This window comes from Oceanimonas sp. MB9, from assembly GCF_011319775.1.
Lineage (GTDB): Bacteria > Pseudomonadota > Gammaproteobacteria > Enterobacterales > Aeromonadaceae > Oceanimonas > Oceanimonas doudoroffii.
Genome location: NZ_VFBE01000005.1, coordinates 113,361 through 228,703 on the forward strand (window position 1 = coordinate 113,361; position 115,343 = coordinate 228,703).

Annotated in this window: 98 protein-coding genes (2 of these 98 cut by a window edge); 48 read left to right on the forward strand and 50 right to left on the reverse strand. The window is 61.6% G+C overall.

The genetic code is table 11. The features are described from left to right. On the forward strand, positions 1-2,839 hold the 3' portion of the coding sequence (gene glnE, locus OJHNALOF_RS03835; protein WP_165661209.1) for a bifunctional [glutamate--ammonia ligase]-adenylyl-L-tyrosine phosphorylase/[glutamate--ammonia-ligase] adenylyltransferase. Its footprint begins 35 nt before the window's first position; the window shows 2,839 of its 2,874 coding nt (coding positions 36-2,874); its start codon lies off the left edge, out of view; it ends in the stop codon at positions 2,837-2,839. Between the two features lie 61 nt (positions 2,840-2,900). Here glnE and lpxL read toward each other — a convergent pair whose 3' ends face one another. Then, complete coding sequence (lpxL, locus tag OJHNALOF_RS03840) at positions 2,901-3,827, reverse strand: LpxL/LpxP family Kdo(2)-lipid IV(A) lauroyl/palmitoleoyl acyltransferase (protein ID WP_165661210.1); 927 nt, start codon at positions 3,825-3,827, stop codon at positions 2,901-2,903. Between the two features lie 129 nt (positions 3,828-3,956). Between lpxL and hldE the strand changes: the two genes are divergently transcribed. Next, entirely contained in the window at positions 3,957-5,381 is a 1,425-nt protein-coding gene (gene hldE, locus OJHNALOF_RS03845) for a bifunctional D-glycero-beta-D-manno-heptose-7-phosphate kinase/D-glycero-beta-D-manno-heptose 1-phosphate adenylyltransferase HldE (RefSeq protein WP_094200418.1), read from the forward strand. Between the two features lie 40 nt (positions 5,382-5,421). On the opposite strand, the gene nirD is transcribed toward hldE, so the two are convergent. From nirD to OJHNALOF_RS03895, 10 genes are all read right to left on the reverse strand, one after another. Then, the gene (nirD, locus tag OJHNALOF_RS03850; RefSeq protein ID WP_165661211.1) at positions 5,422-5,757 is read right to left on the reverse strand and encodes a nitrite reductase small subunit NirD; all 336 of its coding nucleotides are present in this window, start codon (positions 5,755-5,757) and stop codon (positions 5,422-5,424) included. Beyond that, entirely contained in the window at positions 5,754-8,267 is a 2,514-nt protein-coding gene (gene nirB / locus OJHNALOF_RS03855; RefSeq protein WP_165661212.1) for a nitrite reductase large subunit NirB, read from the reverse strand. Before nirB ends, nirD begins: the two co-directional genes overlap by 4 nt. Before the next feature lie 225 nt (positions 8,268-8,492). Further along, positions 8,493-9,254 (reverse strand): uroporphyrinogen-III C-methyltransferase, encoded by a 762-nt coding sequence (gene cobA / locus OJHNALOF_RS03860; RefSeq protein ID WP_165661213.1) that lies wholly within the window; start codon positions 9,252-9,254, stop codon positions 8,493-8,495. A gap of 43 nt (positions 9,255-9,297) precedes the next feature. Further along, entirely contained in the window at positions 9,298-10,113 is an 816-nt protein-coding gene (locus OJHNALOF_RS03865) for an ABC transporter ATP-binding protein (RefSeq protein WP_165661214.1), read from the reverse strand. An 11-nt stretch (positions 10,114-10,124) separates the two neighbouring features. Next, a complete protein-coding gene (locus OJHNALOF_RS03870; protein WP_165661215.1) occupies positions 10,125-11,096 on the reverse strand; it encodes an ABC transporter permease in 972 nt (323 codons plus the stop codon). A 17-nt stretch (positions 11,097-11,113) separates the two neighbouring features. Then, positions 11,114-12,481 (reverse strand): CmpA/NrtA family ABC transporter substrate-binding protein, encoded by a 1,368-nt coding sequence (locus OJHNALOF_RS03875; RefSeq protein WP_165661216.1) that lies wholly within the window; start codon positions 12,479-12,481, stop codon positions 11,114-11,116. Between the two features lie 281 nt (positions 12,482-12,762). Further along, positions 12,763-15,372, reverse strand: coding sequence for a nitrate reductase (locus tag OJHNALOF_RS03880; protein WP_165661217.1), 2,610 nt, complete (start codon positions 15,370-15,372; stop codon positions 12,763-12,765). Between the two features lie 148 nt (positions 15,373-15,520). Then, positions 15,521-16,549: an ABC transporter substrate-binding protein gene (locus OJHNALOF_RS03885; RefSeq protein ID WP_094200410.1), complete on the reverse strand. Its 1,029-nt coding sequence runs from the start codon at positions 16,547-16,549 to the stop codon at positions 15,521-15,523. Continuing rightward, entirely contained in the window at positions 16,546-17,949 is a 1,404-nt protein-coding gene (locus OJHNALOF_RS03890) for a sensor histidine kinase (protein WP_165661218.1), read from the reverse strand. The genes OJHNALOF_RS03885 and OJHNALOF_RS03890 overlap by 4 nt, the downstream gene beginning before the upstream one ends. Then, entirely contained in the window at positions 17,946-18,629 is a 684-nt protein-coding gene (locus OJHNALOF_RS03895; RefSeq protein ID WP_165661219.1) for a response regulator transcription factor, read from the reverse strand. Before OJHNALOF_RS03895 ends, OJHNALOF_RS03890 begins: the two co-directional genes overlap by 4 nt. 160 nt (positions 18,630-18,789) lie before the next feature. On the opposite strand from OJHNALOF_RS03895, the gene OJHNALOF_RS03900 reads away from it, so the two are divergent. Genes OJHNALOF_RS03900 through OJHNALOF_RS03915 form a run of 4 tightly spaced genes read left to right on the forward strand, consistent with a single transcriptional unit; the run spans position 18,790 to position 22,760 of the window. After that, on the forward strand, positions 18,790-19,776 hold the full coding sequence (locus OJHNALOF_RS03900; RefSeq protein ID WP_165661220.1) for a tripartite tricarboxylate transporter substrate binding protein: 987 nt from the start codon (positions 18,790-18,792) through the stop codon (positions 19,774-19,776). An 11-nt stretch (positions 19,777-19,787) separates the two neighbouring features. Continuing rightward, a complete protein-coding gene (locus OJHNALOF_RS03905; RefSeq protein WP_165661221.1) occupies positions 19,788-20,222 on the forward strand; it encodes a tripartite tricarboxylate transporter TctB family protein in 435 nt (144 codons plus the stop codon). Between the two features lie 4 nt (positions 20,223-20,226). Beyond that, on the forward strand, positions 20,227-21,741 hold the full coding sequence (locus OJHNALOF_RS03910; protein WP_094200405.1) for a tripartite tricarboxylate transporter permease: 1,515 nt from the start codon (positions 20,227-20,229) through the stop codon (positions 21,739-21,741). Further along, complete coding sequence (locus tag OJHNALOF_RS03915; RefSeq protein ID WP_165661222.1) at positions 21,738-22,760, forward strand: AbrB family transcriptional regulator; 1,023 nt, start codon at positions 21,738-21,740, stop codon at positions 22,758-22,760. The genes OJHNALOF_RS03910 and OJHNALOF_RS03915 overlap by 4 nt, the downstream gene beginning before the upstream one ends. A 5-nt stretch (positions 22,761-22,765) precedes the next feature. Here the strand turns inward: OJHNALOF_RS03915 and OJHNALOF_RS03920 are convergent, their stop codons facing one another. Together OJHNALOF_RS03920 and tolC are read right to left on the reverse strand one after the other, a co-directional pair. Next, the gene (locus OJHNALOF_RS03920; protein ID WP_165661223.1) at positions 22,766-23,239 is read right to left on the reverse strand and encodes an FKBP-type peptidyl-prolyl cis-trans isomerase; all 474 of its coding nucleotides are present in this window, start codon (positions 23,237-23,239) and stop codon (positions 22,766-22,768) included. A 92-nt stretch (positions 23,240-23,331) separates the two neighbouring features. Then, positions 23,332-24,639 (reverse strand): outer membrane channel protein TolC, encoded by a 1,308-nt coding sequence (gene tolC, locus OJHNALOF_RS03925; protein WP_094200402.1) that lies wholly within the window; start codon positions 24,637-24,639, stop codon positions 23,332-23,334. 27 nt (positions 24,640-24,666) lie between these two features. Between tolC and OJHNALOF_RS03930 the strand changes: the two genes are divergently transcribed. The 7 genes from OJHNALOF_RS03930 to parC all read left to right on the forward strand — a co-directional run bounded on the left by OJHNALOF_RS03930 (position 24,667) and on the right by parC (position 32,131). Next, positions 24,667-24,831, forward strand: a complete 165-nt coding sequence (locus OJHNALOF_RS03930; RefSeq protein ID WP_165661224.1) for a hypothetical protein — start codon at positions 24,667-24,669, stop codon at positions 24,829-24,831. Positions 24,832-24,865: 34 nt separating this feature from the next. Continuing rightward, positions 24,866-25,483 (forward strand): ADP-ribose diphosphatase, encoded by a 618-nt coding sequence (nudF, locus tag OJHNALOF_RS03935; RefSeq protein WP_165661225.1) that lies wholly within the window; start codon positions 24,866-24,868, stop codon positions 25,481-25,483. 29 nt (positions 25,484-25,512) lie between these two features. Then, positions 25,513-25,953: a DUF1249 domain-containing protein gene (locus OJHNALOF_RS03940; protein WP_094200400.1), complete on the forward strand. Its 441-nt coding sequence runs from the start codon at positions 25,513-25,515 to the stop codon at positions 25,951-25,953. Between the two features lie 8 nt (positions 25,954-25,961). Continuing rightward, complete coding sequence (gene cpdA / locus OJHNALOF_RS03945) at positions 25,962-26,792, forward strand: 3',5'-cyclic-AMP phosphodiesterase (protein WP_094200399.1); 831 nt, start codon at positions 25,962-25,964, stop codon at positions 26,790-26,792. A gap of 2 nt (positions 26,793-26,794) precedes the next feature. Beyond that, on the forward strand, positions 26,795-27,364 hold the full coding sequence (locus tag OJHNALOF_RS03950) for a YqiA/YcfP family alpha/beta fold hydrolase (protein WP_094200398.1): 570 nt from the start codon (positions 26,795-26,797) through the stop codon (positions 27,362-27,364). A 604-nt stretch (positions 27,365-27,968) separates the two neighbouring features. Continuing rightward, a complete protein-coding gene (gene parE, locus OJHNALOF_RS03955) occupies positions 27,969-29,864 on the forward strand; it encodes a DNA topoisomerase IV subunit B (protein WP_094200397.1) in 1,896 nt (631 codons plus the stop codon). A gap of 14 nt (positions 29,865-29,878) precedes the next feature. Next, the gene (gene parC / locus OJHNALOF_RS03960) at positions 29,879-32,131 is read left to right on the forward strand and encodes a DNA topoisomerase IV subunit A (protein ID WP_165661226.1); all 2,253 of its coding nucleotides are present in this window, start codon (positions 29,879-29,881) and stop codon (positions 32,129-32,131) included. A gap of 46 nt (positions 32,132-32,177) precedes the next feature. Here parC and OJHNALOF_RS03965 read toward each other — a convergent pair whose 3' ends face one another. The 10 genes from OJHNALOF_RS03965 to OJHNALOF_RS04010 all read right to left on the reverse strand — a co-directional run bounded on the left by OJHNALOF_RS03965 (position 32,178) and on the right by OJHNALOF_RS04010 (position 40,148). Continuing rightward, a complete protein-coding gene (locus tag OJHNALOF_RS03965; RefSeq protein WP_165661227.1) occupies positions 32,178-34,136 on the reverse strand; it encodes a methyl-accepting chemotaxis protein in 1,959 nt (652 codons plus the stop codon). 114 nt (positions 34,137-34,250) lie between these two features. Then, positions 34,251-34,655 (reverse strand): 8-oxo-dGTP diphosphatase MutT, encoded by a 405-nt coding sequence (gene mutT / locus OJHNALOF_RS03970; RefSeq protein ID WP_165661228.1) that lies wholly within the window; start codon positions 34,653-34,655, stop codon positions 34,251-34,253. Then, positions 34,645-34,836 carry a DNA gyrase inhibitor YacG gene (gene yacG, locus OJHNALOF_RS03975; protein WP_094200393.1) on the reverse strand — a complete coding sequence of 64 codons (192 nt, stop codon included), beginning with the start codon at positions 34,834-34,836 and terminating at the stop codon, positions 34,645-34,647. The genes mutT and yacG overlap by 11 nt, the downstream gene beginning before the upstream one ends. Further along, a complete protein-coding gene (gene zapD, locus OJHNALOF_RS03980) occupies positions 34,833-35,567 on the reverse strand; it encodes a cell division protein ZapD (protein ID WP_094200392.1) in 735 nt (244 codons plus the stop codon). Before zapD ends, yacG begins: the two co-directional genes overlap by 4 nt. A 51-nt stretch (positions 35,568-35,618) precedes the next feature. Next, positions 35,619-36,764 (reverse strand): radical SAM family heme chaperone HemW, encoded by a 1,146-nt coding sequence (gene hemW / locus OJHNALOF_RS03985; protein ID WP_165661229.1) that lies wholly within the window; start codon positions 36,762-36,764, stop codon positions 35,619-35,621. Next, positions 36,764-37,396 (reverse strand): RdgB/HAM1 family non-canonical purine NTP pyrophosphatase, encoded by a 633-nt coding sequence (gene rdgB, locus OJHNALOF_RS03990; protein ID WP_165661230.1) that lies wholly within the window; start codon positions 37,394-37,396, stop codon positions 36,764-36,766. The genes hemW and rdgB overlap by 1 nt, the downstream gene beginning before the upstream one ends. 160 nt (positions 37,397-37,556) lie before the next feature. Further along, positions 37,557-37,970: a DUF4426 domain-containing protein gene (locus OJHNALOF_RS03995; RefSeq protein WP_094200389.1), complete on the reverse strand. Its 414-nt coding sequence runs from the start codon at positions 37,968-37,970 to the stop codon at positions 37,557-37,559. Between the two features lie 89 nt (positions 37,971-38,059). Beyond that, positions 38,060-38,611, reverse strand: coding sequence for a YggT family protein (locus tag OJHNALOF_RS04000; protein WP_094200388.1), 552 nt, complete (start codon positions 38,609-38,611; stop codon positions 38,060-38,062). A 9-nt stretch (positions 38,612-38,620) separates the two neighbouring features. Continuing rightward, the gene (proC, locus tag OJHNALOF_RS04005) at positions 38,621-39,445 is read right to left on the reverse strand and encodes a pyrroline-5-carboxylate reductase (protein ID WP_094200387.1); all 825 of its coding nucleotides are present in this window, start codon (positions 39,443-39,445) and stop codon (positions 38,621-38,623) included. A 10-nt stretch (positions 39,446-39,455) separates the two neighbouring features. Continuing rightward, complete coding sequence (locus OJHNALOF_RS04010; protein WP_094200386.1) at positions 39,456-40,148, reverse strand: YggS family pyridoxal phosphate-dependent enzyme; 693 nt, start codon at positions 40,146-40,148, stop codon at positions 39,456-39,458. 31 nt (positions 40,149-40,179) lie between these two features. Here OJHNALOF_RS04010 and OJHNALOF_RS04015 point away from each other — a divergent pair, with 31 nt between their 5' ends. Genes OJHNALOF_RS04015 through yaaA form a run of 3 tightly spaced genes read left to right on the forward strand, consistent with a single transcriptional unit; the run spans position 40,180 to position 43,151 of the window. Next, positions 40,180-41,214, forward strand: coding sequence for a type IV pilus twitching motility protein PilT (locus OJHNALOF_RS04015; RefSeq protein ID WP_094200385.1), 1,035 nt, complete (start codon positions 40,180-40,182; stop codon positions 41,212-41,214). A gap of 40 nt (positions 41,215-41,254) precedes the next feature. Then, the gene (locus OJHNALOF_RS04020; protein ID WP_165661231.1) at positions 41,255-42,364 is read left to right on the forward strand and encodes a PilT/PilU family type 4a pilus ATPase; all 1,110 of its coding nucleotides are present in this window, start codon (positions 41,255-41,257) and stop codon (positions 42,362-42,364) included. Between the two features lie 7 nt (positions 42,365-42,371). After that, on the forward strand, positions 42,372-43,151 hold the full coding sequence (yaaA, locus tag OJHNALOF_RS04025) for a peroxide stress protein YaaA (protein WP_165661232.1): 780 nt from the start codon (positions 42,372-42,374) through the stop codon (positions 43,149-43,151). 130 nt (positions 43,152-43,281) lie between these two features. Here yaaA and OJHNALOF_RS04030 read toward each other — a convergent pair whose 3' ends face one another. Then, the gene (locus OJHNALOF_RS04030) at positions 43,282-43,443 is read right to left on the reverse strand and encodes a hypothetical protein (RefSeq protein WP_165661233.1); all 162 of its coding nucleotides are present in this window, start codon (positions 43,441-43,443) and stop codon (positions 43,282-43,284) included. Positions 43,444-43,499: 56 nt separating this feature from the next. Beyond that, complete coding sequence (gene srmB, locus OJHNALOF_RS04035; RefSeq protein WP_094200382.1) at positions 43,500-44,795, reverse strand: ATP-dependent RNA helicase SrmB; 1,296 nt, start codon at positions 44,793-44,795, stop codon at positions 43,500-43,502. A 70-nt stretch (positions 44,796-44,865) separates the two neighbouring features. Here srmB and OJHNALOF_RS04040 point away from each other — a divergent pair, with 70 nt between their 5' ends. Beyond that, entirely contained in the window at positions 44,866-45,573 is a 708-nt protein-coding gene (locus OJHNALOF_RS04040) for a tRNA1(Val) (adenine(37)-N6)-methyltransferase (RefSeq protein ID WP_165661234.1), read from the forward strand. 152 nt (positions 45,574-45,725) lie between these two features. Further along, entirely contained in the window at positions 45,726-47,042 is a 1,317-nt protein-coding gene (brnQ, locus tag OJHNALOF_RS04045; protein WP_206063556.1) for a branched-chain amino acid transport system II carrier protein, read from the forward strand. Between the two features lie 63 nt (positions 47,043-47,105). Here brnQ and fldB read toward each other — a convergent pair whose 3' ends face one another. Further along, on the reverse strand, positions 47,106-47,621 hold the full coding sequence (gene fldB / locus OJHNALOF_RS04050) for a flavodoxin FldB (protein ID WP_094200379.1): 516 nt from the start codon (positions 47,619-47,621) through the stop codon (positions 47,106-47,108). Between the two features lie 74 nt (positions 47,622-47,695). On the opposite strand from fldB, the gene xerD reads away from it, so the two are divergent. After that, a complete protein-coding gene (xerD, locus tag OJHNALOF_RS04055; RefSeq protein WP_094200378.1) occupies positions 47,696-48,583 on the forward strand; it encodes a site-specific tyrosine recombinase XerD in 888 nt (295 codons plus the stop codon). Between the two features lie 397 nt (positions 48,584-48,980). Further along, positions 48,981-50,717 (forward strand): single-stranded-DNA-specific exonuclease RecJ, encoded by a 1,737-nt coding sequence (recJ, locus tag OJHNALOF_RS04060; RefSeq protein WP_165661236.1) that lies wholly within the window; start codon positions 48,981-48,983, stop codon positions 50,715-50,717. 69 nt (positions 50,718-50,786) lie between these two features. Here recJ and OJHNALOF_RS04065 read toward each other — a convergent pair whose 3' ends face one another. The 5 genes from OJHNALOF_RS04065 to OJHNALOF_RS04085 all read right to left on the reverse strand — a co-directional run bounded on the left by OJHNALOF_RS04065 (position 50,787) and on the right by OJHNALOF_RS04085 (position 56,935). Continuing rightward, entirely contained in the window at positions 50,787-52,667 is a 1,881-nt protein-coding gene (locus OJHNALOF_RS04065; RefSeq protein ID WP_165661237.1) for a methyl-accepting chemotaxis protein, read from the reverse strand. Positions 52,668-52,794: 127 nt separating this feature from the next. Then, the gene (locus tag OJHNALOF_RS04070) at positions 52,795-53,523 is read right to left on the reverse strand and encodes an amino acid ABC transporter ATP-binding protein (RefSeq protein ID WP_094200600.1); all 729 of its coding nucleotides are present in this window, start codon (positions 53,521-53,523) and stop codon (positions 52,795-52,797) included. Between the two features lie 36 nt (positions 53,524-53,559). Then, positions 53,560-54,660 (reverse strand): amino acid ABC transporter permease, encoded by a 1,101-nt coding sequence (locus tag OJHNALOF_RS04075; RefSeq protein ID WP_094200375.1) that lies wholly within the window; start codon positions 54,658-54,660, stop codon positions 53,560-53,562. Position 54,661: 1 nt separating this feature from the next. Then, positions 54,662-55,846, reverse strand: coding sequence for an amino acid ABC transporter permease (locus tag OJHNALOF_RS04080; protein WP_094200374.1), 1,185 nt, complete (start codon positions 55,844-55,846; stop codon positions 54,662-54,664). Positions 55,847-55,921: 75 nt separating this feature from the next. Further along, positions 55,922-56,935, reverse strand: a complete 1,014-nt coding sequence (locus OJHNALOF_RS04085; protein ID WP_094200373.1) for an amino acid ABC transporter substrate-binding protein — start codon at positions 56,933-56,935, stop codon at positions 55,922-55,924. 269 nt (positions 56,936-57,204) lie between these two features. On the opposite strand from OJHNALOF_RS04085, the gene prfB reads away from it, so the two are divergent. Together prfB and lysS are read left to right on the forward strand one after the other, a co-directional pair. Continuing rightward, positions 57,205-58,303, forward strand: a protein-coding gene (prfB, locus tag OJHNALOF_RS04090; protein WP_141202184.1) for a peptide chain release factor 2 whose coding sequence is annotated in 2 segments (ribosomal slippage) — positions 57,205-57,279 and positions 57,281-58,303 — 1,098 coding nt in all. Because the reading frame shifts where the segments join, the coding sequence is not laid out codon by codon here. A 182-nt stretch (positions 58,304-58,485) separates the two neighbouring features. After that, positions 58,486-59,973, forward strand: coding sequence for a lysine--tRNA ligase (gene lysS, locus OJHNALOF_RS04095; RefSeq protein ID WP_165661238.1), 1,488 nt, complete (start codon positions 58,486-58,488; stop codon positions 59,971-59,973). Between the two features lie 174 nt (positions 59,974-60,147). Here the strand turns inward: lysS and OJHNALOF_RS04100 are convergent, their stop codons facing one another. Both OJHNALOF_RS04100 and OJHNALOF_RS04105 read right to left on the reverse strand, forming a co-directional pair. After that, positions 60,148-61,560 (reverse strand): aminotransferase, encoded by a 1,413-nt coding sequence (locus OJHNALOF_RS04100; RefSeq protein ID WP_165661239.1) that lies wholly within the window; start codon positions 61,558-61,560, stop codon positions 60,148-60,150. A gap of 27 nt (positions 61,561-61,587) precedes the next feature. Further along, positions 61,588-63,090, reverse strand: coding sequence for an NAD-dependent succinate-semialdehyde dehydrogenase (locus tag OJHNALOF_RS04105; protein WP_165661240.1), 1,503 nt, complete (start codon positions 63,088-63,090; stop codon positions 61,588-61,590). Positions 63,091-63,291: 201 nt separating this feature from the next. Between OJHNALOF_RS04105 and trmB the strand changes: the two genes are divergently transcribed. Continuing rightward, positions 63,292-64,017 (forward strand): tRNA (guanosine(46)-N7)-methyltransferase TrmB, encoded by a 726-nt coding sequence (gene trmB, locus OJHNALOF_RS04110; RefSeq protein WP_165661241.1) that lies wholly within the window; start codon positions 63,292-63,294, stop codon positions 64,015-64,017. Between the two features lie 49 nt (positions 64,018-64,066). On the opposite strand, the gene coaE is transcribed toward trmB, so the two are convergent. The 7 genes from coaE to OJHNALOF_RS04145 all read right to left on the reverse strand — a co-directional run bounded on the left by coaE (position 64,067) and on the right by OJHNALOF_RS04145 (position 70,730). Further along, the gene (coaE, locus tag OJHNALOF_RS04115; RefSeq protein WP_165661242.1) at positions 64,067-64,705 is read right to left on the reverse strand and encodes a dephospho-CoA kinase; all 639 of its coding nucleotides are present in this window, start codon (positions 64,703-64,705) and stop codon (positions 64,067-64,069) included. Then, entirely contained in the window at positions 64,702-65,556 is an 855-nt protein-coding gene (locus tag OJHNALOF_RS04120) for an A24 family peptidase (protein ID WP_094200367.1), read from the reverse strand. The genes coaE and OJHNALOF_RS04120 overlap by 4 nt, the downstream gene beginning before the upstream one ends. A gap of 72 nt (positions 65,557-65,628) precedes the next feature. Then, positions 65,629-66,855: a type II secretion system F family protein gene (locus tag OJHNALOF_RS04125; RefSeq protein ID WP_094200366.1), complete on the reverse strand. Its 1,227-nt coding sequence runs from the start codon at positions 66,853-66,855 to the stop codon at positions 65,629-65,631. A 25-nt stretch (positions 66,856-66,880) separates the two neighbouring features. Next, a complete protein-coding gene (gene pilB, locus OJHNALOF_RS04130) occupies positions 66,881-68,593 on the reverse strand; it encodes a type IV-A pilus assembly ATPase PilB (protein WP_165661243.1) in 1,713 nt (570 codons plus the stop codon). Between the two features lie 8 nt (positions 68,594-68,601). Next, positions 68,602-69,042 (reverse strand): prepilin-type N-terminal cleavage/methylation domain-containing protein, encoded by a 441-nt coding sequence (locus tag OJHNALOF_RS04135; protein WP_165661244.1) that lies wholly within the window; start codon positions 69,040-69,042, stop codon positions 68,602-68,604. 265 nt (positions 69,043-69,307) lie between these two features. After that, complete coding sequence (nadC, locus tag OJHNALOF_RS04140) at positions 69,308-70,162, reverse strand: carboxylating nicotinate-nucleotide diphosphorylase (protein WP_165661245.1); 855 nt, start codon at positions 70,160-70,162, stop codon at positions 69,308-69,310. A gap of 49 nt (positions 70,163-70,211) precedes the next feature. Continuing rightward, a complete protein-coding gene (locus OJHNALOF_RS04145) occupies positions 70,212-70,730 on the reverse strand; it encodes a TIGR02281 family clan AA aspartic protease (RefSeq protein WP_165661246.1) in 519 nt (172 codons plus the stop codon). Positions 70,731-70,804: 74 nt separating this feature from the next. On the opposite strand from OJHNALOF_RS04145, the gene ampD reads away from it, so the two are divergent. From ampD to OJHNALOF_RS04190, 9 genes are all read left to right on the forward strand, one after another. Then, positions 70,805-71,347, forward strand: coding sequence for a 1,6-anhydro-N-acetylmuramyl-L-alanine amidase AmpD (gene ampD, locus OJHNALOF_RS04150; protein ID WP_206063557.1), 543 nt, complete (start codon positions 70,805-70,807; stop codon positions 71,345-71,347). A 346-nt stretch (positions 71,348-71,693) separates the two neighbouring features. Further along, positions 71,694-72,455 (forward strand): pyruvate dehydrogenase complex transcriptional repressor PdhR, encoded by a 762-nt coding sequence (gene pdhR, locus OJHNALOF_RS04155; RefSeq protein ID WP_165661247.1) that lies wholly within the window; start codon positions 71,694-71,696, stop codon positions 72,453-72,455. Between the two features lie 61 nt (positions 72,456-72,516). Beyond that, positions 72,517-75,177, forward strand: coding sequence for a pyruvate dehydrogenase (acetyl-transferring), homodimeric type (gene aceE / locus OJHNALOF_RS04160; protein WP_165661248.1), 2,661 nt, complete (start codon positions 72,517-72,519; stop codon positions 75,175-75,177). A gap of 10 nt (positions 75,178-75,187) precedes the next feature. After that, positions 75,188-77,083, forward strand: a complete 1,896-nt coding sequence (gene aceF, locus OJHNALOF_RS04165) for a pyruvate dehydrogenase complex dihydrolipoyllysine-residue acetyltransferase (protein WP_165661249.1) — start codon at positions 75,188-75,190, stop codon at positions 77,081-77,083. Positions 77,084-77,235: 152 nt separating this feature from the next. Continuing rightward, positions 77,236-78,663, forward strand: coding sequence for a dihydrolipoyl dehydrogenase (gene lpdA, locus OJHNALOF_RS04170; RefSeq protein ID WP_094200359.1), 1,428 nt, complete (start codon positions 77,236-77,238; stop codon positions 78,661-78,663). A 208-nt stretch (positions 78,664-78,871) separates the two neighbouring features. Then, positions 78,872-81,112 (forward strand): patatin-like phospholipase family protein, encoded by a 2,241-nt coding sequence (locus tag OJHNALOF_RS04175; protein ID WP_165661250.1) that lies wholly within the window; start codon positions 78,872-78,874, stop codon positions 81,110-81,112. 216 nt (positions 81,113-81,328) lie between these two features. After that, entirely contained in the window at positions 81,329-83,926 is a 2,598-nt protein-coding gene (gene acnB / locus OJHNALOF_RS04180) for a bifunctional aconitate hydratase 2/2-methylisocitrate dehydratase (RefSeq protein WP_094200357.1), read from the forward strand. Between the two features lie 194 nt (positions 83,927-84,120). After that, positions 84,121-86,313 (forward strand): TonB-dependent siderophore receptor, encoded by a 2,193-nt coding sequence (locus tag OJHNALOF_RS04185; protein ID WP_094200356.1) that lies wholly within the window; start codon positions 84,121-84,123, stop codon positions 86,311-86,313. A 124-nt stretch (positions 86,314-86,437) separates the two neighbouring features. Then, positions 86,438-87,118 carry a Fe2+-dependent dioxygenase gene (locus OJHNALOF_RS04190; protein WP_165661251.1) on the forward strand — a complete coding sequence of 227 codons (681 nt, stop codon included), beginning with the start codon at positions 86,438-86,440 and terminating at the stop codon, positions 87,116-87,118. A gap of 18 nt (positions 87,119-87,136) precedes the next feature. Here OJHNALOF_RS04190 and OJHNALOF_RS04195 read toward each other — a convergent pair whose 3' ends face one another. Then, complete coding sequence (locus OJHNALOF_RS04195) at positions 87,137-88,069, reverse strand: LysR substrate-binding domain-containing protein (RefSeq protein ID WP_206063558.1); 933 nt, start codon at positions 88,067-88,069, stop codon at positions 87,137-87,139. A gap of 238 nt (positions 88,070-88,307) precedes the next feature. Here OJHNALOF_RS04195 and betC point away from each other — a divergent pair, with 238 nt between their 5' ends. Genes betC through betT form a run of 3 tightly spaced genes read left to right on the forward strand, consistent with a single transcriptional unit; the run spans position 88,308 to position 93,568 of the window. Continuing rightward, entirely contained in the window at positions 88,308-89,840 is a 1,533-nt protein-coding gene (gene betC, locus OJHNALOF_RS04200; protein WP_165661253.1) for a choline-sulfatase, read from the forward strand. Continuing rightward, on the forward strand, positions 89,837-91,474 hold the full coding sequence (locus OJHNALOF_RS04205) for a SulP family inorganic anion transporter (protein ID WP_165661254.1): 1,638 nt from the start codon (positions 89,837-89,839) through the stop codon (positions 91,472-91,474). The genes betC and OJHNALOF_RS04205 overlap by 4 nt, the downstream gene beginning before the upstream one ends. A gap of 12 nt (positions 91,475-91,486) precedes the next feature. Further along, positions 91,487-93,568, forward strand: a complete 2,082-nt coding sequence (gene betT / locus OJHNALOF_RS04210; RefSeq protein ID WP_165661255.1) for a choline BCCT transporter BetT — start codon at positions 91,487-91,489, stop codon at positions 93,566-93,568. Between the two features lie 92 nt (positions 93,569-93,660). Here betT and OJHNALOF_RS04215 read toward each other — a convergent pair whose 3' ends face one another. Next, positions 93,661-95,067 (reverse strand): uracil-xanthine permease family protein, encoded by a 1,407-nt coding sequence (locus tag OJHNALOF_RS04215; RefSeq protein ID WP_094200350.1) that lies wholly within the window; start codon positions 95,065-95,067, stop codon positions 93,661-93,663. Between the two features lie 261 nt (positions 95,068-95,328). Here OJHNALOF_RS04215 and OJHNALOF_RS04220 point away from each other — a divergent pair, with 261 nt between their 5' ends. Both OJHNALOF_RS04220 and OJHNALOF_RS04225 read left to right on the forward strand, forming a co-directional pair. Further along, on the forward strand, positions 95,329-96,360 hold the full coding sequence (locus OJHNALOF_RS04220; protein WP_165661256.1) for a sterol desaturase family protein: 1,032 nt from the start codon (positions 95,329-95,331) through the stop codon (positions 96,358-96,360). 25 nt (positions 96,361-96,385) lie between these two features. Next, positions 96,386-96,745, forward strand: coding sequence for a YacL family protein (locus tag OJHNALOF_RS04225; RefSeq protein ID WP_094200348.1), 360 nt, complete (start codon positions 96,386-96,388; stop codon positions 96,743-96,745). Positions 96,746-96,845: 100 nt separating this feature from the next. Here OJHNALOF_RS04225 and arfB read toward each other — a convergent pair whose 3' ends face one another. Beyond that, positions 96,846-97,262, reverse strand: coding sequence for an alternative ribosome rescue aminoacyl-tRNA hydrolase ArfB (gene arfB, locus OJHNALOF_RS04230; RefSeq protein ID WP_094200597.1), 417 nt, complete (start codon positions 97,260-97,262; stop codon positions 96,846-96,848). Positions 97,263-97,439: 177 nt separating this feature from the next. On the opposite strand from arfB, the gene OJHNALOF_RS04235 reads away from it, so the two are divergent. The 6 genes from OJHNALOF_RS04235 (at position 97,440) to OJHNALOF_RS04260 (ending at position 104,005) form a co-directional block, all read left to right on the forward strand. Continuing rightward, entirely contained in the window at positions 97,440-97,778 is a 339-nt protein-coding gene (locus OJHNALOF_RS04235; RefSeq protein WP_094200347.1) for a P-II family nitrogen regulator, read from the forward strand. A gap of 14 nt (positions 97,779-97,792) precedes the next feature. Further along, positions 97,793-99,019, forward strand: a complete 1,227-nt coding sequence (locus tag OJHNALOF_RS04240; RefSeq protein WP_094200346.1) for an ammonium transporter — start codon at positions 97,793-97,795, stop codon at positions 99,017-99,019. 209 nt (positions 99,020-99,228) lie between these two features. Further along, on the forward strand, positions 99,229-100,245 hold the full coding sequence (locus OJHNALOF_RS04245; RefSeq protein ID WP_094200345.1) for a Fe(3+) ABC transporter substrate-binding protein: 1,017 nt from the start codon (positions 99,229-99,231) through the stop codon (positions 100,243-100,245). Between the two features lie 35 nt (positions 100,246-100,280). Continuing rightward, a complete protein-coding gene (locus tag OJHNALOF_RS04250; protein WP_165661257.1) occupies positions 100,281-101,903 on the forward strand; it encodes an iron ABC transporter permease in 1,623 nt (540 codons plus the stop codon). Then, entirely contained in the window at positions 101,903-102,967 is a 1,065-nt protein-coding gene (locus tag OJHNALOF_RS04255; protein WP_165661258.1) for an ABC transporter ATP-binding protein, read from the forward strand. The genes OJHNALOF_RS04250 and OJHNALOF_RS04255 overlap by 1 nt, the downstream gene beginning before the upstream one ends. Positions 102,968-103,090: 123 nt before the next feature. Continuing rightward, positions 103,091-104,005, forward strand: coding sequence for a Dyp-type peroxidase (locus OJHNALOF_RS04260; RefSeq protein ID WP_165661259.1), 915 nt, complete (start codon positions 103,091-103,093; stop codon positions 104,003-104,005). Positions 104,006-104,102: 97 nt separating this feature from the next. Here OJHNALOF_RS04260 and argR read toward each other — a convergent pair whose 3' ends face one another. Then, the gene (argR, locus tag OJHNALOF_RS04265) at positions 104,103-104,603 is read right to left on the reverse strand and encodes a transcriptional regulator ArgR (RefSeq protein ID WP_240919634.1); all 501 of its coding nucleotides are present in this window, start codon (positions 104,601-104,603) and stop codon (positions 104,103-104,105) included. Positions 104,604-104,736: 133 nt separating this feature from the next. On the opposite strand from argR, the gene OJHNALOF_RS04270 reads away from it, so the two are divergent. The 5 genes from OJHNALOF_RS04270 (at position 104,737) to mdh (ending at position 108,610) form a co-directional block, all read left to right on the forward strand. Continuing rightward, the gene (locus tag OJHNALOF_RS04270) at positions 104,737-105,474 is read left to right on the forward strand and encodes an ATP-binding cassette domain-containing protein (RefSeq protein ID WP_094200341.1); all 738 of its coding nucleotides are present in this window, start codon (positions 104,737-104,739) and stop codon (positions 105,472-105,474) included. A 13-nt stretch (positions 105,475-105,487) separates the two neighbouring features. Then, positions 105,488-106,228, forward strand: coding sequence for a lysine/arginine/ornithine ABC transporter substrate-binding protein (locus OJHNALOF_RS04275; protein ID WP_094200340.1), 741 nt, complete (start codon positions 105,488-105,490; stop codon positions 106,226-106,228). Continuing rightward, positions 106,228-106,875 (forward strand): arginine ABC transporter permease ArtQ, encoded by a 648-nt coding sequence (gene artQ, locus OJHNALOF_RS04280; RefSeq protein ID WP_094200339.1) that lies wholly within the window; start codon positions 106,228-106,230, stop codon positions 106,873-106,875. Before OJHNALOF_RS04275 ends, artQ begins: the two co-directional genes overlap by 1 nt. Position 106,876: 1 nt before the next feature. Next, a complete protein-coding gene (gene artM / locus OJHNALOF_RS04285; protein ID WP_206063608.1) occupies positions 106,877-107,545 on the forward strand; it encodes an arginine ABC transporter permease ArtM in 669 nt (222 codons plus the stop codon). Positions 107,546-107,671: 126 nt separating this feature from the next. After that, a complete protein-coding gene (gene mdh / locus OJHNALOF_RS04290) occupies positions 107,672-108,610 on the forward strand; it encodes a malate dehydrogenase (RefSeq protein ID WP_094200337.1) in 939 nt (312 codons plus the stop codon). 76 nt (positions 108,611-108,686) lie between these two features. Here mdh and OJHNALOF_RS04295 read toward each other — a convergent pair whose 3' ends face one another. The 6 genes from OJHNALOF_RS04295 to OJHNALOF_RS04320 all read right to left on the reverse strand — a co-directional run. Continuing rightward, positions 108,687-109,421 carry an EAL domain-containing protein gene (locus OJHNALOF_RS04295; RefSeq protein WP_165661260.1) on the reverse strand — a complete coding sequence of 245 codons (735 nt, stop codon included), beginning with the start codon at positions 109,419-109,421 and terminating at the stop codon, positions 108,687-108,689. Positions 109,422-109,490: 69 nt separating this feature from the next. Beyond that, positions 109,491-110,384 carry a hydroxymethylglutaryl-CoA lyase gene (locus OJHNALOF_RS04300; RefSeq protein WP_165661261.1) on the reverse strand — a complete coding sequence of 298 codons (894 nt, stop codon included), beginning with the start codon at positions 110,382-110,384 and terminating at the stop codon, positions 109,491-109,493. Continuing rightward, positions 110,377-112,344 carry an acetyl-CoA carboxylase biotin carboxylase subunit gene (locus tag OJHNALOF_RS04305; RefSeq protein WP_165661262.1) on the reverse strand — a complete coding sequence of 656 codons (1,968 nt, stop codon included), beginning with the start codon at positions 112,342-112,344 and terminating at the stop codon, positions 110,377-110,379. The genes OJHNALOF_RS04300 and OJHNALOF_RS04305 overlap by 8 nt, the downstream gene beginning before the upstream one ends. After that, positions 112,338-113,129, reverse strand: coding sequence for an enoyl-CoA hydratase-related protein (locus OJHNALOF_RS04310; RefSeq protein ID WP_165661263.1), 792 nt, complete (start codon positions 113,127-113,129; stop codon positions 112,338-112,340). Before OJHNALOF_RS04310 ends, OJHNALOF_RS04305 begins: the two co-directional genes overlap by 7 nt. A 9-nt stretch (positions 113,130-113,138) precedes the next feature. Then, on the reverse strand, positions 113,139-114,743 hold the full coding sequence (locus OJHNALOF_RS04315) for a carboxyl transferase domain-containing protein (protein ID WP_165661264.1): 1,605 nt from the start codon (positions 114,741-114,743) through the stop codon (positions 113,139-113,141). 9 nt (positions 114,744-114,752) lie between these two features. After that, positions 114,753-115,343 carry the 3' portion of an isovaleryl-CoA dehydrogenase gene (locus OJHNALOF_RS04320; RefSeq protein WP_165661265.1) on the reverse strand. 573 nt of this gene lie beyond the right edge of the window, so the window shows 591 of its 1,164 coding nt (coding positions 574-1,164); its start codon lies off the right edge, out of view; it ends in the stop codon at positions 114,753-114,755.

Consider the following 115,343-nt stretch of genomic DNA (forward strand, 5'->3'; position numbering starts at 1 on the left):
CGACAAGCACTGGTCCCATTTTGAAGAGCGCGCAGCCGAGGTTTTGCCCCGGCTCGATGTCGAGCGCATCGAGCGGCTGAAACGGCTGTTTGCCTGCAGTGACTTCGCCGCCGACAGCCTGTGCCGTCAGCCCGAGCTGGCGCTGGAACTGGAGGATGAGCGGGATCTGTTCAACGGTGACCGGGCCGGTCGCTATCGGCCCGAGCTGGCTGCCATGCTGGGAGAGGTGAGTGACGAGGCTACCATGATGCGGCTGTTGCGCCAGTTTCGGCGGCGGGAGCTGTTGTTGATCGCCTGGCGGGAGATGCTGCTGGGGGCCGAGGTGGAAGAAAGTTTTGTGCATATTTCGGCCCTGGCCGATGCCCTGATTGTGGAAAGTTACCGCTGGCTGTACCGGCGCCAGTGCGCCGAGCTGGGCACGCCCACCGACGCCGAGGGCAATGCGGTGCCCCTGCTGATCCTTGGGATGGGCAAGCTGGGCGGCGGCGAGCTCAACTTTTCTTCCGATATCGATCTGATCTTCACCTTTCCCCACAACGGTGTGACCAGGGGCGGACGGCGGGAGCTGGCCAACCAGCAGTTTTTTATTCGCCTGGGGCAGAAGCTGGTCAATGCCCTTAACCAGACCACCATAGACGGCCAGGTATACCGGGTGGACATGCGCCTGCGGCCCTTTGGCGAGTCGGGGCCGCTGGCGGTGAGCTTTACCGCCATGGAAGACTATTACCAGCATCATGGCCGCACCTGGGAGCGCTACGCCATGGTCAAGGCGCGCATTCTCAACGACGAGGGCGAATACACCGCCGAGTTGCGCGCCATGCTCAAGCCCTTTGTGTTTCGCCGCTATATCGACTTCGGGGTGATCGACTCCCTGCGTCAGATGAAGGCCATGATCGCCGCCGAGGTGCGCCGCAAGGGCCTGAGAGACAACATCAAGCTGGGCGCCGGCGGTATTCGTGAGGTGGAGTTTATCGCCCAGGTGTTTCAGCTGATCCGTGGCGGCCGGGAGCCGGCGCTGCAGGTGCGTCATCTGCCCGAGGCGCTGGCGGCGGCCTGCGACTCGGGAGCGCTTGAACCGGAGGTGACCGAGCAGCTGCACGCCAGTTACCGTTTTTTGCGCAAGGTGGAGAACTACCTGCAAGCCTTTGCAGATCAGCAGACCCAGACGCTGCCCCAGGACGAGCTCAACCAGACCCGGCTGGCCTGGCTTACCGGCCATGACGACTGGCACGCCTTTCTGGCCACCCTGCAGGCCGCCATGAGCGGCGTACACCGCCAGTTTGAGCTGCTTATCGGCGACAGCACCGAGGCGGAAGACGAGAGTGTGGCCCAGATCTGGTCCGATATCTGGCAGACCGATTGGGAAGAAGAGGGTGAGCTGGCGGCCTTGCTGGCAGAGCAGGGCATGGCCGACGACAAGGCGGCACGGCTGGCCGGCGCCCTGAATGCCTTCAAGGACGAATGCCCGCGCCGGGCCATGGGCCCTCAGGGGCGGCAGGCGCTGGAAAAACTGATGCCGGTGCTGCTGGAGCGGGTCAGTCAGTCCGATACCCCCGGCATTTTGTTTGCCCGATTGCAGAAGCTGCTGCTGCAAATTGCCACCCGTACCGCTTACCTGCAGCTGCTGGTGGAAAACGCCGGCGCCCTGACCCAGCTGATTCGACTGTGCGAGGCCAGCTCACTGGTGGCCGAGCAGCTGGCGCGTTTTCCCATTCTGCTGGACGAGCTGCTGGTGCCTCAGGTGTTGTACAACCCCATTCCACTGGACGCTTACAAGGACGAGCTGCGCCAGTTCCTGTTGCGGGTGCCTGAAGAGGACGTTGAGCAGCAGATGGAGGCCCTGCGTCAGTTCAAGCAGATTCAGTTGCTGCGCATTGCCGCCGCCGACATCGCCGGCGCACTGCCATTGATGAAAGTGAGCGATCACCTCACCTGGCTGGCGGAAGCCATCGTGGAAGAGGTGGTTAATCAGGCCTGGACTCAGATCAGCGCCCGCCACGGCGTGCCGGCCCAGCTGGCCGACAGTGGTGACAAGGGCTTTGGCGTGGTGGCCTACGGCAAGCTGGGTGGCATCGAGCTGGCCTACAGTTCGGATCTGGATCTGGTATTTGTGCATCAAAGCGGCATGGGCGGCCAGACCAACGGCGACAAGCCCCTGGACAGCCGTCAGTTCTACCTGCGGCTGGCCCAGCGCATTATTCACCTGTTCAGCACCCGCACCGCCAGTGGTGTGCTCTATGAGCTGGACATGCGCCTGCGCCCCAGCGGCAACGCCGGGCTGATGGTGACCCCCCTCGACGCCTACGGCCATTACCTCGAGAAGGATGCCTGGACCTGGGAACACCAGGCCCTGGTGCGCAGTCGCATGATAGTGGGCGAGCCAGCCCTGGCCGAAGAGTTCGCGCGCATTCGCGCCGGCATGCTGGCCAAACCCCGTCATCATGCCGAGCTGGCCGGCGAGGTGGTGGCCATGCGAGAAAAAATGCGCGCCCACCTGATCAAGGCCGGCCCGGGAGAGTTTCACCTCAAGCAATCGGTGGGTGGCCTGGCCGACATCGAGTTTCTGACCCAGTATCTGGTGCTGGCCTACAGTGAGCAGCATGCCGGGCTTACTCGCTGGTCCGACAATATGCGCATTCTGGAAACCGCGGTGGAGGTGGGGCTGCTTGACGAAGACGAGTCCCTGCGCCTGCGCCGGGCCTACTGTGCCATTCGTGACCGGGGCCACCGCCTCAGCCTGTCGGATCAACCCGGTCGGGTTGCCGATACCGAGCTCACCCAGGAGCGGGAGTGGGTGGTGGCAAGCTGGAATAAATGGCTGAAAGGCAGTGAGGTGTGAAGGGGAGGGAAAACACCGCCTGCAGTGCTCCACCCCCCCTCACAGATAACACCTTGCGGCATCAATACCGCGACGGCATGCCTCTTTCGGGCCGCGTCTTGAACCGGCGGTGCAGCCACATGTACTGCTCCGGGGCGCGGCGAATGGCGGCTTCAATCACCCGGTTGCCGGTAATGGCGTCGGTCTCGTCGTCGCCCACCGGGAAGTTATCCAGCGGCGCCTGAATCACCAGTCGGTAACCGTGTTTCTCTCGCAGGGTAAAGCAGGGCAGGGTAACGGTGTTTTTCACCCGCGCCAGGGTGGCGGTGCCGGTGATGGTGGCGGCCTTGTCCACCGCGAAAAAGGGCACAAATACGCTGGCATGGCGGCCATAGTCGTGGTCCGGCGCATACCAGAGCGCATCGCCGGCGCGCAGCGCCTTGAGCATGCCCTTGATGTCGAGCCGGTCTACCAGATACTTGTTGGACCGGCAGCGGCCGTGTACCTGGGCGTATTCCAGCACCGCATGGGTGTTGGGGCGATACACGCCCACGCCGGGGCGATACAGGCCAAACTGGCGGGCGTTGAGTTCCAGGGTGAGAAAGTGCGCCGACAGCAACAGCATGCCTTTGCCTTTTTCCACCGCGGCATCCACGTGCTCGGTGCCGTCCATGGTGGTCAGGGCATGCATGCGCCAGTGGGGCCAGAACCAGGCCATGCCGGTTTCAAAAATGGCGCAGCCCACGTTTTCAAAGTTGGCCTTGAGCAACCGCTCGCGCTCGGCTTTTTCACGTTCCGGCAAGGCCAGCTCCAGGTTGCGCCGCGCCACCTTCACCCGGGACTTGAGCACCGTCATCGACAGTCGCCCCAGCCCCCGACCCAGTGCCATCTGGGCGCGCCAGGGCAGCAGGGTCACCAGCAGCCAGAGCACACTCAGCCCCAGCCAGGCGGGCCAGAAGCGCGGGTGCAGCAGGGCTGCGCGAAAAGGGGGAAGCCGGTGGTCTTGCATGGAACAACGCCAGTTAAGGTGAATGGCCGGATTCTAAATAACTCCGGCGGCAATGACCACCCGTGCGCACTCAAGCCGTTCAGGCTGTGATATTATTCTGCCTTTCCATGTGTCAAAGAGTCGGAACCTATGAAGATCAAGCTGCCGGAATTTGATGGCGCCAGGGTGCTGGTGGTCGGGGATGTGATGCTGGACCGTTACTGGTCGGGCCCAACCGGACGCATCTCCCCCGAGGCCCCGGTGCCTGTGGTCAAGGTTGAACACAATGAGGAACGTCCGGGCGGTGCCGCCAACGTGGCACTGAACGTGGCCGCCCTGGGCGCCGGCGCCCGCCTGCTGGGCCTGACCGGCAACGACGAGGCCGCCAATGCCCTGCAGGAACGCATGCAGGCGGTCGGCGTGGATTGCGATTTCGTGCGCCACGCTACCCACCCCACCATCACCAAACTCAGGGTCATGAGTCGCAACCAGCAATTGCTGCGGCTCGACTTTGAGGACGGTTTTAACGCCGAAGATGCCGCGCCCCTGAGTGATAAGCATGATGCCGCTTTGGGTGAAGCCGGGGTAGTGGTGCTGTCCGACTATGCCAAGGGCGCCCTGGCCCGAGTGCAGGAACTGATTCGGGCCGCCAATCGGGCCGGGGTGCCGGTACTGGTCGATCCAAAAGGCACCGAATTCGAGAAATACCGCGGCGCCACCCTGCTGACCCCCAACATGAGCGAATTTGAGGCCGTGGTGGGCAAGGTGAAAGACGAGCAGGAGCTGGTGGCCCGGGGCCGGGAGCTGATCGCGCGCTTTGAACTGCAGGCGTTGCTGGTGACCCGTTCCGAGCACGGCATGACCCTGATCCGTAAGGATGAAGACGAGCTGCACCTGCCGGCCCGGGCCCACGAGGTGTATGACGTCACCGGCGCCGGCGATACCGTCATCGCCACCCTGGCCACCAGCCTGGCCGCCGGCCTGGTAATGGAAGAAGCCTGCGCCCTGGCCAACGTGGCCGCCGGCATCGTCGTCGGCAAGCTGGGTACCTCCACCGTCTCCGCCATCGAGCTGGCCAATGAGCTCTACGGTGGTCCCGAGTCGGGCATGGGCGTGGTGAGCGAGCAACAATTGAAGTTCGTGGTGGAAGCGGCCCGTCGCCGGGGCGAGAAAATCGTGATGACCAACGGCTGTTTCGACATTCTGCACGCGGGCCATGTGTCTTACCTCAACAATGCCCGCAAGCTGGGTGACCGGCTGATCGTGGCGGTGAACACCGATGAGTCGGTGCGGGCGCTGAAAGGCGAAGGCCGGCCGGTAAATACCGTGGATCGCCGCATGGCGGTGCTGGCGGCGCTAGGGGCGGTGGACTGGGTGGTGCCCTTTGCCGAAGACACGCCCCAGCGGCTGATCGCCGGGGTGCTGCCTGATATTCTGGTCAAGGGCGGCGACTACAAGCCGGAAGACATCGCCGGCTTTGAGGAGGTCACCGCCAACGGCGGCGAGGTGAAAGTGCTCAACTTCGAGGACGGCTGCTCCACCACCGCCATTATCGAGGCCATTCGCACCCGCTGAGGGGCGTTGGCACAAAAACGGGGCCTGTCGGCCCCGTTGTTTATTCCTTCAGGCTGGCTGCCTCCAGCCACAGCTGATCCTGCTGGGTGATCAGCGGCCATACCCGCACCCTGACCCCCTCCTGTTCCAGGCAGCGGCCGTCTTTCAGCGAATAATGATGCTTGTACAGGGGCGAGGCCACGCAGGGCTCGCCCTTGAAGTCGCCCACTATGCCCCGGGCCAGCACCTGGGCACGGCCGATGGGATCCCAGTTGTCGAGGGCGAAAAAGCCGAGTCCGGGCAGGTTGAACAGGGCCAGTTGCCGGCCCGCCACCAGGGCGGCCACGCCGCTGTGCTCGGGAATGTCGCCGACGTGGCAAAGACGAACAAGACTCATGATACCTCCTTGATATCAATGGAATCGGCCGGGCGGATCTGGCCGCGCCTGCGCTCAAAGACAATGCTGTGGTCGGTGTCGTCGGTGTTGACGAAGCTTCTGAACCGCTTGAGTTTTTCCGGATCTTCCAGGGTGGCTTTCCATTCACACCGATAGCTGGCGATCACATGGGCCATGCGCCCCTCCAGCTCGTCGGCGAGGCGCAGGGAGTCGTCGATAATGACCTGGCGCAGGTAGTCCAGGCCGCCTTCCAGGTTCTCCATCCATACCGAGGTGCGCTGCAGCCGGTCGGCGGTGGCCACGTAAAACATCAGCAGCCGGTCGATATAGCGGATCAGGGTGTCGGTATCCAGATCGGTGGCGAACAGATCGGCGTGGCGCGGGCGCATGCCGCCGTTGCCGGCGAAATAGAGGTTCCAGCCCTTGTCGGTGGCGATCACGCCCACGTCCTTGCTCTGGGCCTCGGCGCATTCCCGAGTGCAGCCGGACACCGCGAATTTCAGTTTGTGAGGCGAGCGGAGGCCCTTGTATCTGTGCTCCAGGGCCACCGCCAGATCCAGGGAGTCCTGCACGCCATAGCGGCACCAGCTGGAGCCGACGCAGGACTTGACGGTGCGCAGCGACTTGCCATAGGCGTGGCCGGTTTCAAAGCCGGCGTCGATAAGCTCCTGCCAGATCAGCGGCAGTTGTTCCAGGCGGGCGCCGAACAGGTCGATACGCTGGCCGCCGGTCACCTTGGTGTAGAGGTCGTAGCGTTTGGCCACCCGGCCCAGCACGATCAGTTGATCCGGCGTGATCTCGCCGCCCGGTACTCGTGGCACCACCGAATAGGTGCCGTTCTTTTGCATATTGGCGAGAAAGGTGTCGTTGGTGTCCTGCAGCGGCTGGTGCTCGGGCGACAGCACGTGTTCGTTCCACAGGGAAGCAAAAATAGAGGCCGCCGCCGGTTTGCAGATATCGCAGCCCAGGCCGTTGCCATGCCGGTGCAGCAGCTCGTCGAACTGCCTGATGTTGCCGACCTTGATCAGGTGGAACAGTTCCTGGCGGCTGTAGCCAAAGTGCTCGCACAGCCCCTTGTCGGCGCTGATGCCCTGCTCTTCCAGAGTCTGGTTCACCACCTGGGTGAGCAGCCCGGCACAGCCGCCGCAGCCGGTGCCGGCCTTGGTACAGGCCTTGACCGCCGCCAGGTCGCAGGCGCCGTCCTGCACCGCCGCCATAATGGCGCCCTTGCTCACATTGTGGCAGGAGCAGACGGTGGCGCTGGCCGGCAGGGCCGCCTTGGGAGCGCCACCGGCGGCGTCTTCCGGCACCAGCAGGGCCAGGGGATGGGCCGGCAGCGGCAGGTCGTTGAGGTAGGTCTGCAGCAGGCTGTCGTAGTCACCGTTATCGCCCACCAGCACGGCCCCCAGCAGGCGATCGCCGGCCTCGTTCAGTACCAGCTTTTTATACAGATCCTTGCTGCGGTCCAGCAACAGCACCTCCTGGCTGCCCGGGGTCTGGCCATGGGCATCACCGATGGCGCCCACGTCCACCCCCAACAGCTTGAGTTTGGTGCTCATGTCGGCGCCCTGAAAACGGGCATCACCGCCCAACAACCCGGCGGCCACGGTGCGGGCCATCTGGTAGCCCGGGGCCACCAGGCCAAACAGCTTGCCCTGCCACAGGGCACATTCACCGATGGCATAGATATTCGCATCCGAGGTTTGGCAGCCGTCGTTGATGCACATGCCGCCCCGTTCGCCCAGCACCAGGCCGGCCTCGCGACCCAGGCTGTCCTGGGGCCGAATGCCGGCGCTGAACACCAGCACATCGGCTTCCAGTTGCTCGCCATCGTCGAACTTGAGCCGGTGGCTGGCGCCTTCACCGTCGATAATGCACTGGGTGGCCTTGCTGGTATGCACCGTTAGCCCCAGCCGCTCGATTTTCTCCTTGAGCAGTTCGCCGCCCCGTTCGTCCAGCTGCACCGGCATCAACCGGGGGGCGAATTCCACCACATGGGTTTCCAGGCCGAGCAGGCGCAGGGCATTGGCGGCTTCCAGGCCGAGCAGGCCGCCGCCGATCACCACGCCGGTACGGGCCCCCTGGCAGGCGTCCCGAATGGCGGCCAGATCCTCCAGGGTGCGGTAAACAAAGCAGCGCTCCCGCTCCCGGCCGGGAATGGGGGGCACAAAGGGGGTGGATCCGGTGGCCAGCACCAGGCGGTCGTAGGCCAGCACGGCACCGGTGGTGGTGGTCAGGGTGCGGGCATGCCGGTCGATGGCGGTGACCGCCTCGTTCAGGCGTAGTTCGATGCCGTTGTCGCCATACCACTCGGGACCGGCCATCAGCAGTTCAGCGGGCTCCTTGCCGCCAAAGACCTCGGACAGGTGCACCCTGTCGTAGGCGGGATGTGGCTCGGCGCCGAATACCGTGATCTGGTACTGTTCCCCGGCATTCTGCTCGACCAGCTGTTGCAGCAGGTGATGCCCTACCATGCCGTTACCGATGACAATCAGTGTCTGTTTCATCATTGCTATCCTTAAGCCACCCAGGACTTGCTTGCGGGTTGATGGGGTGGTGGCCTTGGTATGGCCCCTTCCTTGTGCGGCTTGCGCCTGCACAGGGAGCATCAATATTTATGCCAATATTTAACTGTCTGATATATAGATGTTTTTATTTTCGGTTGTGTCTTCTTGCCCGTTTAATGAGCAGCCGCATCCCCAGCGTGAGGCAGGTTTTATGGTCATTTGAAACCGTCAGGCGACGGCGAGGGCCTCCAGGGTGGTGGTGAGTCCGGCGCGAAGCCGAACGACCTCGCCCATGATCATCAATACCGGGCCGCTCGGGGTGAGGCCGGCAGCGGTGGCCGCAAGCCGGCCCAGCTCCGTGGTGGTTATGTGCTGGGCGGCGGTGGTGCCGGATTCAATCAGTGCCACCGGCAGCGAGTCCGGGCAGTCTGCGGCCAGCAGCTGCTGCTGAATGACGGCGGCCTGCTCCAGTCCCATGTAAAACACCAGGGTCTGTCCGGCCTGGGCCAGGGCGGACCAGCCTTTAAATTCACCGCCCTGCTGCAGATGCCCGGTCACCAGGGTGACGGCCCGGGCCACTCCCCTGTGGGTCAGGGGCACCAGGGCCGAGGCGGCGCAGCCCAGGGCGGCGGTAATACCGGGCACCACGCTAAAGGGAATGTGGTGCCGGCGCAGGACGAGCGCCTCTTCGCCGCCACGTCCGAAGATAAAGGGATCGCCGCCCTTGAGCCGCACCACCCGGTTGCCGGCCCGAGCCAGGCGCACCAGCAGGGTGCAGATGTCTTCCTGGCGGGCACTGGCGCGGCCGCAGCGTTTGCCCATTTCAATGCGTTTCACGCCGGTCGGGATCAGCGCCAGTATGTCGGGGCTGACCAGGCTGTCGTAGACCACCACATCGGCCCGCTCGATGGCGCGCAGGGCCTTGAGGGTCAGCAACTCGGGATCGCCGGGGCCGGCGCCCACCAGGGTGACATGAATAGGGGATGTCATGGTTTCCTCCCGGGGCCCGAGGGCCCCTGTAACGATGCCGGACTCAGGCCACCCTGGCCTTTTTATCCAGGGGGCTGACCTTGTTGTGACCTTCATAAAGGAAGCTCAGCACACGTCGGCGCAACTGGTGATAATGGCCGTCGTCGCTGAGCGCCACCCGGTTGCGCGGGCGAGCCAGGCTGATGGGCAGGATCTCGCCGATGGTGGCGGACGGGCCATTGGTCATCATCACGATGCGATCCGACAGCAGCACCGCCTCGTCCACGTCGTGGGTGATCATGATGACGGTATTACCGAGCTCGGCCTGAATCTCCATCAGCGAGTCCTGCAGGTGGGCTCGAGTGAGGGCATCGAGGGCGCCAAAGGGCTCGTCCATCAACAGCACCTTGGGATCCACCGACAGCGCCCGGGCGATGCCGACCCGCTGCTTCATGCCCCCGGAGATTTCGCCGGGCAGCTTGTGGGCGGCGTGCCCCATGTGCACCAGCTCCAGAAAGTGCCGCACCCGCTCCTGGCGCTCCGCCTTGTCCTGGTGGGGAAAGGTGTTGTCCACCGCCAGGGCGATGTTTTGCTCCACCGTCAGCCAGGGCAGCAGGGCGTGGTTCTGAAACACCACCGCCCGCTCCGGGCCGGGGCCGTCCACTTCCCGGCCATCCAGGATCACGCCGCCGCTGCTGGGCTCATGCAGCCCGGCCACCAGGTTGAGCACGGTACTCTTGCCGCAACCGGAATGGCCGATGAGCGACACGAATTCGCCCTTTTTCAGGCGCAGGTTGACGTTTTTCAGCGCCTCGAATTCGCCCTTGTCGGTGCGAAAGCGCATGTCGACACCGCTCAGTTCCAGGTAATGTTTGCTCATGGTTGTGCTCCTTAGCGGTGGTTGCTGTTTTTGTCCCAGGACAGGCGTTGCTGCAGGCCCAGCATCAGGCGGTCCAGCAGGTAGCCGATAAGGCCGATGACCACGACCGCCACCATGATGCGCGCCATGGAGTCGCTGCTGCCGTTCTGGAACTCATCCCACACAAACTTGCCCAGTCCCGGGTTCTGGGCCAGCATTTCGGCGGCGATCAGCACCATCCAGGCCACCCCCAGAGACAGCCGCAGGCCGGTGAAAATCATTGGAATGGCGCTCGGCAGCACGATTTTGCGTACGTGGGTCAGGTTGCCCAGGCGCAGCATTTTGCTGACGTTGTTCAGATCCTGGTCCAGGTTGGCCACGCCCACCGCGGTGTTGATCAGGGTGGGCCACAGGCAGCACAGGGTGACGGTGAACAGCGAGATCAGGAACGACTTGGACAACAGTGGATCCGGGCTCACATAAAGCGCACTCACCACTATGGTCACCAGCGGCAGCCAGGCCAGGGGCGACACCGGCTTGAGCAGCTGTACCAGCGGGTTTATCGCCTGGTGCAGGGTCTTGTTCAGGCCCAGGGCAATGCCCGCCGGAATGGCGATGGCGGTGGCCAGCAGAAAGCCGGCGGCCACCGTTTTCAGGCTGGTCATTATCTGGTCGAAAAAGGTGGGGCGGCCGTTAAAGGTGCGAATGCGCACCTCGGCCTCGGGGTTTTTCGCCAACAGGGCCTGATTGCGATCGTGCTGGCGCTGATAGAACTGTTGCTCCCGATCCCGTTCCCGCTGGTGCTCCTGCACCAGGTTCATCAGCTGCTGGCCGGTCTGCACCGGGCCGGGCAGGGTGCCGAGGGAGGTCTGCACCTGGCCCGCCAGCAGGTGCCACAGCAGCAGGAACACGGTGAGGCCGAGCAGAGGGGTCAGGGCCTTTGACCAGCTTCGAGGCGAGGTCAGCCGTGACCAGTGGGTCAGTGAAATTACGTTGATGCTCATTTTACTCTCCTCGTTGCTTACAGCCGGGTGTCGCCGGTCAGGCCGATGGCGAACTGGTCGATGTAGGCGTTGGGCTTGCGGCCGTCAAAGGTGGCGCCGTCGATAAAGGCGTTGGTGGCTGGGCGAAAACCGTCCCGCTGGTCCAGATCGGGAAAGTCGGCGGCATTCAGCTTGCCCTCGGCGATCAGTGCGCGAGCAGCCTGCACGTAGATGTCGGGGCGATAGATGCGTCTGGCCTGCTCCAGGTACCAGTCATCGCTCTTGGCGTCGGCAATCTGGCCCCAGCGGCGCATTTGGGTCATGAACCAGATGGCATCGCTGTACCAGGGGTAGGTGGCGTTGTGGCGAAAGAACACGTTGAAGTCGGGGGCCGGGCGTACATCGCCGCGCTCGTACTCAAAGGAGCCGGTCATGCTGGCGGCGATCACCTTTTTATCGGCGCCCACATAGTAGGGCTGTGACAGTATCTCCACCGCTTCCGGTCGGTTGGCGTTGTCCCCCTGATCCAGCCAGTGGGCGGCGCGCAGCAGGGCCTTGATCAGCCGCAGGTGGGTGTTGGGGTTGGCATCGGCCCAGGCCTGGCTGACGCCGAATACCTTTTCCGGGTTGTGGGGCCAGATGTCGTGGTTGGTGATCACCGGCACCCCGATCTGCTTCAGCACCGCCTGTTGGTTCCAGGGTTCGCCCACGCTGTAGCCGGCGATGGTGCCGGCTTCCAGGGTGGCCGGCATCTGGGGCGGCGGGGTGACCGAGAGCAGTACCTCGGCCTGGCGTTGACCACTGTTGTCGCCCTGATGAGGGGCGTAGTAGCCGGGATGAATGCCGCCGGCGGCCAGCCAGTAACGCAGTTCGTAGTTGTGGCTGGACACCGGAAACACCATGCCCAGGTTCAGGCTTTTGCCATCCTGCTGATATTGCTCCAGTACCGGCCTGAGCGCGGAGGCGGAAATGGGGTGCAGCGGCTTGCCGGCGGCATCATGTTCGAGGTGCGGCTTCATGGTTGACCACACCTGGTTGGCCACGGTAATGGCATTGCCGTTCAGATCCATGCTGAAGGCGGTGATGATGTCGGCCTGGGTACCGATGCCGAGGGAGGCTCCGATGGGCTGGCCGGCCAGCATGTGGGCGCCATCCAGTTCGCCGGAAATGACCCTGTCCAGCAGCACCTTCCAGTTGGCCTGGGCTTCCAGGGTGACATAGAGCCCTTCATCCTCAAAAAAGCCCTTCTCGTAGGCGATGGCCAGGGGGGCCATGTCGGTGAGCTTGATAAAGCCCAGGGTCAGCTCGTCCTTTTCCGCCGGTCCGGGCCCGTCCTGGGCCGCGAGGGGGGCGGCCAGGCTCAGGGCGAGGGTGCAGGCCGTCGCTGTGGTTTGCCATAACGTCATGATGATACTCCCTGTGAGGTTGGTTCCTTGGCCGGAAAAATCGGTGACTACAGATTAAGTATCAAGATATGTGCCAATTTTAAGTTAATGATTTTTATATGTTTTTATTTTCATTGCCAACAAGGGGCGCCTGTTTGCGGGCAGGCGTTTCACCACAATGATGCAGAGGTTTCCACTCGGTGCCGGGCGCAAAAAAAACTCCCATGCAAGCATGGGAGTCGCCAAACGGGCAGGAGTGGAGGAAACGCCCCGGGCAGACCGGAGTTAATGGAACCTGGGGATCAGGTGCTGGTCTCCCGCGTTTGGGACCGGCACGCGACCAGAATCTGTTTCAGCTCCGGCACACAGGAGCCGCAGCGGGTGCCGCATTTGAGCTGTTGCTGCAGTTGCGCCAGCGTTGTGAGGTCGTGCTGCTCTATGGTGCGCTGGATTTGTGCCTCGCTGACGCTCCAGCAGCTGCACACCAGCCGGCTGTTGCCGGCCAGGGCCAGACCCAGCCGGGTAAGTAACAAACTGGGTTGCAGGGGGGCATCCAGCAGCGCGGCCAGCGGCTCTGCATCGATGTGCCAGGGTGACAACCCCTGCAGCAGCAGGGCATTGACCTTGCCTGCCGTCAGTCGAATCAGCAGCCGGCCCTGGGGCAGGGGCCAGTCCAGCCAGCTGTCGGTGACGGTCAGCCCGGCCCGCAGCTCCTCGGCGGAGCCCTCGAGTCCGGCCAGGCTCCAGCATTCGCCCCGGCTCAGCGGCCGCCGGCTCCACCAGGCCGGCAGCGAGGCCGGGGCCTCGCTGGCAATCCAGCTGGCCTGCCAGCCGGGCCTGACCGGGCTGGCCTGCACCTGGCTTTGCTTGAAGGCGGGCTGGCCGGACAGGGCACAGCCCCGGGCTTCGGTCAGATCGTTGACCCGGCCACCGGCACTGAACTCTCCGCTCCAGTGCATGGGCACAAACACCTGTTCGCGGGCCATGTCATCGTCGGCCACCGGGCGCACCAGTATGCTGGCTCGCGCGTTGCTGAGGGCCAGCAGATCATTCTGGCCCAGTCCGAGGCGGGCCAGGGTGTCGGGGTGCAGGTGGGCCCGAGGCTCGGTGGCCGCCGCCATCAGCCGTGCCACATGGCCGGTGCGGCTCATGGTGTGCCACTGATCCCGCAGCCGGCCGGTATTGAGCAGTAACGCCCGGGTGCCGGGGCCGGCCTGCGGCGCCGCCGTCCGCAGCCGCGCCCGGCCATCGGCGGTGGCAAAGCGGCCATCGGCAAACAGCCGGACCGGGCCGCCGTGCTGACCCGCCAGGGGCCAGCTCAACGGGCGCAGGGCGTCGTAGTCGGCATCGCTCAGGGTGCCGAGCGCCCCCAGGTTGAACAGCCGCTCGCCCCGGTTTTCAAAACCGGAAAGGGCGGCGTGTTCACGAAAAATGGCGGCGGGGGAGTCAAAGTCAAAGGCACCGGTAAAGCCCATGGCGCGTGCCACCCGGCACAGGGCCCACCAGTCCGGTTTGGCGGCACCCGGAGCCGCGCGAAAGGGGCGCTGGCGGGAGATGATGCGTGTCGAGTTGGTGACGGTGCCGTCCTTTTCGCCCCAGCCGGCGGCGGGCAGCAGCACGTCGGCCAGCCGGGCGGTGTCGGTGGCGGGGCTGATGTCGGAGACGATCAGCAGCTCGCAGCGGGCCAGGGCACGACGGGCCCGGGCACTGTCGGGCAGCGACACCGCCGGGTTGGTGCCCATCACCCACAACGCCTTGATTTCACCCCGCTCCAGCGCCGCCATCATGTCCATGGCCTTGTGCCCGGGCCCCTGGGCCAGGCGCTCGGTACCCCAGAAGCGGGCTACCCTGTCCCGGTTGGCGGGGGCAAAGTCCATGTGGGCCGCCAGCTGGTTGGCCAGTCCCCCCACCTCGCGTCCGCCCATGGCGTTGGGCTGGCCGGTCAGTGAAAAGGGCGCCGCGCCCGGCTTGCCGATACGGCCGGTGAGCAGGTGGCAATTGATGATGGCGCCGGCGTTGTGGGTGCCCTGGAGCGACTGATTGATGCCCATGCAGAACAGGGTCAGGGTTTGGGGGTGGGCCTGGAACAGGCGATAGAAATGCAGCAGCCGTTCCAGGCTCAGGCCGGTGGTGTCGGCTACTTGCTCGGGGGCGAACTCGGGCGCGGACAGCTGTTGCCGCAGTTCGTCCAGGCCCGCCACATGCCGAGTGACGAAATCCCGATCGATGGCCCCCTGCTCGAGCAGATAGCGGGCCAGGCCGTTGAACAACGCCAGATCCGAGCCCGGGGTGATGGCCAGGTGCAGATCCGCCTGACGGGCGGTGGCGGTGGCCCTGGGGTCGATCACGATCCATTGCTGGCGCGGCTTGGCGGCCCGGGCGGCTTCCAGCCGGCGAAACAGGACCGGATGGGTCCATGCGGTATTGGCGCCGGCGATCACCACCAGCTCGGCCTCGTCGATGTCGTCGTAGCAGGCGGGCACCGCATCCTCGCCAAAGGCGTACTGGTGGGCGGCGACGGCGGACGACATGCACAGCCGGGAGTTGGTGTCGATATTGGCCGAGCCGATAAAGCCCTTCATCAGCTTGTTGGCCACATAGTAGTCTTCGGTCAGCATCTGGCCCGAGCCGTAAAAGGCCACCGCCTCTGGGCCGTGCTGCTCGATAATGTCGTTCAGGCGCAGGGCGATGTGCTCGATCGCCGCCGGCCAGTCCACTTCCTTTCCCTTGAGCCTGGGGTAGAGCAGGCGACTGGGCAGGCGCTGGCTTTCCGTCAGTGCCGTGCCCTTCACACAGAGGGCACCCCGGTTGGCGGGATGACGTTTATCGCCCTGTACGGCGCCTTGCTGGTCGACCCGTATGCCGCAGCCAACGCCGCAATAGGGACAGGTGGTCTCAGTGAAAGCTGTCATCGTGGCCCTGCAAAACATAAAAAGATGGTTCATCTCATCAGCAAGGGCCGTGCCATTTTTATAAATGTTTACTTATCAATTGTTTATGTTTCTACGCAAAAGACGTGCTGCACCAATACAAGGCAGGCGCCCGGCGTGGTGCAGCGGCTCAGGGCGCCATGGAGCCGGTCCAGGTGCGTATAAAACCCTGCTTGTCGAGGGGATCCAGTGCCGGCAGCAGTGCCGGGGTGAGGGGAATGGGGGTGACCGGTCCCTCGGGGCGCACGGTCAGCCCGGCTTCGGGGGTAAACAGCGGCAGCAGGCCACCGTCGGCCAGCGCCGCCTGGCCGACGGGGGACAGCATAAAGTCGAGCAGCTCGCCCGCCAGTTGTGGCTGCCGGGCATAGCGGGAAATCAGCGCCAGGCGCATCAACAGCAGGCTGTAGTCCCGGGGAGCCACCGCCGCCAGCTGGGGATGGTTGTCGACGGCGGCGGCCACATAAGAGCCCAGCAGGTTATAGCCCAGCACGGCCCGGCCTTCGGCCAGCTCGGTGAGCATTTGGTTGCTGCTTTCACTCAGGCGTACCGACAGGCCGCCAAAGGCTTCCAGCAGCCGGCCGTAGCTTTCCCCCTGCTGGCTGTCCTGGGTGGCCAGCAAATAGCCCACGCCGCTCTGGGTGATGTCATAGGCGCGAATACGGCCCTGAAAACGCGCGGGATCCCGGCGCAGCAGGGCCAGCAGCTCCTGGCGGCTGCGGGGCAGGGCATGAGGGCCCAGCAGATCGCGGTTGAATACCATGACCACCGGCTCCACGGTCAGGGCGAACAGCTCATGCCGCCAGTGCACGCCGGCGGGCAGGGCATCGGTGCGGTCGGAGTGCCAGGGCCGAGCATGGCCGTCGTTGACCAGTTTAAGCTGCAGATCCATGGCCGAGCTCAGCAACAGATCGGCCGGTGAGTCCCTGCCTTCTTCCAGAAAGCGCTGATACAGCTGCTGGGAATTGAAGTCCACAAAGACAATGGCCACGTCGGGCCGGCGACGCTGAAAGGCCTGCAGCAGGGGCGCCATGTGCTGGTAGTCGGTGGCGCTATAGAGCACCAGTTGCGTTTGCTCCACCCCGGTGGCGGGCAGCCGTATGCTTTGTTCCGCCCACGCCGTCGGCAGCAGGCATAACAGCAGCAGGATCAGCCAGTTCACAGCCAGGCCTCCGTGCCAAAACGAATTTCCACCGTCAGGCCGTGAGGGTGGTTATCGGTGAGGCGAATGCGGGCATGATGGTGCTCGGCCACGTCCCGGGCGATGGCCATGCCCAGGCCGCTGCCGTGATGGCGGCTGGCGGTGCCTCGGTAAAAACGTTCAAACACCCTTTCTTTCTCCTGGTCGGCAATGCCCGGGCCCGAATCCCGAATGCAAATGCAGCCGTCGGCACCCACGGCGATCTCCACCAGGCCGTCGGCCGGACTGTGGGCCACGGCGTTTTCGATCAGGTTGTTGAGCATCTGGGTCAGGGCAAAGGCGTCGCCGCGCAGTTGCCGCTCCGCCGGCGCCGGCACAAAGGCCAGTTCCACGCCCCGATGCAGGGCCTGGACCGCCAGCTCCATGCACACCTGCCGTACCAGGGCGTTGAGCGCCACCGGCTCCGGCTCGCGGCTGTGAAAGCGGTGATCGAGCAGCGCCTGATTGAGCAGGTGACGCACCGTTAAAGACAGCTGATCGCATTGCTCCACCAGTTGCGCCAGCAGTCGTTGCCGACGGCCGTTATCGGCCTCGTCTCGCGCGTTTTCGCACAGGGCCCGCAGGGTGGCCAGGGGCGTGCGCAGCTGATGGGCGGCCACCGAGGTATAGGACTCCACCCGTTCCAGCAGGGCTTGCTGGCGGGCGATAAAGTCGTTGATGGTGTCGAGCAGGGGCAGGGTTTCTTTCGGCACCGGCAGCGCCAGGGGGGTCAGATCCCGGGGCGAGCGCCGGGACAGGGCGCGGGCCAGCTGCCGAAACGGACTAAAGGCGTAATAGATGCCCAGCCACAGCAGACCCAGGGCCACCGCCAGTACCGCCAGCATCAGCTCCAGGGCCGGATGCAGCATGGCCTCGGCCATGGCGTCCCGGGCCAGCCGGGTCTGGGCCAGCTCGATCACGATTTCGTCCTGGGGCAGGCGCTCGGTGTTGAGTCGCACCAGCCGGGCCACACGAATGGCCTCATCCTGATACGTGAGGTTGAAAAAATCCGGCCTGGCTTGCGTCAGGGCTTGCTCCTCCGGGGCGCGGGGCGGCGGGGCGGGCAGGTCCGGGTAGCCGGTCAGTACCTCGCCGTTGACGCTGATGCGGTAAAACACCCTGTCCTGCGGGGCCTGGGCCAGGGTGGCAAAGGCCGCCACCGGCAGATCCACGGCAAAGCCCTGGCCGGTGTGGCGCACCGACTGGCCCAGTTGCAGTATGGCGCTGTTCAGCATCATGTCGTAACTGCGATCGGCGGTGCGGCGGGCATAATTGTGCATCAGCGCCAGTGCCAGCAGTGCCAGTACCGTCAGCACCACGCCGCTCAGCACCAGCAGCCGGCGGCGCAGGGCCGGGTGGTGCACGTCGTCCGTCGGGGTCATGGCTGGCTGTTTTCCGTCTGCACATGGGCGACATAACCCAGGCCGCGCAGGGTCTGAATGCGCACCGAACTGCCCGCCAGTTTCTTGCGCAGCCGGGCCACATAGAGCTCAATGGCGTTGGCCGAAGGGGTTTCGTCGGCATTGAACAGCCGGTCGGTGAGCTCTTCCTTGCTCATGACCCGTTCCAGCCCTGAGAGAAAGATCTCCAGCAGGCGGAACTCCCGGTTCACCAGTCCGCAGGGCTCGCCCGCAATGGTGACCGTCTTGGCGGTGCGGTTGAACACCAGGTTGCCGTGCTCGCTCACGTCCGAGGCATAACCCTGGCGGCGGCGCAGCAGGGCCCGCACCCGGGCTTCCAGCTCGCCAAAGTCAAAGGGCTTGGCCAGGTAGTCGTCGGCGCCGGAATCCAGCAGCTTGATGCGATCGTTGATGCCGTCCCGGGCTGTCAGGATCAGCACCGGCGTGGTGTTCTTGCGCTGGCGCAGCTCCGTCAGCAGGGCGTCGCCGTCCAGGCCCGGCAGGTTGAGATCGAGAATGATCAGGTCCACCTGTTGGTGGCGCAACCAGTCGGCGGCCTGGCGGCCATTGTCAATCAGATCGGTGCCGTGGCCCAGCTTCTGCAGCCGCTCGGCAATGGCCTCGCCCAGCACGGTGGTATCTTCGATCACGAGAATGCGCATTTATTGTGGCCCCTTCCTTGCTCATGACAGCCTGGTGACAGCTTTGGGCAGTAGCATAGGCAAATGTAAAGCCCTTGTTAACAACCTTCGGTTTGGCGACAAGCGGCTGGCTTCACCTGGCCGAGAGTGTGCCATGGAACCCCAAACAAGGAGAACTGTTATGAAGCTGCATTCCCTGACCAAAGCCCTGCTGGGCGCCGGCCTGCTGATGATGACGGGTACCGCCAGTGCCGAATTTACCCTCGACAAGCCGGAGTGCATTGCGCCGGCCAAGCCGGGCGGTGGTTTTGACCTGACCTGCCGCATTCTGACCAACGGCCTGGACAAGTCCGGCCTGCTCAATGAGCCGATGCGAGTGACCTTTATGCCCGGTGGCGTGGGCGCCGTGGCCTACACCCACATGAACAGCAACCGCCGTGAAGACAACAACGCCGTGGTGGCGTTCAGCTCCGGCTCTTCCCTCAACCTGGCCCTGAGCAAGTTCGGCCGGGATCTGGACGTGGATGACGCCCGCTGGGTGGGCTCCATCGGCACCGACTATGGCGCCATTATCGTCAAGGCCGACGCGCCCTGGCAAAGCCTGGAGGAGCTGGCGGCGGATCTCAAGGCCAACCCGAACAAGTTGGTGTTTGGCGCCGGCGGCACCGTGGGCAGTCAGGACTGGATGAAGGCGGCCTTCCTGTATCGCAGCCTGGGGTTGGATCCGCGCGCCATGCGCTATGTGGCCTATGAGGGCGGCGGCGACGCCATGGCGGCGGTGCTGGGCAACCACATTCAGGTGTATCCGGGGGATGTGTCCGAGATCAAGGGCCAGCTGGACGCCGGCATAGTGCGGGTGCTGGCGGTGATGGCGCCGGAGCGGCTGGAGGGCGACTTTGCCGGCATTCCCACCGCCACCGAGCAGGGTTTCGACATGGAATGGCCCATCATGCGCGGCTTCTACATGGCACCCGATGCCTCCGACGAGGCTTACGGCTACTGGGTGCAGCAGTTCAACGAACTCTATCAGAACGATGCCTTTGCCCAGGTGCGCGACCATCAGGGGCTGTTCCCGCTGTCCATGTCCGGTGCCGAGTATGAAGCCTATGTGAAGGCGGAAATCGAGAAGTTTCAGAACCTGTCCCGAGAAATGGGACTGCTCAGATAAGGAGTGGCGTCATGGCGGATCGTTGTTTTTCGCTGGCGCTGATGGTGCTGGCGGTGGCCCTGGGGGCCGCCGCCTGGCAACTGGACGTGCCTTTTCAGTATGAGCCGGTAGGGCCCAAGGCCATACCGCTGATTTTGGCGGTGTTGCTGCTGGGCACCGCGCTGTGGCTGGCTATTCGGCCCGACCGGCTGAAAGAGGCCTATGGCCGCAGCCTGTTTGTTCGCCACGTGGTGGTGGTGCTGTGCCTGCTGGTCTATGCCTGGAGCTTTGAGTTGCTGGGGTTTGTGCTGTCCACCTGGCTGGTCGGCACCCTGTTTGCCCGCCTGTTCGGGCTGGACTGGGGCCGGGCCCTGGTTTACTCCGCGGCACTGGGCGGCGTGGGGCACCTGGTGATGAGCGGGTTGCTGGAGCTGAATGTGCCGGTGGGCACGGTGTTTGGAGGTTAATGTCATGGATGTGTTGTCTACCCTGGCCAGCGGCTTTGCCGTGGCCCTGACGCCCATGAATCTGGGGCTGGTGCTGGCCGGCTGCTTTTTCGGCACCCTGATGGGGGCGCTGCCGGGCATCGGGCCCATCAACGGCATCGCCATTCTGCTGCCGCTGGCTTATTCCATGGGCCTGGAGCCGGCGTCGGCCATTATTCTGCTGGCGGGGGTCTATTACGGCGCCGAGTACGGCGGTCGTATTTCCAGTATTCTGCTGAACGTGCCCGGGGATGCCGGCGCCATCATGACCACCCTGGACGGTCATCCCATGGCCAAGCGGGGCGAGGGTGGCCGGGCGCTGGCGCTGTCGGCGGTGTCGTCCTTTGCCGGCTCCATGGGGGCGTTGATCCTGCTGGTGATCTTTACCCCGCTGCTGACCCGGCTGGCGGTCACCTTTGGCCCGGCGGAGTTCGTGGCGCTGATGGTATTTGCGCTGTGCTGCCTGGCGTCCATGGTGGGCTCGCGTCCGGTAAAAACCGTGATCGGCGCCCTTATCGGCCTGGCCATGGCCACGGTCGGGGTCGACTCCGGCACCGGCGTGTTGCGCTTTACCTTTGGCCTGACCAGTCTGTTTGACGGCATCGACTTTCTGGTGGTGGTGATCGGCATGTTCGCCATCAGCGAAATTCTGCTGCTGGTGGAGCATCACTACGGCGGCGGTGGCCGGCTGGAAAAGGTCAGCAAGTCCTTCGTCAAGGCGGCGGATCTGGTGCAGGTGCGCTGGACCGTGCTGCGCTCGACCCTGGTGGGCTTTGTGATCGGCGTGCTGCCCGGTACCGGTGCTTCCGTGGCCAGCGCCGTGGCCTACGGCACCGAAAAGCGCATGGCCGGCGAGAACAACGAGTTTGGTAACGGCGATGTGCGCGGCCTGGCGGCGCCTGAGGCGGCCAACAACTCGGCGGCGGTGGGCTCCATGGTGCCCATGCTGACCCTGGGGATCCCCGGATCCGGCACCACCGCCATTCTGTTGGGCGCCCTGCTGCTGTTTGATGTGACCCCGGGTCCGTTGCTGTTCAGCCAGAAGCCGGACATTGCCTGGGGTCTGATCGCCTCCATGTTCGTGGGTAACATTGCGCTGCTGGTGATGAACCTGCCCCTGGTCGGTATCTTTGTGCGCATGCTGAGCGTGCGTCAGGCCTACCTGGTGCCGGTGATCGTGATGCTGACCTTTGTGGGCATCTACTCCATTCACGGCGCCAGCTTTGATCTGTTCTTTATGATACTGCTGGGTGTGTTTGGTTTCCTGCTGCGCAAGCTGGGCTTCTCCCTGGCGCCGGTGATCCTTGGCCTGGTGCTGGGTGAGGTGCTGGAAGACAACCTGCGCCGGGCGCTGTCCATCAGTGCCGGTGACTGGGGCATACTGTTCAACAACGGCGTGACCCTGACCCTGTGGACCCTGAGTGCCATGGTACTGGTGCTGCCGCTGGTGATGAAACGTCGCCGCGCACTGCGCCAAAAGCAGGCGGCTGCCGAAGCATGATGAGCTGGCTGCGTACCGGTGCGCTGGGCGCGGCAGGAGGCGGGCTGGCCCACTGGGCCGGCTTTCCTTCCGACTGGCTGCTGGGCTCCATGCTGGCGGTCACGGTGGCCGTGTTGCTCGGCGTCAGGGTCGCGCTGCCCCGCCGGCTGATGCCGCCAATACAGGCCTGTCTGGGCGTGGCCGTAGGGCTGCGGCTGGACTTGCATCTGCCCGGCCCCGCCTCGCTGTTGGTCAGCGTGGCGGGGCTTTTGCTGTGTCTGGCCACCCAGATGCCCCTCGGCCAATACCTGCTGCACCGGCTCGGCTGGTCCCGGCAGGAGGCGGCCATGGGCGCATCCCCGGGGGCGTTGTCGGTGATGGCGGCCCTGGCCACGCAGCTGGACAATCCCATTCGCGTCATCCTGTCACAAACGGTGCGGGTCATTGCCCTGGTGGCCACGGTCAGCACCGCCATGGTGCTGGAATGGGTGCCGCTGGCGGCCACGCCCGCCAGCCAGACCCTGTCGGCCGTTGCCAGCCTGGCGCTGGTGATACTGGCCTGGGGAAGTGGCGAACTGCTGGCCCGGTTCAGAGTGCCCGCCAGCCATATCCTCTCCGGCGTGTTCGTTGCCGGTGCCTGCGCCGCCTGGCTGGGTGAGCCGGCGCTGCCGGTGGACGGACTGATCCCGGTGAGCATGGTGTTGTTGGGGGCCCTGGTGGGCAGCCGGCTTCGGCCGCTGCCGGCGCGGGAAATGGCCGCCCTGTTGGCAGCGGGGCTGCTGGTGAGCCTGTCGAGCTCGCTGGTGTCGCTGCTGTGGGCGGGGCTGGTCGGCTGGTGGCTGGGGCTGCCGGTGTTTCAGGTGTGGCTGGCTTATGCCCCGGGGGCGGTGGAAGCCATGATCTACCTGGCCCTGGTCACCGGGCTGGAGCCGTCATGGGTGATCTTTCATCATGTGCTGCGCATTGTGTTGCTGGGCATGATGGCCGGCTGGCTGATGCGCCGGGCCGGCGTTGATGCTCCCAACACGAAAACGGGCTAGGGTGATCAGTTGATCCTGAACAGCTCGACCTCAAAGATCAGCACGGATCCCGGCGGGATGCTGCCCACGGCGCGGTTGCCGTAAGCCAGCCTGGCGGGAATGAAGAAGCGGGTCTTTTCGCCCTCCACCATCAGTTGCAGGCCCTCGGTCCAGCCCTTGATCACCTGGTTGAGGCCAAACTGTATGGTCTCGCCCCGCTCCACCGAGCTGTCGAACACGCTGCCGTCGAGCAGGGTGCCATGGTAGTGCACGGTGACCTTGTCGCTGGCCTTGGGGTGTACCGTGCCGGTACCTGCTTTCAGTACCTGATACTGCAGGCCGGACTCGGTGGTTTGCACCCCTTCCTTTTGCTGGTTGTCGGCCAGAAAGGCGTCGCCGGCCCGAATGTTCTCGGCCGCCGCCTGCTTGTTGCCCTGAGAGCGATAGATAAACAGCACCACCAGTGCCACCAGGGCGAGGCCCAGAATAATTTTAAACACGCGAATTCCTTAGTTTGTCCCGGTAACTACCAGGGAAGGCAGATGCCTTCCCCGGGTCTTACGTTTTTACATCTTGCGCTTTACATCCAACGTTACCGCTGCAGGCCGTTATTGATGTCGATCAGATCCTGCTCGGTCAGGTTGCCGGCGGCCTGTTTGAGCTGCAGCTGGCTGACGATGTAGTTGTAGCGGGCCGATGACAGCTGCTGGCGGGCATCGTACAGCTGCTGAGTGGCGTTGAGCACGTCGACGATGGTGCGGGTGCCCACCTCATAGCCGGCTTCGGTGGCACTGAGGGCGCTCTCCGCGGAAATGACCAGCTGCTCAAAGGCACGGATGGAGCCAAGGGCTGCGGTCACGTCGTTATAGGAGGAATAGACGCTGCTCTGCACCGAGCGAAAGCTTTTTTCCAGCACTTCACTGGCCGCCACATAGTTGTACTGGGCCTGGCTCACTTGCGAGCTGGTGGCGCCACCGGAATAGAGCGGCAGGTTAAAGCTGACGCCCAGGGTGCCTTCACTCAGGGTATTGTCGCGAGCGTTATTGCTGTCGGTGGAGGTGCCACTGAAATCGGTACGACGGCTGTTGAGGCCGGCATTCAGATCCAGGGTGGGGTGGTGGCCGGCCCGGGCCAGATCGATCTGCTCGTTGGCAATGTCCTTGGCGATGCGCTGGCCGTGCAGCTCCAGGTTCTGCTCCAGGGCGATCTCCAGCCAGCCATCGGCACGAATGACCGGTGCCTGCGGGCTGAAGCTGTCGGTATTGAGTGGCGCCAGCTGGTCGTAGTGCATGCCGGTGAGTTCGCGCAGGGCTTCCTTGCTGTTGTCGAGGGCGTTGCGGGCCAGAATTTCGTCCGCCAGTGCCTGGTCGAACTGGGCCTGGGCCTCGTGCACATCGGTCATGGCGCTCAGGCCCACCTCAAAGCGCTGTTTGGTCTGTTCCAGCTGGCGGCTGACCGCCTCCTTGTTGGCCTGCACAAAGCTCAGGGCATCTTCGGCGTTGAGCACGTTGAAATAGGCCTGGGTGGCGCGCACGATCAATGCCTGCTGTTCCTGCTTGTAACTGACTTCGCTCTGGGCGGCCTGTTTTTCGGTGATGTCGAGGCTGACCCAGCTCGATCTGCGATACAGCGCCTGGCTCAGGTTGACGCCGGCATTGGTGACAGTGGAATCGGTCTGATTGCTCTGGGTGTAGTTGGCGCCGGCGCTCAGATCCACCTGGGGCAGCAGGGGCGCGCGGGACTCGTTGATTTTCTCAAAGGCGGCGTCGCGACGCGCCTTGGCTTCGCGTACCTGAGGGTCGTTTTGCGTGGCCTGTTGGTAGATTTCCAGCAGGTTTTCGGCCTGCGCCTGGCCCGCCGTGCACAGCAGTACCAGGGTCGACAACAGTGTTTTTTTCATGCGTTGGCCTTGTTAACGGATGGAGCCATGATCACCCTGCTCATGCAGGCAGTCGGTTTTCGTCTGTTCAGTATAACGGTAACATGGGCGGGCCATGCCGGCAGCGGCACGGCAAATGCGTTGGCATGGGTGGCCCTAAAGCCCATGACGAACAAGAATGAACGTTCATTCATTGGCGGCGTTTCAGTCTAAATTTTGCCGCCGGAATGTCAAGCGGGGAGCGCACATGAGCAAGCACAATGATGCCCGTTTTGGGCGCCAGGACATGCAGGTTGTGGCCGAGGAAACCGGCTATAAAGGATTTTTTCGCTTGCTGAGAGTGCGCCTGCGGCACCGGCTGTTTGGTGGCGGCTGGGGCCCTGAGCTGACGCGGGAGCTGTTTGACCGAGGCCATGCGGCGGCGGTGCTGCCCTATGATCCGGTGCGTGATGAGGTGGTGCTGGTGGAGCAGTTCAGAGTGGGAGCCATTCATCATCAGGACAGCCCCTGGCTGCTGGAGATTGTGGCGGGCATCGTCGAGCCCGGCGAATCGGAAGAAGCCGTGGTGCGCCGGGAAGCGGAAGAAGAAGCCGGACTGACGCTTGGGCGGCTGACCCGGGCGCTGGGGTATTTCTCCAGCCCGGGGGGCTGCAGCGAGCGTATTACCGTGTTTGTGGGCGAGGTGGATGCCGCCCAGGCCGCCACCCACGCCGGCCTGGCCGACGAAGGGGAAGACATTCGCGTGCACCGGCTGCCAAGGGAGCAGGCGATGCAATGGCTGGAGGATGGTAGAATAGATAACGCCGCCAGCGTGATTGCCCTGCAGTGGCTGGCATTGAATCGTGAGTCCGGGCTCTGGAAATAGCCTGGCCCACACAAGACGAGGAGACGAACTTGGTTTTCACTACCGCCCGCAAGCATGTGCCGGATCTGAGAGGATTGCAGCGCACCTGCGACACCAACTACATGGCCCTGATGCGCCTGCTGCCCAACGAGGCGCAGGTGGGGGAGAGCCTGTCGGTGGGCATCAGCGAGCGGGTGCTGTTTGTGTTGCGGGTGCTGGAAACGGCCCCCTACACCTGGCATGTGTCCATTGAGCAGTGCACCCCGGGATTGCCGGTATTCATGCGCATGAAGGTGCGGGTGCGGCTCTACCATGACGTCAGAATGGCCGAAGTGTGTGCCAGTCAGCAGATTTCCACCCTGCAGCCAAGTTATGATTATCCCAATAAAAACATGCACCACCGCAACGAAAAGGAACAGGTAAACTTCTTTCTCGCCGAATGGCTGAGATGTTGCCTGCAACACGGATTCAGTACCATCAAACAGCTTTGAGCGAGGCAATGACCCTTTCCACGGTTCCCCTTGATACCCATTCCCGGAATGGTGTGGCCGAACTTTCCCAGATTACCGATACCCACCTGTTTGCCGACCGGGAGGGAGAATTGCTGGGCGTGGCCACCTGGCACAGTTGCCGGGCGGTGGTGAATGCCATGAAGGAAGAGCTGGCCGGCTGCGACGCCATTCTGGCCACCGGTGATCTGTCCCAGGATCAAAGTGCCGAGTCATATCGTCACTTCGTGGCCATGATGAGTGAGCTGACCCCGCCGGTGTTCTGGTTGCCCGGCAATCACGACGAGGCGCCGGTGATGCAGGCGGAGCTGGATGCCGCCGGCGTCAGCCAGGCCAACCATTTGCTGGGAGAGCACTGGCAGGTGTTGTTGCTCGACTCCCAGGCTCAGGGAGAAACCTGTGGCCGGCTGAGCGAGGCCCAGCTGACGCTGCTGGATACGGCCCTGGAGCACTATCCGCAGCATCACCTGCTGCTGGCGGTGCATCATCAGGCGGTGCCGGTGGGCTGCGCCTGGCTGGATCAGCACAACCTGCGCAACGCCGAGCAACTGCAGGTCAGACTGGCCCGTCACCAGGCCAACAGCGTGGTACTGTGCGGCCATGTACACCAGGGCTTTGATCAGGTATTTGATGGCATTCGCTACCTGGCCAGCCCCTCTACCTGCATTCAGTTCAAGCCGCTGTCTGACGATTTTGCCCTGGACTATATGGCCCCGGGCTGGCGCCAGCTGTCGCTTTATCCTGACGGCCGGCTCAGCACGCGAGTATGGCGGCTGCCACCCAATGCCTTTGTGCCCGACTTCAGCGCCAGGGGGTATTGACCATGGCGACCCTGCTTTATCTGCACGGCTTCAACTCGTCGCCCAATTCCATCAAGGCCCGGCTGATGCGGGAGCACCTGCAGCAGCACAGGCCCGATATCGAGCTGATCTGCCCGCAACTGGCGGCCACCCCGGCGGCGGCCTGGGAACAGATTGCGTCCATTTGTGACCAACAGAGTGTTCCTTTCGGTGTGGTGGGCTCGTCCCTGGGCGGCTTCTGGGCCACCCGAGTGGCGGAGCAGTATGGCGTGCGCGCCGTGGTGGTGAACCCGGCGGTGAACCCTCATGTATTACTGGCCGATTGGCTGGGCGAGCAGGTGAATCCCTACACCCACGAGCGCTACACATTGACCGAGCGGCATATGGCCGAGCTGGCCGAGCTCAGGGTCAATGCCCCCACCTGCCTGGACCGCATCTGGCTGCTGCAACAGCAGGGGGACGAGGTGCTCGACTACCGGGAAGCCCTCGATTACTACCACTTCGCCAGAACCTGCATTCAGAAAGGCGGCGACCACGCCTTTATCGGCTTTGAGCACTACTGCGCCCAGATCATCCGCTTCCTGCAGCTGTAAGCCTTGAAAGCCGGAAACCAGTCTCTTGTTCCCACGCTCCGCGTGGGAATGCATATCGTCTGTCTGGCCCGCTGCAAAGCGAAGCAGCAGCGCGGTTACACTTCACGACACGCTTCGGTAAATGCCACTCACTAAAAATGCCTGCTGCGAACATACTCAATGTTCGGTCAGGCATTTTTACTTTGTCACGGCGAGCAAGCTCGCCCCATGGGCGCTCGGCAAATGCATCTGACCGCCAGGGATGGCGGAAATGCCGAAAATGCAGGAGCAATTTTCGGCCATGACATTTGCCGGTCGGCTTCGGTAATCCCCACTGTTGCTTCGGGCAACACCGGCGTTGCCTGTAAGCTGACAGCCAACGCCGAGTGTCCTCAGGAGGGCAAAGGGTGTCTGCTTTGCCGTGCCCGTTGCGCCATGGATGGCGCAACGGAGCCCCCATGGATGGGTTTACGGCGTGCCGGCGAAGCTGTGCCCTTTGGCCGACGGCAGTGCACTGGCCTGCAAACGATATTATTTCCGGCTTCCGGCGGTTTTGCATACGGCTTCCCGCAATGGGCTTCGAGTAGTAAGATCCGGCAATAACCCCAGATTACCGAAGGTCAACATGACATCGAGTCAATATACTGCCGACGCCATTGAGGTGCTCAATGGCCTGGAGCCGGTGCGACGTCGCCCCGGCATGTATACGGACACCGCCCGCCCCAACCACCTTGGCCAGGAAGTCATCGACAACAGCGTGGACGAAGCCCTGGCCGGCCATGCCCGTAAGGTGGAGGTGATCCTGCACGAGGATCAGTCCCTTGAGGTGGTCGACGACGGCCGCGGCATGCCGGTGGACATTCATCCGGAAGAGGGCATTTCCGGGGTGGAGCTGATCTTCAGCAAGCTGCATGCCGGCGGCAAGTTTTCCAACAAGAACTACCAGTTCTCCGGCGGCCTGCACGGGGTAGGCATTTCCGTGGTCAATGCCCTCAGTTCGCGGGTGGAGGTCACCGTGCGCCGGGGCGGCCAGGTGTTTGAAATGGCCTTTGAACATGGCAACAAGGTGAGTGAACTCGCGGTCACCGGCACCTGCGGCCAGCGCAATACCGGCACCCGAGTGCGGTTCTGGCCCGATGGCAGCTACTTCGACTCGCCCCGTTTCTCCGCCTCCCGGCTCAAGCATTTGCTGCGGGCCAAGGCGGTGCTGTGCCCGGGGCTCACCATTCGCTTTGACGACAAGGCCAATAACGAAACCCTGGAGTGGTGCTATGAGGACGGCCTCAAGGACTACCTGGTGGAAGCGGTCAAGGACTCCCCCTGCCTGCCGGAAGCGCCCTTTACCGGCAGCTTCTCCGCCGAACACTCGGCGGCGGACTGGGCCCTGTGCTGGCTGCCGGAGGGCGGCGAGACCCTGGGGGAAAGTTACGTCAACCTGATCCCCACGGCCCAAGGCGGCACCCACGTTAATGGCCTGCGCCAGGGCCTGCTGGATGCCATGCGCGAGTTCTGCGAATTCCGCAACCTGCTGCCCCGGGGCGTCAAGCTGACCCCGGACGATATCTGGGAGCGCTGTGCCTACATTCTGTCGGTGAAAATTCAGGATCCCCAGTTTGCCGGCCAGACCAAGGAACGGCTGTCGTCGCGCCAGTGCGCGGCCTTCGTCTCCGGCGTGGTGAAGGACGCCTTCAGCCTGTGGCTGAACCAGCATATCGAACTGGCCGAGCAACTGGCCGAGCTGTGCATCAGCAGCGCCCAGCGCCGGCTGCGCCAGGCCAAGAAGGTGGTGCGCAAGAAGGTCACGCAAGGGCCGGCGCTGCCCGGCAAACTCACCGATTGCGCCTGCTCCGATCCGCTGCAGGGCGAGCTGTTTCTGGTGGAAGGGGACTCCGCCGGCGGCAGTGCCAAGCAGGCTCGGGATCGGGAATTTCAGGCCATCATGCCGCTGCGTGGCAAGATCCTGAATACCTGGGAAGTGGAATCCGGCCAGGTGCTGGCCTCTCAGGAAGTGCATGATATTTCTGTAGCCATTGGCCTGGATCCGGACTCGGACGATCTGTCCGGCCTGCGCTACGGCAAAATCTGTATTCTTGCCGACGCCGACTCCGACGGCCTGCACATCGCCACCCTGCTGTGCGCCCTGTTCGTGCGCCATTTTCGCCATCTGGTGGCGGCGGGACACGTGTTTGTGGCCATGCCGCCGCTGTACCGCATCGATGTGGGCAAGGAAGTGTTCTACGCCCTGGATGAAGACGAGCGCGACGGCGTGCTGGAGCGCATTCGCGCCGAGAAGAAAAAGGGCAAGGTGCAGGTCACCCGCTTTAAAGGCCTGGGCGAGATGAACCCCAAGCAACTGCGGGAAACCACCCTGGATCCCAACACCCGCCGGCTGGTGCAGCTGACCGTGGACGACAGCGAGGCCACCGAAAAGCTGATGGACATGCTGCTGGCCAAAAAGCGCGCCGGCGATCGCCGGGAATGGCTGGAAACCAAGGGCAATATGGTCGACCCCCTGGCCTGAGGATATAAAACAATATGAATCAAGATTTTACCATGGAAGGGGTGGAGCGCCTGCCGCTGCACACCTTTACCGAGCAGGCCTACCTGAATTACTCCATGTACGTGATCATGGACCGGGCCCTGCCGCACATTGGCGACGGCCTCAAGCCGGTTCAGCGCCGCATCATCTACGCCATGAGCGAGCTGGGGCTGTCGGCCCTGTCCAAGCACAAGAAATCCGCCCGTACCGTGGGCGACGTGCTGGGTAAATACCACCCCCACGGCGATTCCGCCTGTTACGAGGCCATGGTGCTGATGGCCCAGCCCTTCTCCTACCGCTATCCGCTGGTGGACGGTCAGGGTAACTGGGGCGCGCCGGACGATCCCAAATCCTTCGCCGCCATGCGCTATACCGAGGCGCGGCTGTCGCGCTTCTCCGAGCTGCTGCTGAGTGAACTGGGCCAGGGCACGGTGGAGTGGATTCCGAACTTCGACGGCACCATGAAGGAGCCGCGCATGCTGCCGGCCCGGCTGCCGCACATACTGCTGAACGGCGTTACCGGCATTGCCGTGGGCATGGCCACCGACATTCCGCCCCATAACGCCCGGGAGCTGGCCAATGCCTGCGTGCATCTGCTGGACCACCCCAAGGCCACGGTCAGCGAGCTGATGGAGCATGTGGTCGGGCCCGATTACCCGACCCAGGCCGAGATCATTACCCCCAGGGCCGATATTCAAAAGATCTATGAAACCGGCAAGGGCAGCATCAAGATGCGCGCGGTCTACCATCAGGAGCAGGGTGATATCGTCATTACCGCGCTGCCCCATCAGGCCAGCGGCGCCAAGATCTTGGAGCAGATCGCCGGCCAGATGCAGGCCAAGAAGCTGCCCATGGTGGCGGACCTGCGGGACGAGTCGGATCATGAAAACCCGACCCGGCTGGTGATCATACCCCGTTCCAACCGAGTGGACGTGGAGCAGCTGATGCAGCACCTGTTCGCCAGTACCGATCTGGAGAAGAACTACCGGGTCAACCTCAACATGCTGGGGCTGGACAACCGGCCCCAGGTAAAGAGCCTGGAGCGTATTCTCGGCGAATGGCTGCAATTTCGCCGTGAGACCGTGCGCAGTCGGCTGCAATACCGGCTCGACAAGGTGGAAGCCCGGTTACATATTCTCGCCGGTTTGCTGATCGCCTTTCTCAATATCGATGAAGTGATTGAGATTATTCGCACCGAGGATGAGCCCAAGCCGGTGCTGATGGCCCGCTTTGGCCTCACCGACACTCAGGCCGAAGCCATTCTCGAGCTGAAACTGCGCCACCTGGCCAAACTGGAAGAAATGAAGATTCGCGGCGAGCAGGACGAGCTGGCCGCCGAGCGGGACAAGCTGGCGCAGATTCTGGGTTCAGAGCGCCGCCTCAGCACCCTGCTCAAGAAAGAGATCCTGGCCGACGCCGACAAATACGGTGACGATCGCCGCTCGCCCCTGGTGGAGCGGGAAGAAGCCAGGGCCCTGAGTGAAAAAGAGCTGATTCCCAGTGAGCCGGTGACCATAGTGCTGTCGGAAAAAGGCTGGATCCGCTCCGCCAAGGGCCATGAGGTGGACGGCGCCGGGCTCAGCTACAAGGCCGGCGACGGCTTTCTCGATGCCGCCCCCGGGCGCAGCAACCAGATGGCGGTGTTTCTGTCCAGCACCGGCCGGGCCTATGGCCTGGACGCCCACAGCCTGCCCTCGGCCCGGGGCCAGGGTGAGCCGCTGACCGGCCGTTGCAGCCTGAGCCCGGGGGAGCAGGCCCGCTTTGTGCTCACCGGCGAGGAAGATCGGCTCTACCTGCTGGCGTCCGACGCCGGTTACGGCTTTGTCTGCCGCTACGGTGACATGGTCAGCCGCAACAAGAACGGCAAGGCGCTGCTCACCGTGCCCGCCGGCGGCGAGGTGCTGAAACCCGTGCCGGTGGCACAGGTGGACAGCGAGCTGTGCCTGGTGGTGACCAACGAGGGCCGCATGCTGCTGTTCCCGCTGAAGGACTTGCCCATGTTGGCCAAGGGCAAGGGCAATAAGCTCATTGGCATTACCGGTGCCAAGGTGCAGGCGCGGGAAGACTTTATCAAGCAACTGGCGGTGGTGCCGGCAGACGCCAGCGTCACCCTGCATGCCGGCAAGCGCAAGCTGACCCTGAAGCCCGCCGATCTGGCCCACTACCAGGGCGAGCGCGGTCGCCGCGGCGCCCTGCTGCCCCGCGGCCTGCAACGGGTGGACAGCCTGGAGATTGAACAATCCGAGTAAGTGCGAAAGGCCGGGGATGCCCGGCCTTTCCGTTTCTCCGGTTGCGTCAGCTGCGGAACTGGGCCATCAGCTGCCCAAGCTCGCCGGCGAGCCGGGCCTGGCGACCGGCATGTTCGGCCACCCGGGTCGACACCTCGTTAACCTCACCGGCGGCGCCGTGAATAGCGCCGATATGGGCGTTGAAGCTCTCCGCCACCAGGTGCTGTTGTTCGGCAGCGCTGGCGATCTGGGTCGTCATGTCGGTGATCTCGTCGACCGATATCTTGATCGCTTCAAATGCTTCCCGTGCCTGGCTCGAGCGCAGTACCGCCAGCTCTGACTGTTGCTGGCTGGCGGTCATGTTGTCTACCGCCTGGCGGGTTTGCTGGTTGAGATCGGCCAGCAGGCTGTCGATCTCGGCGGTAGATACCTGGGTGCGTTGGGCTAGGGTGCGTACTTCGTCGGCCACCACCGCAAAGCCCCGGCCTTGCTCGCCGGCCCGGGCCGCTTCAATGGCGGCGTTGAGCGCCAGCAAGTTGGTCTGCTCGGCGATGCCGCGGATCACTTCCAGAATTGAATTGATACGAGCGCTTTCTGCTTCTAGCTGGCAAATATGCCGTGCCGATTGGCCCAGTTGCTCGCTCAACGCTCGTACGCTTTCTTCCGTGTCCAGCATCACGGCCTTGCCCTGATCACTGGCGAGCTGGCCCCGGGCCGCCGCCTCGGCCGAGCGGGTGCAGCTTTGGGCCACCTCGTTGGCGGAGGCCGTCATCTCGGTCAGGGCGGTGACCATGCGCTCCACTTCCGCCAGTTGATGGCCGCTGGCGGTGCCTACCGCCGTGGCGTTCTCACGGCCGAGGGCAGACACGGTGTCGACCTGATGGGCGGTGTCCTTGATACGGATCACCAGCTGCTGGATAGATTCCAGGAACTGATTGAACCATCGCGCCAGCTCGCCGGTTTCATCCCGGCTGAGTACCTCAAGGCGACGGGTCAGATCCCCTTCACCCTGGGCGATGTCCTTCAGCCCCCGGCTGACCTGCAAAATGGGGTTCACCACCAGGCCTGACAGCCACCAGGCCAGCAGCAATACCAATGCCACCAGCAGGGCGCTGGTGGCCAGCGTGGTCCACAGCATTTGCCGGGCCGGCGCCAGCATTTCCTGCTCCGGCATCAGGGCGATGAATTTCCAGCCCAGCCGGGCTGAGGGATAGACCAGGGCCCGGTAGGTTTCGCCCTCGAGTTCCAGGGTGAGCATGCCGTCGTCGGCGTCGGCCAGGCGGCGGTAGGCCGGATTTTCCAGCTCGGCCAAGGGGTTGAAGTTGTGTTCCGGACGGGCGGCATCCACTAGCACGGTGCCGCCGTCCTCCACCAGCATCAGGTAGCCGCGCTCGCCCAGGCGCGCCTGCCGGGCCATGTCGGTCAGCGCCTTCAGCGAGATGTCTATGGCCATGACGCCGTATTCCTCACCGGCCTGGTTGCGAAAACTGCGGGCCATGCCGACCATGGTGTTGTCATCGGCCGCCCAGTAGTAGGCCGGCGTGCGGATCACCTCGCCGGGCCGCTGTCTGGCCAGTTGATACCAGTGACGCTTGCGGGGATCGTAACCGGCGGTAACCTCGCCCAGGGGCCACTGTACATAGCCGCCCTCCCTGGTGCCCATGTAGACATAGGCCAGGCCCGGATGGGTGTTGGCAAAACGCTCGAATTCCCGGTAGATGTCGGCTTCGAGGTTGCCATTCTTGTCCGGTGTCATACGCTGGGCCGGTCCCAGATGGTAGTGGCTCAGGCTGGTGTCGGCCCGGGCCAGGATGGGGGAGGAGGCGAGGTAGTCAACGTTCTGGCCGATTTGATCGAAATAGTCGGCGAAGGCCTGCTCCAGGGTGCGGATTTCGGCTAGGCTCAACTCCTGCAGACGCTGCTCGGCCTGATCCCAAGTCTGGTGCAGGGTAAGGTAGGACAGTAGACCCGTCGGAAGCAAGCTAGCCAGCAGCAGGGTCAGCAACAGTTTGTGTCGTATGCGCATGAACGGTTCTGGGTGGATTACGAAACCGATAGCGTCACGTCTTCAGCGCCGGCAGGCTTAGCCGGCACCGTCGTCACTTATTCTGGTTGCGACGGGCCGAGCCTGCCGCTGTGATCAGCGTTCCAGCAGCTTGTCTAGGATGGGGCGGTTGGCGGCGGGAAAGTCGTAGTGGTGCAGCTCTGGCACCGGCACCCAACGGCTGGGCTGGCCCTCGCGGCCGTGGGGCTCGCCGGTAAAGGCGGTGACTCGGCGAATATCGAGGGTCACCCGCTTGTCGCCATAGTCATGGTCAATGCGCATCAAGGGTTCGCAGACGCTTACCTGAATGCCAATTTCCTCTTCCAGCTCCCGGGCCAGGGCCTGAGCCACGGTTTCACCGCTTTCCACCTTGCCACCGGGAAACTCCCACTTAAAGGCCTGGTGCTGGCTCTCGCCGCGGCGGCAGACAAAAATCTCGCCGGCGGCGTTTTGCACCACGCCCACCGCCACCAGTATCGATTTTTTACCCTCAGAACTCATTTTCGCCATCCTGTTCGGGCAGCCAGGCGGGCTCGCCGGGAATGCGTTTTTCCTCATCGGCCCATTCGCCCAGATCGATCAGCTGGCAGCGCTTACTGCAGAAGGGGCGAAAGGGACTTTGTTTACCCCACTCCACGGCGGTGCCGCAGGTGGGGCAGGGGACGGTCGTGATCGTGCTCATTTGATGTTTGCCAGTTCAAAGTCGATGTTGCCGATGTCAGTGTTGCCCACCGGCATGAAGCGAATGGTAAAACGGTATTTGTTGCCGCTGACCACAGGGTATACCGGCAGCTCGGCGGGCAGGCGCAGCCGAATCATGTCGGTATGCTCGGCACTGTCCTGGAAAAAGCCGGCATTGGCCCGCTGGGGCTGAAACTGACTGCTCTCCCGCCACAGGGTTAACAGCAGGCTGAGGCCCTGTTTGAGCAGGGCGAGCTGATCCACCCAGCCATCCAGATCCTGCTGCTGGCGTTCCACCGGCTGGTGCAGCCAGTGATGCAGCTGGGGCACGTCAAAGGGGCAGAGGCCGCCGGGAATGGCAAAGCGGCTGCGCACCGCCGAGAGCAGCCGGTCTTCCCGCAGGGTCTGGCCCAGACGGGCGCTGCGGGGCAGTTGCTGGCTGAGGGACTCCAGCTTGTGGGAAAACTGGGCCAGGGCGGCGGCGTCTACCCCGGGCACCTGGGCCCAGGCTTCCAGCCGGCCTTTTTGCAGCTCCAGATCCTTGGCCAGATCGGCGCGCAGATCGCAGCGCTCCAGCAACTCCAGGGTATCGAGCAGGGCTTTGAACAGGGCGGTGGCCTGGCCGGGCGCATTCAGCCCCCGGCACTGTTCAATCTGTTGCAGCAGCTCGTTCAGCCGCAGGTAGTTGCGGCACTTTTCATTGAGCGGAAATTCGTAAACCAGTGATGACATAACGCGCTTGGCCTGTGGTTCAGGGCAATAATAGCCGCAAGTGTACCCGCTTCACTCCTCAAGAAACAAATCCAGCAACCGGTTGAGAAAGCGCCGCCCCAGCGGCGTAACCCGCCAGTGTGTGCCACTGTCTTCCAGCAGCTCCAGCCGCAACGCCTCGGCCAGCGGGGCTTGCAGCCGCTCTCGGGGCTGGCCGGTGAGGACGGTGAACTCGTCCTTGGGAATGGGCTCGAACAAGCGCAGCCGGTTCATGAAGTATTCCAGCGACAGATCCTGCGCCGCTATGTGCCAGTGCTGATCCAGGTAGGGTCGCGACGGCTCCAGATAGCCCCTGGGGTGCTTGACCTTGACGGTGCGCAGAATGCGTCCCTGTAGCGGCAGGGTAATTTTGCCGTGGGCGCCGCAGCCGATGCCCAGGTAGTCGCCAAAGCGCCAGTAGTTGAGGTTGTGCTTCGCCTCGAAACCGGGTCTGGCGTAGGCGGAAACTTCATATTGCCGATAGCCATGGGCCAGCAGCAGCTCGTGGCCGCGCTCATAGATCTCCGCCAGGGTGTCGTCTTCCGGCAGCGCCGGCGGGCGCGAGGCAAAGGGGGTGTTGGGCTCTATGGTGAGCTGATACCAGGACAGGTGCGGCGGCGCCAGCGCCAGCGCCTTTTCCAGATCAAACAGGGCGTCTTCCAGGCGCTGTTCCGGCAGGCCGTGCATCAGATCGATGTTAAAGCTGTTGAGGCCCACCCCGGCGGCTTCCCGCGCGGCAAAGCGGGCCTGCTCGGGATCGTGAATGCGGCCCAGGCGCTTGAGCTTTTCGCCCTGAAAGCTTTGCACGCCAATGGAGATGCGGTTGACGCCGGCCTCGCGAAAGCCGCCAAAGCGCCCTGCTTCCACCGTGCCCGGGTTGGCTTCCAGGGTGATTTCGATGTCGTTTTCAAAGGGCAGGTGCTCCCGCACGCCGGCCAGCAGCCGGCCGATGGCCTCGGGGCTCAGCAGGCTGGGGGTGCCGCCGCCGATAAAGATGCTGTGCAGCTTGCGTCCCTGGGCGAAATGCAGATCGGCATCCAGATCCTGCAGCAAGGCATCTATATATTCCTGCTCGGGAATGTCGTGCTTTAAGGCATGGGAGTTAAAGTCGCAATAGGGGCACTTTTGCACGCACCAGGGAATGTGCACATACAGACTGAGCGGCGGCAGTGTCAGCATCAGATAGCTTCTTGCAGCAGTTGCTGCAGTTGATGCAGGGCGCTGGCGCGGTGGCTGTGGCGATTTTTTTCGGCCGGGGTCAGCTCGGCGGACGTCTTGCCCGCTTCCGGCACGAGAAACACCGGATCATAGCCAAAACCGTTCTCGCCTTCGGGCGATGTGGTGATTTCACCCTGCCAGCGGCCGGTACAGATAAGCGGCGTGGGATCGTCGGCGTGGCGCATAAATACCAGTACACACCAGAAGGTGGCCTGGCGCTTGTCGGCCGGGACCTCCCGCATTTGCTCCAGCAGCAGCTCGAGGTTTTGCCGATCGGTGGCATGCTCACCGGCAAAGCGAGCGGAATAGACGCCGGGGCGGCCGCCGAGGGCGTCCACCGCCAGGCCGGAGTCGTCGGCAATGGCTGGCAGGCCGGTCACTTGCGCGGCGTGGCGGGCCTTGATAATGGCGTTTTCCACAAAGGTGGTGCCGGTTTCATCGGCATCGGTCACGCCCAGCTCGGTCTGGGGCACCACGGTCATGCCCAGTCCACCCAGCAGGCTCTGCAGTTCGGCTACTTTTTTGGCGTTGCCGGAGGCCAGTACGATTTGTTGAGTCACCTTTCGCTCCTGTGGAATACCGCAAGCGGGCATGATACCACCGTGACCGTAAGATGTGAGGGGGGAAGGAGAGTGGGGTGAGGAGTGAGGGGATAGGGGTGAGGAGATAGGGGGTGAGGTGTGAGGTGGGGAGGTGCCAGCCGTGACCTGCTCCTCACCCCTTACGCTTCACCCCTCACCGGCCCGCAAGAGCTCAATCGGTATAGAAGGTATGGCGAAAGCTCAGTTCGCCGCCCTGTCGGGCGCCCTGAATATCGATGGTGAACAGCACATTGTCTTCATTGCGGTAGGGATACTGGGCAATGTAGTAAAGGGCCTCCCCTTCGCGAATGGTCTGAAACTCCAGCCGGCGTACGTTGCCGAGCAGGTTCTTGCCCTGGCCGCTCAGGGAAACCTGTACCGGCTTGCCGTCGGCGTCGAGCACGGCAATGTTGAGCAGGCCGTTGTAGCGGCTGCGCTCTATGTTGTTGCCCTGGGCCACTTCAGGGGAAAGAAAGGTGGAGGGGAAGGCGCTGTAATGCACCGTCCAGTCGCCGATGCGGGTTTCCTCGGCCGAGGCCGGCAGGGCAAACAGCAGGGCCAGCGCGGTGAGCATTGCTTTGAACATAACGATTCCTTATTTCCAGTGGCGGTCACCAAAAGTTTAGGTCAGGAGCGCCGCCGCTCTCCAGCCACGCTCCGTGATTGCCCGAAAGGTTACAGCTGCCACCACAGCGGGCCAAACAGATCCCCCATCAGCCAGTTCAGCGCCTGCAGCGCGATAAAGGCCACCAGAATACTCAAATCAAGCCCGCCCATGGGTGGGATCACACGGCGTAGCGGCGCCAGCAGGGGCTCGGTGAGCTGGTACATGACATATTCAATCTGGCTTCGGCCCTGGCTCACCCAGCTCAGCAGGGCGCGAATGATCAGAATCCAGAACAGCATAACCCCGGCCTTTTTCAGCACGGTGATCAGCCCCACCAGCACCACGGTACTCCAGTCGGCGTACAGCAGGTTCATGGCCTTGAACAGGGCCAGTTTGATGGTGGCCACTATCAGCGCCAGCAACACCGCCGCCATATCGATGCCGAAAAAGCCCGGGATCAGCCGGCGCAGGGGCTTGAGTACCGGGTTGGTGGCCTTGACCACGAACTGGCTGAAGGGGTTGTAGAAGTCGGCCCTGGCCAATTGCAGCCAGATACGCAACAGCACCACCATGAGGTAGAGATCGAAAACCGTGTTAATCAGGTAATAAGCGGTGTTCATCATGGGTCCTTAAAGCTGGCTCTCGAGTTCCCGGGCACGGGCCACGGCGGCGGCCATGGCGTCTGCCACCAGACGGTCGAGGCCGTTGTCGTTAAAGCTGCGAATGGCTTCGGCGGTGGTGCCGCCCTTGGAAGTGACCTGCTCACGCAACTGGCCCAGAGACAACTGCGGGTTGGCGGCCACCATGTTGGCGGCGCCGAGGGCGGTTTGCTGCACCAGTAGACGGGCCTCATCGGCGGAGAAGCCGTTGCGCTCGGCCTCTTTGGCCATGGCTTCCATAAACAGGAAAAAATAGGCGGGGGCGCTGCCGGCAGCGGCGATCACCTGATTGATGCCGTCTTCCTCGGCCACCCACAGTGCCTGGCCCACCGCTTCCATCATGTGCTGGCAGTAGTCCCGGTCGGCCTGAGCCACATGGGGGCGAGCGTAAAGCCCGGTCATGCCCAGCCCCAGCAGTGAAGGGGTATTGGGCATGGTGCGCACCAGGTTGCTGTGGCCACCGGCCATTTGCTCCAGCCGGGCCACGCTGATGCCGGCGGCGATGGAGATCAGCAGCTTGCCATCAAAGCGGGCGCCGGCGGCGAGCTGCTCGCCGAGCATGGCGGCCATCATCTGGGGTTTGACCGCTAGTACCACCGCCTCGGCCTGCTCAATGGCCTCGAGGTTGTTCTGGGTGGTGCAAATGCCAAAGTCGGCGGCCAGGGCATCCAGCTTGGGCCGGGACGGATTGGCGGCGATAATGTGGTCGGCCGGGTAGCCGGACTGGATCAGCCCGGAGATCAGGCTGCGGGACATGTTACCCGCGCCGATAAAGGCGAGTTTTCTGTGTTCCATCAATGATCACTCAAGGGTTGCGGGAGCCGAAGATGGCAGTGCCCACCCGTACCAGGGTGGAGCCACAGGCCACTGCCAGTTCCAAATCGTTGCTCATCCCCATTGACAGAGTGTCCAGCTGGGGGTGTTTTTTCTGCATTCTATCAAAGAGTTGTTTCAACTCTAGTAATTGTGCCCGCAGGGTGTCGGAATTGTCGGTTGCCTCCGGAATTGCCATCAGGCCACGCAGGCACAGCCGGGGCAGGGCGGCCACCTGTTCGGCCAGGGCTTCGGCCTCGGTGGGACTCAGTCCCGATTTGCTGGCCTCGCCGCTGACGTTGATCTGCAGGCAGACATTGAGCGGGCGCATATGGGGCGGGCGTTGATCATTGAGGCGCTGTGCGATTTTGAGTCGGTCCACGGTCTGCACCCAGTCAAAATGTTCGGCCACCGGCCGGCTCTTGTTGGATTGCAGCGGGCCGATAAGATGCCACTCGATGTCGGGGCAGGTCTTTTTCAGGGCGGTGATCTTGTCCACCGCTTCCTGCACATAGTTTTCGCCAAAGCGGCGTTGGCCGGCGGCCCAGGCCGCGGCCACGTCGGTGGCGGGTTTGGTCTTGCTGACCGCCAGTAAATCGGTTTCGTGTGGCTCGCGGCCGGCATGGCGGGCGGCATCGGCTATTCTGTCGTAAACGTCTTGCAGATGCTGTGTGATAGTATTCATTCGATAACCAAAAAAACGACAGGGGCTGAATATGGATATTACGGAATTACTGGCGTTCAGTGTAAAGCATAACGCCTCGGATCTGCACCTCTCCGCCGGGGTGCAGCCGCTGATCCGGGTGGACGGCGACGTACGCAAGATCAACCTGCCGGTACAGGATCACCGGGAAGTGCATCGCCTGGTATATGACATCATGAACGATCGCCAGCGCAAGGAACTGGAAGAGCACCTGGAAGTGGACTTCTCCTTTGAGCTGCCGGGGCTGGCCCGTTTTCGTGTGAACGCCTATCACCAGGCCCGGGGCGTGGCGGCGGTGTTCCGAGTGATTCCGAGCGAAATCTGGACCCTGGAGCACCTCAATGCGCCGGACATCTTTCGCACCATTTCCGAATATCCCCGCGGCCTGGTGCTGGTCACCGGCCCTACCGGCTCGGGCAAGTCCACCACCCTGGCGGCCATGGTCAATCATGTCAACGAGAACTTTAACAAGCATATTCTCACCATTGAAGACCCGATTGAATTTGTGCATGCCAACAAGAAGTGCCTGGTCAACCAGCGGGAAGTGCACCGGGATACCCTGTCGTTCAGCAATGCCCTGCGCTCGGCGCTGCGGGAAGACCCCGACATTATTCTGGTGGGGGAATTGCGGGATCTGGAAACCATTCGGCTGGCACTGACCGCCGCCGAAACCGGCCACCTGGTGTTTGGTACCCTGCATACCTCTTCGGCGGCCAAGACCATAGACCGTATCATCGACGTCTTTCCCGGGGCGGAAAAGGACATGGTGCGCTCCATGTTGTCGGAATCGCTCAAGGCGGTGATCTCCCAGACCCTGCTGAAAAAGATCAACGGCGGCCGGGCGGCGGCCCACGAGATCATGCTGGGCACCCCGGCCATTCGCAACCTGATTCGGGAAGACAAGGTGGCGCAGATGTATTCGGTGATCCAGACCAGCATGGCCCACGGCATGCAAACCATGGATCAGTCCCTCAAGCGGCTGGTGACCAGCGGCGAGGTCTCCCCCGCCGATGCCCGCATCAAGGCGGTGGATCCCCAGGGGATCTGAGCCCGGCCTTCATTTCCTGTATCACCTAGCGGAGAACACGATGGAACTGGCTTCATTACTGAAAAACATGCGCGAGCTGCAGGGATCGGACATGTATATCTCGGTGGGGGTGGCACCCACCGTCAAGTCCCAGGGCAGGCTGGTGCCCATTGCTGAGGTGGCTCTATCGGAGGCCGATGCCCTGGCGCTGGTGGAGTCCTGCATGAGCGAGGAGTGGCGCGCGCGTTTTCACACCGAGAAGGAGGCCAACTTCGCCATTAACCATCCCGAGCACGGCCGGTTTCGGGTCAGTGCCTTCTGGCAGCAGGAAAAGGCGGGCATGGTCATTCGCCGCATCGAAAGCCGCATTCCCACCTTTGAGGAGCTGTATCTGCCCGAGGTGTTGCGCGAGGTGGCCATGGCCAAGAAAGGGCTGGTGCTGTTTGTCGGCGGAACCGGTTCGGGCAAGTCCACCACCCAGGCGGCCATGATCGGCCACCGCAACCGCCACTCCGGCGGCCATATTCTCACCATTGAGGATCCGGTGGAGTTTATTCATCAGCACGAGCAGTCGATCGTCACCCAGCGTGAAGTGGGCATCGACACCGAGTCCTTTGATGCCGCACTGAAAAGCTCGCTGCGCCAGGCCCCCGATGTCATTCTGATTGGTGAAATTCGCTCCGAAGAAACCATGGGCTATGCCCTGGCCTTTGCCGAAACCGGTCACCTGTGCATGGCCACCCTGCACGCCAACAACGCCAACCAGGCCATTGACCGCATCATGCACCTGGTGCCCGAGAACAAGCACCGCCAGCTGCAGTTTGATCTGTCGTTCAATCTGCGGGGCATTGTGGCCCAGCAACTGATCCCGACCCGGGACGGCAAGCAGCGCCGGGGCGCCTTTGAGATCCTGCTCAACACCCCCATGGTGGCCGACGTGATTCGTCAGGGCGATATGCACCGGCTCAAGGACATCATGGCCAAGTCCCGGGAAGCGGGCATGCAAACCTTTGATCAGGCGCTGTTTGACCTCTACAGCCAGCAGCATATAGGCTACACCGAAGCCCTGGCCTACGCCGACTCGCCCAATGATCTGCGGCTGATGATAAAGCTGCAGGGCGGGCGCGGTCTCGACTCCGATCTGCTTGATAACGTAACCATAGAACCCTGAGGACCATATGCTGATAGTGGTGTCCCCCGCCAAGACCCTGGACTACGACACGCCGCCGGTGATTGCCGATTACACTCGGCCCGAGCTGCTGGCGCACTCCGCCGAGCTGATTGAGCGGGCCCGTGAACTGACTCCGGCCGACATTGGCAGGCTGATGAAGATCAGCGACAAGCTGGCGGGTCTGAACGCCGCCCGCTTTGCCGACTGGCAGCCGGAATTTACGCCGAAAAATGCCAAACAGGCGCTGTTGGCCTTTAAGGGGGATGTGTATACCGGCCTGGACGCCGACACCCTGAGTCCGGGCGACTTTGCCTTTGCCCAGGCCCACATGCGTATGCTGTCGGGCCTGTATGGTCTGTTGCGGCCGCTGGATCTGATGCAACCCTACCGGCTGGAGATGGGAACAAAGCTCGATAACGCCCGGGGCAAGGATCTGTACGCGTTCTGGGGCGATATCATCACCGATGCCCTGAACCGGGCGCTGGTGGAGCAGGGGGACAACGTGCTGATTAACCTTGCCTCAAACGAGTATTTCAAGGCGGTGAAACCGAAGCGGCTGGAAGGCCAGATAGTGACCCCGGTGTTCAAGGACTGCAAGAACGGCCAGTACAAGATCATCAGCTTCTATGCCAAGAAGGCGAGGGGCATGATGGCCCGTTACATCATCGAAAACCGGCTCACCGAAGTGAGCCAGCTGACCGCCTTTGATACCGCCGGTTACTATTTTGTGGAAGAAGAATCGACCGCCACCGAGCTGGTGTTTCGGCGGGAAGAGCAAAACTCCTGAAAAAAATGAAAAAGGGCGGGAACCTTTCCCGGACGGCACCCCTCTATAAGGATGTGTCTACTGAATTTCAGCAATTCCCTTTTTTGACTCTCTCTTTTGTTTTTTCGACCGGCCCACTGGGCCGGTTTTTTTATTTCAGCCATTTCGGGCCGGTGATGTCGTCTTCGCGCCGACCGCCCCGTTCGCGCCGGTCGAGGGGATCCTTTTCCGGCTCCCAGCGAATTCTGGCCCGGCGATCGAGGTTTTTGCGGCGCTGCAGCCGGCGGCGTTCCTTTTCTTGCCTGGTGGTCATGGCATTGGCTCCCTTGCCTGAGTTACCGCCAGTATAGCCTTCAGGCCGGGAAAGGATTATTCCTTGTCCTGCTTGTCCTTCAGCCAGCGGGGCTGTCCCTTGGCCTTTTGGTCACGCAGGCGGGCTTTTTTCTTGGGCTGGGCGGCCTTTTTGCCCTTGCCGTCGGTGTCCTTTTTCTTGCGCACCGCCACCGCCGCTTCCTTGTGCTTGGGGCGCAGTTCGTCGATGACCCGGCGTTTGAGCTTCTGATCGGTGTAACGCTCCACCTTAACCACCATGGCCATGTCGTGGGCCTCCACCAGGCTGATGGCGGTGCCCTTGCGGCCGGCCCGGCCAGTGCGGCCGATGCGGTGCACATAGACGTCGGCGGTGCGCGGCATGTCGTAGTTGATCACATGGCTGACCTCGGGCAGATCGATGCCCCGGGCGGCGACATCGGTGGCCACCAGAATGTTGACCTTGCCGTTGCGAAAGCGGCGCAGTGCTTCAAAACGCTTGTCCTGATCCATTTCGCCGCGCAGCCAGGCGTTGTCCAGGCCTTCCTGCTGCAGCCGGCTGGCCAGCTCCATCAGCCGGTCCCGGGTTTTGACGAATACGATACTGCGGGTGACGTCGGGCTGGCGCAGCAGGTGGGTGAGCAGGGCGAACTTGTGCTCGGGGTCGTCGGCCAGGTGCAGCCACTGGTTGATCTTCTTGCGCTCGCTGCGGGGCGGCTCGGCAGACAGCTCTACCGGCTCCTTGAGAATGTCGGCGGCAAATTTGGTCAGTCCACGGCCTTCCAGGGTGGCGGAAAACAGCATGGTCTGGCGGCGCCAGCGGGCCTCGGCGGCAATGCGATCCACGTCCTGAATAAAGCCCATGTCGAGCATGCGGTCGGCTTCGTCCAGGATCAGCATTTCAATGTCGCGGCTGTCGAACGACTCTTCGTCTATGTATTGCAGCAGCCGCCCGGGGGTGGCAACGACGATGTCGGTGGTTTTGGTCAGGGCCGGAAGGTGCTTTTCGGCATTCACGCCGCCGGTGATGGTTTCCACCCGCAGGCCGGTTTCCTTGAGCATGGCCTTGGCGTCGTCGGCAATCTGCTTGGCCAGCTCCCGAGTGGGGGTCAGCACCAGCACTCGGGCCGGGCCGGCCTGGCGCCGGGGAAAGTCGAGCAGGTGCTGGCAGGCGGGCAACAGAAAGGCCGCGGTCTTGCCGGTGCCGGTGGGGGCGGAGGCCATGATGTCCCGGCCGCTCATGGCTTCGGGTATGACCTGGCTCTGAATGGTGGTGGGTCTGGCATAGCCCATGCGGGCCAGGGCGCGAACCAGAATGGGGTCCAGCTCCAGTTGCTCAAAGGTCATACTGCTCATGTTCAATTCCGTCAGCCAAAATGGCCGAGTATTATAGGCGAACTTCCACCAAAATACTCACAGGATCACCATGGCCGGCCGCGGTTTTACCCTCAAGCAATTTCATGTTCATCACGACCGCTGTGCCATGAAGGTGGGCACGGACGGCATTCTGCTCGGGGCCTGGGCACCTCTGGGCCGGGCCAGGCGTATTCTGGACGTGGGCACCGGCTCCGGGCTGGTGGCGCTGATGCTGGCGCAGCGTGGCGACGAAGGGGTACACATTACCGGGCTCGAGCTGGATGAAGCGGCCGCCGGCCAGGCCGCCGACAACGTGGCGGCTTCGCCCTGGCCCGGGCAGATCAGCATTGTTCAGGGCGCCTTGCAGCAGTTTGAGGCCGAACCCTTTGAGCTGATCGTGTCCAATCCGCCCTATTTTGCCCCGGGGCAGGCCTTTGACTGTGCCGCCCGGGCCAGCGCTCGTCATGGCGGCAGCCTGAGTCTGGCTGAGCTGTTTGCCCATTGCAGCCGGTTGCTGAGCCCGACCGGACAGCTATGTCTGGTGCTGCCCTGGCAGGCACAGCAGGATGCTCTGTGGTGTGCGGATTCAAATGGGCTGTTTTTGCTGGAGCAGAAGTCGGTTATCACCCGGGAAGGTAAAAGCCCGGGTCGTTTTTTGTTGCGCTTTGGCAGGATCAAAAACTGTTTGATTGCGGGTGATATCGTCATAAATACTGCGAATGGAGAGTATGGCGATATATACAAAGGTATGGTGTCGCCCTTCTATCTTAAGATGTAAATTTTGCATTGAAGATAATTTTCACATCATTATGCTATTCGGCTGCTTGTGCGCTGCCAGTTTTTAGTATTTTACAAACCCGGAATGGTAGCGCATCGTCTTGTTTAATTGCTTAGTTTCCAAACGAAACTTTCATTTTGCGCATCGCCGCCATGAGGTTTGTCTTGAAAAAACCACTGTCCACCTTTGATGTTATGGGGCTTGGCTTCATGACATTCGCCTTTTTCCTCGGGGCCGGAAACATCATTTTCCCCCCCCTGGCCGGCTTTCTCGCCGGCGAGCATCTGACCAGCGCCATGTTTGGCTTTCTGACCACGGCGGTGGGCCTGCCCCTGGCCGGCCTGGTGGCTGCGGCCCTGGCCGGTGGCGGCCTGCCGGTGATGGGTCGTTACCTGCCGCCCCTGGTGATCACCCTGATGGGCAGTGCCATCTTCATCATCATCGGTCCGGCCTTTGCCGCGCCCCGCACCGGCCTGGTGGCCTATGAAATGGGCGTGAAGCCCTTTCTCGACAACCCGGGCCAGGGCGCGCTGACCCTTTACACCCTGGTGTTTTTCGGCGTAGCGCTACTGCTGTCGCTGAGTCAGGGCCGGTTGCTGGAGGCGGTGGGCAAGCTGCTGACGCCGCTGTTGCTGGTGCTGCTGGTGGCCCTGGCCATTGCGGTGTTCGTGAATCCCCAGGGAACACAGCCGGCGGTCACCGAGGCCTACCTGGCCCAGCCCTTTGTGAAGGGCTTTATCGAGGGCTATAACACCATGGATACATTTGCATCCCTGCTGTTCGCCATGCTGATCCTGGACGTGCTGCGCAAGAAGGGCGTGACCGACACTCGTGCCCAGTCCCGCTACCTGATGGCCGCGGCGCTGATCGCCGCCGCCGGCCTGGGCTTTGTGTATATTTCCCTGTTTGTGCTGGGCGGCACCAGCCAGGGCGTGGTGATGGACGCCAGCAATGGCGGCGAGATCATCAGTGCCTACGTGCTGTCGCTGTTTGGTGAGCCGGGGCTGTGGATCCTCTCGGCCATCGTCACCCTGGCCTGCCTGACCACGGCGGTGGGCCTGGTATCCTCCTGCGCCGATTACTTCCATAACCTGACCGGCAAGGGCAGCTATAAAAGCTGGGTGATCGGCATCGCCACCGCCTGCATGCTGGTGGCCAATGTGGGCCTGAATACCCTGATCAGTGTGTCTGTGCCCATTCTGGTGGCCCTCTATCCGGTGGCTATCGCCCTGGTGGTGGCCACCTTCCTGCGGCCGTTGATGCGGGCCCCGGTGTTCGCCTTTCGCCTGATTATGAGCGTGGCCTTTTTCTTTGGCCTGCTCGACGGCCTGCAGGCCGCCGGCTTCGACATGAGCCTGCTCGACTTTATGCCGCTGTTCGGTGTGGGTATGGCCTGGACCCTGCCCACCGCCCTGGCCGCCGTGGTTGGCCTGGTGGCCGGCAAGGCACCGCAACACGCCACCGCCTGAGTGCGATCCGGTTAAATCAAAAAAGCGGCCTTAGGCCGCTTTTTTCGTTGAGGGAAGAGGAGATTAGAGCGCTGCAATCTCGTCCAGGATCTGCGCCACCCAGGTTTCAATGCGGGTGTCGGTGTCGTCATACTGGTTGGCTTCGTCCAGCGACAGGCCGACAAAATACTTGCCGTCTTCGGTGAGCGCCTTTGAGGCCTCGAACTCGTAACCCTGATTGGGCCAGTAGCCCACCACGCTGGCGCCCCGGGCCACCACTCGGTCGTGCAGCATGCCCAGTGCGTCCTGAAACCACTCGCCGTAGCCCAGCTGATCGCCCATGCCAAACAGCGCCACCACATGGCCGTCCAGATCCAGTGAATCGATATCGTCCCAGTGGGACTCCCAATCTTCCTGCAGTTCGCCAAAATCCCAGGTGGAAATGCCAAGGATCAGAATGGGGTAGTCCTGAGTACGCGCCAGCGGCACATCCCTGATATTATGCAGATCAACCAGCTCGGCACCGAGCTGGTCGCGAATTTTCTCGGCCGCGATCTCGGTGTAGCAGGTGGTCGAGCCGTAAAACAAACCGATATTCATGGGGCTCCGTTCTTGTTTCACAGAATGGCGCTATCATAACAGAAGCCGCCTGCCGGGCGGAGCACGGAGTCAACATGAGTCATCCGCTGGTCGAGCAGTTTATTGACGCCCTCTGGCTGGAAAAGGGGCTGTCCGACAATACCCTGTCTTCCTACCGCAGCGATCTGGGCCACTTCGCCGTCTGGCTGGACGGTGAGGGCGGCAGCCTGCTGGCGGTGGACAGCCTGACCCTGCAGCAATACCTGGCCCATCGCATTGACCTCGGTTTCAAGGCCAGCAGCACGGCACGCATGCTGAGTGTGTTGCGGCGTTTTTTTCAGTACCTGCACCGGGAGCAACTGCGCAACGACGACCCCAGCGCGCTGATTGCCGGGCCCAAGCTGCCCAAGCGGCTGCCCAAGGATCTGAGCGAGCAGCAAGTGTCGGCGTTGCTCGATGCCCCCGAGCCCGGTGATCCCCTGGAGCTGCGCGACAAGGCCATGTTGGAGCTGCTCTATGCCAGCGGCTTGCGGGTCACCGAGCTGGTGAGCCTGTCGATGGAAAGCATCAGCCTGCGCCAGGGGCTGGTGCGGGTAACCGGCAAGGGCAACAAGGAGCGGCTGGTGCCCATGGGGGAAGAAGCCCTGTACTGGCTGGGCCGGTTTCTCAAGGAAGGGCGGGCGGCGCTACTGGGAGAGCAGGCGTCGGACGTGGTGTTTCCGTCCCGGCGGGCTCGGCAGATGACCCGACAGACCTTCTGGCACCGCATCAAGCATTACGCCCTGCGCGCCGGCATAACCCAGGAATTGTCGCCCCACACCCTGCGCCATGCCTTTGCCACTCATTTGCTTAACCACGGTGCCGATCTGCGGGTGGTGCAAATGCTGCTGGGCCACTCGGATCTGTCTACCACCCAGATCTACACCCATGTGGCCACCCACCGCCTCAACGCCCTGCACGAAGAGCATCACCCTCGGGGGTAACCGCCTGCGGCGGAGCTTGAAGCTTTAAGTCGTTTGGCTGGAGGCACTGTGCCGTGCCTGTTGGCTCACATGAAGGCTGACAACAGGTGGGCCGTAGGTTGCCGATGAACGCAGTGAATCGCAACAATGAATGGCGTCTGCCGAGTGTTGGAATTCGCTTCGTTCATTCGCAACCTACTTTGACTAACAGTCAACTACGGTACTGCACGAAGCAGCAGTGGGGATTGCCGTCGCCGACCGTCACCTGCCAGGGAAGGCAGGTGCCGAGCGTCCCATGGATGGGCCTGAAGCGTGTCGGCGTAGCGCAACCGCGCTGCTGCTTCGTCTTCGGGAGAGCGTTGCAAATTTCACCTTGCCCGGTTAGTGTTGTTCGCCTGTTTAAACAGCCAGTATTTTTATGTCAGTGTCTTCCTCCCTGCCCATTCGCCGGCGTGAGCCGGTGGCTCACCGGTTACCCGCCGATCTTCCCGCCATTTTGCAGCGGTTGTATGCCAGCCGTGGCGTCATTGAGGCCGAGCAGCTCAACCTGCAGGCCAGCGCCCTGCACAAGCCGGCGTTGCGCGGCATGGATGAGGCGGTGCGACTGCTGGTGCAGGCGCTGAATGAGCAGCGCAGCATTCTGATCGTGGGCGACTTTGACTGCGACGGCGCCACCAGCTCGGCGTTGATGGTGCACGGCCTGCGCGCGATGGGCGCGCAGCGGGTCAACTACCTGGTGCCCAACCGCTTTGATTATGGCTACGGACTGAGTCCGCAAGTAGTGGAAGAAGCGGTGGAACTGGGGGCCGAGCTGCTGATCACCGTGGATAACGGCATTTCCAGCATCAGCGGGGTGGCGGCGGCAAAAGCCGCGGGCATGCGAGTGATCGTGACCGACCATCACCTGCCCGGCGACGAAATACCTGCGGCCGATGCCATCGTCAACCCCAATCAGCGCGGCTGCGACTTCCCATCCAAGAATCTGGCCGGGGTGGGGGTGGCCTTTTACCTGCTGCTGGCGCTGCGCTCGGCCCTGAGCGAACGGGGCTGGTTTGAGCAACAGGGCATTCGTGCGCCCAATATGGCGGATTATCTCGATCTGGTGGCGCTCGGTACCGTGGCCGATGTGGTGGCGCTCGACGGTAACAATCGGGTGCTGGTGCATCAGGGGCTGCAGCGCATGCGCGCCGGCCGGTTGCGCCCCGGCATTCAGGCGTTGATCGATATTTCCGGGCGCAACCAGCAACGGCTGGTGGCCTCGGATCTGGGCTTTGCCCTGGGGCCGCGGCTCAATGCCGTGGGCCGGCTCGATGATATGTCCATGGGCGTGGCCTGCCTGCTCTGCGACGATATCAACGAGGCCCGCCGGCTGGCGGCCCAGATGGACGAGCTCAACCGGGAGCGCAAGGCCATTGAGACCAGCATGCAGCAGGAAGCCCTGGCAACACTCACCAAGGTGCGCATCAGTGACGGCGCCTTGCCGTCGGGGCTGGTGCTGCACCAGGACGACTGGCATCAGGGGGTGGTGGGGCTGGTGGCCTCACGCATCAAGGAGCAGTATTACCGCCCGGTTATCGCCTTTGCCGAAGCCGGCGGCGACGAGCTCAAGGGCTCGGGTCGCTCCATTCCCGGGGTGCATCTGCGGGATCTGCTTGAAGCGGTGAACAGCCGTCATCCGGGTCTTATCACCAAGTTTGGCGGTCACGCCATGGCTGCCGGGCTGTCGCTGTCCAAGGGGGCGCTTGAGCCGTTCAAGGCGGCTTTTGAATCCATGGTGGAGGAGTGGGTCAGTCCCGAGCTGCTCACCGGCGAGATCCTCAGTGACGGCGAGCTCACCGCTGCCGAGCTGACCCTGGAACTGGCCGAGCAATTGCGTTTTGCCGGCCCCTGGGGCCAGGCCTTTCCCGAACCGCTGTTCGACGGCGAGTTTCGTATTATTCAGCAACGGCTGGTGGGCGACAAACACCTCAAGCTGGTGCTGAGCCCGGACGAGGGCCGCACCGTCATCGACGCCATCGCCTTTAACGTGGATCTGGGCACCTGGCCCAATGCCGCCATTCAGAAAGTGCAGCTGGTATACAAGCTGGATGTGAATGAATGGAAGGGGCGGCGCCAGCTGCAATTGCTGGTGGAACGGCTGGCGCCGCTGGTGTGAAGCTCGCTACTTCGGCCTGCGAGCCGAAATGATGGATAAGAAAAAGGGCTCATTGAGCCCTTTTTGAGTTTACAGGGTAAAGGCGCTGACCAGCCCATTGAGCTCGCCGGCCTGGCGGTGCAGATCCTTTGACTGCTGCAGCGACTGCTCGGCGTCGCTCGCCAGCTCGTCCGACACATCCTTGATGGCGGTGGTGTTCTGGGTTATTTCCCCGGTCACCTGGCTTTGCTCCTCGGCGGCGGTGGCGATCTGGCTGGCCATATCGGAGATCAGCCCCACGGCGGCGGTGATCTCTTCCAGTGCCTGGGCCGCGGCCTCGGCGTCTTCTGCACTCAGTTCGGCCATGTTGCGGCTGGCCTGCATCAGTTTCACCGCTTCGCCGGTGGCCTGTTGCAGGGTATCTATGGTGCCCTGAATCTCTTCGGTGGAAGCATGCGTGCGCTGGGACAGCACCCGCACCTCGTCGGCCACCACCGCAAAGCCCCGGCCCTGCTCACCGGCCCGGGCCGCTTCAATGGCGGCGTTCAGTGCCAGCAGGTTGGTCTGCTCGGCGACTCCCTGAATGGTAGCCAGCACGCTGGAAATATCGTGGGCGTGCTGGTCGAGGCGGGTGATCACCGCCGCCGCCTGCTCCATTTCCCTGGCCAGGCTGAAGATGGAATCCCGGGTCTTGTGCACCAGCTGCTTGCCCTGCTCGGTGCTGGCGCTGGACTGCTGTGCCGCGGTGGCGGTCTGCTCGGCGTTGTGGGCGATCTCCTGAGTGGCCGAGGCCATTTCGGTCACGGCGGTGGCCACCATGGTGACTTCCTGCTGGGCCCGGCCCAGTTCGGTCACGGTCTGGTTGGCACGCACCGAGGCCTGTTCGGCGTTACCGCCCAGGGATTCGGCCTGCTGGCGAATGTGTCGGATCAGCTCGGCCTGGCTGGCCACAAAGCGGTTGAAGTTGGCGGCCAGCAGGCCGACCTCGTCGCGGCCATGCAGCTCAATGCGCTGGGTCAGATCGCCCCGGCCATCGGCAATCTGGGCCAGGGCTCGGGACACCTTGAGCAGGGGACCCAGCAGAAATTGCAGCAGCAGGCCAATCAATACCAGGGCGGCAAGAATCACCAGGGCCGACAAGCCGAGCTGACGCCACAACAGGGTGCTGAGGGGGGCTTCCAGCGCCGCCTTGTCGAGCATGAACAATAGCTGCCAGTCACTGCCGGGAATGGTGCTGACATGGATCAGCTTGTCGGTACCGTTGATGCTGACCGGGTTGAGGCGCTCACTGCCCTGCCAGCGGGACAGGTTGCCGGCGGTCAGCTCCTCGGCCAGGCGAGTGGCCGGTTGCAGCGCCAGGCTGGCGTCCTGATAGGCGATCAGGGTTCCGTCCCGGCTCAGCATCATGGCCTGGCCCTGAGCGGGCAAGCGAATGGCGTTGACGTCGTTCACCAGGCTGGAAATGGCCACATCGGCACCGATGATACCCAAAAGTTGTCCGGTGGAGGTGGTTACCGGTTGGGCCAGGGTCACCACGGTGACACCAAAGGTGGCATCCTCGTAGGGAGGCGTGACCATGGCGGTATTGGCCTGCAGGGCCTGTTTGTACCAGGGACGGGTGCGGGGGTCATAGCCGCTGCGATCCCGCGGCTGGGCGTCGATCATCACGCCTTCCGTGGTGCCCAGATAGGCCAGCTGAAAATCGCCCGCCTGCTCCACGAGTTGCAGCGCCGGCCGGGGGTTACCTTCCAGCTGCTGGCCGGCGGCGGTGAGCATGGCCTGGCGAATACGCAGCCATTCGGCCACCTTGGCGGTTTCCCGTGCCGCCAGGCCGGCCACCAGTTGCTCGCTGTCTAGATACAGCTGGGCTTTCATATCCCGAAAGCTCAGGGTGCTGAGGGCGGCCACGGTAAGCACGATGGCTACCATAAAGCTAAGTAGTATTTTGTGCTTTAGTTGAAGGTTCTGCATATTCGCTATTAAGGGAAAGGGAGGTAACAGCTATATCGGCCGCCATTATGAAAAGCTTGAGTGAAACTTTATACTGTTTTTCGATGCCGGCGGCATGCTGCCCGCCGGCACGGAGCAATCTGTTGCATCAGTTGCCCAGGATCTGGCTCAGGAACAGCTTGGTGCGTTCCGACTGGGGATGATGGAAAAAGGTTTCGGGATCGTTTTCCTCGATGATCTGGCCGGCATCCATAAAAATGACCCGGTCGGCCACGGTGCGGGCAAAGCCCATCTCGTGGGTGACACACATCATGGTCATGCCTTCTTCCGCCAGCTCTATCATGACGTCCAGCACTTCCTTGATCATTTCCGGATCCAGTGCCGAGGTGGGTTCGTCAAACAGCATGATCTCCGGGTTCATGCACAGGCTGCGGGCAATGGCTACCCGCTGTTGCTGACCGCCCGACAGTTGCCCCGGGTATTTTTTGGCCTGATTTTCTATCTTGACCCGAGTCAGCAACTTCATGGCGATGTCCTCGGCCTGCCTCTTTGGGGTCTTGCGTACCCAGATCAGCGCCAGGGTGCAATTTTCCAGCACCGTCAGGTGGGGAAACAGGTTGAAGTGTTGAAACACCATGCCCACTTCCCGGCGAATGGTCTCGATGTTCTTGAGGTCATTGGTGAGGGGCGTATCGCGCACCAGAATGTCTCCCTGCTGGTGCTCTTCGAGCCGGTTGATGCAGCGGATCAGGGTGGACTTTCCCGAGCCCGAAGGCCCGCAGATGACGATGCGCTCGCCCCTGGCCACAGTCAGATCGATGTCGCGCAGCACGTGAAAGTCGCCATACCACTTGTTCACGCCGCGCAGGGTCACCATGGCTTCCTGTTGTTGTGCTTCCATGTACTTACTCCACTAACGTTTCTTGTGACCGGTGTGCAGCTTGCGCTCCAGGTATTGGCTGTATTTCGACATGCCATAGCAGAACACCCAGAACACCAGGCCGGCAAACACATAGCCTTCGGTGGCATACCCCAGCCAGTTGGGATCGGCCAGCCCCGCCTGGACGATGGCCAGCAGATCGAACAGGCCGATGATCAGCACCAGGCTGGTATCCTTGAACAGGGCAATAAAGGTGTTGACGATGCCCGGAATCATCAGCTTCAGCGCCTGGGGCAGCACGATCAGCACCATCATTTTCCAGTAGTTCAGGCCCAGTGCCGCGGCCGCCTCATACTGGCCCCGAGGAATGGCCTGCAGGCCACCACGCACCACTTCGGCCATGTAGGCAGACTGAAAGAAGATGATGCCGATCATGGCCCGCACCAGCTTGTCGAGGGTCAGCTCCTCGGGCACGAACAGCGGCAGCATCACCGACGACATAAACAGTACCGTGATCAGGGGCACGCCGCGCCAGAACTCGATAAACACCACCGACAGGCTGCGCACTATCGGCATGTGCGAGCGCCGGCCCAGGGCCAGCAGGGTGCCGATGGGCAGGGCGGCGGTAATGCCCACCACCGCCAGTATCAGGGTCAGGGTCAGGCCGCCCCAGTTGTGAGTGGGCACTTCGGTCAGGCCAAACCAGCCGCCGTAAAGCAACACCCAGGCAATGAGCGGAAACACCAGCACCATAAAGGGGCCCAGCCACATCTTGCCCGGCAGCCGGGGCAGGGCCAGCCACAGCAGCTGGGCCACAAAGAGCACAAAGGTCAGGTTGATGCGCCACAGTTCATCGCTTGGGTAAAAGCCGTAGGTGAACTGTTGCAACCGGTTGGTGATAAAGACCCAGCAGGCGCCGCCGCTGGTACAGGCGTCCCGGCTGACACCGGTCCAGTCGGCACTGAGCAGGGCCCAGTCGATAATGGGCACCAGGATCAGATAGAGACCGTACAGGCCCAGCAGGGTGACCGCCGAGTTCAGGGGGCCGGAGAACAGGTTGGTCCTGAGCCAGCCGGTTAACCCCTTGCGGGAAACGGGCGCCGGACGTTCCGGCGTCAGGGTGTCTTTGTACATACTATCTCTCCACCAGCGCCATACGGCTGTTGAACCAGTTCATGAAGAAGGACACCGCCAGGCTGATGCTGAGGTATACCAGCATGGTAATGGCAATCACCTCGATGGCCTGGCCGGTCTGGTTGAGGGTGGTGCCGGCAAACACCGAAACCAGATCCGGATAGCCAATGGCGGTGGCCAGCGACGAGTTCTTGGTCAGGTTGAGATACTGGCTGGTGAGCGGCGGTATGATTACCCGCAGCGCCTGGGGAATGATCACCAGCCTCAGGGTCAGGCTGTCCTTGATGCCCAGGGCGTGGGCCGCCTCAGTCTGGCCGTGGGAGATGGCCTGAATACCGGAGCGCACGATTTCGGCGATAAAGGCGGCGGTATACACGGTCAGCGACAGCCACAGCGCCAAAAATTCGGGAATGATGGTCATGCCGCCGCGAAAGTTGAAGCCGCGCAGCTCGGGGTAGTTCCACTCCAGCGGTGCTCCCAGCGCCAGAAAGGTGAGGCCGGGCAGCAGAATAACCAGCCCCAGGCTTATCGACCAGACCGGCAGGCGCTGGCCGGTGGCGTCCTGGCGACGATGATTGAAGCGCACCAGCCAGAATGCCAGTACCAGCGCCAGCAGCAGAGCTGGCCAGATCCAAATGAAGCCACTGCCCGGTATGGGCTCGGGCAGATAAAGGCCGCGCACATTGAGAAACACGCTGTCATTCAGGCTGAGGCTGTCGCGGGGGCCGGGCAGGGTGCGCAGCACCGCGAAATACCAGAAAAACATCTGTAGCAGCAGTGGAATATTGCGAAACAGCTCTACGTAGGCCGACGCCAGCCGGGCGATCAGCCAGTTGGGTGAAAGCCGGGCCACGCCGATGACAAAACCCAGCAGCGTAGCGCCGATAATACCGAGAAAGGACACCAGCAAGGTATTGAGCAGGCCCACCACAAAAGTGCGGCCATAAGTGTCGGTCTCGGCATAAGGAATAAGGGACTGGGCGATGGCAAACCCGGCGGGATCGTCAAGAAAACCAAAGCCGGTGGTAATGCCGCGGGTACTGAGGTTATTGAGGGTGTTGTTGACAATAAAGGCGATAAAGGCGGCCACGGCGCATAGCAGTACCAACTGAAACAGCAGCGCCCGTTTGGCCGGATCGCGCCAGAACTTTACTGGAGGGGCAGAAGGCTTAACCGGTGACGACATGGCTTCATCCTTGAATATGGCTCAAACAGCTTCACCACAGGCCATCGGGCTGCCCGCAGGCAGCCCGGACTGGCATCAGCGTACCGGTGGGGCGTATTGCAGGCCGCCCTCGGTCCACAGGGCGTTGAGACCCCGTTCGATCTTCAGGGGAGAGTCCTGGCCGACGTTGGCGTCAAAGATTTCGCCGTAGTTGCCCACCAGTTTGATGATGCGATAAGCCCAGTCCTTGTCCAGCCCCATGCCCTTGCCGAAATCGGCTTCCAGGCCGAGCAGGCGGCGTACGTCCGGGTTTTCACTGCTCTTCATGCCGTCCACATTGTCTTTGGTCAGCCCCAGCTCTTCGGCGTTGACCATGGCGAAATGGGTCCATTTCACAATGTTGAACCACTGATCATCCCCCTGACGCACCGAGGGGCCCAGGGGCTCCTTGGAAATGACCTCGGGCAGGGCCACGGCCTCGTCGGGTTTGGACAGCTTGATGCGCAGGGCATACAGCTGGGACAAGTCCGACGTCAGCACGTCGCAGCGGCCCGCTTCCAGCCCCTGCACGGTTTGCTCCGAGGTGTCGAACACCACGGCGCTGTAGCCGATGCCGTTGCGGCGGAAATAGTCGGCCACGTTCAGCTCTGTGGTGGTGCCCGACTGAATGCAGATGGCGGCGCCATCCAGCTCCTTGGCACTGCTGACGCCCAGGCTCTTGTTGATCAGAAATCCCTGGCCGTCGTAATAGTTGATGCCGGCGAAATTGACGCCGAGCTCGGTATCCCGGCTGGAAGTCCAGGTAGTATTGCGTGACAGCACGTCAATTTCGCCCGACTGCAGCGCGGTCAGGCGCTCCTTGGCGTTGAGCGGAATATATTGCACCTTGCCGTCGTCATTGAAGACGGCGGCGGCAATGCCCCGGCACAGATCCACGTCCAGCCCCTTCCACACGCCCTTGTCGTCGGGGTTGGAGAAGCCCGGCAGGCCGCTGTTAACACCGCACTTAAGTACCCCTCTTTGTTTTACCTCGTCCAGGGTGGCGGCCTGAAGGGTACCGGCCATCAGGCTGGCGGCCACCAGCAGGGCTGCTTTTCCTTTGCCTGTCATAATCACGTCCTCTTGAATGGCGATGCAAAATAGCGTTATTCACTCAAGGCATAAAACCGCGATGCCACTTAGAGTATTAGCACAAAGAACCGGGTTGGCTGCAGGCAAGGCATAAATTAACGGCCGCATTCGGGTCGGATTCAGGGGGGGATCTTCCATGAAAATACGCGCCTGTTGCTGCGTTCGGGGCCGGCTTTGGGTAGAATGATCGCCTCATTTTGGCGAGGCGCCAAAACCACTCACTCAGTAAACAGAGAGTCTGTCAGTCCATGTTTGAAACAAACCCTGTGTACAACAAACTTAAGGAGCTGTCTGAACGGGCGCAGCTTCTTAGGGGGTACCTTTGACTATGACGCCAAAAAAGAGCGTCTGGAAGAAGTAAACGCCGAGCTGGAACAGCCGGATGTATGGAACCAGCCCGAGCGCGCCCAGGCACTGGGTAAGGAAAGATCCGCCCTGGAAACCGTGGTGAACACCCTGGAAGAAATGGACCAGGGCATCGCCGATATCGGCGAGCTGGTTGAGCTGGCGGTAGAAGAAGAAGACGAAGATACCTTCGAGGAAGCCAAGTCCGACCTGGACGGTCTTGAGAAAAAGCTCGAGGATCTGGAATTCCGCCGCATGTTCTCCGGCGAACAGGATGCGTCCGACTGCTACCTGGATCTGCAGGCCGGCTCCGGCGGCACCGAGGCCCAGGACTGGTGCAACATGGTGTTGCGTATGTACCTGCGCTGGGGTGAAGCCCGTGGCTTCAAGACCGAGATTATCGAACTGTCCGAAGGCGAAGTGGCCGGCATCAAGTCCGCTACCGTGCGTTTTACCGGCGAATACGCCTTTGGCTGGCTGCGTACCGAGTCCGGCGTACACCGTCTGGTACGGAAGTCTCCGTTCGACTCTGGCGGCCGCCGCCACACCTCGTTCTGCTCCGCCTTTGTCTACCCGGAAATCGACGACGATATCGAAATCGAGATTAACCCGGCGGACCTGCGCATCGACACCTACCGCGCTTCCGGCGCCGGTGGTCAGCACGTTAACCGGACCGACTCGGCGGTGCGTATTACCCACGAGCCCACCGGCATTGTGGTGCAGTGTCAGAACGACCGCTCCCAGCACAAGAACCGTGACCAGGCCATGAAGCAGCTGAAGGCCAAGCTTTATGAGCTGGAGCTGCAAAAACAGAATGCCGAAAAGCAGGCGCTGGAAGACAGCAAGTCCGACATCGGCTGGGGCAGCCAGATCCGTTCCTACGTGCTGGACGATGCCCGTATCAAGGATCTGCGCACCGGCGTGGAAACCCGCAATACCCAGGCGGTGCTGGACGGCGGCCTGGACAAGTTTATTGAAGCCAGCCTCAAGTCCGGGCTGTAAGTAACGGAGACCGGCTTCGAGCCACGGTGGTCGAATGCCGCCGAGCAGACCCTCCGCGCCAGGGACGGCGCGGTGGAGCCCCCATATGGAAGGGTTTACGGCGAGTCTGCGGGTGGTATCGACCGACGTGGCGGAATGCGGACTCGGTTATTTCGTAGAAAAGATTCAAACAAGGCTTAATCATGACGACAGAGCAGCAACAAGACGAGAACAAGCTCATTGCCGAGCGCCGGGCCAAGCTCGAGCAGATCCGCAAGGACTGCCCGGCCAATGGTCACCCCAACGATTTTCGCCGCGAACACCTGGCCGCCGATCTGCAGGCCGAGTTTGGCGAGCACGACAAGGACACCCTCGAGTCTCTCGGCAAGGTGGCTTCCGTGGCCGGCCGCATCATGGCCAAGCGTGGCCCCTTCCTGGCCCTGCAGGACATGTCCGGCCGTATTCAGGCCTATGCCACCAAGGATGCCCAGAAGCTGATCAAGGATCAGTATAACGGCCTCGATATTGGCGACATCATCGGCGTGACCGGCACCCTGCACAAATCCGGTAAGGGCGACCTCTACGTCAACATGGACAGCTTCAAACTGCTGACCAAGGCCCTGCGCCCGTTGCCGGAGAAATTCCACGGCCTGTCCGACCAGGAAACCCGCTACCGCCAGCGCTACCTGGACCTGATCACCAACGAAGACTCCCGCCAGACCTTTGTGGTGCGTTCCAAGGTCATGGCCGCCATTCGCGGCTTTATGAATAGCCACGGCTTTATGGAAGTGGAAACTCCCATGATGCAGGTGATTCCGGGTGGTGCCTCGGCCCGTCCGTTCATTACCCATCACAATGCGCTGGATCTGGACATGTACCTGCGTATCGCCCCTGAGCTGTACCTAAAGCGGCTGGTAGTGGGCGGTTTCGAGAAGGTGTTCGAGATCAACCGCAACTTCCGTAACGAAGGCCTGTCGCCCCGGCACAACCCTGAATTCACCATGATGGAATTCTACTGGGCCTATGCCGACTACCGTGACCTGATGGACTTCACCGAGGAAATGCTGCGCACCGTCACTACCGAAGTGCTGGGCAGCGCCGAGGTGCAGTACGGCGAAGAAACCTTTGACTTCGGCAAGCCCTTTGCGCGCCTGAGCATGAAGGACGCCATCCTCAAGTACAACCCGGAAGTGACCCTGGACCAGCTGGCGACCTTTGAGAGCGCCTGTGAAGTGGCCAAGGATCTCAAGATCAAGGTCGAGAAGACCTGGGGCCTGGGCCGGGTGATCACCGAGATCTTTGAAGAGACCGCCGAGCACCGCCTGATCCAGCCGACCTTTATCACCGAGTACCCGGCCGAAGTGTCGCCGCTGGCCCGTCGTAACGACGAGGATCCGAGCATCACCGACCGTTTCGAGTTCTTTATCGGTGGCCGCGAAATCGCCAACGGCTTCTCCGAGCTGAATGACGCCGAAGATCAGGCCCAGCGTTTCCGCGACCAGGTGGAGCAGAAGGACGCCGGTGACGACGAAGCCATGTTCTACGACGAGGACTATGTGACCTCCCTGGAGCACGGCCTGCCGCCCACCGCCGGCCAGGGTATCGGCATCGACCGTCTGGTGATGCTGCTGACCGACTCCCACACCATTCGCGACGTGATCCTGTTCCCGACCCTGCGTCCGCAGCGCTAATCGCGGAAATCGTGCAAACAGCAAAAGGGCCTGTCGATGACAGGCCCTTTTTTCATTCCAGACCGTAGGTTGGCAATGAGCGCAGCGAATTCCAACAACCCACCGACGGCTTCGTGTTGTGGTTCGCTTCGCTCATCACAACCTACTCCACGTCTCACGTTTACGTCTTACATCTCAATCCCTGGCCGGGCGCCACTCGCCGCTGCGCACCAGTTCGTCGGTAACGGTATTCACCGCCTTTTGGGTACGGGCGACGATGTCGTCAATGTCGTCCGGGGTGACCACCAGGGGCGGGGCAAAGCCCAGAATGTCGCCGTGGGGCATGGCCCGGGCGATCAGCCCCTGCTGCAGGCAGGCGGCGGCAATGCGCGGACCCACCTTGAGGGCGGGGGCCAGTGGTGTGCGGCTGGCCGGATCGGCGGAAAATTCCAGTGCCGCCAGCAGGCCGATGCCCCGGCATTCGCCCACCAGCGGGTGGCCGCCAAAGGTTTCTTTCATGCGCCGCTGCAGGTGCGCACCGGTATGCTCGGCATTGGCCACCAGGTTTTCCCGCTCGATGATGTCCAGGTTGCACAGCGCTGCCGCCGCGCCCATGGGATGGCCGGAATAGGTATAGCCGTGACCGATGGCGCCCCAGTCGTCGGAGCCCCGCTCCAGGGTCTGCCAGACCTTTTCGCCGACAATCACGCCCGACAGGGGCTGATAGGCCGAGGTCAGGCCCTTGGCCACCGTCATCAGATCCGGCCGCATGTCGTAATGGAGCGAGCCAAACTCGGCGCCCAGCCGGCCAAAGCCGCACACCACCTCGTCGGCAATCAGCAAAATGTCGTATTTGTCGAGCACCTTGCGTATTTCGGACCAGTAGCCTTGCGGTGGCGGCACGATACCGCCGGTGCCCAGCACCGGCTCGGCGATCATGGCGGCCACCGTGTCCGGGCCCTCGGCCAGAATTTTTGCTTCAAGCTGCTCGGCGCACCAGCGGGAAAATGCCTGCTCGCTCAGGCTGTCGTCACCTCGGCGATAATAATAGGGTGCCACCGTGTGATGAATACGCGCCAGCGGCAGATCGAAATGAGCATGAAACAGCGGCAGCCCGGTGAGGGAGCCGGCGGCCACGCTGGAGCCGTGGTAGCCCCGCTCCCGGGAGATGATCTTTTTCTTCTCGGGGCGGCCCAGCACATTGTTGTAGTACCACACCAGCTTGATCTGGGTTTCGTTGGCGTCACTGCCCGACAGGCCGTAATAGACCTTGCTCATGTTTGCCGGCGCTTTGCCGAGAATGCGCCGGGACAATTCAATCAGCGCTTGGTTACTGTGGCCCACATAGGTGTGGTAATAGGCCAGCTTTTTGGCCTGCTCGTACATGGCCTCGGCCATCTCGGGGCGGCCATAACCGATATTGACGCAATACAGGCCGGCAAAGGCGTCAATCAGCTCGGTGCCCTGAGAGTCATAAATGCGAATGCCCTCGGCACCGGTAATGATGCGTCCGCCCATCTCGCCTCTGGCATATTGCCCAAGGGGGGTTGAGGCGTGAAACACGGTGTTGCGGTCGGCCTCAAGCCATTGTTGTGTGTTCAGGGTCATGGTGAACCTCCTTGATAAACTGCACCGTCAAAGCCCGCCCAGGCAGCAGTATTTGAGCTGGCTGAAATCATCAAAACCATGACGGCTGCCTTCCCGGCCCAGGCCCGAGTGCTTGATGCCGCCAAAGGGAATGCAGTGGCCGGTCATTTTTACCGAGTTGACCGCCACCATGCCGAACTCCAGCCCGTCCAGCAGGGGTCTGATCAGCCGCTGATCGTGTCCGAAGATGTAAGCGGCCAGGCCGTATTCGGTGTCGTTGGCCAGCGCCAGCAATTCGGCGGGATCCTCATAGGCCAACACCGCCGCGACCGGACAGAAGTTCTCTTCCCGGTATACCCGCATGGCGGGGGTGACGTCGGCCAGCAGCACCGGCAGAAAGAAGTTTTCGCCGGGGCCAGGCTGCCGGTTGCCGGCAAACAGGCGGGCGCCGTGGGCCAGGGCGTCGTCCACCAGGCTTTGCGCGTTGTCCACCGCCCGGCGGTGGATAAGCGGCCCCATGGTGACACCGGCTTCAAGGCCGTTGCCGACACGAAGGCGAGCCATCTCGCCGGCAAAGGCGTCGAGAAACTCCTCGTAGCGGGGGCGGGGCACCAGTATGCGGTTGGCGGCCAGGCAGTCCTGGCCGGCGGTCTGGAATTTGGCGGCCACCGCCGCCCGCGCCGCCACCTGAATATCCACGTCGGGCAACACCATAAAGGGGGCATTTCCGCCCAGCTCCATGGCGCATTTCTTTACCGTATCGGCGCAGGCGGCCAGCAGTTGCTTACCCACCGCGGTGGAGCCGGTAAAGGACAGCGCCCGTACGCGATCGTCTCGGCACAGGGTGTTACCCAGCTCGGCACCGGAGCCGGTGATCACGTTAATCACCCCAGGTGCAAAGCCGGCCCGCTCCGCCAGCTCGGCCAGCGCCAGGGCGGAAAACGGCGTTTCGCTGGCGGGCTTGATCACTACTGTGCAGCCAATGGCCAGGGCCGCCGCGGCCTTGCGGGTGATCATGGCGTGGGGAAAATTCCAGGGGGTGATCAGGGCCGCCACGCCCACCGGCTCGCGCCGAGTATGCAACTCGGCGCCGGGAATATGGCTGGGCAGGGTATCGCCGCCGGCGCGCCGGCCCTCTTCGGCAAACCAGCGTACAAAGGAAGCGCCATAGTCGATTTCGCCCAGCGCATCCGCCAGCGGCTTGCCCTGCTCCAGTACCATCAGGGTGGCCAGATCCTGTTTGTACTCAAGGATCAGATCGTGCCAGCGCAGCAGCAGGGCAGCGCGCTCGTCCGCCGGCAGGCTGCGCCAGGGACCCAGGGCGGTGTGCGCGGCGGTAACGGCCAGCCCTGCCTGCTCGGTGTTGAGCCGGGGCACATGGCCAATAACATCATTGGTGGCCGGATTGAATACCGGCAAGTCGCGCTGACCGTGCACCCACTGGCCGTTGAGGTAGGCCAGCTCACGCACCAGCCGCGGCTCCTGCAGATAGGGCATCAGGGCGTCGGTCACCTTGCCATTGTTATTACCGTTGTTATGCATGGGCGCCATGGGCAGACTCCTTCAATGACCGGTGATGACCTTCAGTCTAGGTGGGGCTGAATGACACTTTTTTTGGTATTGGCGGGCATGACGGCGTGTTCTTTTTGAAAATAGCGTGAATATGGAGGATTTTTTCTGCCGGCGTTTTCGGCTTGCACCTTTGGCTTAACTTTGGATAATTCGCACTTCATTGCCAGCCGGAGAAACGAGATGACTGAACAGAAGCCGCCCGCCCAGACCGAAGAAGACCTGCGCAAGCGCAAAATTCGCAGCTTTGTGCGCCGGGAAGGCCGCCTGACCAAGGGCCAGGAAAAGGCCATGGCGGAGCAGTGGCCGGTGATGGGCATCGACTTTTCCAGTGAACTACTGAGCCTGGACGCGGTATTTGGCCGCGCCGCCCCCCGCGTGCTGGAAATCGGCTTTGGCATGGGCGGCTCGCTGGTGGAAATGGCCGCCGCCGCCCCGGAGCAGGACTTTATCGGTATTGAGGTGCACACCCCGGGCGTGGGTGCCTGTCTGATGGGCGCGGCGGAAGCCGGCCTGACCAACCTGCGGGTGATGTGTCACGATGCGGTGGAAGTGTTTGAGCAAATGCTGCCCGAGCAAAGCCTGGACCGGGTACAGCTGTTTTTCCCGGATCCCTGGCACAAAAAGCGTCACCACAAGCGCCGCATCGTACGACCGGAATTTGTGGAAATGGTGCGCAGCAAGCTGAAAATCGGCGGCGAATTCCACATGGCCACCGACTGGGAAAACTACGCCGAGCACATGCTGGAAGTGATGAATGCCGCTCCCGGTTATGCCAACGCCGCTCATTCCGGTAGCCCGGGCGACTATATGCCGCGACCTGACTACCGCCCGCTGACCAAGTTCGAACAGCGCGGCCACCGCCTGGGCCACGGCGTCTGGGATCTGATTTTTACCCGTACCGCCTGAGGTAAAAAAGGGGGGGATAGACGCCGTCTGGCAGTTATCCCCTCACGCCTCACACCTCACGTTTTTCCTTCCACGTCTCACCGTTTTCGTCTTTTGCCAGGGCCAAATACTTCCGGTGCAGCCGTGCCACCTCCGCGTGCAACCCCGCCTGGTCGGGGCTGTTGTTGTTCAGGACGTCGTCGGCGGCGGCCAGGCGCTGCTCGCGGCTGGCCTGGGCGGCCATGATGGCGCGAATTTGTGCTTCATCGGCATTGTCCCGTTTAACGGTGCGCGCAAGCTGGGTCTCGGGGCTGACGTCCACCACCAGCACGCGGTTGCACAGGCCGGTGAGGTTGTTTTCCACCAGTAACGGCACCACCAGCAGGCAGTAGGAGGAGGTGCAGGCGGCACAGGCGGTCACCATGCGCTCACGAATAACCGGATGCAGCAGGGCGTTAAGCCAGTCTTTTTCCTGTGCGTTATTAAACACCCGGGCGCGCAGGGCGCGCCGGTCCAGCTCACCGCTTGCGGTGATTACCTCGGATCCAAAATGTTGCTCAATGGCTGCCAGCGCCGGCTCTTCTGGAGCCACCACCTCACGGGCGATGATGTCGGCGTCGACAATGTCGACGCCCTGTTTGGCGAACAGCTCAGCCACGGTGCTTTTGCCACTGCCAATGCCGCCGGTCAGTCCTACCACATAACTCACAGTGCCAGTCTCCAGTACAGTTTAACCACGTCCGTGCCCCACATCAGGTAGCTCCAGCCGCCCAGGGCCAGGGCCGGACCAAAGGGCAGCACCCGGTCTTCCCCCAGGCGCCGCAGGGCCATCAGGCCAAGCCCCAGGGCAGCGCCGGTAAAGGATGCCAGCAGCAGCACCGGCAACAGGCTTTGCCAGCCAAACCAGGCGCCGATGGCGGCCAGCAGTTTGAAGTCGCCATAGCCCATGCCTTCCTTGCCGGTGGCAAGCCGGAACAGCCAGTACAGACTCCACAGAATGCCATAGCCGGCGGCGGCGCCGATCACCGCAGACTGCAGCGGTACGAACAGCTCATTGATATTGAGCAGCAGCCCCAGCCACAGCAGCGGCAGGGTGAGTTGATCCGGCAGCAGCAAGTGATCGAGGTCGATCAGGGTCATGCACAGCAGCATCCAGCTGAAGACCAGCGCCGCCAGTAACTGCGGGCCGGCACCGAAGCGCCACAGGGTGATGGCGGCGAGCAGCGCCGAGGCCAGCTCCACCAGGGGGTAGCGCCGTGACACCGGCGCCTGGCAGTAACGACAGCGGCCTTTCAGCCACAGCCAACTCAACAGGGGAATATTGTCGCTGGCCGCCAGGGTATGTTCGCAGTGAGGGCAGCGGGAGCGGGGCACGCAGAGGTTAAAGGGAGCTTCATCGGTCACCGGCTGATCCTGCAGGGCCGCGCACTCCCGTTGCCATTCCCGCTGCATTATCAGCGGCAGCCGGTGGATCACCACGTTAAGAAAGCTGCCCACCAGCAGCCCCAGCAGGGGAATAACAAGGTAAAGCAGGGCGGTATTGTCGAGCAGTGCAATCATGGAGTTCCCGAAAAATATCGATACGGCAGGCCGCCATATTATTGTGTGACTTTCAGTTTCGCCCAAGGCCGTTCAGCGTACCACGCTGCCCAGATTAAAGATGGGAAGATACATGGCAATGACCAGGCCGCCAACCAAAACTCCCAGCACCACCATGATCAGGGGTTCGATCAGGCTGGTGAGGCCATCCACGGCGTCGTCCACCTCCCGTTCGTAAATGCCGGCCACCTTGTGCATCATGTCGTCTATGGCGCCGGACTCTTCGCCGATCATCACCATTTGCACCACCATGTCCGGGAACAGCCCGGTGGCGCGCATGGCCAGGTTCATCTGCATGCCGGCTATCACTTCGTCGCGCATCTGTTTGACCGCTTCGCGATATACCACATTGCCCGACGCACCGGCGGCAGACAACAGGCCTTCCACCAGCGGAATGCCGGCGGAAAAGGTGGTGGCCAGGGTGCGGGCAAAACGGGCCAGGGCCGCCTTGTGCAGTATTTTGCCGACGACGGGCAGGCGCAGAATAAAGCGGTCGGTGGCGTCCCGCACCTTTTGCGAATTGCGCCAGGCCCGCACATAGAGCCAGCCGCCTATTACCAGGGCGATTAGAATAAACAGCCAGTATTGCTGCAGCCAGCGCGACAGATTGATCACCAATTGAGTAAAAGCGGGCAGGGTGGCGCCAAAACCGGCAAAAATTTCTTCAAACTGGGGGATCACAAACAGCAGTAATATGGCGGTCACCGCAAAGGCGACCAGCAGTACCATGATGGGGTAGAACATGGCCTTCCTGATTTTGGACTTGATGGCCTCGGCCTTTTCACGATAGAGCGCGATCTGGTCGAATATATGCTCCAGCGAGCCGGTCTGCTCGCCGGACTGCACCAGGTCGCAGTAAAGCTCATCAAAATATCTGGGATGCTTCTGCAGCGCCTGGGACAGCGGTGTGCCACCCTCTACGTCGGCGGCAATGCCGCCAGTCAGCTCGCGAATGCTGTTCTTCTCATTGGAGCGGGCGATGATTTGCAGAGTTTGTACCAGAGGGACCCCGGCCGCCAGCATGGTGGCCACCTGGCGAGTAATAATGGCGATGTCCGCCGGCTTGATGGCATCCTTCCAGCGGGCCAGCACCCCCTGGCTCTTGCGCCTGACCTTGATGGCATTAATGCCCTGGCGCTGCAGTTCACGCTTGGCGGTTCTGGTATCGGCGGCCTGCACGAAGCCCGACACCTTCTTGCCCTTGCGGTTAATGCCTTCCCACTTGAACGGGTAGACCTTCAGCTCTTTAGTGGTTGCCATGCGATCTCCCTGTGGCGAATGGGGTTCAGCCGGTTACTCGATTGACCTCGGACAGGCTGATAATGCCCAGGCGGGCCTTCGCCAGGGCCGACTGGCGCAAGGTCACCATGCCATCCTCCTCGGCGGCCCGGGCCAGCGCCAGGGAGCCTGCGTCGTTCATGATCAGGCTCGACAGGCGTTCACTCATGGCCAGTACCTCGTAAATGCCGGTGCGGCCCTTGTAGCCATCGGTGCACTGGGCGCAGCCCACGGCGCGATACAGGGTAATGCCCTCGGCCTGCTGGGCCGGGGTAAAGCCCAGGGCCTGCAGTTGCTCGGCACTCATCTGCTCGGGTTCCCGGCAGTGGGTACACAGCTTGCGTGCCAGCCGTTGAGCGATAATCAGGCTGACCGATGACGCGATATTGTAGGCCGGCAACCCCATGTTACTGAGTCGGGTCAGGGTTTCGGCGGCGGAGTTGGTGTGCAGGGTAGACAGCACCAGGTGACCGGTCTGGGCCGCCTTGACCGCGATTTCGGCGGTTTCAAGATCCCGAATTTCCCCTACCATGATGATATCGGGATCCTGGCGCAGAAAGGCGCGCAGGGCGTGGGAAAAGCTCAGCCCCGCCTTGGGATTGATCTGTACCTGATTGATGCCGGGCAGATTGATTTCAATCGGATCTTCGGCGGTGGAGATATTGGCCGACACCTTGTTGAGAATACTCAGGCCGGTATAGAGCGACACCGTCTTGCCCGAACCGGTGGGGCCGGTGACCAGTATCATGCCCTGTGGCCGGTTAAGGGCATTGAGGTAGAGGGCTTTCTGGGCTTCGCTGTAACCCAGCTGCTCAATGTCAAGGCGGGCGGCAGAGCTGTCGAGAATACGAATAACGATTTTTTCGCCCCACATGGTGGGCAGGGTGTTGACCCGCATGTCCACCGACTTGCTGCGGGTGAGCTTGAGCTTGATACGGCCATCCTGGGGCAGGCGGCGTTCGGCAATGTCGAGGCGGGCCATGACCTTGAGCCGGGCGGCAAAGCGGGAGGCCAGGTTAACCGGCGGCGAGGCCACCTCGTGCAGTATGCCGTCAATGCGAAAGCGAATGCGAAAGAAGGTTTCGTAGGGCTCAAAGTGCAGATCCGAGGCTTCCCGGCGCACCGCGTCGAGCATGATTTTGTTGATATACCGAACGATGGGGGCGTCGTCTTCCTGGCTACCGGGTTCGTCGTCCCGCTCCGAGGGGTCTTCGCCCAGTTCCAGGCCGGCGATGTCGTCGTCGGCGATATTGTCCAGATCCAGCCCGGTACCGGTGTTTTGCTGCAGGCTGTTCAGCAACTGCTGCAGTTTGCTCTCTTCCACCAGCAGGGTGTCGGTGACCAGGTTGAAACGAAAGCCGAAGTCTTCCAGCGCCGCCACATTGGTGGGATCCGACATGGCCAGATACAGCACTTTGCCGCGCAGGTGCACGGGAATGGCGTAATGGCGCTCGATCAGATCCATGCTCAGATACTGTGACGGCACTTCCTCAGTATCAAAGTCGTCCAGACTGACCAGGGGCAGGCCAAATTCCCGCTCGCAGAAGCGGGCCAGCTCCTCGCTGGAAAGCAGTTGGGTTTCCACCAGCACGGTACTGAGGGGCTTGGCTTCCTGTACGGCGCGGGCACAGGCTTGCTCCAGTTGGGCCGAATCCAGAATGGATGAAGCGGCCAGGCTACGGGCCAGGCCGCTTTTAACCTGTTCATGGGAGTGGGGCATAGGCGCTATTAACAGAGGCCGCTGGTAATGCAGGAACCACCCACTGTCCAAGTCACCTGTTGGCCTGCGGCAAGAGAGTTACTAGTTAACTGATAAGTTATGTCTGTGCCAAAACTTGAGGCGCCCGTCGCTGTGATGGTGATTGCACCACTTGCAGCATTCGCATCAACGGAGGCAACGTTTGTTGTATCAAAAGAGCCAGAAACTGCGTTATCTGCAGCTGTCGCACAATTGCCAGCATTAAAATTACCAAGCCCCCCCAGCACACAAACTTCTACCGCAGTTTTGGCTGGCCCTACTGCTGCAATCACCTCGCTAAATTTGGCACGGTTGGTGTAGTTCTGATAGGCCGGTAATGCTACGGCGCCAAGAATGGCCACAATAGCTACCACTATCATCAGTTCAATCAGGGTAAAGCCGCCCTGGCGGGAAAGAGAGGTCTTTTTCATAACGTCATCCTTGAGTGGCAGAAAAAAGAGGGGTATCTCCGGCTTCATTCAAGCCTGCCATTAAGTGATAGCAAGCGGTTGTGTTTTTTTCCAGCAAACAGTTTAACGGAATGGGACAAACCCCCGTTCTTTTTCGCTCAACCTTGCGATTTTTTGATATGGATGTTTTTTGAGGTTTTGCTAGCGCTTGTGAGCGAACCGTGGCCGGCCATAAAAAATGCCGGGCAAGCCCGGCATTTTACGGATGGCAACCGGCAGAAAAGGCTCAGCTTTCGACCCGCAATGACAGATCCAGGGCGTGTACATGCTTGGTGAGGGCGCCTACCGACACAAAGTCGACTCCGGTGGCGGCGTAGCCGGCAATGGTTTCCTGGGTGACGTTGCCGGATACTTCCAGTTTGGCGCGTCCGGCGGTGGTGGCCACGGCGGTGCGCATATCGGGCACGCTGAAGTTGTCGAGCATGATGATATCGGCGCCGGCCGCCAGGGCCTGCTCCAGCTCGGCCAGGGATTCCACTTCCACTTCCACCGGTTTCTCCGGCTGCAGCCTGCGGGCCTCGCTCACCGCCTTGTCGATGCCGCCACAGGCGAAGATGTGGTTTTCCTTGATAAGGTAGGCGTCATACAGGCCCATGCGATGGTTGTGGCCACCGCCACAGGTCACTGCATATTTCAGCGCCTGGCGCAGGCCGGGCAGGGTCTTGCGCGTGTCAAGCAGGCGGCAGTGGGTGCCGGCCAGCAGATCCACATAGCGCCGGGTTGCGGTGGCCACCGCCGACAGCGTCTGAATAAAGTTCAGCGCGGTGCGCTCGCCGGTGAGGATGGCCCGGGCCGGACCGGAGAGGGTGAGAAGCCGCTGGCCGGCGGTAATGGCATCACCGTCCTTGACCAGCCAGTGCAGGCTGACTTGCCCGCCCAGTTGCACAAAGGTTTCCTCGGCGAAGTCCCGACCGCAGAACACGCCGTCTTCTCGGGTGATCAGGTGGGCAGTCACTTGCTGATCTTCGGGCAGCAGCATGGCGGTAATATCCTGCCGGGGATCCAGATTGCCGCCCAGATCCTCGGTGAGGGCGGCGGTGACGTTAAAGCGTATTTCCCGGGCCAGGGAGGCGTTGTGCATGGCGTCTACCTTTTGTCACATATGCAGATGTAATGTGGCTTGCCGAAGGCTAGGGGGCCTGCTGCAAGAACTTCATGGTCAGCTGCGAGCCCCGCTGGGTCAGCTCAAAGCGGCGCAGGGCGTTCATGCCCAGCAGCACTTCGTCGCTGGTGCCGGGCATGATGACAGCATCCAGATCGTACAGGGTGAAGGGGCCGAGCGACAACGTTTTAATGCGGGTACGGTAGCCGGTGACATGCCCGGCGGCGGTACTAAGCCGCAGAGGCGCGCCCACCGGCAGGGTCAACCGTGCCGCGACCGCCTGGGGCACTGCCATTTGGGTGGCGCCGGTATCGAGCAGCAGTACCACCGGCTGGCCGTTGATGGCGCCGTCGGCCAGGTAGTGGCCGTGGCGGCTTTGCTGGAGCACCACGCTGTCGGAACCGACGACCTGCACCTGGCGTTCGGTATTGGCGCGCAGCATCAGGCGCTGGTGAAAGTGCCAGGTCAGCAGCATCAATGCGAGCAGCCAGGCCAGCAGCCACATGATGCGCCCGGTGCGTCGGACCGGATCCCTTGGTTGCGTCATCCTCGCTCCTTGTCCGCCTTCGGTCCCTTAACCTGTTAGTATATGCGCGCCCGTCACTCTTTACTGGAACCATCATGCCCCTGAGCCTGAATCAGGGCTGGCTGAGCCCGGCCCGCCACTGTGAATCGCCTCACCAGGACGAGCGTCCCGATGCCGAAGTTTCCCTGCTGGTGGTGCATTGCATTAGCTTGCCCCCGGGGCGTTTTGGTGGCCCTTATATCGATGATCTGTTCCTGGGACGGCTGGCGCCGGCGGCGCATCCCTATTTTGAGGATATTTACCAACTGCGAGTGTCGGCCCACTGCCTGATACGGCGTGACGGCGAGCTGGTACAGTATGTGCCGTTTCACCGCCGGGCCTGGCATGCCGGGGTGTCCTGCTTTGACGGCCGTGACAGGTGCAATGATTTTTCCATCGGCATTGAGCTGGAAGGCACCGACACCGGCGACTACACCAACGCCCAGTATCAGCGGTTGGCCGACGTGAGCCGAATGCTGATGTGCACCTATCCCGCCATCACGCCGACACGCATTACCGGCCACAGCGATATTGCCCCCGGCCGCAAAACCGACCCCGGCCCCGGGTTTGACTGGAAACGGTTTCGCGCCATGCTTTGATGGCTGACAGAAGTGGTAGGTTGTGATGAGCGAAGCGAATCGCAACAGGGGAGTGGCCAGCGGCACCATGTTGGAATTCGCTGCGCTCATTCGCAACCTACGCCATCCCCATTCCCCAGCCCCCAATTCCTAATCCCCATTCCCCGGTTTTCGGTTGGTCTGACCATTACCCATTTTCTTGTGTTTTACTGTGGCTGGGCTAGTTTTATGAGCCGGTTCGAAAAAACGCCGGCCGATATCCTTCATTTGTATGCAATGATCACAAAAACCATGGACAATTCTTGCCTGCTCTGATACCTTTTTTTAACAGTGTTAATTGGTATTACCAATTTTAAAAGCCGAGCGAATGACCTATCAGCGCATCAAACAACCCAAACTTGCCGAAACCATCGCCGCCAAACTGGAGCAGATGATAGTCGAAGGCAGCCTGCAGCCGGGGCAGCGTCTGCCGCCGGAGCGGGAGCTGGCCGAGCAGTTTGCGGTGTCACGCCCCTCGGTGCGTGAGGCCATTCAGCACCTGGAGGTGCGCGGTTTGGTGTCCCGCAAACAGGGCGGCGGCACCTATGTGCAGAACGCCCTGACCAAGGGGCTGGCCGATCCGCTGTTCCAGCTGCTGGCGGAGCACCCGGAGTCCCAGTACGACCTGCTGGAGTTTCGTCACACCATGGAAGGTATTTCTGCCTTTTATGCGGCGATGCGCGGTACCGAAACCGACTTCGATGCCATTCGCGCGGCCCAGCAGGCCATCATTCAGGCCCAGGAAAAGGGCGATCTGGCCGCAGAAGCCAAATACGCCGCCGAGTTTTACCTGGCGGTGGCGGCGGCGGCCCACAACGTGGTGCTGCTGCACCTGTTGCGTGCCATTCAGCCCATGCTGGAGTCCAGCATTCTGCGCAACATTCAGATTCTTAACCGGCGAGCCGGCATGGTGGAGAAGATTCGCAAACATCGCGCCAATCTGATCCAGACCATTTTGTCACGCGAGCCGGAGCAGGCCAGGGACGCTTGTCATGAGCACCTGGCCTTTATTGAAGAAACCCTGTTTGACATTCAGCGTGAAGAGAGCCGTATTCAGCGCTCCCTGCGCCGAACCCGTCAACAGGAATAATAATGCCTTCGGCAGCGACGAAACCCATGGGCGTCAGCCCCAAACGAGATAGGAAACAGCCATGTCTGATATCCTGAAAAATGATGTGGATTCAATAGAGACTCAAGAGTGGCTTGACGCCCTGGAGTCTTTGATCCGTCAAGAAGGACCTGAGCGCGCTCAGTACATTTACGAGCGCCTGACCACCAAAGCCATCAAGCATGGCGTTGCCGTGGCCCGCAATGCTCACTCAGATTACGTCAACAGCATCACCACCGACGAAGAACCTGAGTACCCGGGCAACTGGGATCTGGAACGGCGGATCCGCGCCATCATCCGTTGGAACTCAGTCATGATCGTACTGCGCGGCTCCAAGAAAGACCTGGATCTGGGCGGCCACATGTCTTCCTTCTCTTCGAGCGCCACCATGTACGAAGTGGCGTTCAACCACTTCTTCCGCGCCCGCAACGAGAAAGACGGCGGCGACCTGGTGTTCTTTCAAGGGCACATCTCTCCCGGCATCTACGCCCGCGCCTTTGCCGAAGGCCGCCTGACCGAAGCCCAGCTCGACATGTTCCGTCAGGAAGTGGACGGCAAGGGCATTCCGTCTTACCCGCATCCCAAGCTGATGCCGGACTTCTGGCAGTTCCCGACCGTTTCCATGGGCCTGGGCCCGATCAACGCCATCTATCAGGCCCGCTTCCTCAAGTACCTGACCGACCGTGGCCTGAAAGACTGCTCCGAGCAGCGCGTTTACGCCTATCTGGGCGACGGCGAGATGGACGAGCCGGAATCCAAGGGTGCCATCACCATCGCCGCCCGCGAGAAGCTGGATAACCTGTGCTTTATCATCAACTGTAACCTGCAGCGCCTGGACGGCCCGGTGGTGGGTAACGGCAAGATCATCAACGAACTCGACGGCCTGTTCACCGGTGCCGGCTGGAACGTGGTCAAGGTTATCTGGGGTCGTCGCTGGGACGATCTGATCGCCAAGGACACCTCCGGTAAGCTGGTTCAGCTGATGAACGAGACCCTGGACGGCGACTACCAGACTTTCAAGTCCAAAGACGGTGCCTACGTGCGCGAGCACTTCTTCGGCAAGTATCCGGAGACCGCCGAGCTGGTGAAGGACTGGACCGACGAGGAAATCTTTGCCCTGAACCGGGGTGGCCACGATCCGGCCAAGATGTTTGCCGCGTACAAGAACGCCGCCGACACCAAGGACAAGCCGACCGTTATTCTGGCCAAGACCATCAAGGGTTACGGCATGGGCGATGCCGCCGAAGGCAAGAACATCGCGCACCAGGTCAAGAAGATGGACATGTCTTCCCTCAAGCACTTCCGCGATCGTTTCAACATTGAAGTGAGCGACGAAGAGCTGCCGAACCTGCCCTACATCAAGATCGAGGAAGGTTCCCGCGAGCACGAGTACCTGCACGCCCGTCGTCAGAGCCTGAAGGGCTTCCTGCCGACCCGCCTGCCGGAAACCACCGTCAAGCTGGACATTCCCGCGCTGGAAGAGTTCGCCCCGCTGCTGGAAGAGCAAAAGCGCGAAATCTCCACCACCATGGCGTTCGTGCGTTCCCTGAACATCATGCTGAAGGACAAGTCCATCGGTAAGCGCATCGTGCCCATCCTGGCCGACGAAGCCCGTACCTTCGGTATGGAAGGCCTGTTCCGTCAGATCGGTATCTACAACCCGCACGGCCAGAAGTACGTTCCTCAGGACCGTGAGCAGGTGGCCTACTACAAGGAAGACAAGAAGGGTCAGGTACTGCAGGAAGGCATCAACGAGCTGGGCGCCATGTCGTCCTGGCTGGCCGCTGCCACCTCCTACAGCACCAACGACTGCCCCATGATTCCGTTCTACATCTACTATTCGATGTTCGGTTTCCAGCGGGTAGGCGATCTGTGCTGGGCCGCCGGCGACCAACAGGCTCGCGGTTTCCTGCTGGGTGCCACCTCCGGTCGTACCACCCTGAACGGTGAAGGTCTGCAGCATGAAGATGGCCACAGCCACATTCTGGCGGGCACCATTCCGAACTGTATCACCTACGATCCGACTTACGCCTATGAAGTCGCGGTTATCGTGCAGGACGGTCTGCGTCGCATGTACGGCGACAACCCCGAGAACGTGTACTACTACCTGACCACGCTGAACGAGAACTACCACCAGCCGGCCATGCCGGAAGGCGCCGAGGAAGGCATCCGCAAGGGTATCTACAAGCTCGAAACCGTAGAAGGCAGCAAGGGCAAGGTTCAGCTGATGGGCTCCGGCACCATCCTGGTGGGTGTGCGTGAAGCCGCCCAGATCCTGGCCGAGGAATACGGCATCGGCTCCGACGTGTACAGCGTACCGTCCTTCAACGAACTGACCCGCGACGGTCAGGACGCCGAGCGCTGGAACATGCTGCACCCGACCGAAGAGGCCCGCGTGCCTTACATCGCTCAGGTGATGGGCACCGAGCCGGCCATCGCCGCCACCGACTACATGAAGAACTACGCCGAACAGGTGCGTGCCTTTATGCCGTCCGTGAGCTACAAGGTGCTGGGTACCGACGGTTTCGGTCGTTCCGACAGCCGTGAGAACCTGCGTCGTCACTTTGAAGTGAACAAGCACTATGTGGTGATTGCCGCGCTGACCGAGCTGGCCAAGCAGGGCACCATCGACAAGCAGGTCGTGGCCGACGCCATCGCCAAGTACGGCATCGATGCCGACAAGATCAACCCGCTGTACGCATAAGGGGTAACACATGTCTAAAGATATTCTGGTGCCGGATATCGGCGCGGACGAGGTTGAAGTTACCGAGATCCTGGTTGCCGTGGGCGACAAGGTCGAGGAAGAGCAGTCTCTGATCACCGTGGAAGGCGACAAGGCCTCCATGGAAGTGCCTGCCCCCGCCGCCGGCGTGGTCAAGGAAATCAAGATTGCCGTGGGCGACAAGGTCAACACCGGTTCTCTTATCATGGTATTTGAAGCAGAGGGCGGCGCTGCCGCCCCGGCTGCTGCCGAAGAAGCGCCCAAGGCCGAAGCTGCCCCGGCCGCTGCCGCCGCCAGCGCCCTGAAAGAGGTGCAGGTTCCGGACATCGGTGGTGACGAGGTGGAAGTCACCGAAATCGCCGTGGCCGTAGGTGACACCATTGAAGAAGAGCAGACCCTGATCACCGTGGAAGGCGACAAGGCTTCCATGGAAGTACCGGCGCCGTTTGCCGGCAAGGTCGCCGAGATCAAGATTGCCGTGGGCGACAAGGTCAACACCGGTAGCCTTATCATGGTATTTGAAGTAGCCGGTGGTGCCGCACCGGCTGCTGCCGCTGCGCCGGCCGAAGCCGCGCCTGCTGCTGCCCCGGCCGCTGCCGCCGCCAAGGACGTGAACGTGCCGGACATCGGCGGTGACGAAGTGGAAGTCACCGAGGTGATGGTCGCCGTGGGCGACAAGGTGGACGCCGATCAGTCCATCCTGACCGTGGAAGGCGACAAGGCCTCCATGGAAGTGCCCGCGCCCTTCGCCGGTGTGGTCAAGGAAATCAAGGTGGCCACCGGTGACAAGGTGAACACCGGCTCCCTGGTGATGGTGTTTGAAGTGGAAGGTGCCGCTCCGGCTGCTGCCCCTGCCGCCGCCGCTCCGGCCAAGGCCGAGGCGCCGAAAGCTGCAGCGCCCAAGGCTGCCGCGACCGCCGCTGTGCCGGCCGCTGCCAAGGGCGAGTTCGTTGAGAACAATGCCTATGTGCACGCCACCCCGGTGGTTCGCCGCCTGGCCCGCGAGTTTGGTGTTGATCTGTCCAAGGTATCCGCCACCGGCCCGAAACAGCGCATTCTGAAGGAAGACGTGCAGAACTACGTCAAGTCCATCATCAAGCGCGTGGAAGGTCAGCCTGCGGGTGTGGCCGTGGCCGGCAACGGTCTGGAAGTGCTGGCCTGGCCCAAGGTCGACTTTGCCAAGTTCGGTGAAGTGGAAGAAGTGGCCCTGACCCGCATTCAGAAGATCTCTGGTCCGAACCTGCACCGTAACTGGGTGAAAATCCCCCACGTTACCCAGTTCGACGAGACCGATATCACCGAGCTGGAAGAGTTCCGCAAGACCGAGAACGCCATCGCCGAGAAGCAGAAGCTGGGTTACAAGATCTCTCCGCTGATCTTCATCATGAAGGCCGCCGCCAAGGCACTGGAAGCCTATCCCAAGTTCTGCTCTTCCCTGTCGGAAGACGGCCAGAGCCTGGTGATGAAGAAGTACGTGCACATCGGTGTGGCGGTGGATACTCCCAACGGCCTGGTGGTTCCGGTGGTTCGCGACGTCAACAAGAAAGGCATTCGCGAACTGGCGCTGGAGCTGGGTGAAATCTCCAAGAAGGCCCGCGCCGGCAAGCTGACCGCGGCCGACATGCAGGGCGGCTGCTTCACCATCTCGTCTCTGGGCGGCATTGGTGGCACCCAGTTCACCCCCATCGTGAATGCGCCGGAAGTGGCCATTCTGGGTGTGTCCAAGTCCAGCATCAAGCCGGTGTGGAACGGCAAGGAATTTGAACCTCGCCTGATCCAGCCGCTGGCACTGTCCTACGACCACCGAGTGATTGACGGTGCCGACGGCGCCCGCTTCATCACCATGCTGAGTGGTGTACTGAGCGACCTTCGTCGCCTGGCCCTTTAATGTGACAAGGCAGGCATAAGCCTGCCTTTTTACTTTCTTTTTAATAACAGAACAGTAAACTTTTGCCCGTTTGCAATGTAGTGGCCGTCTTGAGTCTGGTGCTCCGGCCGTCACTGCCTGAACAGGGCTGAAAAATCATAATAGAGGTCACCATGAGTCAAGAAGTCAAAGCTCAGGTTGTGGTTCTGGGCGCGGGCCCTGCCGGCTATTCTGCCGCTTTCCGTGCCGCCGATCTGGGCCTGGAAACCGTTATTGTCGAGCGCTACTCCACCCTGGGCGGTGTTTGCCTGAACGTGGGCTGTATCCCCTCCAAGGCGCTGCTGCACATCGCCAAGGTGATTGAAGAATCCAAGATGATGGCCAGCCACGGTGTGACCTTTGGCGAGCCGCAGATCGATCTGGACAAGGTGCGCGCGCACAAGGAAAAAGTCATTGGCCAGCTGACCCAGGGTCTAGGTGGCATGGCCAAGATGCGCAAGGTCAAGGTAGTGAACGGCTTTGCCAAGTTCACCGGTGCCAACACCCTGGTGGTGGAAGGCGAGAACGGCAATACCACCGTCAATTTTGACAACGCCATCATTGCCGCCGGCTCCCGTCCGATCAAACTGCCCTTCATTCCCCACGACGACCCGCGCGTATGGGACTCTACCGATGCGCTGGAGCTGAAGGAAGTCCCCGAGAAGCTGCTGGTCATGGGTGGCGGTATCATCGGCCTGGAAATGGGTACCGTGTACCATTCCCTGGGCTCCAAGATCGACGTGGTTGAAATGTTTGACCAGGTGATTCCGGCGGCCGACAAGGACATCATCAAGATCTTCACCAAACAGGTGAAGAGCAAGTTCAACATGATGCTGGAAACCAAGGTGACCGCCGTTGACGCCAAGGATGACGGTATTCACGTCACCATGGAAAACAAGAAAGGCGAGAGCATCACCAACGTTTACGACGCCGTGCTGGTGGCCATCGGCCGTACCCCCAACGGCAAGTCCCTGGACGCCGAGAAAGCCGGTGTTAACGTGGACGAGCGTGGTTTCATCAACGTCGACAAGCAGCTGCGCACCAATGTGCCGCATATCTACGCCATCGGCGACATCGTGGGTCAGCCCATGCTGGCGCACAAGGGTGTGCACGAAGGCCACGTGGCCGCCGAAGTGATCGCCGGCATGAAGCACTACTTCGATCCCAAGGTCATTCCGTCCATCGCCTACACCGAGCCGGAAGTGGCATGGGTGGGTGTGACCGAGAAGGAAGCCAAGGAAAAAGGCCTGAACTTTGAAGTGGCTTCTTTCCCCTGGGCGGCCTCCGGCCGGGCCATTGCCTCCGACTCTTCCTACGGCATGACCAAGCTGATCTTCGACAAGGACACTCACCGCGTACTGGGTGGTGCCACCATTGGTACCAACGCCGGCGAACTGCTGGGTGAAATCGGCCTGGCCATTGAAATGGGCGCCGACGCCGAAGACATCGCGCTGACCATTCATGCTCACCCCACTCTGCACGAGTCCGTGGGCATGGCCGCCGAGGTGTTCGAAGGCTCCATCACCGATATGCCGAACCCCAAGGCCAAGAAGAAGAAGTAAGTTTTCTTCTTGCCTGAGGAATGCAACGCCCGGCCATCTGGCCGGGCGTTTTTTTGTTTGGAGAGCAGGCGCTGAGGAACAAGGACTTGAGCGCTTCCCTCCCGAATCTTGTGCCTGCCGCTGTCTTTTGCGGCCTGGCCGGCACTCCCCATTTTTCGTTTGACGGCATACAATGCGAACATAATGTGCTCGTTGCCGTCGAATTGCCATGCGTCCTTACCTGCTGTTGCTGACCCTGTTGTTGTCGTTGCCGGCGCTGGCCGAGCGTCCTCACGTGGCCCTGGTGCTGAGTGGCGGCGGGGCCAAGGGCGCCGCCCATGTGGGGGTGATTCGCGTGCTGGAGCAACATCGCATTCCCGTGGATATTGTTACCGGCACCAGTATGGGCGCCTATGTGGCGGGCATGTACGCCCTGGGGCTGGACGCCGATGAGCTGGAGCGGCAGCTGCTGGCCCTGGACTGGAACCAGGGCTATCAGGACAAGGTGGGCCGGGACGAGTTGTCGTTGCGGCGCAAGCGACAGAATGACGAATTTCTGCTGCGAACCGATATCGGCATTGACGAAGACTGGCAGCTCAGCCTGCCCGGCGGCTTTTTTCAGGGCCAGTCCCTGGGCGCCCTGCTTCGGCGCAGCACCCTGACCATTCCCCGACTGAAAAACTTCGATCACCTGCCCATACCCTACCGGGCGGTGGCCACCGACATGGAAACCATGACCCCCGTGGTGCTGGGGCGGGGTCACCTGGCTACTGCCATGCAGGCCTCCATGTCGGTGCCCGGCGTGCTGCAGCCGGTGGAGCTCAACGGCCGGCTGCTGGCGGATGGCGGCGTGGTCAACAACCTGCCGGTGGACGTGGCCAGAGAGTTGGGCGCCGAGGTGGTGATCGCCGTGGACATCGGCGACGCCATGCTGCCCCGGGACAAGCTACACAACGCCCTGGCCATGGTGACCCAGCTCACCAACTACCTGACCCGGGCCGGCACCGAGCGGCAGAAGGCCCTGCTCACCGATGACGATGTCTTGCTCACTCCGGATATTATTGGCATTGGTGTGGGTGATTTTAACCGCATGCCCGAAGCCATTGCCCGGGGGGAGGCGGCGGCCACGGCACTGCTGCCGCAACTGCTGGCGCTCGCCCTGAGTGAGCAGGACTATGCCGACTACAGAGACCGCAAGCTCGACCGGCGGGCACGGTTGCAGCGCAGCGATGCGGTGTTTCTCGACCGGGTGGTGGTGGAGAACGACTCCCGTCTCAGCGAGGCGGTGATTCTGGACGCGCTGGGGCTCAGGCCCGGACAGTTCCACCAAACCGAGGATCTGGAGCAGGGGGTGCGCCGGCTCTATGCCCTGGACGCCTTTGAGCAGGTCAGTTACCGCATCGAAGAGCAGGACGAGGAGCAGGTGCTCACGGTACACACCCGTGAAAAAGATTGGGGACCGGGCTTTGTCGACCTCAAGTTTGCCCTGGAAGACGACTTTTCCAGCCGCACCAACTTTGAGATTGGTGCCCAGTTTCGCCGCACCAATATCACCGCTCTCGGAGGCGAATGGCTGGCCGAGGCCACCCTCGGCAGCAACAAGCTGGTGGCCACCGAGTACTACACGCCCCTGGACACCGATTACGACTTCTTTATGAAGGCGAGGGCCGAATACCAGAAGCGCCGGCGCACCTTTTTTGTCGAGCCGGGTGACGATGACTTACTGTTGTTTGGCCGGCTGACGACCCTGGACTTCGACTACGCCACCTGGCAGCTGCTGGGAGAGCTGGGTTACAACCTCAACCCCTGGAGTGAGTTGGCCCTGGGGCTGCAGGGGTTGACCGGCGACATTGAGGCGCGCAACTTCAATGACAGCCTGGACGTTGGCTCGGTAGGCCCCTACCTGCGCTTTACCCACGATACCCTGGACAATGTGTTTTTCCCCACCCACGGCGAGGCGGCGGAGCTGACTCTGGGGTATTACCGCAACCGGCTGGAAGGTCAGGAGGATGACGAACGGGTAGCCGGGCTGGATTATGAGCTGGACTGGTTGCGCCCCTGGAATGCCGGCCGGCATACCTTTGTGGGCAAGCTGGTGCTGGGCGGCTCCACCGCCGAACAGCCGCTGCCGGTGTTTGCCCGCAGCCTGGGCGGCCTGTTCAACCTGTCCGGCTACCAGAGCGAACAGCTCAGCGGCCGCTACAGCGGCCTGGCCGGTGTGCTTTATCACTATCGCTGGGCCGACAACGACTTTGGTGCCTTTCGCTCACCGGTCTATCTGGGCGGTTCACTGGAGCGGGGCGGGGTATGGAACTCCGGAAGCGAGGTGGGCTGGGGCAACTCGCTCACCGCCGGCAGCATATTCGTTGGCGTCGACACCAACTGGGGCCCGCTCTATCTGGCCTACGGCCAGGGCGAAGGAAATAAAAGTAGTATTTACCTCTACTTCGGCAACCTGTTCAGCTTCTGATGTGAATGGCGGGTTCGATCCCGAACGTGCTCAAAAGGGTATGGAAAGGTCATGTAAAACATGGCGTTAGTCAAATATTCGAGCAAAGGGGAGGTGGGCCGGATTTTAATTCATGGTTAAAACTTATATACTTTCGCGGCGTTCTGAAGGACGCCCCTGGCCCCCTACAAGGACATTTACGCCCTCGGTGGCGAATGATAATAAGAGGATACAGTCGTGCTTGAAGCCTATCGTAAACACGTCGAAGAACGTGCCGCAGAGGGAGTGGTTGCCAAGCCACTCGATGCAGAGCAAGTAGCCGCCCTGGTTGAATTACTCAAAAACCCGCCCGCCGGCGAAGAAGCCTTCCTCTACGAACTCCTTTCTACCCGCATTCCCCCTGGTGTTGATGAAGCCGCTTATGTAAAAGCCGGTTTTCTCGCCGCCGTGGCCAAGGGCGAGGTGAGCTCGCCGGTGGTGTCTGCCGAGCAGGCCACCGAGCTGCTGGGTACCATGCAGGGCGGTTACAACATCGCCCCGCTGATTGAGCTGCTGGACGTGGCCGCGCTGGCGCCCATCGCCGCCAAGGCCCTGAGCCACACCCTGCTGATGTTCGACGCCTTTCACGATGTGGACGAGAAGGCCAAGGCCGGCAACGAATTTGCCAAGCAGGTGATGCAGTCCTGGGCCGACGCCGAGTGGTTCCTCGAGCGCCCCAAACTGGCCGACAAAATCACCATGACCGTGTTCAAGGTGCCCGGCGAAACCAACACCGACGATCTGTCTCCGGCCCAGGACGCCTGGTCCCGCCCCGACATTCCGCTGCACGCCCAGGCCATGCTGAAGAATGCCCGTCCCGGCATTGAGCCCGATGAAGACGGCACCATTGGTCCGATCAAGGCCATTGACGCCCTGAAGGAAAAAGGGCATCCGCTGGCCTATGTGGGCGACGTGGTCGGCACCGGCTCCAGCCGCAAGTCCGCTACCAACTCCGTGCTCTGGCACATGGGTGACGACATTCCGTTCGTGCCCAACAAGCGCGCCGGCGGCATCTGCATTGGCGGCAAGATTGCCCCCATCTTCTTCAACACCATGGAAGATGCTGGCGCCCTGCCCATCGAGTGCGACGTCACCAAACTGAACACCGGCGACGTGATCGACATTTACCCCTACGAGGGCAAGATTTGCCGCCACGGCAGCGACGAGGTGTTGAGCACCTTCAAGCTGAAGACCGACGTGCTGCTCGACGAAGTACGCGCCGGCGGCCGTATTCCGCTGATCATCGGCCGTGGCCTGACCGACAAGGCCCGTGAAGCGCTGGGTCTGGCACCCTCCGAGGTGTTCAAGCGCCCGGCCCCGGTGGCCGACTCCGGCAAGGGCTACACCCTGGCCCAGAAGATGGTGGGCAAGGCCTGCGGCGTGACCGGCGTTCGCCCCGGTCAGTACTGCGAGCCCAAAATGACCACCGTCGGCTCCCAGGACACCACCGGCCCGATGACCCGGGACGAGCTGAAGGATCTGGCCTGCCTGGGCTTCTCCGCCGATCTGACCATGCAGTCGTTCTGTCACACCGCCGCCTATCCCAAGCCGGTGGACGTGACCACTCACCACACCCTGCCCGACTTCATCATGAACCGGGGCGGCGTGTCGCTGCGTCCGGGCGACGGCGTGATCCACTCCTGGCTGAACCGCATGCTGCTGCCCGATACCGTGGGCACCGGCGGTGACTCCCACACCCGTTTCCCCATCGGCATCTCCTTCCCGGCGGGCTCCGGCCTGGTGGCCTTTGCCGCCGCCACCGGCGTGATGCCGCTGGACATGCCGGAATCCGTGCTGGTGCGCTTCAAGGGCGAAATGCAGCCCGGCATCACCCTGCGCGATCTGGTGCACGCCATTCCCTACTACGGCATTCAGCACGGCCTGCTGACCGTGGCCAAGGAAGGCAAGATCAACGAATTCTCCGGCCGGGTGCTGGAAATCGAGGGTCTGCCCCAGCTGAAGGTGGAGCAGGCGTTTGAGCTGGCCGATGCCACCGCCGAGCGCTCCGCCGCCGGTTGTACCATCAAGCTGGATAAAGAGCCGATCATCGAGTACCTCAACTCCAACATCGTGATGCTGAAGTGGATGATCGCCGAAGGCTACGGTGACCAGCGCACCCTGGAGCGCCGCATCAAGGGCATGGAAGAGTGGTTGGCCAACCCCGAGCTGATGGAAGCCGATGCCGATGCCGAGTACGCCCACGTGCTGGAAATCGACATGAGCGAGATCAAGGAGCCGATCCTGTGTGCCCCGAACGATCCCGACGATGCCCGCCTGCTGTCCGACGTGACCGGCGAGCACATCGACGAGATCTTCATCGGCTCCTGCATGACCAACATCGGTCACTTCCGTGCCGCCGGCAAGCTGCTCGACAAGTTCAAGGGCCAACTGCCGACCCGGCTGTGGGTGGCACCGCCGACCAAGATGGACAAGGATCAGCTGACCGCCGAAGGCTACTACGGCATCTTTGGCCGGGTCGGTGCCCGCATCGAGATCCCGGGCTGCTCCCTGTGCATGGGTAACCAGGCGCGGGTAGGCGACAACACCACCGTAGTGTCGACCTCCACCCGTAACTTCCCCAACCGTCTGGGCAAGGGTGCCAACGTGTATCTGGCGTCGGCCGAGCTGGCCGCCGTGGCCGCCATTCACGGCAAGCTGCCGACCGTGGCCGAGTACCTGGAATACGCCCAGGAGCTGAACGCCACCGCCGCCGATACCTATCGCTACCTGAACTTCGACGAGCTGGACAGCTACGTGCAGAAGGCCGATACGGTGATTTTTAAGCAGGCCATCTAAGACGCAATAATGACTATCTAGTCATAACGTCAGACCTAAGCCAGCTCTCGGGCTGGCTTTTTTATGCGCGCCGCTGACACATTTGTAACAAAAGTCACATTTTGCATTGATCTCGATTAAACAATAAATGAGAATGAGTCGCCTTTTTGAAGTGGCAATAATTCTTATAATTAACTTGTATCGAGGAGTTGTCAGTGCGCACCTTTATTCGCTCAACCGCACTTCCCCCCAAAACCATGATCGGCTCGGCGGTCGGCCTGGCCGTGGCCAGCCTGGCGGTACCGGCCCATGCCCAGGAAGACGTAACCCGTCTGGATACCGTACTGGTCAAGGAGTCCCGCGAGCAGGGCTACAAGACCGAGGCGTCGGCATCGAGCAAGTATGTGAAGCCGTTGCTGGACACCCCCCAGACCGTGACCGTGGTGCCGAAGGAAGTGATCAAGGAGCAGCAGGCCCTGAGCCTGCGCCAGGTGCTGTCCAATGTATCCGGCATTACCTTTGATGCGGGCGAGGGCGGCGGTGGCTCCGGCGACAAGATCAACATTCGCGGGTTCAGTGCCAACTCCAACATGCAGATCGATGGCCTGCGCGACAGCAGCCAGAACAACCGTACCGACACCTTCAACATCGAGCAGGTGGAAGTGCTGAAGGGGCCCAACTCGGTGTTTGGCGGTGCCGGCACCACGGGAGGCGCCATCAACCAGGTGAGCAAGGCTCCCCAACAGCGTGACTTTGCCGAAATCGGCGCCAGCCTGGGCACCGACGAATACCGTCGTATGACCCTGGACGCCAACACCACCCTGGACGACGTAGGCGTTAACAGCGCCGCCCGTATTAACCTGATGGTTCACGAAAACGACGTGCCCGGCCGCAACAATATCGACCGTGAGCGCTTCGGTATTGCGCCGTCCGTGACCATTGGCCTGAGCGAGCAGACCCAGGCCACCCTGAGCTATTTTCACCAGCAGGACGACAATCTGCCCGACTACGGCCTGCCGGCTCGGGACGGCAAGGTGCTGCCCGGCGTGGATCGGGAGAGCTACTTTGGCTGGCGCAACCTGGACGAGGAAAAGATTCAGTCCGACGCCGTTACCCTGAAGCTGGAACACGAATTGAGCGACACCGCCCGCATCGAGAACCAGACTCGTTACAGCCGGGTAGATCGGGATACCACCATTTCTGCGTCTCACGTCAACACTGCCGGAGTGCCCGAGGGTAATTACCTTCCCGCCGGCCCGCAGGCCTATCGCCGGGATGCCCAGACCGAGATGTGGATCAACCAGACCGGCCTGGCCTTTGAGTTCGACACCGGTGCCTTTAAGCACGATATGCTGGTGGGCGGCGAGATCTCCCGGGAAACCTATGATCTGACCACCGGCAGTTACAACCTGAGCGGCAATTACCCGGCCGGCGGCTTTGATCTTTACAACCCGCCGGGTAAATGGACCGGCCCCACCAGCTACGCCAATTCCGGCGGTACCGATGCCGAGCTTGATACCCGTGCCCTCTATGTGTTTGATACCATTACGCTTGCCCCGCAGTGGGATCTGAGCCTGGGCCTGCGCCACGACTGGATTTCCGGCGAAACCACCAACAAGGTCAGTGGCGATACTGCCTCCAGCAGCGATCAGATGTTCAGTGGCCGCGCCGGTATCGTTTACAAGCCTGCCGAGAACGGCCGTATTTATCTGGCCTATGGCACTTCCTTTAACCCGGCGGCAGAGGCTCTTGCCACCTCGGGAAGGGTCTCTGGTGAAAACCTTGAGCCCGAGAAAAACGAGACCTGGGAACTGGGTACCAAGTGGGAGCTACTGGATGGCCGCCTGGGCCTGGACGGTGCCCTGTTCCGGGTCGACAAGACCAATGCCCGTGAAACCAATGAGTTGACCAACGAGCTGGAACTGGCCGGCGAGCAGCGGGTGCAGGGCGTGGAAGTGGGCCTGACCGGTGTGCTGACCGAGCAATGGAAGGTATTTGCCAACTACACCTTCCTCGACAGCGAAACCCTGAAGTCAGTGGCGGCGCCACAAGCGGGTGGCCGCGATTCCGAGGGGCAGCCGCTGGGCAATACACCACGTAACAGCGCCAACCTGTGGACCACCTATGAAATCCTGCCGGGCGTGGAGCTGGGCTATGGCGCCCGTTATGTGGGCTCTCGCTACGTGGCGTCTGATGTGGATGCCAAGATCGACAGCTACTGGGTGCATAATGCCATGGCGTCTTACCAGGTCACCGACGCCTTCAGCCTGCAGCTGAACGTCAATAACCTGTTTGACGAGGAATATGTGGAACGGGTGCGTGGTCGTCCGGGCACCGACACTCGCAGCTCCGCCGTTGAGCTGGGTGATGGCCGCTCCGCCGTGCTGTCTGCCAACTACCGGTTCTGATTTAATGGGGCGCGGGTGTCCCTGGGGCGCTGATGCAGTCGAGCCGCCTGCGTTCCAATGGCCGTATATTTAAACAAAGCCCCTGATGGGGCTTTATTCATTATCAGGAAAAGAGAATTTCACCATGATGCTGCATATACCCGGCGTATTGAGCGCCGAGCAGGTGACCGAATGCCGTGAGCGTCTATTGGCCGCACAATGGGTAGATGGCAATGCCACCGCCGGCTTTCAGTCGGCCCAGGCCAAGAACAACCTGCAATTACCCGAAGACAGTGACACCGCCAACCTCATCGGCAAGATGATCACCGAGGCCTTGTCGCGTCATCCGCTGTTTGTGGCCGCGGCCTTGCCGGAGAAAATTTTTCCGCCGTTGTTCAACTGTTACCAGGGCGGCCAGTCGTTTGGCATTCATGTGGATAACGCCATTCGTATGAATCCGGTTACGGGCGAGCGTATTCGCACCGACCTATCGGCCACCCTGTTTTTCTGTGACCCGGATGAATACGAAGGGGGCGAGTTGGTGGTGGAAGACACCTATGGTGCCCACAGCGTCAAGCTGCCCGCCGGCGATCTGATCTTGTACCCATCCTCCAGCCTGCACAAGGTGCTGCCGGTGACGCAGGGCGCGCGCATCAGCTCCTTTTTCTGGATTCAGAGCATGGTACGGGACGACGGCCAGCGCAGCCTGCTGTTTGATCTGGATACCGGTATTCAGAGCCTCAACCAGCAACTGGGCAGCGACAGCGAAGCCAGCATTCAGCTCACCGGGGTCTATCACAACCTGCTGCGCCGCTGGGCGTTGTGAGCCGAACAACGGACGGGGTTAACTGGAAGCAGGGTTGCCCTCAGCAAGACGGTGGGGAGTCATTGATGTACTTTGTATGGCACAGGTCAGTATCCATTGCTGCAGTGCCTGTTTGGCTTCGCTATTGTCGTCGGGCTGAATATCGATCAGTCCATAGCCACGTCGAGAGTGGAGCGGTTGTGTATCCAGGGCGACCAGAATGCCGCTTTCCAGCAAGCCGTCAACCAGCCCCCGCCAACCCATGCCAATGCCCTGGCCCGCGATAACCGCCTGTAACAACAGGGTATAGTTGTTGAATGTCAGCTCTGAAGGGTGCAGGTGGTTGATGCCGGCCCGCTGCTGAAAGTAGCCGGGCCAGTCCATCCAGCTCTGGCCCTGATCGGCTGTGAGCGTCAGCAGCGGCGCATCGGCCAGTTGAGCAAGATCATCAAAAGGGCCATGCTCCTGCAGAAAGGCGGGGCTGCAAACCGGAAATACGACTTCGGGCAGTAATCGTGGCACGTTTGCCAGGGTTCGTTCGTCACAGAACACGATGGCAACATCGACTTCCTTGTCTTTCCAGTCCAGTACGCCTTGATTGGTCATGATGCGTACGTCAATCTGGGGGTGAAGGCGGCGAAACAGCGGCAGTCGCGGCATCAGCCAGTAAGCGGCAAACGAGAAGTCGGTGAGAATATTGACCCTGGGATGACGGTGCTGTTGCTGAAGGCGCTCCAGGGTGCGCTCCATGGTGCCGAACCCTTCTCGTACACTGGCAAACAGTGCCTGGCCTGCGTCGGTGAGCCTGACGCCACGATAGACCCGCTCAAATAACGGCAGACCCAGCTGCTCTTCCAGGGTGCGAATGTGCTGGCTGACCGCCGACTGGGTTGAGCGCAGCTCTCTGGCCGCCGCGGTAAAATTCAGCTGGCGGGCCGCAACCTCGAAGACCCGCAGGCTGTTGGGGGACACGGTTCTGTTCAGTAACAACATTAGCTCAGTAGATGTTCATGCTATATCAGAGGACCACTATAGTGGCGCCTGGTTGATGCAGGAATGCCGATTTACGACATGATGTTATTCATTCATAACATTAGCTGAGCTAATTGCAGACATAAAAATTTAACGAGTTTACAGCATGAGGGGTGACTGGGAGACTGGCTGCAGTGCCGACGTCCGGCGATGTCAACGACTCAGGGAGAGCCCATTCATGACTGCCAAGCAGCCCAATATTCTGTTTCTTATGGCCGACCAAATGGCCACCTCGTCACTGCCCTTTTACGGTCACCCTTTGGTCAGAACACCCCATTTATCCCGCCTGGCGGACGAAGGAGTGGTGTTTGATTCGGCCTACTGTAACAGCCCGCTGTGCGCACCGTCCCGCTTTACCCTGATGTCTGGCCAGCTGCCATCGCGCATCGGTGGATATGACAACGCCGCCGACTTTCCCGCCGATATTCCCACTTTCGCTCATTACCTGCGGGATGCCGGCTACTTTACCGCGCTGTCCGGCAAGATGCATTTTTGTGGTCCGGATCAGTTGCACGGCTTTGAACAGCGGCTGACGACTGACATCTATCCGGCCGACTATGGCTGGTTCGTCAATTGGGAGGATTTTGAAACCCGCCCCAGCTATTACCACAACATGTCTTCGGTGACCCAGGCCGGCCCCTGCGTGCGTTCCAACCAGCTGGACTTCGATGATGAGGTCAGCTTTCGGGCTCGGCGCTTCCTGTATGACTACGCGCGCAATGGCGAGCCGCGGCCGTTCTGTCTGACGGTCTCGCTGACTCATCCCCACGACCCTTACACCATTCCGCAGCAGTACTGGGATCGTTACGAGCACGACGAGATCGACATGCCCAAGGTGCCTTTCTCCCAGGCACTGGCGGATCCCCATTCCCGTCGTTTGCGTCATGTCTATCAGCTGGACGAGAGCACCCTTACCGACGCCCAGATCCGCAATGCGCGCCATGCCTACTACGGATCCATCAGTTATGTGGATGATCAAATTGGCTCCGTGCTCAGCGTGCTGAAGGAAACCGGCCTGGATCAGGACACCATTATCGTGTTCTCCGGCGATCACGGCGACATGCTGGGCGAGCGCGGCCTCTGGTACAAGATGAGCTGGTTTGAAGGCTCGGCCCGGGTGCCGATGATTGTTCATGCCCCTGGCCGCTTTGCACCGAAGCGCGTCAGTGAGTCGGTCTCCACCATGGATCTGTTGCCCACCTTTGCCGAGCTGGCAAACAACAATGTGGCGCCTGAATACGCGGCCCCTCTGGATGGCCGCAGCCTGCTGCCGCATCTCAATGGAGCCGGTGGCCACGACGAGGTGATTGGCGAGTATCTGGGGGAAGGGGCCATTGCCCCGCTGCTGATGATTCGCCGTGGCCGCTACAAGTTTGTGTATTCGGCGCCCGATCCGGAACAGTTGTTTGATCTGGAAGCGGATCCTCTGGAGCTTAATAACCTGGCTCAGGATTCGGCATATCAGGACCTTTGCCGCGAATTCCGCACCGAGATTGCCTCACGCTGGGACTACGATCGTCTGCATGGCGAAGTGATCGCGAGCCAGCGCCGACGCAGGCTGGTATCCAGGGCGCTGAGCACCGGCAGGGTGACCACCTGGGATCATCAGCCACTGTTTGATGCCAGCACTCAATATATGCGCAATACCATTGATCTTGATGATCTGGAGCGGCGGGCGCGATTCCCGATAGCTTCCGAACAGCACTCATGACGGCGGTACTGGGCAGGGCGCAGCGTTACCAGGCACTGTTGCAGTGCCTGGTGCCCTTTAGCGGTTGGTTGCCGCAGCAAACCGCGCGTTCGCTGCGGGCGGATATGCTGGCCGGCCTGACCGGGGCCGTGCTGGTGGTGCCGCAAGGGGTGGCCTATGCCCTGCTGGCCGGACTGCCCCCGGAATACGGCCTGTATACCGCCATTATTCCAACCATTCTGGCGGCCTTGTTTGGTTCGTCCCGGCAAATGGTCAGCGGACCGACGGCGGCCTTGTCGATTGCCTTGTTTGCCACCCTGCAGCCGGTTGTTGAGGGGGGTACGGGAGAGTTTGTTGCACTGGTGCTGACCCTGACCTTTCTGACCGGACTGTTCCAGTTAGTGCTGGGCCTGGCCCGGCTGGGGGCGCTGGTCAACCTGGTGTCGCATTCGGTGGTCACCGGCTTTACCGCCGGAGCCGCACTGATCATTGCCACCAGTCAGCTTTCCCATGCCCTGGGGCTGGGCCCGCTGGCTGGCAGCGGCTTTTTTGATACCTGGTTCAGGCTGTTTGCACGGCTTGAGGACATTCGGCCTGAAGCCGTGCTGGTGGCCGGGTTCACCCTGGTGGTCAGTCTGGCCTGTCGCCACTGGCTGCCCCGCTGGCCGGGCATGCTGCTGGCGCTGGCCGGGGCGTCTTTGCTGGCGTTCTGGCTCGATCCACAGGGCGTTGTGATTCAGCGCATTGCCGCCGTGCCGGCAGGCCTGCCCCCCTTTTCGATGCCGGATTTGTCCATGGATACCCTGCGCCTGCTAATCCCGGGAGCCATGGCCCTGGGGCTGTTGGGGCTGGTGGAAGCATCGGCCATTTCTCGCACCATGGCGCTTCGCTCCGGGCAGCGAACCAGCAGCAATCAGGAGTTTATTGGTCAGGGGCTGTCCAACCTGGGAGGCGCCTTCTTTTCGAGCTATGTCTCTTCGGGCTCTTTTACCCGCTCGGGACTCAATGCCAGTGCCGGGGCCCAATCACCACTGGCGGCGGTCATGGCCGCCCTGTTTCTGGCGCCCATGGTGCTGCTGGCGACGCCGTTACTGGATTATGTGCCTATGCCCGCCATGGCCGGCATGTTGCTGCTGGTCGCCGCCAACCTGGTCGATCGGCACAGTATTCGCGAAGCGCTGACGGTCAGCCGGTCGGAAACCACGGTGCTGCTGATCACTTTTGCCAGCACCCTGCTGCTGGCGCTGGAGTTTGCGATCTTTCTTGGCGTACTGGCTTCACTGGCACTCTATTTGCTTAAAACGACACGACCACCCGTGGTGCCCTGTTCCCTGTCTCAGGCCCCCGATGAAGTTCGTCTGGCGGTCGAGGAAGCGTCCTGCATGGTGGTGCGGATTGACGGCTCCCTGTTTTTCGGCGCCTGTGACTCGATTGCTCGTCGGCTGGAGGCGTATGAGTGTCCCAACCTGGTGATCCTGGCGGAAGGCATCAATTTTATCGATCTCAGTGGTATTCACCTGCTTCAGCAACAGGCAAGCCGTTGTCGAAGCAGGGGAGGAAGGTTGTATCTGGCAAGGGCCAAGGCCGATGTGCAGGCTCGCCTGCAACGGGCCGGTGCTCTTGATCAGCAAAGGTTCACGGTAGTCACACTATGAGAGGGATTCTCTATGACACAGCAACATACAGGCAACGGGCAGGAAGGCCGCCTCAACCTGGCCGTCTTTCACGGCTCGGTGGCGGGAATACTGATATTTTTGATCTATACGATAGCCTATACCGAACATGCCAATGCGCTGTTTAACGCCGGTCTGGACTGGATTGGCCAGACCTTTGGCTGGTATTACATGCTGGTGATCACCTCCTACCTGGTCTTCGTGGGAGTGATTGGTGTCTCGCGCTTCGGCAAGATCCGCCTTGGACCGGATCACTCGCGACCGGAGTTTTCACTGTTGTCCTGGTCGGCCATGCTGTTTGCCGCCGGCATCGGTGGCGCCATTTTGTTCTTCGTGGTGTCCGAGCCGCTGACCCATTACCTGACGCCCCCCGTCGGCGCCGGCGGCGATATCGACGCCCAGCGCCGGGCCATGGTGCAAACCTTTATGCATTGGGGCATTTCGGGCTGGGGAGTGTTTGTGGTGATGGGCATGGCACTGGCCTATTTCAGCTATCGCCATCGCCTGCCGCTGGCCATTCGCTCAACCCTGTATCCCCTGCTGGGAAAGCGCATCTACGGTCCGATTGGCAATGCCGTGGACATTGCTTCCGTCGTGGCGACCGTGTTCGGCATTGCCACCGCCCTCGGCATTGGCGTGATGCAGATGAATTACGGGCTGGCCTACCTGTTTGACGTGCCGGAAGGGCTGACCACCCAGACGCTGCTGATCCTGCTGGTGGTTATCCTGGCGACCCTGTCGGTGGTGAGCGGGGTCAACAAGGGCATTCGCCGGCTGTCGGAATTCAACCTGCTGATGGTGGCCGCCGTGGTGCTGTTTGTGCTGCTGCAGGGAGACACCCTGATGCTGCTCAATGCCCTGGTGATGAACACGGGAGATTACCTGACCGCCCTGGTTGGCAAGAGCTTTGACACCTATGCCTATCACCCCGACGCCAAGGGCTGGTTCAGTGGCTGGACCGTGTTTTTCTGGGGCTTCTGGATTGCCTGGGCTCCCTTTGTCGGCCTGTTTCTGGCGCGTATTTCCCGTGGCCGTACCATTCGCGAGTTTGTTGCCGGGGCCCTGTTCATTCCGCTTATCTTTGTGATGGTGATGATTTCCGTGCTGGGCAACAGCGGCATCAGCATGGTGGAGCAGGGGTTGGTGGTGCTGGGCGAGCAGGCCATCAATATGCCCCAGGCAACCATCTATACCCTGCTGGAGCAGCTGCCCTGGGTTGGCCTCACCGCCAGTGTCGTGGTGCTGTTAAGCATCATTTTCTTTGTAACCTCGGCCGACTCCGGGGCACTGGTGCTGTCCAACTTCACCTATATACTGCGTGACGTCAATCATGATGCGCCGGTTCGGCTGCGTATCTTCTGGTCGGTGCTGATTGGCCTTATCACCATGGTGCTGTTGATGGCCGGCGGCTTCAGAACCCTGCAGAGTGCGGTGGTGATCACCGCCCTGCCATTCTCGGCAATCATTGTGCTGAGCATGATCGGTCTCTATCGCTCGTTAAGAATAGAAGCCGGCAAACTGGAGGCGCGCCAGCAGGTGGTGACCGGCAACGGTGCCGTGCTTGACTGGCGGGAGCGGCTCGATCGTACCCTGGATGGTGCCACCCATGATCGTGCAGACGCCACCATACGCCATGCGATTCGTCCGGCCATGACCGAGCTGGTGGAGGAGCTGACCCGGCGGGGCCAGCATGCCAGCCTGATTGAGCGGGAAACCGATGAAGAACGGCTGCAGTGTCCCATGTTGCGGGTGGATTTCGAGGGAGCCCCGAGCTTTATTTACGAGATCCATACGCGGCGTATGCAGCCACCGAGTTTTTTGCTGGCGGATGACGACTATTACCTTCGCCTTGATGTGCATCTGGCCGATGGTAGCGTAGGGCAGGATCTCAATGGTTACACCCGGCTGCAGGTGGCACACGATATACTGAATGAGTTTCAGCAACACCTGCACTTTCTGACCCAGGCCGGGGTAGAAGGCAACCTGGAACATATTCCCGATCACCAGGCGGACCGTGAGCAGGCCGTGGCCAGCGGCAAGGTAGGCTGCCTGGAAACATCGAAAGCCTATTCCTGAGTGATAACGCCGCAGACAAAAACGGGCGGCCAGTCTGACTGGCCGCCCGTTTTTTATGTTTGAGGACGGTGCCGGCCTCGGGCGATCGTGGGTCAGCCGGCCTGCTCGGCGTGTGCGGCCTCGGTGGCCTCATCGGCTTGCGGCTTGTTCATCGGCATGATGATGTTCATCACGATGGCGGTGATGCCGCCGGCGGAGATGCCGGATGCAAACACGTTCTTAATGATGTCGGGCATAAACTGCAGAATGTCCGGTCGCTGGGAAATGCCCAGGCCCATGCCAAAGGAAATGGCGATGATGAACAGGGCGCGGCGATCCAGTGTTTCCCGGGACAGAATGCGCACGCCGGCGGCGGCGATGGAGCCGAACATCACCAGGGTGGCGCCCCCCAGTACCGGCTCGGGAATGCGCTGCACCAGGGTGCTGATGGCCGGGAACAGGCCCATGATCACCAGAATGGCGGCCACAAAGAAGCCCACGTGGCGGCTGGCCACGCCGGTCATCTGGATCACGCCGTTGTTCTGACTGAAGGTGGACACCGGAAAGGTGTTGAAGATGGAGGCCAGCGAGGAGTTCACACCGTCACCCAGTACGCAGCCCTTGAGCCGGCGCATGTACACCGGACCGGATACCGGCTCGCCGGACACTTCAGAGGTGGCGGTGGTGTCGCCAATGGCTTCCAGTGAGGTGATCACATAGACCAGCACCAGCGGAATAAACAGGGAAGCGTCAAAGCCCAGGCCGTATTGCATGGGAATGGGCAGGGCCACGGTGGGCAGACTGTCCGACAGCGGCGCCAGCTTGCCCATCTGCCAGGCCAGCAGGGTGCCGGCGACCATGGCCACCAGAATGGAGGACAGGCGAACATAGGGGTTGCGGCTGCGGTTCATCAGAATAATGATGCCGAGCACGGTACCCGCCAGCGCCAGGTTCTCCAGGGAGCCGAACTCGCCGGCCTCCATGGCACCAAAGCCGCCGCCGATGGAGGTCAGGCCCAGCTGGATCAGGGTAAGGCCGATCAGGGTTACGATAATGCCACTGACCAGAGGGGATATGATGCGTCGGGCCAGATGCAGAAAGCGGGAGATGATCATCTCGGTGGGGGCGGCCAGCAGGGCGGTGCCGAAAATGGCCGCCAGCATGGCTTCGGTGGTAACGCCACCGTCCTTCATGGCCAGGCCGCTGGCGATGATGGGGCCGAGAAAGTTAAAGCTGGTGCCCTGAATCGACAGCAGGCCGGTACCGATGGGGCCGAACCGCTTCATCTGAATAAAGGAAGCTACACCGGTAATAAACAGCGACATGCTGATGATGTGGGCGGTGTCGGCGGCGGGAATGCCCAGGGCCTGGCAGATGATCAGCGGCGGCGTGATCACCGCCACAAACAGGGCCAGCAGGTGCTGAACGGCGGCAAACAGGGACTGCCAAAAGGGCGGCTTGTCATGAAGCCGGTATACCAGTTCGCTCTGGTTTGAAGGTTGCTGCGTGTGATTAGACATATTTTTTCCGGTGTGTTGCAACTGGGTTGTCATTGTTATGGTTATGCTGGCGGCCGAACCGCCGAAGGGCGCATAGAATACTGGATATGGGATAAAACGGCCAGTAATTGAGCGCATGTTTTGTGTGCAATGTGTACAGTTTCTGTGTGAAATGCATTCACTTGACTCAAAAATCAGTCTTTTGGGACAGAATGGTATTGAGACTGACTTTCTTTTAAAATTCCGTCCCCTTTGGCGATTCGAACGAGCAATCAAGACAACATGGAACCGATTTCGGCGCTGGCCGACGTCCTTCACAGCGAGATCTGGCTGCCCCTCTGGCGGCGTTTTGCCGGCCTGTTCGATCTGAATGGCCGCTTGGGCGTGGTGTTTCTCGCCATTTCCTTTGCCGTTGCCTTCCTGCTGTACCGGCGGCGAGGCGCCGTGGGCAGCTTTGGCCAGTTTCTCGGTGGCCGGCGGGTCTGGCTGCATCGCTCCGCCCTGATCGATTACCAGTACTATTTTCTGCGGGTATTGCTGCACGCGGCCCTGGTTGTGCCGGTGCTGGCCTGGCTGGATCCTTATCTGCTGCGCTCGGGGGATGTCAGTGCCCGGTTAACACAGTGGTGGGGTGAGCGTCCCTGGCAGGGGGAAAGCACCGCGCTGATGCTGGCCTATGGCCTGGGCGCCTTTCTGGTGTCGGACTTTGTGCATTACTGGGTGCACAGGGCCTTTCATGGTCGCTGGTTGTGGGAGTTTCACAAGGTGCATCATTCCGCCACCGTGATGGTGCCGCCCACCGCCAGCCGCATTCATATTGTGGAGAAGCTGATTGAAAAACTGTGCAAGGGCACGGCGCTGGCGCTGTTTGCCGGGCTGTTTTTCTATTTCAGCGGCGGCCAGGTAAGCAAGTACACCCTGTTTGGTGTCAGCTATATGGTGCTGTTGTTCAATTCGCTGGCGGCCAACCTGCGCCACAGCCATGTGTGGCTGTCGTTTGGCCCCGTGGTGGAGCATGTGCTCAACAGTCCGGCCCAGCATCAGATCCATCACAGCAAGGATCCAAAGCACTTCAGCCTGAACTATGGCACCAACCTGTCGATCTGGGACTGGATGTTCGGCACCTTATATGTGACCACCTCAACGCCGGAGCCGCTTGAGTTTGGGGTGGGGGAAAAAGACAACCTGCGTTACCAGCGCATGACAACCCTGATTCTACGACCATTCTGGGTGACCGGGGGCAAGCTGTGGCGGGCCCTGATCGAGTGCTGGCCGCGGGCCCTTGTGAGAAGCGGAAGGCGGCGGCTAGAATAGCGCCTTTTTTGCCGGGAGAGCGGCCATGGAATTCGACTTTTTACGTGATCTGGACGGCCGCTGCCGGGCCCGGTGTGACATGGGCCATGAGGCCTTTGGCCAGTGGCTGACCGACGAGGTGGATGCCGCCGAAGCCACGCGCCTGCTGGACGCCATCGCCGGGCTGGATGCGCGTCAGCAGGACGAGCTTCGCCGGGAATACGCCGAATTCACCCTGGCCCTGGGCGACGGCGAGGCCGAGCTTATCGGCCACGGCCTGGCCTTTGACGGCGGCGAGCTGGAAGAGGGCATGAGCTATTATGACGACGCCCACTACGCCGGCTGCGGCCTGGACGATCTGGCCCGGCTGCTGACCCAGTGGCGGGAGTTTATTCAGAGCCGGTGAGGGGTGAGGGGACGGAAGTGAGGAGTTGAGTCTGACTCCATACTCGGTGTTTTTCTCCTCACTCCTCACTCCTCACTCCTCACTCCTCACAGGCGACAGCCTAGAACTTTACCTTTCCGCGAGAGCTTTTGATCTTGCCCCTGTGGGTCTTGCTGTCGGTGCGTTTGGCCTTTGCCGCCCTGCTGGGCTTGGTGGGGCGGCGCACCTTGACCGGCTTGCCGGCTTTTTGCAGCAGGGCCACCAAGGCCTCCCTGGCCGCTTCCCGATTCATCAACTGACTGCGTTCGCTTTCCACCCTGATTAATATCCAGCCGCTGGGTAGCACGCGGTGATCCCGCATTTTCGCCAGCGCCTCCTTGTAACCCTCAGGCAGGCTGGGGCTGCTGGCGTAGTCAAAGCGCAGTTGCACCGCGGAGTCGGTCTTGTTGACGTGTTGACCTCCGGGGCCACCGGCACGAGTGGTAATAAACTCCAGTTCCCGTTCCGGAATGCTTACTCGGGCGGAAATTTCCAGCATGTAACTTTCCTTTGCACTGTTTTGGTGCGCGCTGTCGGATGGATGCACCAGCATAACATGATGCTCATTGCACCATCCAAGGGAATGATTTTAAGTTGTTGATTTAAATGGCTTAAAAAATTGGCACGAAGCTTGTAAAGAACAGGGGGACTTTCTTTTCTGCGCGAGGAGCCCCCCATGAAAATGATTTGCGCCATTATCAAACCCTTCAAGCTCGACGATGTGCGTTCGGCCCTGTCCAGCCTGGGTATAGATGGTATGACGGTCAGTGAAGTCAAAGGATTTGGCCGCCAGAAGGGGCACACCGAGTTGTATCGGGGTGCCGAATACCAGGTGGATTTTCTGCCCAAGATCAAGCTGGAGATCGCCGCCCAGAGTGAAGACGTGGAGCGGGTGATCGAGACCATTACCGAGGCTGCCGGAACCGGCAAAATCGGAGACGGCAAGATCTTCGTATTTGACCTGCTGCAAACGGTACGTATTCGTACCGGTGAGCGGGACGTGGAAGCCATTTAAGGGAGAACAATGTCATGGATGCATTAACCGAAGTGAAATTTGCCCTCGACACCTTTTACTTTTTGATGTCGGGCGTGCTGGTAATGTGGATGGCTGCCGGCTTTGCCATGCTGGAAGCCGGCCTGGTTAGAGCCAAGAACACCACCGAAATTCTGACCAAGAACATTTTGCTGTTTGCCATCGCCTGCACCATGTACCTGCTGGTGGGTTACCACATCATGTATGTGGATAATGCCGAAGGCGGCTGGTTGCCGAGCCTGGGCAGCCTGATTGGCAGCCCCAGTGCCGATGCGGATCACTCCCTGGAGTCCGATTTCTTCTTCCAGGTGGTATTCGTGGCTACCGCCATGTCCGTGGTATCCGGTGCCGTGGCCGAACGTATGAAGCTGTGGGCTTTCCTGGGCTTCTCCGTGGTGCTGACCGGCTTTATCTATCCGCTGGAAGGCTATTGGACCTGGGGCGGTGGTTTCCTGTCCGAGCTGGGCTTCAGTGACTTCGCCGGCTCCGGCATTGTGCACATGACCGGTGCCGCCGCGGCCCTGGCCGGTGTGCTGCTGCTGGGGGCTCGTAAGGGCAAATATGGCAAAAACGGCGCCATTCACCCGATTCCAGGCTCCAACATGCCGCTGGCGACCCTGGGTACCTTTATTCTGTGGATGGGCTGGTTCGGCTTTAACGGCGGCTCTCAGTTGCTGCTGTCGGATGTGGAAAACGCCACTGCCGTATCTAAAATATTCGTTAACACCAACGCCGCCGCCGCCACCGGTGCCATCGGCGCACTGCTGGTCACCAAAATCACCTGGGGCAAGGCAGATCTGACCATGATTCTCAACGGTGCCCTGGCCGGTCTGGTGGCGATTACCGCCGACCCGCTGTCACCGAGCCACCTGTGGTCTGCCGCCATTGGTCTGCTGGCCGGCGTGTTGGTGGTGTACTCCATCGTGGCCCTGGACAAACTGCGCATCGATGATCCTGTGGGTGCCATTTCGGTACACGGTGTGTGCGGCATTCTGGGCCTGCTGCTGGTACCGGTGGCCAACACCGATGCCACCTTCTTTGCCCAGCTGGTCGGCATCCTGGTTATTGGCTGCTGGGTATTCGGTGCCAGTCTGCTGGTGTGGTACCTGCTCAAGCGCACCATGGGTATTCGTGTGGGTGAGGAAGAAGAGATGTCGGGGATGGACCAGATAGACTGCGGCATCGACGCCTATCCCGAGTTCGTTACCCTCAAGCCGCGCTGATTGCCGGCCCAGTAACACGCTTACGTCACGAGGCCGCCGGGTCTTGTTTTGAGGAGCCTTGTGCTCCTCTTTTTTTTGATCCGCCTCAAAACACCGAAGTGAAGATAACAATTTTTATTATTTGAGTGTTCGCCGGTGGTTGATTCCCTCTTGGAGCCCGGTATACTGCTGAACGTTAATTATTCTCAGTCAACCAATGGAACCGGATAATGACCAGACCGTTTTTCCTCACCGCCGCCGCTGCCCTGCTGGCTTCCAGCTTCACCGCCCAGGCTGCAGCCGAAGAAGTCAACGTCTACTCCAACCGTCAGGAATTCCTGATCAAGCCCATGCTCGACACCTTTACCAAGGAAACCGGTATCGATGTGAACGTGGTCTTTATCAAGGACGGCATGGGTGAACGTCTGGAGCGGGAAGGTCGTCTTTCTCCGGCCGATCTGGTGCTGACCGTGGACGTCAGCCGCCTGATGGACGTGGTGGACAAGGATCTGACCCAGCCGGTGCAAAGCGACGTGCTGGAACAAAACATTCCGGCCCAGTATCGCGATGCCGACGGCAAGTGGTTCGCGGTAACCACCCGCGCCCGTGCCATTTACAGCTCGGTTGACCGGGTGGGCAAGCGTGACGACATCACCTATGAAGAGCTGGCGGATCCCAAGTACAAGGGCAAGATCTGTACCCGCAGCGGCAAGCATCCCTACAACGTGGCGCTGACCGCCTCCATGATTGCCGAGCACGGCAGCGAGTACACCAAAAACTGGCTGCAGGGCCTGAAAGACAACCTGGCGCGCAAGCCCCAGGGCGGCGACCGGGATCAGATCAAGGCCATTCGTGACGGCGTGTGTGACTATGCCCTGGGCAACAGCTACTACTACGGCGTGATGCTGACCAACGACGATCAGCGTGAAGCGGCCGAGTCCGTCTACATCAACTTCCCCAATCAGGGCGATCGTGGCACCCACGTCAATATCTCCGCCGTGGCCATGACTCAGCATGCCAAGAACAAGGATGCGGCCCTCAAGCTGATGGAGTTCCTGGCCGGCGACGAAGCCCAGCACCTGTATGCGTCCGCCAACCACGAATATCCGGTCAAGCCGGGCGTGGATCCGTCCGACCTGGTGAAGGCCTGGGGTGACTTCAAGTCCGATACCCTGCCGCTGACCGACGTGGCCAAACACGCCCAGGAAGCGATCAAGCTGGTAGACGAAGTGAAATACGATCTGTAAAAAGACGGGGGCCTGTCCCCCGTTTTGAGTTGTACATGAAAAGATATGGTTGGACGGTCAGCAGCTGGGGCATCGCCCTGGTGCTGACCTTGCCGATTCTGGCACTGATAGTCGAAGCCCTGTTGCCCGCAGAAGACATCTTCCGTCATCTGTGGGCTTCCGTGCTTCCGGCCTACATTGGCAACACCTTCTGGCTGGTGTCGCTGGTGATGGGCTTGAGCCTGCTGTTTGGCCTGCCCGCCGCCTGGCTGATGGCCATGTGCGAGCTGCCCGGACGCCGCTGGTTGCAGTGGGCACTGATATTGCCCCTGGCCATGCCGTCCTACATTGTCGCCTTTGTCTATACGGACTTGCTCGACTATTCCGGCCCGGTGCAGCTGGCGCTGCGCGACTGGTTCGGCTGGCAGTCTGCCGGCGACTACTATTTTCCTCCCATTCGTAGTCTCGGGGGCGCCGCCCTGGTGCTGGGACTGGTGCTCTACCCCTACGTCTACCTGCTCGGGCGCACCGCCTTTCTGGAACAGTCCACCAGCCTAATTCAGTCCAGCCGGCTGCTGGGCTGCACGCCCTGGCAAAGCTTTTGCCGGGTCAGCCTGCCCCTGGCCCGTCCTGCCATTGCGGTGGGGCTGTCACTGGTGGCGATGGAAACCCTGGCCGAGTTCGGCACCGTCAATTTCTTTGCGGTCAACACCCTGACCACGGCGGTGTACGACACCTGGCTTGGCTATGGCAGCCTGCAGGCGGCGGCCAAGATCTCCGCCATCATGCTGCTGGTGGTGATGGTGCTGCTGAGCCTGGAGCGCATGAGCCGCAAGCGCCAGCAGGTGTTTCAAAAGAACATGGGCCACGAGCAGGAGGCCGGCTACCGGCTCACCGGCGGCCGCAAATGGGCGGCGCTGGCGTTCTGCTGGGGCCTGGTCGGTCTCGGCTTCCTGCTGCCTTTTGTCATTCTGTGCTACCACGCGGTGCGCTATTTCGATCAGGCCTGGAATGCCCGCTTCTTTGAATACAGCCTTAACAGCCTGGTGCTGTCGGCGGTGGTGGCGGTGCTGGGGTTGGCCATTGCCCTGCTGCTGGGTATGACCCACCGGCTCAAGGGCAAGCGTCATACCGTGCTGCCGTTGCGGCTGGCGGCCATGGGCTATGCCCTGCCCGGCACCGTGCTGGCCATTGGGGTGCTGGTGCCGCTGACCATGATGGACTTTGCCATCAACGATCTGGCGCTGTGGCTGAGCCTGCCCGAGCCTGGCCTGCTGCTGACCGGTACCATGACCGCCATCGCCTTTGGCTATTTGGTGCGTTTTGGTGCCATGGCCATCGGGGCGGTGGAAAGTAGCCTGAACAAGGTGTCGCCATCCCTCGATATGGTGACCCAGACCATGGGCTATGGCCCGGCGGCCATGATTCGCCGAGTGCACCTGCCGCTGATTCGCAAGGGCATGCTGGCCGGGGCCCTGCTGGTGTTCATTGAATGCATGAAGGAACTGCCGGCGGCGCTGCTGCTGCGGCCGTTCAACTTTCAGACCCTGGCCACCTATGTGTATCAGTTTGTTTCCGACGAGCAACTGGAGCTGGGGGCGCTGCCCGCCATCGTGATTGTGCTGGTGGGGCTGATACCTCTGATTTTTCTGAACCGTTCACTGGAGCAACATCACTGATGGCGGCACTCACGATTGACGACATTTGTTGCAGTTACAACGGCAAGGCGGTGCTGGATGGCCTGTCGCTGCGGGTAGAAAACAATGAAATCATGTGCCTGCTGGGTGCCAGCGGCTGCGGCAAGACCACCCTGCTGAAGGCGGTGGCCGGGTTGCTGCCGGTGTCTGGCGGGGACATTTGCATCAACAGCCGCAAGGTCAACGGCAACGGCGCGGCGGTGGTGCCGGAAGAGCGCAATATCGGCATGATCTTTCAGGATTATGCCCTGTTTCCCCACCTCAACGTGGCGCAAAACGTGGCCTTTGGCCTGCAGAGCAAGGAAAGTAACAAGGCGGTGATTCGGACGCGGGTCGACGAGGTGCTGGAGCTGGTCAACCTGGCCGGCCTGGGCGAGCGCTATCCGCACCAGCTTTCCGGTGGCCAGCAGCAGCGAGTGGCCATTGCCCGGGCGCTGATCTGCCGGCCCCAGCTGATGTTGCTGGACGAGCCTTTTTCCAATATTGATACTCAGGTGCGCATGCGCCTGATCAGTGAAATTCGCAGCCTGCTCAAGGAGCAGGGCATCAGCGCCATCTTTGTGACCCACAGCAAGGAAGAGGCCTTTGCCTTTGCCGACAAGCTGGCGCTGTTTCGCCAGGGCCACATCGAACAGGTGGGCCGGCCGCAAACCCTGTATCAGCATCCGCAGACCCCCTTTGTGGCCGACTTTCTCGGTCAGAGCAACTATGTGCCGGCCACGGTGCACGACAGCCACAGCCTGCAGACTCCCCTGGGCCGGATTGCCAGCCTGGCGGCCATTAGTGCCGAGCCCGGCAGTGAAGGCCGGCTGTTGCTGCGACCGCGTCAGCTGCTGCTGAGCGAAGCGGAGCAGGGAAATGGCCGGGTGCTGGAGCAGCAGTTTCTCGGTGCACATACCCGCTGTCTGGTGGAATGCCAGGGGTTGACCCTGGAGGTGAGCATCAACGAGCCGCTGCCGGCAGTGGCCAATGTGCAGGTGACCGTGGCGCCCCATGCCCTGACCTTTTTTCCCGACGAAGCCGAGCGCCGGCGGGAAGTGGCGTGAGGCGGGCAACAGCCAGGTTGGAATGAGTCCTGCTTAATTCCAGCCTGCCTTGATCATCCCCCATCCCCAGTGTCACTGTTTGCCGTTATACTGACCTCTTTTGAAGCAATGGAAGAGCAAAGAATGACAGCACAAGCCGGCATTTGCGCCGAACCCAATCTTCACGCCCATTACCTGTTTTTCAATATTTTACCCGGCCATCAGTCCGAGGTAAGAAACAAGCTCAAGGCCGTGCCCGCGTTGTGGCGGGAGCTGGCCGATACTTATTCGAATGCCGCCTTTTCCGGCCTGGTGGCCATCGGTCACCAGGCCTGGGACGAGCTGTATCCACGGCAGCGCCCCGCCGAGCTGCGTGCCTTTCCGGCCCAGGGAGAAGGCGAACGCGCGGCGCCGGAAACGCCCTTTGATCTGTTCTTTCAGCTGCGTGCCGATCGCCTCGACGTGGCCTATATCGCGGTGCAGAAGGTGATGGAGCTGCTGGCAGGAATGGTGGAGCTCAAGGACGAGCGCCAGGGCTTTCGTTACCTGGATAGCCGCGACATGACCGGCTTTGTGGACGGCACCGAAAACCCGCAAGGCGAAGACAGGGCAACCGTTGCCCTGGTGGCCGAGGGTCCCTTTGCCGGCGGCAGCTATGTGCATGTACAGCGTTACCATCACCGCATGGCCCGCTGGCAAAAGCTGGCGCTGAAGACGCAGGAAGACATTTATGGCCGCACCAAGGCCGATAACATCGAGTATGCTGCAGCCGACAAACCGATGACCGCCCATACCCGGCGTACCAGCCTGAAGGACACCAACGGCAACAGCATGGAAATTTTGCGCCAGAGCATGCCCTGGGGCAGTGCCACCGAGCAGGGACTGGTGTTTATTTCCTGCTGCCGTACGCCACTACACTTTACCCGCATGCTGGAGAGCATGTACCGGCGTGACGAGCAGGGGAATTTTGATCATTTAACGCTGTTTACCCGGGCGGAAACCGGCGCCGCGTTTTTCGCGCCATCGGAAAACTGGCTGTTATCGCAGGGGGATGCGTAACCCCGTGTGAAAAGGGAGGGGAGAGGAGTGAGGGGGACTGCGCACTGGCGCTCAGGGCGCCTCACCCCTTACTCTTCACCCCTCTTGGTGCGTTCGCTTACACGTATTGTTCGAACAGCTCCAGTACGCTCTGGTACAGCTCTTCGATGGGGGTTTCCTTGGTGGGGGTAATAAAGATGGTGTCATCGCCGGCAATGGTGCCGAGAATGCCTTCGGCCCGGCCAAGGGAGTCGAGCATGCGGGCGATGAGCTGGGCCGCCCCCGGGCTGGTATGAATGACAATCAGCGCGCTGTTGTGGCCCACGTCCAGCACCAGGTTCTTGAGCTGGCTGCTGCTGGTGGGCACGCCCAGTTCGACCGGCAGGCAATACACCATTTCCATCTTGGCATTGCGGGTACGCACGGCGCCGAATTTGCTCAGCATGCGTGACACCTTGGACTGGTTGATGTTTTCAAACCCCAGCTCCTGCAGGGCATTAACGATTTCCGCCTGGGAGCCAAAGCGTTCCTCTTTAAGCAACGCCTTGAATGCCTTGACCAGTTGTTCCTGTTTTTCGTTCATTTTTTGCAGCCGACCGAGCGTGAGTGAATGGGGCATATTGTCTATCCGTTATGGGGTTTTATCAAGGAATAGTCATTTATCTTGCATAAAGATGCAGATTTAGCTTGCATTAACAATAATGCAAAATAAAATCAGCCAAAGACTCTGACAGATGAAGTGAACATAGCGCATGGGCATAGAATTCAGCGGCATAAGCAAGTCCTGGGCCGGGCAGGAAATTTTAAGCCAGGTTTCGCTGCAATGCGACGCCGGAGAGACATTAGTGCTACTTGGTCCCAGTGGCGCAGGAAAAAGTTCTTTGCTCAGGCTGATGAACCTGCTGGATGTGCCGGATGCCGGCACCCTGGCCATGGCCGGTGAGCAATTCAGCTTTCCCGCCGACGACAACGGCCGTCTGGCAAGACGGGCGCAGGAGTTGCGCCGCAAGGTGGGCATGGTGTTTCAGCAATACCATCTGTGGCCCCATCTGACCGTGGAGCAAAACCTGCTGGAAGCCCCGCTCAAGGTGCTGGGCATGAACAAGGCCGAGGCCAGAGACAAGGCCGCCGGCCTGTTGGCTCAGCTCAAGCTGGCCGACAAGCGCCAGGCCTGGCCCGGTGCCCTGTCCGGTGGCCAGCAGCAGCGGGTGGCCATCGCCCGGGCACTGATGATGAACCCCGAGGTGCTGCTGTTTGACGAACCCACGGCGGCGCTGGATCCGGAGATCACCAAGGAGGTGGCGGAGATCATTTTACAACTGGGCAAAACCGGTATTACCCAAGTGATCGTCACCCACGAAGTCGGCTTTGCCCGCCGAGTGGCGACCAAGGTCGCCTATCTGGAGCAGGGCAAGCTGGTGGAATACGGCGACGCTGCTTTGCTTGACCATCCCCAGACCAAGCGTCTGGCGGAATTTCTGACTCATTGATAAGGACATACCCATGAAAAAGACCCTGTTGTCCCTGGCCCTGCTGGCCGCCGCCGGCAGCACCGCCGCCCAGGCCGACGAAGTAAAGTTCGTGACCAACGCCGCCTATCCTCCCTTTGAATTCGTTGACGACAACAACGAAATGCAGGGGTTTGACATCGATCTGGCCAAGGCCCTGTGTGAAGTGGCAGAGCTTGAGTGCAGCTTTCACAATCAGGCCTTTGACAGCCTGATCCCCAGCCTCAAGTTCAAGCGCTATCATGCCGCCATCGCCGCCATGGACATTACTCCGGAGCGGGCCGAGCAGGTCGACTTCAGCGACATCTACTACGAGAACTCCGCGGTGTTTGTGGCACCCGCCGGCCAGTTCAATGCCATTGAGGCCCTCAAGGACAAAACCGTGGGCGTGCAGAACGGCACCTCGCACCAGAAGTACATTCAGGACAACCTTGAAAGCGATGGCCTGGATCCCCGTGCCTACCCGAGCGTGCAGGACGCCCTGCTGGATCTGACCAACGGCCGCATTGAAGCCGTGTTTGCCGACACCGCCGTGGTGGGTGACTGGCTGGCCAAGTCCGAAGGCTATGACGTCGTAGGCGAGGCGGTGACCGACGACAACTACTTTGGCACCGGCTTTGGCATTGCCGTCACCAAGGGCAACCAGGAACTGCTCGACAAGCTCAACCAGGGCCTGGCCGAACTTAAGGCCAACGGCACCTATGATCGGCTCTACGGCAAGTACTTCCCGCACTGATGATGACGCATCTGTTTAATGCCGGCCTGATGACCCTCGGGCTGGCATTGGTCTCGTTGGTGGTGGGCATGGTGCTGGCCATGCTGTTCTGCGGCGCGGAAATGAGCCGCTGGCGGCTGTTGCGGCTGCCGGCGTCCGCGCTCACTACCGTGCTGCGTGGCCTGCCGGAAATTCTGGTGGTGTTCTTTATCTATTTTGGCTCCACCCATTTGCTGTTTTTGCTGACCGGGGAATACATTGAATTCAGCCCGTTCTGGTGCGGGGTGACCGCACTGTCGTTGCTGTTTGCCGCCTATGGCGCCCAAACCCTGCGCGGGGCGCTCAATGCGGTGTCTCGCGGCCAGCGGCAGGCGGCCCTGGCACTGGGTTTGCCCCCCTTGTACAGCTTTTTTCGCATCGTGCTGCCCCAGGCCTGGCGCCATGCCCTGCCGGGGCTCGGCAACCAGTGGCTGGTGTTGCTGAAAGACACCGCGCTGGTGTCGTTGATTGGCGTGCATGATCTTATGCATCAGGCCAAGACCGCGGCGGCCAGCACCTATGAGCCCTTTACCTGGTATGCTTCGGCGGCGCTGATCTATTTGGCCATTACCCTGATCAGCCAGCAGGGCCTGAAACGACTGCAGGCGAGGGTGACCCGCTATGACTAAATTGCTCGATTACTCCCTTGCCTTGCTGGACGGCCTGCAGATCACCTTGCTGATCACCACCACCGGCCTGCTGCTGGGCCTGGTGATCGCCCTGTTGCTGACCTGGATCCTGGACAAGCGGGTACCGGTGCTGAACTGGCTGGCGGAAGGCTATTTGCTGCTGATCACCGGAACGCCCTTGCTGGTGCAGATCTTTCTGATCTACTACGGCCCGGCCCAGTTCGACAGCATCAAGCAAAGCTGGGCCTGGCAGTATCTGCGCGAGCCTATGTTCTGTGCCATTCTGGCCCTGGGCATGAATGCCGGCGCCTACACCTGCCGGTTGTTCAAGGGCGCACTGGACGCGGTGCCCAAGGGCGAAACCCTGGCCTGCCGCGCGCTCGGCATGAGCGAATGGCAGACCCTGAGTGTGAAGTTGCGCCACGCCATGCGCCGAGTGATTCCGGCCTATTCCAACGAGGTGGTGCTGGTGCTCAAGGGCAGTTCCCTGGCCAGCACCATCTCCATTATGGACATTATGGGCTTGGCCCAGCGCATCAACGGCCAGACCTACGACACCCTGACGGTATTCGGCGTGGCCGGAGTAATCTACCTGCTGATGAACAGCCTGTTGACCTGGCTGTTCCGGTTGCTGGAGCGGCGTGCGCTGGCGTTTCAGCAACAGGGATGAATGAGCCGGCTGGCTCACAGAACTGTTACATTTGATGGGCCTGGGCATTGTGTTTGCACGGCGGTTTCGCTATTTTGCATAGGCCTAGGAAACGTATAACTATTCAATAATAAACGGAGTTCAGCTATGAAAGTTGCCGTACTCGGAGCTGCCGGTGGTATCGGCCAGGCTCTCGCCCTGCTGTTGAAGAACAACCTGCCTGCCGGCTCTGAACTGAGCCTGTATGATATCGCTCCTGTCACTCCCGGCGTTGCTGCCGATCTGAGCCACATCCCCACCGCCGTAAGCGTGGTTGGTTTTGGTGGTGAAGATCCCACTCCGGCCCTGACCGGCGCCGACATCGTGCTGATCTCCGCCGGTGTGGCCCGCAAGCCGGGCATGGACCGTGCCGACCTGTTCAACGTGAACGCCGGCATCGTCAAGAACCTGATCGAAAAAGCCGCTGCCGCCTGCCCGCAGGCCTGCATCGGCATCATCACCAACCCGGTGAACACCACTGTACCGATTGCCGCCGAAGTACTGAAAAAGGCCGGTGTATACGACAAGAACAAGCTGTTCGGCATCACTACCCTTGACGTGATCCGCGCCGAGACCTTCGTGGCCGAAGCCAAGGGCCTGAACGTGTCTGAAGTCAAGGTTCCGGTTATCGGTGGCCACAGCGGTGTGACCATTCTGCCGCTGCTGTCCCAGGTGGAAGGCGCTTCCTTCTCCGACGAGGAAATCGAGAAGCTGACCTACCGCATTCAGAACGCCGGCACCGAAGTGGTTGAAGCCAAGGCCGGCGGCGGCTCCGCCACCCTGTCCATGGGTCAGGCTGCTTGCCGTTTCGCGCTGTCTCTGGTCAAGGCCATGCAGGGTGAAGCCAACGTGGTTGAGTGCACCTATGTAGACGGCGGCAGCGAGCACGCTGAATTCTTCGCCCAGCCGGTACTGCTCGGCAAGAACGGCGTGGAAAAAGTGCTGCCCTACGGTGACATCAGCGCCTTTGAACAGGCGGCAATGGACGGCATGCTGGAAACCCTGCGTGGCGACATTCAGAAAGGTGTGGAGTTCGTTAACCAGTAAGGTTGGCGGATTAAAACACTAAAAAGGGAGCTTCGGCTCCCTTTTTTATTCAGAGGACTGGGGCTGGGGACTCGAGTTAAACCTTAATGGTTTTAAACAGGGACCGGTAAAGAAAGCCCTGCACATAGTCGACCCCCAGTCGGCGGGCCACTTCCAGATCTTCCTGCCGCTCGACCCCTTCCAGTACTATGGGTTTGCCACAACTTCTGGCAAAGCGGCACAGGGCCAGCAGTAGCTGCTGACGCTGCTCCGACTGCCCGGGCTTCAGCCAGGAGCGATCCAGCTTCAGGTAATCCATATCCACCAGCAGCTCAAAGGACAGCATACTGTCGGGCGCGCCAATATCATCCAGCGCCAGCTTTAATCCCAGTCCGCGCAGGGCGTCGCTCATGCTGGCGCTGTACAGGGCATCGTTGGCGTCACTGTTTTCGATGATTTCTACCACCAGCCGGTCCCGATCTGCGAAGAGTTCCAGTAAAGGGTTGCGGGGATCCCGGCCGAACAGGGCAAAGGCATGAGGGTCCAGGTTCAGAAACAAGTCCCCCTGGCCGGGAGCTTGAGCAATTTGCAGCGACTTCATTTGATGCTCAACGCTGAACAGGCTGAGGTTATCGCTGTGCAGAGCCTCAAATACGCGATCCGGACGCAAGGTATCGCCGCTGGGGGTATAAAAGCGCGCCAAGGCTTCCCAGCCCATGATATCGCCACTGCTCAGTTCCACTATGGGTTGATACTCGGCACCAAAGCGACGGTGTTGCACCAGATCGTAAAGGGTGAAGTTGTCTATGTAATCCTGGGCTCGCTGGAGCATGAGGCTGTCATGAATATTCCATAGTGAGAGGCATTATCATTACGAGGTTTTCTGATGTCAATTGACTCCTTACTTGTTGGGGTGCCAGGCAAGGCCCGTTTTTGCCCCGTTCACCCGGCCCAGCCGCCGGCTGATCCAGCGGCCGGTGTGCACCAGCCGGTCAAGGTTTACGCCGGTTTCCAGGCCCAAGCCATGCAGCAGATAGACCACGTCTTCGCTGGCCACATTGCCGGTGGCCCCTTTCGCATAGGGGCAACCGCCCAGGCCTGCCACCGAGCTGTCGATAATGCGCAGGCCCTGCTCCAGCACCGTATAAAGGTTGGCCAGGGCCTGGCCGTAGGTATCGTGAAAATGGGCCGCCAGCCGCGCCAGGGGGACTTCCTGGCGTACCGCAGACAACATGGCGATGGCCTTTTTCGGCGTGCCCGTGCCAATGGTATCGCCCAAAGAGATTTCATCGCAGCCCAGGCGGTACAGCGCGCCGGCAACCCGGGCTACGGCGGCGGGGGGAATGTCGCCTTCATAGGGGCAGCCCAGCACGGTGGAGACATAGCCGCGCACCCGCAGGCCGTGCTCGTGGGCCAGCTGCAGTACCGGGGTAAAGCGCTCAAGGCTTTGCGCTACCGAGCAGTTGATGTTTTTTCGGCAAAAGCGTTCCGAGGCGGCGGTAAACACCGCCACTTCATCAGCACCCGCGGCCAGCGCCGCTTCCAGGCCTTTAACATTGGGAGTCAGCGCCGAATAGACCACGCCTTGCTTGCGGCGAATGCCGGTTAATACCTCTCTGCCGTCCGCCATTTGCGGCACCCACTTGGGGGAGACAAAACTGGCGGCCTCGATATGCGTCAGGCCGCAGTCGGCCAGCCGCTCCACCAGCTCGATTTTGATATGGGTGGGCACTTGTACCGGCTCGTTCTGCAGGCCGTCCCGGGGGCCCATTTCCACCAGTCTGACGCTATCCATCATCGGCCTCCAGCCGTAGTAGCTCGTCTCCTTCGCTAACCTGCTCCCCGGTGCGAAAGTGGATGGCCGCTACTTTGCCCGCCATGGGCGCGCGAATGGGATGCTCCATTTTCATGGCTTCCAGCACCAGCAGGGTCTGGCCTTCCGTTACCTGATCGCCTTCGACCACCTTCAGTTCGTTCACCAGTCCGGGCATGGGGGCGGTGAGGCTGCCGCCGGCGCCGTGCTGGGTGCTGCCGGCTTCGTCAGTCACTCTGCGCAGATCAAAGCGCTGACCCCGATAAAACAGCCAAAGCTGAGAGCCGTACCCGGCTATATACAGGCTGAGCCGGCGATCATTCATGGTCACCCTTAGCTGCTCTCCGGCCAACTCGCCCTGCAGATCAAACTCTTGTCCACTCACTTTTGCCCGCCAGCCGGACTCGATGGCGGTCAGTGTGATTGCATCAATATCGCCGGCATAGTCCAGCCGCAGTGAGTGAATGGCGGGCTGGTTCAGCCGCCAGCCGGTGGCGGCTGAAAAGGGGGAGGCGCCACGTGGTGGCAGAAGCAGAGCATAAGCCAGTGCCCCCAGCGCCAGCACCTCGCCGCTGGCAAGAGCCGGCGCTGTAAACAGGCTGGATTCATGCTGCTCGATAAACTGAGTGTGCAGCTCTTTGTTGATAAAGGCCGAGTGACGGCACAGGTGGTGCAAAAAGCCGATATTGGTTTTCACCCCGCCGATGCAGTAGTGCGCCAGTGCTTGTGCCAGCCCGGCCAGGGCGGCGTCACGGGTTTGATCATGCACGATCAGTTTGGCGATCAGCGGATCATAGTAAATGCCGACTTCGTCGCCTTCACGCACGCCGGTATCGAGGCGCACTCGGCTTGAGGTGATTGGCTCGCGCAGCACATGCAGGGTGCCGGCGGCGGGCAAAAAGCCGTGCTCGGCGTCTTCGGCGTAGATGCGGGCTTCTACCGCGTGTCCCCGAATGGTTACTTGCTCCTGAGTAAGTGGCAGGGGCTCGCCCGCCGCCACCCGCAACTGCCATTCCACCAGATCCAGTCCGGTGATCAGCTCGGTCACCGGGTGCTCCACCTGCAGCCGGGTGTTCATTTCCATAAAGTAAAAGTGGCCGTCGTCGGTATAGAGAAACTCTACGGTGCCGGCACCGCGATAGTCGATGGCCTGAGCGGCGCGCACCGCCGCTTCCCCCATGGCGGTGCGGGTGGCCGGGCTCAGTCCGGGGGCGGGGGCTTCTTCCAGAATTTTCTGATGACGGCGCTGCACCGAGCAGTCCCGCTCCGAAAGGTAAATACCGTTGCCGTGGGCATCGCAGAACACCTGCACTTCCACATGGCGGGCCGCGGGCAGGTAGCGCTCCAGCAGCATGGCGTCGTTGCCAAAGGCGGCTTTGGCTTCCCGCCGGGCGGCGGCCAGGGCCTCATCGAACTCGGCAGGGGTATGCACAACGCGCATGCCCTTGCCGCCGCCGCCGGCCACGGCTTTAAGCAACAGCGGGTAGCCGCAGGCAGCGGCTTCGGTTTTCAGCCGTTCATTGCTCTGCTCCTCGCCGTGATAGCCGGGCACCAGGGGCACACCGGCAGACGCCATCAGCGCCTTGGCGGCGGCCTTGTCGCCCATGGCGGCAATGGCGGATGGAGGCGGCCCCACAAACACCAAGCCGGTGTCGGCACAGGCCTGCGCAAAACCGGCGTTTTCCGAGAGAAAGCCGTAACCCGGGTGCACCGCATCGGCCCCGCAGGCGCCGGCAATCTCCAGCAGTGCCGCCTGATTAAGGTAACTCTTCGCCGCCGGTGCCGGGCCTATGCACCAGGCCTCGTCGGCCATGTCCACATGCAGGGCGTGACGGTCGGCATCGGAATACACCGCTATGGTGTGCAGCCCCAGCCGGCGCGCGGTGCGCAGCACTCGGCAGGCAATCTCGCCCCGGTTGGCCACCAGCAACCTGGTCAGCATAAATCGTCCTCCCAGTTCGGGGTGCGCTTGTCCAGAAAGGCGGCCAGCCCTTCTTTAGCTTCATCGGTGACGCGCAGGGCGGCCAGGCGCCCTGCGCTGTCAGCTATCAGCGCCTTGTTTACCGGTTGGCCGGCATAATCCCGAATCAGCGCCTTGGCCGCGATCTGTGCTCGAGGGCCGCCCCGCAGCAGCGACTCAATCACGGGCGCGGCGGCCTGCTGCAAGGGCTGCGTAGTTACTTCATGCACCAGCCCCAGTCGTTCGGCGCGGACGGCATCTATGACCTCGGCACTCAGCATATAGCGCCGGGCCTGGCGGGCGCCCAGCACCCGCAGCACATAGGGGGAGATGGTGGCGGGAATTAGCCCGAGGCGAGTCTCGCTCAGGCAAAAGCGGGCATCATTGGCGGCAATCACCACATCACAGGCGCATACCAGCCCCAGCGCCCCGCCGTAGGCCGCCCCCTGCACCAACGCAACAGTAGGGTGGGCAAAACGGTCCAGCCGCCACAGCAGTTCGGCCAGCCGGGCGGCATCGGCGCGGTTATGTTCCGGACTTAGCCGGGCGGCCCGCTGCATCCAGCCCAGATCCGCCCCGGCGCAAAAGTGCTTGCCCTCTGCCTTCAGCACCAGCAGGCGCAGGGCCGGCTCGGCTTCGGCCTCGCTCAGGCGGGCATGGAAGGCGTCCAGGGTGGTTTCGTTCAGCACATTGCGGCGCTCGGGATTGTTCAGTACCAGCTGCCATACTCCCCTGCCGGCGGGTTGCAGCAGCACGGGTTCGGACATTACGCCTCCTTACATGCGAAACACGCCAAAGCGGGTGGGGGATTGTGTGTGATTGCTTGCCAGCGCCAGGCTCATGGCCAGCACGGCGCGGCTGTCTTTGGGGTCGATAACGCCGTCGTCCCACAGCCGAGCACTGGCATACCAGGGATGGCCCTGCTGTTCGTAGCGCTCGATAATGGGGTCTTTAAAGGCGGCCTCGTCCTCGGCGGACCAGTCTTTACCGGCCTTGGCCAGTGCATCCCGGCGCACAGTGGCGAGAACATTGGCGGCCTGCTCGCCGCCCATCACCGAAATGCGGGCATTGGGCCAGATCCACAAAAAGTCGGGATCATAGGCCCGGCCACACATGCCGTAATTGCCGGCGCCAAAGCTGCCGCCGATGATCAGCGTGATTTTCGGCACGCTGGCACAGGCCACCGCCGTCACCAGCTTGGCGCCGTGCTTGGCAATGCCTTCGGCCTCGTATTTTTTGCCCACCATAAAACCGGTGATGTTCTGCAAAAACAGCAGGGGAATATTTCGCTGGCAGCACAGCTCGATAAAATGCGCCCCCTTCTGGGCCGACTCGCTGAACAGAATGCCGTTGTTGGCGATAATGCCCACCGGGTAGCCGTGCAGGTGAGCAAAGCCGGAGACCAGGGTGGGGCCATAGTCGCGCTTGAATTCGTCCAGCACAGAATCATCCACCAGCCGGGCGATCACTTCCCGCACCTCAAAGGGGGTGCGCAGGCTGGTGCCGACAATGCCGTAGAGCTCATCAATGGCGTAGCGCGGTGGGCGAGGCTCGTGGGGTGGGGCCGGCACCGGTGCATGGTTGAGATTGGCCACCAGCCGGCGAGCCAGAGCCAGCGCCTGGCGATCATCATCGGCGGCATGATCCGCCACGCCGGACTGTTGTGTGTGCACGCCGGCACCGCCCAGCTCCTCGGCACTGACCACCTCGCCGGTGGCGGCTTTTACCAGCGGCGGGCCACCGAGAAAAATGGTGGCCTGGTTGCGCACCATAATGGACTCGTCCGCCATGGCCGGCACATAGGCGCCACCGGCGGTGCACAGGCCCATGACCACCGCCAGCTGGGGAATACCGGCGGCGGACATGCGCGCCTGATTAAAGAAGATGCGGCCAAAGTGCTCCCGGTCCGGGAAGACTTCGTCCTGGCTGGGCAAGTGCGCGCCGCCGGAGTCCACCAGATACAGGCAGGGCAACCGGCAGCGCTCGGCAATGGCCTGTGCCCGCAGGTGTTTTTTCACCGTGAGCGGGTAATAGGTGCCGCCCTTGACGGTAGCGTCGTTGGCCACAATCATGCATTCCACCCCCTGCACTCGGCCAATGCCGGTGATGATGCCCGCCGCCGGCACCGGCTCGTCATACACGTTCAGCGCCGCCAGTTGCGACAGCTCAAGAAAGGGCGCGCCCTCATCCAGCAGGGCGGCAATGCGCTCCCGCGCCAGCAGCTTGCCTCTGGCTCGATGACGCTTCGTGTTGTCGGCCCCGCCGCCCTCGGCAATGACGGCCACCTGTTCACGCAGGGCCGTCACCTCGGCGGCCATGGCGCTGTGGTTGGCAATAAACTCCGCTGAGGCCGGCTGTACCCGGCTGACAAACTGGGTCATAACGGCTCCTTAGGGTTCGCGCACCAGTTCCCGGCCGATCAGCATGCGCCGAATCTCCGAGGTGCCGGCACCGATTTCATAGAGCTTGGCGTCCCGCAGCAGGCGGCCGGCGGGGTACTCATTGATATAGCCGTTGCCGCCGAGCAGCTGAATGGCGTCGAGGGCGACCTGGGTGGCGGTTTCGGCGGCGAGCAGAATGACCCCGGCGGCGTCCTGACGGCTGAGCCTGCCTCTGTCAGCGGCCATGGCGGTCATGTAGGTATAACAGCGGGCGGCGTTCATGCGGGTATACATGTCGGCAAGCTTGCCCTGCACCAGCTGAAATTCGCCAATGGCCTGGCCAAACTGCTTGCGCTCGCGCACATAGGGCACCACCAGATCCATGGCCGCCGCCATAATGCCGAGCGGCCCGCCGGCCAGCACCAGCCGCTCGGTATCCAGGCCGCTCATCAGTACGCTCATGCCTTCATTCAGTGGCCCCAGCAGATTGGCGGCGGGCACCCGGCAGTCCTGAAACACCAGTTCGCAGGTGTTGGAGCCGCGCATGCCAAGCTTGTCGAGCTTCTGCGCCGTGGAAAACCCGGGGGTGCCGGCTTCCAC

Coding starts and splice junctions, on each gene's coding strand:
- lpxL (WP_165661210.1), bottom strand. CDS start 3,827: ATGCAAGACCACCGGCTTCCCCCTTTTCGCGCAGCCCTGCTGCACCCG.
- hldE (WP_094200418.1), top strand. CDS start 3,957: ATGAAGATCAAGCTGCCGGAATTTGATGGCGCCAGGGTGCTGGTGGTC.
- nirD (WP_165661211.1), bottom strand. CDS start 5,757: ATGAGTCTTGTTCGTCTTTGCCACGTCGGCGACATTCCCGAGCACAGC.
- nirB (WP_165661212.1), bottom strand. CDS start 8,267: ATGATGAAACAGACACTGATTGTCATCGGTAACGGCATGGTAGGGCAT.
- cobA (WP_165661213.1), bottom strand. CDS start 9,254: ATGACATCCCCTATTCATGTCACCCTGGTGGGCGCCGGCCCCGGCGAT.
- OJHNALOF_RS03865 (WP_165661214.1), bottom strand. CDS start 10,113: ATGAGCAAACATTACCTGGAACTGAGCGGTGTCGACATGCGCTTTCGC.
- OJHNALOF_RS03870 (WP_165661215.1), bottom strand. CDS start 11,096: ATGAGCATCAACGTAATTTCACTGACCCACTGGTCACGGCTGACCTCG.
- OJHNALOF_RS03875 (WP_165661216.1), bottom strand. CDS start 12,481: ATGACGTTATGGCAAACCACAGCGACGGCCTGCACCCTCGCCCTGAGC.
- OJHNALOF_RS03880 (WP_165661217.1), bottom strand. CDS start 15,372: ATGACAGCTTTCACTGAGACCACCTGTCCCTATTGCGGCGTTGGCTGC.
- OJHNALOF_RS03890 (WP_165661218.1), bottom strand. CDS start 17,949: ATGACCCCGACGGACGACGTGCACCACCCGGCCCTGCGCCGCCGGCTG.
- OJHNALOF_RS03895 (WP_165661219.1), bottom strand. CDS start 18,629: ATGCGCATTCTCGTGATCGAAGATACCACCGTGCTGGGCGAGGCCATT.
- OJHNALOF_RS03900 (WP_165661220.1), top strand. CDS start 18,790: ATGAAGCTGCATTCCCTGACCAAAGCCCTGCTGGGCGCCGGCCTGCTG.
- OJHNALOF_RS03905 (WP_165661221.1), top strand. CDS start 19,788: ATGGCGGATCGTTGTTTTTCGCTGGCGCTGATGGTGCTGGCGGTGGCC.
- OJHNALOF_RS03910 (WP_094200405.1), top strand. CDS start 20,227: ATGGATGTGTTGTCTACCCTGGCCAGCGGCTTTGCCGTGGCCCTGACG.
- OJHNALOF_RS03915 (WP_165661222.1), top strand. CDS start 21,738: ATGATGAGCTGGCTGCGTACCGGTGCGCTGGGCGCGGCAGGAGGCGGG.
- tolC (WP_094200402.1), bottom strand. CDS start 24,639: ATGAAAAAAACACTGTTGTCGACCCTGGTACTGCTGTGCACGGCGGGC.
- OJHNALOF_RS03930 (WP_165661224.1), top strand. CDS start 24,667: ATGATCACCCTGCTCATGCAGGCAGTCGGTTTTCGTCTGTTCAGTATA.
- nudF (WP_165661225.1), top strand. CDS start 24,866: ATGAGCAAGCACAATGATGCCCGTTTTGGGCGCCAGGACATGCAGGTT.
- cpdA (WP_094200399.1), top strand. CDS start 25,962: ATGACCCTTTCCACGGTTCCCCTTGATACCCATTCCCGGAATGGTGTG.
- OJHNALOF_RS03950 (WP_094200398.1), top strand. CDS start 26,795: ATGGCGACCCTGCTTTATCTGCACGGCTTCAACTCGTCGCCCAATTCC.
- parE (WP_094200397.1), top strand. CDS start 27,969: ATGACATCGAGTCAATATACTGCCGACGCCATTGAGGTGCTCAATGGC.
- parC (WP_165661226.1), top strand. CDS start 29,879: ATGAATCAAGATTTTACCATGGAAGGGGTGGAGCGCCTGCCGCTGCAC.
- OJHNALOF_RS03965 (WP_165661227.1), bottom strand. CDS start 34,136: ATGCGCATACGACACAAACTGTTGCTGACCCTGCTGCTGGCTAGCTTG.
- mutT (WP_165661228.1), bottom strand. CDS start 34,655: ATGAGTTCTGAGGGTAAAAAATCGATACTGGTGGCGGTGGGCGTGGTG.
- yacG (WP_094200393.1), bottom strand. CDS start 34,836: ATGAGCACGATCACGACCGTCCCCTGCCCCACCTGCGGCACCGCCGTG.
- zapD (WP_094200392.1), bottom strand. CDS start 35,567: ATGTCATCACTGGTTTACGAATTTCCGCTCAATGAAAAGTGCCGCAAC.
- hemW (WP_165661229.1), bottom strand. CDS start 36,764: ATGCTGACACTGCCGCCGCTCAGTCTGTATGTGCACATTCCCTGGTGC.
- rdgB (WP_165661230.1), bottom strand. CDS start 37,396: ATGCCCGCTTGCGGTATTCCACAGGAGCGAAAGGTGACTCAACAAATC.
- OJHNALOF_RS03995 (WP_094200389.1), bottom strand. CDS start 37,970: ATGTTCAAAGCAATGCTCACCGCGCTGGCCCTGCTGTTTGCCCTGCCG.
- OJHNALOF_RS04000 (WP_094200388.1), bottom strand. CDS start 38,611: ATGAACACCGCTTATTACCTGATTAACACGGTTTTCGATCTCTACCTC.
- proC (WP_094200387.1), bottom strand. CDS start 39,445: ATGGAACACAGAAAACTCGCCTTTATCGGCGCGGGTAACATGTCCCGC.
- OJHNALOF_RS04010 (WP_094200386.1), bottom strand. CDS start 40,148: ATGAATACTATCACACAGCATCTGCAAGACGTTTACGACAGAATAGCC.
- OJHNALOF_RS04015 (WP_094200385.1), top strand. CDS start 40,180: ATGGATATTACGGAATTACTGGCGTTCAGTGTAAAGCATAACGCCTCG.
- OJHNALOF_RS04020 (WP_165661231.1), top strand. CDS start 41,255: ATGGAACTGGCTTCATTACTGAAAAACATGCGCGAGCTGCAGGGATCG.
- yaaA (WP_165661232.1), top strand. CDS start 42,372: ATGCTGATAGTGGTGTCCCCCGCCAAGACCCTGGACTACGACACGCCG.
- OJHNALOF_RS04030 (WP_165661233.1), bottom strand. CDS start 43,443: ATGACCACCAGGCAAGAAAAGGAACGCCGCCGGCTGCAGCGCCGCAAA.
- srmB (WP_094200382.1), bottom strand. CDS start 44,795: ATGAGCAGTATGACCTTTGAGCAACTGGAGCTGGACCCCATTCTGGTT.
- OJHNALOF_RS04040 (WP_165661234.1), top strand. CDS start 44,866: ATGGCCGGCCGCGGTTTTACCCTCAAGCAATTTCATGTTCATCACGAC.
- brnQ (WP_206063556.1), top strand. CDS start 45,726: ATGAGGTTTGTCTTGAAAAAACCACTGTCCACCTTTGATGTTATGGGG.
- fldB (WP_094200379.1), bottom strand. CDS start 47,621: ATGAATATCGGTTTGTTTTACGGCTCGACCACCTGCTACACCGAGATC.
- xerD (WP_094200378.1), top strand. CDS start 47,696: ATGAGTCATCCGCTGGTCGAGCAGTTTATTGACGCCCTCTGGCTGGAA.
- recJ (WP_165661236.1), top strand. CDS start 48,981: ATGTCAGTGTCTTCCTCCCTGCCCATTCGCCGGCGTGAGCCGGTGGCT.
- OJHNALOF_RS04065 (WP_165661237.1), bottom strand. CDS start 52,667: ATGCAGAACCTTCAACTAAAGCACAAAATACTACTTAGCTTTATGGTA.
- OJHNALOF_RS04070 (WP_094200600.1), bottom strand. CDS start 53,523: ATGGTGACCCTGCGCGGCGTGAACAAGTGGTATGGCGACTTTCACGTG.
- OJHNALOF_RS04075 (WP_094200375.1), bottom strand. CDS start 54,660: ATGTACAAAGACACCCTGACGCCGGAACGTCCGGCGCCCGTTTCCCGC.
- OJHNALOF_RS04080 (WP_094200374.1), bottom strand. CDS start 55,846: ATGTCGTCACCGGTTAAGCCTTCTGCCCCTCCAGTAAAGTTCTGGCGC.
- OJHNALOF_RS04085 (WP_094200373.1), bottom strand. CDS start 56,935: ATGACAGGCAAAGGAAAAGCAGCCCTGCTGGTGGCCGCCAGCCTGATG.
- lysS (WP_165661238.1), top strand. CDS start 58,486: ATGACGACAGAGCAGCAACAAGACGAGAACAAGCTCATTGCCGAGCGC.
- OJHNALOF_RS04100 (WP_165661239.1), bottom strand. CDS start 61,560: ATGACCCTGAACACACAACAATGGCTTGAGGCCGACCGCAACACCGTG.
- OJHNALOF_RS04105 (WP_165661240.1), bottom strand. CDS start 63,090: ATGGCGCCCATGCATAACAACGGTAATAACAATGGCAAGGTGACCGAC.
- trmB (WP_165661241.1), top strand. CDS start 63,292: ATGACTGAACAGAAGCCGCCCGCCCAGACCGAAGAAGACCTGCGCAAG.
- OJHNALOF_RS04120 (WP_094200367.1), bottom strand. CDS start 65,556: ATGATTGCACTGCTCGACAATACCGCCCTGCTTTACCTTGTTATTCCC.
- OJHNALOF_RS04125 (WP_094200366.1), bottom strand. CDS start 66,855: ATGGCAACCACTAAAGAGCTGAAGGTCTACCCGTTCAAGTGGGAAGGC.
- pilB (WP_165661243.1), bottom strand. CDS start 68,593: ATGCCCCACTCCCATGAACAGGTTAAAAGCGGCCTGGCCCGTAGCCTG.
- OJHNALOF_RS04135 (WP_165661244.1), bottom strand. CDS start 69,042: ATGAAAAAGACCTCTCTTTCCCGCCAGGGCGGCTTTACCCTGATTGAA.
- nadC (WP_165661245.1), bottom strand. CDS start 70,162: ATGCACAACGCCTCCCTGGCCCGGGAAATACGCTTTAACGTCACCGCC.
- OJHNALOF_RS04145 (WP_165661246.1), bottom strand. CDS start 70,730: ATGACGCAACCAAGGGATCCGGTCCGACGCACCGGGCGCATCATGTGG.
- ampD (WP_206063557.1), top strand. CDS start 70,805: ATGCCCCTGAGCCTGAATCAGGGCTGGCTGAGCCCGGCCCGCCACTGT.
- pdhR (WP_165661247.1), top strand. CDS start 71,694: ATGACCTATCAGCGCATCAAACAACCCAAACTTGCCGAAACCATCGCC.
- aceE (WP_165661248.1), top strand. CDS start 72,517: ATGTCTGATATCCTGAAAAATGATGTGGATTCAATAGAGACTCAAGAG.
- aceF (WP_165661249.1), top strand. CDS start 75,188: ATGTCTAAAGATATTCTGGTGCCGGATATCGGCGCGGACGAGGTTGAA.
- lpdA (WP_094200359.1), top strand. CDS start 77,236: ATGAGTCAAGAAGTCAAAGCTCAGGTTGTGGTTCTGGGCGCGGGCCCT.
- OJHNALOF_RS04175 (WP_165661250.1), top strand. CDS start 78,872: ATGCGTCCTTACCTGCTGTTGCTGACCCTGTTGTTGTCGTTGCCGGCG.
- OJHNALOF_RS04190 (WP_165661251.1), top strand. CDS start 86,438: ATGATGCTGCATATACCCGGCGTATTGAGCGCCGAGCAGGTGACCGAA.
- betC (WP_165661253.1), top strand. CDS start 88,308: ATGACTGCCAAGCAGCCCAATATTCTGTTTCTTATGGCCGACCAAATG.
- OJHNALOF_RS04205 (WP_165661254.1), top strand. CDS start 89,837: ATGACGGCGGTACTGGGCAGGGCGCAGCGTTACCAGGCACTGTTGCAG.
- betT (WP_165661255.1), top strand. CDS start 91,487: ATGACACAGCAACATACAGGCAACGGGCAGGAAGGCCGCCTCAACCTG.
- OJHNALOF_RS04215 (WP_094200350.1), bottom strand. CDS start 95,067: ATGTCTAATCACACGCAGCAACCTTCAAACCAGAGCGAACTGGTATAC.
- OJHNALOF_RS04220 (WP_165661256.1), top strand. CDS start 95,329: ATGGAACCGATTTCGGCGCTGGCCGACGTCCTTCACAGCGAGATCTGG.
- OJHNALOF_RS04225 (WP_094200348.1), top strand. CDS start 96,386: ATGGAATTCGACTTTTTACGTGATCTGGACGGCCGCTGCCGGGCCCGG.
- arfB (WP_094200597.1), bottom strand. CDS start 97,262: ATGCTGGAAATTTCCGCCCGAGTAAGCATTCCGGAACGGGAACTGGAG.
- OJHNALOF_RS04235 (WP_094200347.1), top strand. CDS start 97,440: ATGAAAATGATTTGCGCCATTATCAAACCCTTCAAGCTCGACGATGTG.
- OJHNALOF_RS04240 (WP_094200346.1), top strand. CDS start 97,793: ATGGATGCATTAACCGAAGTGAAATTTGCCCTCGACACCTTTTACTTT.
- OJHNALOF_RS04245 (WP_094200345.1), top strand. CDS start 99,229: ATGACCAGACCGTTTTTCCTCACCGCCGCCGCTGCCCTGCTGGCTTCC.
- OJHNALOF_RS04250 (WP_165661257.1), top strand. CDS start 100,281: ATGAAAAGATATGGTTGGACGGTCAGCAGCTGGGGCATCGCCCTGGTG.
- OJHNALOF_RS04255 (WP_165661258.1), top strand. CDS start 101,903: ATGGCGGCACTCACGATTGACGACATTTGTTGCAGTTACAACGGCAAG.
- OJHNALOF_RS04260 (WP_165661259.1), top strand. CDS start 103,091: ATGACAGCACAAGCCGGCATTTGCGCCGAACCCAATCTTCACGCCCAT.
- argR (WP_240919634.1), bottom strand. CDS start 104,603: ATGCCCCATTCACTCACGCTCGGTCGGCTGCAAAAAATGAACGAAAAA.
- OJHNALOF_RS04270 (WP_094200341.1), top strand. CDS start 104,737: ATGGGCATAGAATTCAGCGGCATAAGCAAGTCCTGGGCCGGGCAGGAA.
- OJHNALOF_RS04275 (WP_094200340.1), top strand. CDS start 105,488: ATGAAAAAGACCCTGTTGTCCCTGGCCCTGCTGGCCGCCGCCGGCAGC.
- artQ (WP_094200339.1), top strand. CDS start 106,228: ATGATGACGCATCTGTTTAATGCCGGCCTGATGACCCTCGGGCTGGCA.
- mdh (WP_094200337.1), top strand. CDS start 107,672: ATGAAAGTTGCCGTACTCGGAGCTGCCGGTGGTATCGGCCAGGCTCTC.
- OJHNALOF_RS04295 (WP_165661260.1), bottom strand. CDS start 109,421: ATGCTCCAGCGAGCCCAGGATTACATAGACAACTTCACCCTTTACGAT.
- OJHNALOF_RS04300 (WP_165661261.1), bottom strand. CDS start 110,384: ATGGATAGCGTCAGACTGGTGGAAATGGGCCCCCGGGACGGCCTGCAG.
- OJHNALOF_RS04305 (WP_165661262.1), bottom strand. CDS start 112,344: ATGCTGACCAGGTTGCTGGTGGCCAACCGGGGCGAGATTGCCTGCCGA.
- OJHNALOF_RS04310 (WP_165661263.1), bottom strand. CDS start 113,129: ATGTCCGAACCCGTGCTGCTGCAACCCGCCGGCAGGGGAGTATGGCAG.
- OJHNALOF_RS04315 (WP_165661264.1), bottom strand. CDS start 114,743: ATGACCCAGTTTGTCAGCCGGGTACAGCCGGCCTCAGCGGAGTTTATT.